Genomic DNA, 89,956 nt, shown 5'->3' on the forward strand with positions numbered 1-89,956 from the left:
GTCAAGATTTGAAAGAGGATGATGCTGTGTTTAACCGCCTTGATGAGGGTGAATGGCTCACTCTTGAAAATGTTCGTCGTGCTGCGGATTCTTCCGATTGGGAAGCCTTCTGTTTAGCAATGGGCGGTGTGTTCGTGCGTCGTAATGACCAAACCGTTAAGCCTGTTTATCAAGTGCCTACCATCATGGAAAAACTGATTGATGAGTTTGGTGAAGAGCATACAACCACCCTAGCCTCTAAAACCCGTTACGGGGACGATGCCAACACTCGTGTGATTGGTGTGGTCTTCAAGGCTGCTTACCTTGCGACGCGTGGGCGTCAATGGAAAACCGAAAACAAAGAACAATTCCTTCGTGGCACCAAACGCATCATGACAGGTGTTACCGACATCTTTGAGGTGTTAGAACGCGAAGGCGAATACCAACGTATGGCTGATGAGCAATACGATCAGTACCAACAATATTTACAACGTGTCGATGAGCTTACGGCTTTTGCTTTTGATGAGTCGCAATGGCCTGCGTTCGTGGGCGCAGCCCATGACGTAGGTGATTTCGATTCATCCTTGGACTTGTGTCAATAACTGTCACCCTTTTAAAAATTGGAGCACTCAAATGATTATCAAAGGACGCATCAACGATGCTGACGATATAGAGAAGAAAACGAATACCAATGAGAAAACGGGTGAATCCCGTGACTCTGGCACAGTGAAACTGCAACTGTTTAACCCGTCTGAGGTGGTCGATTGCCGTGTATCTCCTGACGTATGGGATTCAATGGGCGGTGGTGCTGATTTACAGAAAATCATCGATAAGAAAGTCGAGTTTAAGATCCAACACGTTGAACGTTCTTTTGCGGGTGACGGTGGCAAGCACGTGAGCTTTTCAGGCTGGCATTTGTTGGCTGTTCCTTCACTTGAAAGCAAAACCACACAACAAGGCTAACCCATGACGGACTTAAACCCCGAAGACATCACAAAGATTTTATTTTGTGTCGGTTTGGTCATTTGCTTCGCGCTTGGGGCGATTAAAGGCGGTCAACGATGATTGAAATTGTTGCCTATCTGTTCGGGGCGTGGGGTTTAGGTTGGTGTTTTGGCTTCTCGATTCTAGCGTACAAAAAATTCATTGAAACTACTTACACCGGGTAAGTGTTTCTTATTTCAAACCCTCAATAATGAGAACAATACTATGTCAAAGATTAAAACAGCGTTAACCGTTCACCAAAACAAACTAGTTGCAGCTGGCCTGATGGTTGTGTCGGGCTCTTCGTTTGCTGAAGGTACTGGCGCGGCTGCTGCGTTTACGGCTGTCGGTGCTCAAGTGACGGAATATGAAGGTTATACATGGCCTGTCATTCTGGCTGTAACGGGCGCATTTATCGGTATCAAACTGTTCAAGAAATTCGTTAACAAAGCCGTTTAATCGAATAACCCTATCACTGCGTTATTCACATTCTGGGCGGCTTAGGTCGCCTTTTTTTATGGGGTTAATATGTGTCGATTACTTATCGTTTTCGTTCTTTTTTTTGGTTCTCTTCATTCATTTGCGGGTGTTGTTGCTGTTAATGGTCAATACCCATGTAATGTTGAAATGCCTAGTGCGGGCGCGCTTGGGCAGTGTTACGTTGATAGAGTACGAGTCTTTGGTTCTAGGGTTTTAGGTTTTACTCGGGATTCCAATAAAAGCCTAAGGCTTAAATTAGAGAATGGGCAGAGGCCATGGCTTTATTTTAGTGGTCAAGATGATGCTCCCGAGCCTGAGGATAAGTATTGTGATACCGCAGCAGGAAAAGGCGCATTAAGTAGTGCCATTAGTGCTTGTATGGATAACCCTCCAATGGGTTATGAAAATACCCATAGTTATTCTTGTAGCAATCAGGCAAAAGCTATCTTAGGCGGCTGTAATTCAAAGCCTATTGATAAACCTTGTACGGGGGATGCCTGTAGTGGTTCAGGCGGAGATGGCGACAGTGGCGACGGTGGCGATGGTGGCTCTTCATCCGGTGGCGGTTCAAGTGGTGGCGATGGTGGTTCTTCATCCGGTGGCGGCTCATCTGGCGGTGATGGTTCTGGCAATGGTGGCGGGAACAAAGGCGAAAAAGGTGACAAGGGAGATAAAGGCGATACAGGAGAAGCAGGCAAAGACGGTATCGATGGGGAAAAAGGTACTGACGGCATAGATGGTATAAATGGAAAAGATGGAATAAACGGGGCTGATGGTCGCGATGGCGTTGACGGTTTAAATGGCTCAAATGGTCGTGACGGTGTTGATGGTGAACGTGGTGCATCGGGTAAAAATGGCATTGATGGTGTTAATGGTTTAAATGCCGAACCCGCTGATCTTCGGCCTGTATTAAATAGCATTAGCAGTTTAAAGAGTTTTAATGCCAGTGAGTTTAATTCTGCTGCTGCAAGTCGTCGTAATTTAAGCTCTAGCCTTGATTCCATATCAGCGTTAACCAGTGGCTTGGGTGGCAATATTGATGCGCTGAAAGTCTCAAATAAAAACGCCCTATCCGATGTTAAAAATGCCACGGATAGCTTGGGCGCTAAATCCGATGAGCAAACCGCCTATCAAAAAATCATTGCTGACAAAATGGCAGAGCTTAACGATAGCTTTGGCGTGGGTATTCCTGAACTCGATAAGAAGTCTGAGCGTAATAATCAGTTACTCGATGACATAAAAAAAATGACTGAAACTAATGCTGATGTTTTAACTGCTGAAAATCAAGCCCAGTTAGATAAAGCCTTCGCGCAATTTGATGAAACCAAAAAACAAACCGACCTACTGTCGAATATAAAAGAATTAACCGCAGAACTCGGGGATAACTCGGTCACTGATAATGAATTGAAGTCGGTGAATGACAAACTCGCCCAAATGAATAATCAATTAAGTTCGAGTAACAATAAGCTAGATTCTATTGATAAAACGCTGTCTGACAATGACAAAAAAGATGATAGCCGTACCGCTCAGTTATTAGCTGGCCTTGCAAATAACAATGCTCAAGGTGAAAGCCGTTGGCGTGAAATGCGTGACCAATACAAACAAGGCAATGATGATTTAATTGATGCCGTTGGTGGTGTCGAAGGTGCTATCGATGAACAAACTGACCGCTTATTAGAAACAGGATTAACAGCTGGCGGTGTGAATGGTACGGCAAATAAATCCAACGGTATTGTTGACGGCATAATGGATGATGCATTGGGACAATATGTTGAGGCCATTGAATCCTCTACTGATGACATTGCGTTAAACGAATCCAGTTTCTCGGTGCTTCAAGATAGATTCAATGCCTTGGTGGGTGTGAACTCCACTTGTGTCTCAATGAAATTCGGCATGTTAAACATTACCTGTGAAGCCTCTGACCGCTTTAAACAGTATTTCGGTTTCATCCTGTATTTCCTCACCATGCTGACACTCTACGATATTTTATTCACGGGCATCACGCCTGATCCTGCACGCGCCCCTGGTCGAAAGAGGTTCTAAATTTATGATCCAGTTTGCTATTTTACCTATCCTCGCAACGGTCTCAGAAGCATTGGCTATTCCTGCCCTTGTGACGTCTATTTTCGCAATCGCGACGACGGTCTTTGCATGGTTTGCGACGTGGTTTACCAAGAAAATTGCGATCAATTTAACGATACTCACACTGATTCTCGGGCTCGCCTTTGCGGCATTTGTCGCCATTGAAACTATGGTGTTGGGTTTGTCGTATGTTGCCCCCGAAGGGCTGGTCAAAGGGTTCGGAATGATAGTCCCAAGCAACCTTATTCCTTGTGCGTCCACGGTTTTCTCTGCGCGTGTCGTGCGTTGGGTGTGGGAATGGAAAGCTTACACCATCAATATGATGGCAAGCTAGGAGGTGTTATGGCTGTTTATGTTGTAACAGGAAAACTGGGTGGCGGTAAGTCCATTATGTCCGTGGCGCGTATTCAGGAGCGTCTGCAAAAAGGCTGTAAGGTCGCGACCAATCTGGATTTGAATTTGGTGGCACTGCTAGGACGAAAAGCCAAGCAAAGCCGTGTACTACGTGTACCGGATAAACCCTGTCTGGATGATTTACTCGCCATAGGAAAAGGCAACCTAACACTCGGCAAACCGATATTTGATGAAAGTAAAAACGGATTATTGGTGTTGGATGAGTGTGGTACGTGGTTCAACTCCCGTTCGTGGAATGACAAAGGCCGACAAGAAATTATTAACTGGCTGCTTCATGCCCGAAAATTGGGTTGGGACATTATTTTCATCGTTCAACACCTTTCAATCATTGATAAACAAGCCCGTTTAACCTTGGCTGAGCATGTGGTTTTTTGTAAGCGAACGGATCGCATTATGATCCCTTTAGTGGGTACGTTAATCAAAGCCTTTACAGGTAATGCGGTTCGATTGCCTAAAGTGCACATGGGTATTGTGAAATACGGTGACGAACAAAATGCGCTAACCGTTGACCGTTGGAGTTGTTGGGGCGCGGGGTTGTATTCGGCTTACGATACACGGCAGGTATTTTCCCACAATTATGATCATGGTGTGTTCTCGTACTTGCCGCCTTATTACACCAATTACCGTTATCGCGTTCCAATGACAGTCAGGAATATTATGCGTATTACTAAAATTTACTTTAAAACAATTTCTCGCCCGTTGGCGTTCTTGGCGGGTATCGCTGTCTCCTACTTCATTTTTGATTCTGGTAATGATGGGATTATCTCGCAAGCGGTTGCCAGCGTAGAATCAGTGGATGTCTCAACGTACAAAAATTATAAGATTGTGTCTTATTCTAAAATGCCCAATGCCACGCCTTTCTATACGCTCAAGCTCGATGACAAAATCATTACTTCCGATGCGCTTACAAAATTAGGGTTAACTCTAACCAATGTGTCTCGCTGTCAGTTGAAGATCACCAACCAAAAGCAAGAATCACTTTCTCTAATGTGTGGACGCTAATATGAAACGTTTCTTTTTCCTTGTTGCTCTAGTTCTTGCCCTGCCCGTTAATGCCAAGTTAATTGACGGATTTGAGGCGCACAATATGCCGATTACTGAATTTGTCGATTGGTACTCTGACGCGCTGAAATTGAATGTGATTGTTGATGAGGGTGTTAAAGGCGCGGTGTCCTTCTCTGCACCCGAATTAGATACTACTGACTTTCAGCCTTTTGTTGATGCGGTACTGGTTTCAAATGGCTTTAAAATGACGCCTGATGACGGTTTTTACCGTTTATCACTGGTCGGTATCAATGATGCCAATAAAGATGAAAAGCTGGTTATCGTACCGCCAGTGACAAAGTTCTATGATTTGAATTATGTTGAAAACGTCAAGATAAGTGACTTGATTCAAGCGGTATTGACGGCTTATTCAAAGAATACAGGTGAGATGCAAACTGCCTACTCGGTGATTACTTTACCCAATATCAACGCAATGATTGTTACGGGGTCACCTTCTCAGTTGACGCAAATTGATAATCTGATTAAGCGTGTTGATGTCAGGCGTAAACAGGTGTTGATTGATGCGGTTGTGATGGATACCCGCCTTGGTGACAGTGAATCTATTGGCGTAAGTTTGGATGTGTTGTTAGAAGGTGCGGGATTTCGTTTAATCTCCAATCCTGTCTCGTCGATTAAGGAATCGTTTAAAGGCGGCAATATCATTTATGACAAAGGTGATGTGAGTGCCTTGGTGACGGCCATTACGCAAAACCAGAATACCAAGCTCTTGTCTAAACCTTATCTGTTGGTGATGGACAGAGAAAAAGGCTCTATTAATGTGGGTCAGAACGTGCCCTTCTTAGTCTCCACTGAAACCTCAAACAATGGATCATTAGTACAAAAAATTGAACGTCAAAATGTGGGGCTGGGTTTGAGTGTTGTGCCTCATATCGTGAATGATTCGGTGGTACTAGGCATAAATCAAACATCATCGAGTGTGTCAGACAGTGATATCGCCTCTGATATTATTACCAACAATCGAGAAATTAATACGGTTGTTCAAGTGCTCGATGGTCAGTCTATTATCTTGGGTGGTTTGGTGTCGGATGAGTCGAGAAAATCAGAATCTGGTGTGCCGCTATTGAAAGATATACCGTGGATTGGGGGGTTATTTAGAACAACTTCTGATAAGTCGGTAAGCTCTCAAATGTCCGTATTAATCAAGGTCACGGTAATATAACATTTCTGGTATGTTATTTTTTGACATACCAGTATGTCATCTTTTAACGTACCTTTTCATTTACGAAGTCTACCTTCGCCTAGTTCCTGAGCTTCATAAAATGGCGTAGCCATATAAGACCACGCTCTACACTCCAATTTTTCGACATAGCTAGCTGGTCGAAACAGTTACTGACTCAAAAATCCGCATTAACCGCCCTTCACACTGCCAAGCCGCTTTTGCTCTTAGCTAAACAACTAGCACTATATTTTGACTAATAAATCATCAGATTATAACAATTCTGAATTGATAACATGATCAATATCATATGCATTAATATTGCTGCGAGATTTCGTACATCAAATGTATAACTTTTTGTACATAAAGAGCTAAAATAGCAATCACCAAACGTTAAAGGGGCTTGTGTGGTTCTTTACCCTGCTAAGTCAGATATTTAACGCAATGAATATCCATAAAAGATTGTTCAGTTTGTTTTGCAGTTATGAGTTCACTTAGATTTATCGATATTGGAAATAGGAGGATTTATGAATAGAAGGAGCAAAACAAGGTTAGTTTCATCAATCGCCATTTTCATTAGCGGATATACTCCTTTATTTTTAATTATGATTATTAAAGATATTAAGGACTTTGTATGGTATGAGAAAACATTGGAAACACCTTTTTTTTGGGTTAGTAACATTAAAATACCGTATTGGGTAACAGTAACTAATTCAGACGTTGTAATCACTCTAATAATACTATCTATAATAAGCCTTTTATTACTTGGGTATGTACTGGGTAATATAACAAAGGACCCATTTGATATAACAGTAATCTCGGCAAAATGTCGTTCTAGTGAAGTGGTTAATTATACTATTCCATACATGATTTCTTTTGTCGCTTTTGATTTGAGCAAGTGGCAAGACATCTTTTCTCTAGCATTGTTTCTGAGTGTTCTTTGTTTACTTTCAATTAGGAGTCAAAGTGTCTTTATTAACCCTATTTTGGCTGCTATTGGATATGGACTATATGATTGTAGCTATAACGAAGGTGATCAAGTAAAAGAATGCGTAATGCTATCAAGAAATGACCTACTAGCTAATACAAAAGAGAAATTTGTTAAGTTAAATAACTATATGGGAATAATCTCAAAGTAAGGAATGTTGGATGCAAAGTAAACTGCAAACCCTTGAAAATATTAAAAATGTAGATTTTGGATCAATAGCCAGTCGTTTATGGGTGATAAAGAAAAATAGCAGAGCTGGTGTGAATAATTATAAAGCACTATCTGCATCAATTGATGGGTTAAATAATGATCTAGTTGGGGCATTAAAAAAATTCTTTTGTGGTACTCAAAACTCTGTCGAACCAATTAGAAATTTAGCTGCATACTCAGCTCTTACTGTTGATACTGATGAAGATAGAGCTTTAGTCCATAGCATCCAAGAAACTGATTTTTTAACGATTATAACTAAAGTTCGTCAAGGTGCAGATAATGAACCTGTTGAAAACATTCAAGAGTTCAATAATGCATGGGCTCTAGTTGTTGAGTTTACATTGGAAAATCATACATTTTATGCATTTTCTAAAGTTAAAGGTGGCTGGAACCTAAAGCGAACATCATCAGCTAAAAATTGGATTTTCAGTGATGGTGATTTTAAAAAAGTAGAAGTTGATAAAATTTTCACTTTCAGAGATTACTTTGACTTTATTGCATATGGTGATGACGTATTTATTAGAGATAAAGCAAACTATGAATTAGGACTTAACATTCGAGAAGGATTAGAAGCTAAAAGAGATGTCCTTGTTGATGCATTAGCTGAGCAAGGAATTATTACTTCTGTAGACGATTTGAAAATTGCTATTGGAACCAACAAAACCTTATTGAGGCGACTCGTAGCTGTTGAAGAGACTCGATACTATGAAGACCAACAGTTTATTGAGGAAATGAAAGAAGTTGTTGATAAACATGGCTGGCATTCAAATCTCACTGTTGATGATAATGGTAAGTTTATAATTGATGAAAATAATATTGACCTCTTCTTAAAGTTAATAAATGACAAAAGATTCATCTCTCTAATTAAAAAGCAGATGGTTGATGCAGATACTGTTGAAGTTGTTAAGCAAGAAGTTACGGAATAGCGACTAGTATGTTTAACCTTACTCCGTTTAGTAATACGGGGAAAGGTTAAACATACGTTTACGGCCATCATTCTGGTTTTGGTTAAGTTATATCTTGGGGCATTAAATAAAAATGTTAAGCAATAGTCATATATTGAGGTTTTATGTCCGAAAACAGTGACACATTGGACTCTATTGATTCCATGAAAGAAAAAGATGAAAACACTGATACATTGAACTCTATTGATTCTACAAAAGAAAAAGTATCGACGGAACGAGAAATAGATAGAATGCTTTTAAATCCCAGTATGTTTATTATAGCCTTTCTTTTTTATGGGGGGCTTATTTGGCAGTTCTGGCTTTCTGATGATGATGTTTACGTCGATAAATTAGTAACTAAAATAAATGTCACTAAAATGGTTGAAAATGGTGCAGATCTTGAATCAATAAAACATTTTTATGGAAACCTCACCGGAGAGGAGTGGGGTTTTATCTATCGCTGGGATAAAGACAAAGCTAATTTTTATCTTATTGATACACCATTACTCACTGTCTTAAAGGACTTAAAAAGTGATACTTATTTAGATTCAAATTTTAGTTCAAAGCAACGTGATGGTTTAAATACTATCATCGCTGAATACCAACAGAGAAATCCTTTTGAAGGTTTAGAACAGGCTCAAAAAGATAGTTTTGAAAATATTAGAACAAAATTAGCAAATAATTTTGACGATGTAAGTTCTGATTTCTATAAAATATCGGAAGATTTGAAGCAGAAAAATTTGTTAGTAAATCAATACCTATCAGACTCTAAAACCAGTTTATATGTATCAATTGCGTCCTTGGCATTCGCATTCATCACAACATTTGGTTCGCAGTACTTTTATTGGAGACGGAAAAAGAATATTAAAGTTGAACATGAGTTTAGCTAACAATTGTATCAACACGTTTTATAACACTCAGCATTTTTGATACGGAAACTAACAGCCAACCCTCCTGCTGCTGACTGTTAGAAAAACTAGAACTACTGATTAACTGCTTCTGCGGTTCTTCGGTAGTTCTTTCAATTGTCTTGCTGTTCTAATTATTTTAGACATGTAATCCCTATCTCCCTCAGCTCCAATTTCAATTAAAGCATTTCCCGTTATTATCCTGTCAGGTGTTAACCCCCAACCACTTGGCGTTATCAACTCCCCTTTAGCCATACGCCACTGCCTCCAATTATCATCAATTGAAGACAATTCTCGTCCAGAATAAAGTTTCATCAAGCGCCTACACTCTGGAGGGATCGACTTTCCTTTATCCCACTCCGTGACCGTTCTCACACTTTTAAAACAAAGTTCTGCTGTCTCTTTAATACTTAGCTTGCACAAGTACATACGAAAAATGAAGTTATCAGTTATCTGGTTACTATTATTCAATTGGACGCTATTTTTAAAGCAATAGATTAAACCAGAATATGTAACTCGTTTAACATAACGAACCATAATACGCACCGAGGGGTAGCTTTGTTAACATTTGAACGGCACTTACGAGTCACTAACGAAACCTTTATTAATAAGGCTATTTAAAGGTTTGGAAACAGTTAGTTATCTCAACGCACCACGCTTTTCATCATGTTAGCAAGCCGCTACGTTACGGACTGAATGAAAACCATGGTTATGTCGCTGATGTCGATATGTGGGTAAAAACGGACTATCCATCGCCGCCATCAATTAATCATGCCGTTATCAATCGGAAATAACTTTCTAAATGGAAACAATTTTGCGAGGTATATCATGTTGCATGAATCGTTCGTCAAACTTTTTTGGCGCCATTTTGACTCAATTCCCCAAGCTGCTGCGTGGTTTCATGTCAAGCCCGTGACCGTCAAACGTTGGTTATCGGGCTGGATGGACGTGAATCCGATGGCTGAGAAACTGCTCTTAATTCGTGCCCGTGGCTATTTACCCGATGATTCTCGTTGGCAAGGTTTTCGGGTTGATGAATACCGGTGCATTATCATTACACCCGAAGGCAGACAATTTAGCCCTAAAGAACTCGATTCATGGGCTGTGCGGTTTGATGAGTTTCATGCGTTAAAGCGACTGTACGAACTGGACTATATTCCTGTGCGATCCAATGTGGTCACGCCATTACCATTTCGTGGTGGTCATCGGATTAAAGCTGCAAAAAGTGACACTGTGACGAAAGAGAAAAAGAAGGAATATCGACGCGCTATGGCAGAAAGAAAAATAGCCAAGTAACTTCCCTAGCCTCTAGCTATAAATAAGCCCGCGTTCGCGGGCTTTATCAACCAAACTGAGATAACCGCCAAAGAGAAAAAGAAACACGACAGGAATAATAAAATCAAACAGTTAAGTAAATCCAAAGATCGTACACCCAACGAAATATACTTCTTGTTTTATGGTTATCATTCTTCGCCTTAGTTTTGCACATACATATAAGGAAATATGAATGAGAAGTTTAGTTATAGCTGTCTCGGTAGCATTATTATCAGCATGTGGCGGCTCGTCTGATTCACAAGCCACGGGAAACACTGCGATCTCCCCGACTCCATTAATTCAACCCAATGGTATCTATAAATCAGATAATGCAGTGATGATCATTGATACCGAGATTACTCACGGCGTCCTTGCTGCTGATTCAAGTAATAATCTGTATCTATTCGATACGGCTACAGTAAGTAATGACACATTAGATCTTAAAGGCATTCACCTTTGGTCTAATAGCATTAGCTTTTACAATGCATCACAGACAGCATCTATGACATTCAATGACAATACAGCCAGCGTAATGGCAACCATTGATAACCAGTCATTTGTTCATACTTTCGTTAAGCAGCCTGATAGTTTGTCTCTTAATCAATTAATCGGCACACATACCAATACAGATGATGGTTCAACATGGGAAATTGATTCAGCGGGTAATATTACGATTAATGGCATGTGTACTTTTTCTGGTACGTTGACCAAAAATGACCATTACTTCAAGGTTTCAGTGACGGCAACAGCTTGTAGTCCTTCAAGCTACAACGGGAATTACAACGGGGCTGCATTTACGGTGGATGATAACGGTATTACCCAACTCATAGGCGCACTTTATAGTGATGTGGGTATAGTTTGGGGAACAGTTCCGGTTAATTAAAAAATGAGCCCGTAATTGCGGGCTTAAACAATTGGCTACGCGTGATTGATCTCAATCAATAGAATATTAAGAAATCTTTTGCACATGACTTTTTCTAACTATACCTATAAAGCAAGTAATTAAAAGTTAAGGAGCAACTGACTATGCCTGATGACAAATCAGAAAGCATGAAAGAGTGCATCACCAAAGAACTAGAAGATACAAATATAGTCATTGGTGGAATGATTTCAGATCCCGGTGGACATAAGAGGAAGAACGCAGAAAAAAACTGTAAATACGAAAAAATGAAAAACCCGAAAGAATTTGAAAAAAAACATGGTTCTTCTGACTGATTTATATCGATTGCGGCTAATTCTTCAACGAAGTTAGCCGCCTCTGTATAACAACTATATTTTCATTCGTTTTGCTGATTATTCCACTCTAATTTCATGATCCGCTTTTCATGGTGTGCCAGCATCTTTTTGAGCTCACTTAGTACTGATTCATGCGCCTTTACTGAACGAAAAAGCAGGTAACAAATAATAAGGGTTGGGGGCGTTACTCCCAGTTCTGCAAAGAGCTTTATCAGTTCTCCCATCCAGATCCCCTATTTTTTCTCTTTCCTGAACGTATCCCATAAGCCAATCAACATGGCGGCTACGGCTGGAATTACGCCCGACATTTGAACACCTGACTCACCAATAGTCACATCGGCCAGTTCTGTGTTGCCTGTTAAGATCCCCGCGGCAACGCTGGCGATAAGTACCAAACCGGTTTGGGTGCTTCTCTGTTTAAAGTCGATCATAACCATCCTTTTTTACGTAGAAACTTTAAGGTGTACGCGCCAATCACGACACCGACAACGCTGATACCAATGCTTTTTACGGTTGGATTCATGCCAGTTTTACCCCTTCTAATACCGTGTCGATTGGGTAGCTCTGCCCGACTTCCATTCGTGCCATCGCTTTGATGATGTTCGCCGCGACATGATCGTTGCTGACATCAATTGGCGCATGCTTGCTGATACCCATCCATTCACTGACCATGTTGGCGTAATGGTCAGTTTCATTTTCATGGCTTGGGGCAAAGGTATGCACGATGCTGTGAATGGTATTGATACCGCGTCGCTGGTAGCTTCTTAGTACACGAGCGCCCGCTCGAAAGCCGTATTTGTTATCAGAAAAAATACAAAACCGCCCGTCTGTGCCTTGTTGGCCTAGCCAGTTATTGCGTTTGCTGTATTCAATGTTGAGCGGGTTTTTGTTACGGATACCGCGAACCGTTGAGCCTGTTGTCATGTCACTCTCGATTATGTTGTTGCTTGATGGTGTGAACGTTCGATTAGTGCGTTGATACCAAAGCATCAACGCGGTTACGCTGGTTAAAACAATCAGCGTTTTCATGGTTACGCCGCCACATAGTCAGGCATGTCGTAATAGTGAATTTTATTCACGCTCTTGGTGTAATAGGCTTCAATATCATATTTTATGCTGGTATCAGCGGCGGGACTCACTCCCGATAATACAAACTGATCGCCCTGTTGAGTCATGGTTATAAGGCTAGGAAAGTTATTGCGTGGGATACCTTGCTCTACAACATGAACCAGTAGATGCTTGCTCGCACCATTGGGGTACAGCATTGCTGGCAATGGGAAACTGGCATTGTCTTTAATATCTGCCGCGTTCACTCCCGTTGCGATTTTAATAAATTGCTGATCATCAAAATCAATGTGTGTGTTGGCAATTTCAGGGATGAAATCAGGCTCACCTCCGCAATACACGCCAGCCCCCAGAATGTATGAACTCATGTTGTAAGTTTTTACATCTAGCCGCTCAACAAAGAAGGCGAAATGCGTACACCCCGTACTAGCAAGATCAATATCATTTAGCCACACATCAAACTCTTGATGTGTGCCTTGTCCATGTGCGATTTTTGATGCGACATAACCAGTCGCTTTAAAATTTTCATCCAGTTTAACAATGCCAAACCGTGTCCTTTCAGTGCCGCCGCCACTCATTAAGCGCAAATAACAGCTTGTTGTTTGTAAGGCGTCACGGCTTACCGCTGGCACTCTAAACACTTGAAACAGAACTTGCTTATAGTTGAAAGCGTTATAACGCAATGCGCCTTCTGTCGTATTAAAGCTCCAATGGTCATAACGAAATGTTCCCGACCCACCGATAGGCACTTCGCCACCCCAGTTAGGGCTTGTTTGAAGTGCTACCTGACCCGTAATAGATAACGAGTCATTGTTATCTTTTGTTCCGTAAGGTTGGTTCCATCGGTCAGAGCCTCCGTTTACAGCGGCATCAATTGCCCCCACAAATCCGGCATTTCTCAGCAAATTATTACTGAATGCATGTGGATCAACATCGCTGCCACTGCTTGCACCTTCCAACAATGTAAGACGTCTTAATAACTCCGCAGCGGTGGCTTCAAACTCATCAGCAAGAAACTCTACTTTGTTGCGTGGATCGCCAACGGGTAAACGCTGGCTTAATGTTTTCTCTGTCATCGAATCACCTCAATGATTTCTATTGTGTCGTTGTCAGTACCTGAAAAGCTCAAACTGCCAAAGCTGTCTATTCGCTGCTTTTCCCCCGCAGATAATGTGAAGCCATTACCAATGGTGACAACATCCACATTGGTTAAACTGGCTTTTAGCAAAACGTGACAACGTAATGAATTAGCATCTAATACCGCTTGCCCGCTGGCGATGGTTAATAGCGATGTCTCAACGGAGGCACCGCCAACGGGCTTGGTTAATACAGGGGTCGTGGCATAAATACGTAATGCTTGCCCTGTTTCTAGCTGCACTTTGGGTAGCTGTGAAATCGCCAGTTGTTGATTCTCAGCCAATACCACTTCTGGCAAGGATGAAATAGCAACCTGTTGATTTTCAGCAAGTTGCATGGCGGGTAATTCGGATACTTTAACGGCTGGCATTTGTGACACGGTCACGGACTTGCCATCCATTGGGGGGACGTATTGCCCAAAGCCATACAGAATTTCGACGTTGCCCGCCTCGCCCAAGTTCTCAATGGTGACTAAGCCGCTCAGGTTGTCATCAATGATTTGAGCACCTTGCTGTAATCGGTATTCCCCACGCTCTGTCTGCAGTAAAACCTTATCGTTACAGGCTTCGACATACAGAAATTCACCCATAATCTGAAATTGGTTACGTTGGCGCGGTTGCATGAATTGTTTAAAGCTCATTACTTCTTACCTCGCATCACGAACGCCACAACCAACAAGAACGCGATCACTGAAATAACAATGGTCATCTGTTTTGAGGTTGCCACTTGCCCGCCGTCGATTTTCATTTCAGCCAGCTCTTTGAGGGTTTCAAGGTTGTCGGTATTTTGCTTGGCTTGATTCCCCGCTAGCCCTGCCACGTACTGCAAGTTTTCACTGTGTGAATTGCTCACCAGTTTGGTGGTATCGCGGCTGAGTGCGATTGCATCACTGGCAATGTCTTTATTCGCATCAATGGCATCGCTGCCTAAATTGGCTGCAATCCCTAATGCTTTCACGTTGCTGGTTAACGCTAATTCGCCTAACTCTGCGGCGCGTTCCATCGCGCCGTGGTCGGTCATGGTCACATCAATGTTTGAGTCATTAACGCCTGCAATGGTGACACCTAAATTGTCACCTGAAATGGCATTCTGACCACTGGTGTTGGTACTTTCTGTGGTGTTCTTACTGGAGCTACTGCCGCCGCCACCCATTACGAACCCTCCAAGCTAAGTGACAACACGGTGTCATGTGTCGTCGTGTCTAAAATAGAAAAGCCAAAGCGTTGTAAAATGCGTGTCATGCCTTGGCGCACTGTGTGATACTTAATGGAGCGGTAGCCCTGTGATTTGACGGCCTCAATAATGGTTGGCGCGGCATGTGTCAGCCCGCGCCCTGTCATAGCTAGAATGAGGTAGTCATTCTCTGGCGTTACCATCCCCACAAACCGAACCGACACGCCTTTGCTTTTTAAGTGGTACAAGCTGGCGTGTTTGTTTTTCACTGCATCACAACAAAACTCAAATTCTGTTTTAGCGTTCTGGACGCGATCAAACGCTGGACGCAATAACAAAAATTGGCTGTGAATATCAGCGCGGTTTGGTCGCATCAGTTGTAAGCGCATTAGCCCACCTTTTTCACTAAGAACCAGACCGCCATCAACGCTAATAAGACAGGAAGCCAATTGGATAACATATTGCCGCCACCCATGTTGATGGCACCCACCTTGAAACCCATGTTGGATTCAGACGTTGCGGTTGATGGTCCTGCCGCACCACCGCCCGCACTGATTGGCATCGAACCGCCTGCCGATGCTCCGAGACCGGGGATCATTTCATCACCCCCATGATGTTGGCTAACCAAAGCCCCATAACGACAAAGAGCAAAATCTTAAGCGTTCGGGAAAAGGCTTCACCGCTAAACAATCCGCCCGCAAAGCCGATACTGCCCGCGAATAACGGCCAAAATAGAAATGGCATTTATTTACCTCGCATCATTAGCATCATGAACATCATCAAGACCACAACACCGCCGCCAATCATCAACATATTGTTGTTCACTGGCGCGTACGCTATCGGTTGACCCGTTGGCTGTTGCGCTTGCTCTTGTTTTGGGCGGTTTTCTTCGGGCGCGGCTGACGCGACTTTCTCAGATTCACTATCAAACCAAGCATCAACCAAACTTTCACCACCCGTAAAAATAGAGTCGGTAATTCCGCTGAGGCTTTCGCCCCAGCTATCCATTAAACTCATGGCGTCCCCTTATGCCGCGTTCGGCAATGGCTTGACCTGTTCAACCGCTTCAACAATCACCGGAATACTGCCGACTTCGTTTTTATCCAGCTCGAAACACAATTGGCTACGGGCGGCAGTGTTTAACATGCCATCGGCACCAAAGCCGTAACGGATAAAGTCGAGGCTAAACCAACCCACGGTTTGCTCTTTCTTTGATTGAGCAAGATCGTAAGCGTTGTCATCTTTGGTTATGTTCATTTCTTCGTAGGTATCACGAATCACACGAACACGTTGAATGGAATCATCTTTGAAGTGGATACGTTTGAGGTTTAACCCTGCGCTACGTTCTGAAAAGTCGAAAGGCGTTCGACCCGATGCCGCAGCAAACCAAGTCAACTCATACAAGCGCGGCATGTAGTAGCGTTCGGCTTGTGCTGGCAGAACGTGGGCACGAGCACGCATTGTCGGTGCTTTTACTGACGCGTCTTTGGCTTTTAGTGTGATGTGAATAAACCATATTTCACCCGCTAAGGTAACGAGGTCTGTTTGGCGAACACCAATCTTGGTACGCAACGTCGCATCACCAAATGAAATGGTATAACGACCCGCTTGCGCGTAGTTTTTACGGTGGGCTTGCAGTGCAACCAGTGTTTCACCCGACACGCTGAATTTAGCCGACCCATTCAAAGACACTTCAACACGTTCAATGTCTTTGGGATCGGTAATATCCGTCACCAATTCAATGCTGTGATAAGTCGGACCCGATACCATGCGCAATGAAGCGCGATTGCCCCAACCTACACCTTCAATTGGATCGAGTTCTTTAGGGCGTGGCGCGAAGTTTGTGCTTAACAGTTCCATGCTTGCCCCTTAACCGATTTGGTCTTCAACGGCATCAACATTATTTGATGCCCAGACAACGCCAGCTGCGACAAGCAGTGCAATCACAGCTGTGACTGCATACCCTTTAGTTTTTGCATTCATGTTTATTAGCTCTCTGTATAAACGTGGTTAAGAGCCAATAGGAAAGCAGGTGATTCGGTTTTAAGGCAAACGAAAAAAAGCCCGTGAACCTATAGGTTTACGGGCTTTTGAATATTAGACTTGAATCAAATTAAGTTAGTACTTTATTTTTTGAAATTGCTTCATCAAGAGATATTATAAAATCAGTTATAGCTATACTACTAAGTGATTTTGAATGTTGCTCTAAATGAACTTTCATTTCAGACAATAGCGATGAATAAAAACCACATTCAAGTTTTAAGTTAGGGTTCTGATGTGTTCTATTATATCGTTCTATAACTATCTTGCTTATTTTGTTTATATCCCTGCATGATTGCCCCTTAAAGGCAGACAAAAAATCTTCCGCCTTTACTTTGTTTAATATACTTCTATTCTTAAAGGAACTATATTTTTTACCTTCGGATAACATATCATCAAGGCGATCTATGTCATTTTCAGTATAAAATAGAAAGTTATCAATGTAGGCTTCCATATTTCCCGAACTCATATTTAAATAAACCTCATCAATAAAATCATTAATAGAACTCAATCGAGGTGAATCAAAATACACTCTTCCTTTATAGGCGCTGTCATATGCCCTACTATTTATATAATCGAAAAGTTTTTCCTCAGACAGATAAAGTATTGAATTCTTGGCATCGGAAATTATTTTTTCAATGTTCAAATCGCCCACGCCCTTGTCATCAAGAAAATAAAACAAAGCGATAAGGTGTTTGATTTGCCCTACTTCTGAGTAAGTTGCTTTTTCTAATTTTATTGATTCCCTTTCAATGAGCCCATTAAGTTCTTCATCCTTAATTCCCCATAATTCCCATAATTCTTCCCAACCATCAGGTATGTACCTTTTATAGGATATACCTTCTATGTACCTATAATCCACATGCCCATCGACAATGATTCTCTTCCAATCGTCAGGACTAAGATTACTATCAAACATAGAATACCCATATTTAGTGATTATACTTTTAAAATAACTTTTCTTTTCAGTACTATCTTCAGGGAAAGTTTGAAATCCATGTACCAATCCTTCAAATAATGCATCATTATTATTAAGTGTATATTCTAAAGCAATTGGGAAATAACAATAAAACAAAGACCTGATTGCTTCGTGATTATCTATAAATGAAGGGGAAAAATTACTCGATATAAAATCGAAATCAATAAGTACTTTTTTTAATACTCGAAGGTTTGTAATTTCAGCCTTTTCACTGACGCTAATTATTTTTTTGATTTCTTGTTTGTAAAGACGGCTAGTGACTGGCGATTTTTCTTGAATAGTTGTGGTAAGGTTTTCTATAAATAACCTTATGTTTGTTTTTACTTTAAATGTTTTACCAATCGTTTTTTCTTTAATATTTGAGTACGAATTTAAATCACAGTTTTCAACTGAAGAGTCACATTTTAACTTTGACTCATCAGAAATGACAATAACATTACACCCTTCATGTTCGACTAGATTGTTAATATATGCTAACGCCTCGGCTGGATGCATACCTGAACGTTCAAGGTCATCAAAGATCCACAGTTTTTTATTTAATTTGCTTGCAATATCATTACCAGAGATGTCAATTTTTGCTGATGAGCTAAAACTAACATCATCATCGACTTTTATTCTAAGAGCGCCACTTAATATCCCCTTGGCAATCTTAGTTGCTAGCTTGATACTTTTGTTTTTAAATAAAGGAAATAAACTTGAAAAAATCTCACTATCTATTTCTCTGTTATCTTTAACTCCATATAAACTTATATAACAATACGCATCATTAGGTAAGTTCTTAAGGAAGTTTTTGATAAAGAATGTTTTTCCTGTCCCCCAACCACCGGTAATTAATACTGCATATTGTGGTGATTCAAGATCAATATATGAGTGTAAATATTTGTTTATAGTTTCCAAAAAAAAACCCTTAAAACCAATCGTGACTTACTATGCACATACTAAGCCATAATTAATTTTAAATATAGAAAAACAATAACTTACCATGCTATTTTACCCATCACCCAAGTCTTTCCATCCTGTAAAATATACTCAAGCTTAACCAACGGAATAATCTCACTGGCTGGTATCCCCGTTTTGCGTTGGATGTAATGCGCACTATCATCGGCTTTTTGCATCATCACACACGCATACTGACAGTTATCAATGATCGTCTTTGATACTTCTTGCCCACGCTGAAACATGTTGATGGTGTGAATGTTGTATTTCCGCCCTAGCCTCAATAACTTGCCATGATAGCCCGTTGCTTTGCCCGTGGTGTGGCTATGCTCTGCGACTTCTTCGCAGATTACTTTTATAGGTTTGGCATGTTTACCATCACCAACGCCCCATGCAATTGAGCAGAAACGGTCAAAATCTTCTTCGGTTGTTTCTCGTTTTGGATAATACGCAATCTTAAACCCTTGCTTGGTTTTACGCCCTGCAATAACGGCAATGGCAAAGTCACGCAGGTTGGAATAGCTACGAACGACCCGACCCGCGAGTTTTCCTTGGTAGTCATTCAAGGGATCAAAAATTACGACTTGGTCGGTTGCCTTAACAAACAGCTTTTTGGCTGCGGATGTTTTCCCGCAGCCAGACATGCCAACCGCATACGCATGATGATTATCTAGCGTATTGTTTTGGTTAACAGGTTGGAGTTTCACGCGGTCACCTTTTCGTTATCATCATCGTTCGCTGCCTTCTTCGATTTTATGTCTTCTAGCTTTAACTGCCTGACTTGCATCATGCTGCTGAACCCTAATAAACCAATTGCAAACAATGCCATGATTTCATCCATATACGGTTCTAACCATGGCGGTGGCTTACCGCCGTATTTCACGATCAAAGGCGCAACCTTATAGGCTACGTTTTCGGCTTGGTCTGCATCAAATTTGAAGTCTTTGTGCACCGCCATTTTCAGTGTTGATTCTGTTGCCATTAACCCCATGAACACGATACCTGCTGCCGCTTCAATGGACATGGTTTCGGGTTCTTCTTTTGCTTTAACGTCGGTTTGTGTTGGATCAAAATCGACATCGTCATTGAAGCTATTGGTAAATCGTTTTTCATCTTCTTCTGAATGATGTTCAATCTGTTCGGCTTCTTCTGTCTTGATTGGGTCTTCTAGTTCCATGTTGTTTCCTATAGGTTGATTGGGTTAGTTGAATTTAACGATTGCACCGCCAGTAAGCCCGCCAAGGACAATGCCGCAAAGCACAGCACCCCAACCAATACGCTTTTGTTGCGGTTCTTTTTCGGTTTGATTATCGGTTGTGGTTCGGTTACGGGTTTGCTCTGCAAGGCAGGTGGTTGCTGGCTTGTCTGGTTTAACGATTGGGCTTTTATTGTCTCCGCTTTCACCGCTTGTCTCTGTTGGTGTTGGCGATGCTTCTTCAATGATGCTGGATTCTTCGGGTTGCGCTTGCTCACTGGTGATTAACTCCGCTTTAGTCACATAGAATTGATTGAATACACGTTGAACTGGATCTCCTGTCCGTTGGTCGGTGCCGCATTTATCGCACATTGAGTACAGGAATCTTGCGCGTTTACCCCGCGAGCGGTGCAAGGTACGCACATCACCACATTCGCAGCGTTGACCGCCAGCAGTCGGATTGATTGAGGCGCGTGTTGGCCATCCGTTGTTATCCATTAAAAATGCCCTCCACCACGTTGCTCTAATTCAGCCAATTTCTGATTAACGCCATTCATCCAAACCAACACCAAACGCAATGGTGCGATCAACTTTGAGGCAAACATATTGCCTTTGGCTTTTTGCACTTCTTTATCCAGTTCTACTGTGATTCCTTTCAATTCATCCATTGTTTACGGCTTCCTTTATGCGGCTAATGCGTGGGTTTCATACTGTTCGCGGATTAGCATTGATTTGGCTAATTCCGCTTCGTTATCGGTTTCATTTGGTACTAATGGATCGCTTAGAACGCTTTGCCAGTAAGCGCTTTTTTCTTTGAATCGTTCGTACTTATTAGCGTATTCAATACAGGCTAACTGTTTGGCTTCATTGACGGTTTGGCGATAGGCATCATCATCAGATTTCGATTCCATCGACCAACCACGTGCACCCGCCGCCCAGAGCAAAAAATCAAAGGCTTTCTCTTCGGCTTGCTCACCATCGAAGGACGCGCAATAACTGTTTTTTGTCGTGGCATATACGCCACGACTTTTGAGTTGGTCACGGCTTGCCCGCATTTGGTGTTCAATTTTCGCCAGCCTTGCACTTAACTTTTGTTGTACCTCTTTCGGCTTTTTGGCTTGTTTCGCTATCGCTTTTGCCTTGATGGTTTGGTCATGTTGCTTTTGAAGGCGGCGAATATAACGATCAATCGGTTTGCGCCATTGCTCTAACTTGTACCCTAATTCTTTGATAATCGCTGCCATGTTGCCCGCTTCAAAACTGGCTAAACAATCCCAACCTGGAGCGCGGCTGCAGCGGGCGATGTTATAGCGATTGCCTTTGATTAAACCTTGATTGGCATTGCCGCCTTTAGCGGCATACCCCACGGCTTTAATGATGTAAGTTCCTGCCGCTTTGGTGTGTCTGATTTTTTCTAGCTTGGCAAACCCATGCCCCCAAATGTTTTCGATACGCGAAGCCCACGCTTCAAAGTGTTCACGTTCTACTGTCCATTGCAGCAAAATATGCACATGGGGATTCGGTTCACCATCATCATTGGCTGGACATTCCGCTACCCAAATGTAGTGAAATGGATCTTCTATCGGCTCTAATTCAAATGGCTCGTTGTCAGTATTAATTCCGTGCCAGCCGCGCTGATACATCTTTTTCAAGCCATCCAGAAAACGGGATACCTCTTTGCCAATGGTGGTTTCGCCCGAGAAGATTCTTTCACGTTGCTCGGGTGAAAATGTCGGGGTTAAGAAGGTAGTAAAACCATCATGGCAAGCTGCGACATATGCCCCCGATTCGAAAATTTTGGTAACAGCACGTTGGGTTAGTTTTTCGGTGTAGCGTTCGCCAGATTGGGCTTCGGGTGCGGCACTTGGTCGGGTTTGGGTATGGTGCAAAACGCGATATTGATTTGACCAGTTACGATTCATTAATCTGACTGTGGATAACGGCTTGGTTTCATTGGTCTCTGCTAGCTCGTACAAGGTGTCATGATTGTAGAAAGCCTCGGTGCTGGATAGCACCGTATCACCGCGCTGTAGCTTGCGTTCTTGTCTCAGAATACGGTCTAACGCGGCTTGTTGTGGGTGTGTCGGACTTTTGCGCCCTTGGACAAGCCTATTGTTTTCGTCACTTCGTGCCGCCGCTTCGCGGAGATGTTTAGCGTTATAGTTAGGCAAAGAAGCAGCATGCGCTTTTTGTTTATTGGCAATAAAATCAGTATCTCGGTTAACGCGATTTAAATCCCAAAATTGTTGCGGTGTAACTTCTTGAGGTCGTGGACCACAAAAATCGAATCCTAAAAAACCGCTCTCGAAGGCGGCTTGATTGCTTTTAGTTATATCGGCTGGCTGAACTGCGCCAGCCACATAGAGAACATCGTTAGGTGGCAACATTAGCAATCACCTCCGTTAATTCCTTTCGAGTTTCTTTGATATCGGCCATAAATTGAATCGCGGTGCGGCGTTCGCCCGCCAATCGATAACTCCGCGCCAGCGCAATGCTGGCACGAATGTCATTTTTCAAAAGTTGATAAAGGGTGTTGTTCATTACAAGCCACCCATAACATCAACGGCGTTAGCAAAAGCCTGATAGATGCGACGAAACTCAGCTGCATCATTCAAGAAAAACGCGACATCTTCATGATCGCCATTAAGACGATTTTGACGCGCAATCATTAGAGAACGCTTACATTCACGATAAGCATGGTCAGCCATGTACTGTGCGGTGATTGATTTATCTAATGGGATCGCAACTTCGTGCAATGGCATAGAAGAAACCGCCGCCCCCGAAGGGGCTTTAGTCACTTGCTTAGGGATTCTTTGAATGATCATGATTCACCACCTGCTAATACCAAGTCATCATCAAGAAAGTCATCAACATTTCTCGTCACTAACAACTGAATTTGAAATGGTTGTCCTTCGACTTCTAACTCGGCCAGACCCATGCAATTATCATCAGCGCACACTTCTAGCATTTCAGCGATTAACTGCTCGATAACTTCGGCTGCACGACCAGCAGCTTTGATTGCTTCGCTCATAATGCGCCTCCCAATCGAAAAGTGGCGAGATACTGCCTATACTGACTTTGTTCTTGTTTACGCTCTGATTGGGTTTTGAAACGAAATTGTTGACGCAGTTGGCGGACTATATTTAATGAGTTTTTGGTCAATTCAGGCTTAGGATTTGCGCAGCCAGCCATGTCTGGGCAGGATTATGAGCGATTTATAGAAACTAAATCTTTGAATATACATATTCCAAATAAGTTTTTGTTAGATCAGACCCAAATTCTTGATGTAGCTAAGTGTAGTGATAAAGAAAAATATTGCTTTAGTGAGTTAGCTTATTACTCTGACTATGATTTGTATCTTGTTACTTTATCTATGAAGCTTACGAAAGATGAGCTTAAAAATAACCCGACTGAACAAGTACTGGAAGGTGTTTTGAAGGTTTTTCTAGCGTCAATTAACCCTATGGCAGCTGAATTTTATGGTGCTTCATCTGTGCTTGGAGAGAATGTTAACGCAAATAAGTATTCGCGTGAATCCATCATACTAGGTGTGGATGCCGATGTTGAAGGCAGACAGTATGTAGGATATGCGCGAGTAAAGCGTGGTGAGTATTTAAGTGTTTCTACTAGTGTAGAAGAAACCAATGAATCAGTAATTCAGTTCATCACTCGACTATGTAATATTGTTCGTAGTGGAAACTATCGTGCAAGTTTGGTTGAGGAACATTGTGATTTTGGCGGATAGAAATAAATTTTCATAACAAGGCCATCAAGATGACCCTTGCCACGGCGCATTTTTGGTATGAAATGGCTTGTGAGTTTACGGTGGTCTGTTTAGTTTTGGGGCGGGCAACTTATGGCAGGCGTTATGCACCTAGAGCCAAGATTTTCAATGGTAGATAGTTCATCGCTTATTTCCACGACATCCTTGGCCATTCGTTTAGCGACAGGCTGCCTGAAAGACCGTAGATAAGTTTGTTGTTGCTTTCTTTGCTGCCTTTATTTCTGGCAATTTAACACCATGATTTCAACGTTACTTTGCTGTGAAAGTGTTGGCGCATTTCTTTGCCTATTGGTTTGGTGCAGCAGCCAAGCATGCCTGTATTAGGTTGTCATGCAGGTTTCTCTGGCTCAAATTGTTGAAAGTGAATTGGAATTATCAGAGTATGAATTTGTTGCCGGTATGTCGCAGATTTATCGTGCGTGGAAAGATTTTCGGTCAAGTATGATCGTATTATTGGATGGAGTTGCATAACAAGGCAATTAAGGGTGACCCGTTACACTCGGCAGTTTTGGTATGAAGTTCGGTGTGCTTTGTTAGTTTAGTGCGGGGCACCTTATTGCAGGCGTTAACAGTTTTAGGTATGAAAATTAGAAATCTCAATTTACCCAAAGAAATGATTACAGCCATACAAACAGGATTGTTGCGACGGGATGTTGGTTCGTGGCAACTCAAAACTGATTGTGATAGTTACGGATATTTGCTCGAAACTGAGTTAGGTGAATTTTATGAATCAGAACAACCCATAATTAATGCCACAAAGCAGCTATCATCAGATTTCGTCATTGATGGTGTTTATGGTGTTTATGGTGATGGAAGTTTGCCTGACTACCCCGGAGCCATTCAAGATATAACTGATTTTAGGTATATCATTTGTTTTGGTTCGTCCGGTGATGGCGCACCTTTTTGCTTAGATTATCGTTCTTCAATCGAAGACCCCTCTGTAATTTGGTGGGATGATATTAACCGTCGAGAACGTAAGAAAATTATATGTGAAAAAATTGAAGAATTTTACGAAGCTTCAATTGCTTACACAAATGCTTGCGATCAACTGATCACTGATATTCAGCGCATGACTTATAGATGTGAAAGTGGCTATTATACAAACGACCCTGCCGCTTATGCTTTATTTGAACAGTCAATTTCAAAAATGGAAATGCTGCATGGGCTTTATTTTCAACGAATTGACTTTGATAGTGAAGACTTTGCTATAGATAAAATGCCCCTTATATGGGCTGCTAACTCCGGAGAGTTAGCTCGTAAGACTGTAAATTCTGATGAAGTATATAAGAAATCGAGAGATCATATCAAAAGTAGCTCAGACCGATTAAGTGGGTTGTGTAAGGAACTAATGCACAAGCATATGATTTAAAAATAAAGCAATAAAGGTGATACATTACACTCGGCAGTTTTTGTATGATCTTCTTCTGGTATACACTAACAGCCTTTATTTAAGCGCTGTTAGTGCATTCACTATTAATTCTTTAGTATCTTTCTTAGTGCCCTTGCCGTTTTCATGATTAAAGATACGTTACGACTATCCTGCTCTGCACCTATCTCTAATATCGCAGTACCTGTTAATACTTTGTTTGAAGATATACTTAATCCGTTAGGTGAAATTAGGTTTTCTTTGGCGATTCTCCACCCTATCCAACTTTCGCTTATTCCTACTTCTCGCCCAGTGTACATTCTCATTAACCGTTTACATTCCGGTGGTATCTCTTGGCCTCCATCCCAACGCGTGATGGTTCTCACACTTTTAAAACATAATTCGCTGGTTTCATTCTTGCTTAAACCGCACTCAAATTTGCGAAAAATATAGTTCCCCGTGAGTATCGAAGACACCATGACTTTTGTGAACCTTATCAATAATTACAAAGGCTTATGTTGTCCATCGTCATTATTGTTGTAACGGAAATGTCCTGTTTTTCCTATGGTGATCAGTATCTATCTGATCTATGTGAGATTCACAAACGATGAATGAAAAAGAGTTTTTACGCCTGAATGCTATTAGCGATGTTTGTAAGAAACGAATCCGACGATCAGATGCTGCAGGTATTCTGTCCTTGAGTGTTCGACAAGTTCAGCGACTGATCACTCGCTTTCGTCAGCTTGGCGCTGTTGGTATTACTCATCAACGCCGTGGTTTGCCATCTTCGAACAAAATTAATGAAGATGTTCGACTCAGATGCCTCGAGATAATGCGGGTAATAAAAAAGAAAATACCTTAACTTACCCTAGCCTCTAGTTATGACCAAGCCCGCTATTGCGGGCTTGGTATATTATAGTTGAGCGTAGATTCGTCTCAGGTTTCTATCACCACGTTTATAATCAGGTGGGTCGACTAAAAAGGTATCTGTTGTAATCTCAAGTTCTTGTATATTAGAAATGCTACACAAATCCCACTCATGTCCTAGAGTGACATGTTCACCTTGTGTTTGATAACATCTAAGAACTAAATTTCCTTTTGAAGATTCACCGACAGCCGCTGGTTGAGCAACACGGGGGGAACCACTGTATGTAAATTTGATTTCTTGCCTATTTTCAATTGCTGAGATCAGAGTATCAATCATACAACGCTCCTTTAAATACAGTAATCAACTTAACCTACGTTACACCCAACACCAAGATATTCAATAAGTTTCTACTCATTTTTCTGCTTATGTCCATCCACTCCCCATTCCAACGTCATGATCCGCTAACATCTTTTTAAACTCACTCAATACCGATGCATGTGCTTTATTGAACGGAAAAGTAGATGGCATATAATGAAAGTTTGCGGCTTTCGCCCGACACTTGAACTCCTTACTCACTAATAGTTACATCAACTAGTTTGGTATACCCGTTAAAATCTCTGCCGCAACAGTACCAAATCCATTTGAGTGCTTTTCTGTTTAAAGTTGAGCATAACCATCCATTTATTTTCCTTTGATAATAATGAGTCGCTAAATTAGGTGACAAAATCCGAGACTTGGCCGATTTTTTTGCAATTCCTCCTATTAACCGACATACATTTATGGAAACAGTTCACGCAAATGCAACCAATAAGCAATCTATTGAATATCTGTCAGGTGTCTTCTTGTGTGTGAACTATCTTCTCTAGAGCGTCTCATCAAATAGATGTTCAGTTGTAACAAAATAGTACCGTCGATGGAGAGATGACCATACCTTCACTATTTACACACAACGATCATTATTGCTTATTCCAATATCCAAAAGAAAGGATTCACATGTTTGATTTATTTTCTCGTAAAGATCCATCTCTTCCTCAAAATGACAGCCATCGCCAGCAAGAAAAGCGACAAGAACAACTGGTAAAAACACAGGAAAATTATGTTTGGGATTTGGAGAACCCAAATGTAGGACCTGTACCAATGGCAAAAGATGTACCTCAAGACGCAAACCCAACGTTGACATGGACGATCATCGTTTTGAAGACCTTAATGCCGATTGTGGAGAACCTCGTATCCAACGTAAAAGACACCGCTGAATTGGTAGACATTAAAAAAGGTGTGAATGAGGCCTCAGACGCGCTTGGTAGTTTGAAGCTAGGGCAACAATTGGCTTTTATTTCAAACACAACAGAGATGTTGAAATCACTGGTTGAGATATACCTCAGATTGGTTCGTGCAGAGGTCAAAGAGCATCGAGAGGATGAAGGCCTAGATGCTTATAAAGATCTTTTTCAAAAAATTCCGTTACCAGCAGTCGCTGCTGCTTTTCAACAAAATGACTGTTTTGCTCGTTATCGAGTCGCAGGCCAAAACCCCATGTTAATCAAAGGCGTTTCCAGTCTGGCTGATAATTTTCCGGTCAACGAAACTGATTATCAGAAAGTCATGGGGTTAGATGACTCATTAGCTGAGGCACTGGCTGAAAGCCGAGTATTTCTTTTGGACTATCATGAATTGAAGGTACTTGTCGATAACCCTCAAACCCCAGAGAAGCAAGTCTTCGCACCAATCGCATTATTCGCGCTACCCAAAGATAGAAAATCACTGATCCCAGTAGCTATTCAAAGCGGTCAAAACAAAGATGACTCCACAATCACCTATGCAGTACAGAATAATGATAATTCTTCAGAGTACTGGCAGTGGCAAGCAGCCATGACGATGGTGCAAGTTGCTGATGGTAATTATCATGAACTTTTTGTCCACCTTGGTCGTACTCACCTAGTTATTGAAGCTTTTACAATCGCGACTAATCGCTGTCTTGCTGAATCTCATCCCATTAATGTATTACTGCTTCCCCATTTTGAAGGCACCTTATTCATCAATAATAGTGCTGCCGGCAGTCTAATCGCCGCAGGTGGCCCCATTGAAAGTATTTTTGGCGGAAAAATTAAAGCAACTCAAAATGCAGCAGGAACGGATCGACTCGGACTCGATTTTTATAGGTACATGCTCCCCAATGATTTGGCTACGAGGCAAGTAGGCAATAGGGATTTTTTACCTGATTATCCGTATCGTGATGACGCGACTTTGATTTGGGAAGCGATTCATAATTGGACTACGGCTTATACCAGTATTTACTATACTGATGATGCGACTGTGACCGAAGACTACGAATTGGCAGCATGGGCTGAGTCGTTAATGACAGAAGGTGCTATTAACGGATTTAAACCCATCACGACTCGTGAACAGCTCTCGGATGTGTTGACGATGATTATTTTCACCTCCAGCGCACAACATGCAGCAGTTAATTTCCCACAACGTTCTTTGATGAGCTTCGCGCCAGCAGTAACCGGAGCTATCTGGGGTAAAGATCCGACAAATATTCAAACAGAAAAAGCTTGGTTACAAAACCTACCTCCGATGTCACAGTCTCTGGAGCAGCTTTCTTTGTTACAATTGCTAGGGGGCGTATATTATCGTCAACTCGGTGAGTATCGCAGCAACAACTTTCCTTATTTGGATTGGTTTGAGGATGACAGGATCACTGATCAAGGTGGACCGCTCAGTCAATTCCAAGCATCGTTAGCTGATATTGAACAAACAATTAATATTCGTAACGAAACTCGTCAAGAATACAGTTTCTTATTACCAAGTAAAATCCCGCCAAGTATTAATATTTAACCAGAATGAAGGCAATAATTAATTTTTTGCCTTCATAATTTGTCGGTGTGAATGCATTTTTTAAAATTGAATGCCACACCTACACACATTTTCTTTTAAGTAAACCCGAAAAATTCACTCTACATCTTATATGATAGGCGAGCTTTCTATTCAAATTACAATGTAACAACTCTTTCTCTACTTTTAAATACATGCAGCCTCTCTATTTATTACATACTCGCGCCTATTCATTTATTAATGTTTGATATGCTAATTACATTTGTAAAAAAGACAAATAATGATGAAATGGATTTTACTAACAGCCTTGTTTTTTTGTTTTTCTTTAAATGCTAAAACTGTAGATCAATATATTAAGCAATACAAAAATCTACCATGTTCAGGGTTAGTAACAAAAATTAAAGATATAGATAAAAAATATTCAATGGGTAATAAAAAGAAGAAAAAGGAATATCGAAAGCAGAAAAAATCGTTAAGAATACTGTATTCTGACTATAATTGTACCACCAAACAATATCGATGAATGATTGCGATATAACAAATTAAATCAGAAAACACAGTTCAATTAAGTGACAGTGTAACCTTTAGAGTTTGATGGGAATCTTTAGCGTGAGTTGAATCACTTCCCTAGCCTCTATACCCAACAACTAGTGACGCTCATCTAACTATTTGTATTCTTAACTATCACCTATAATTGTATAGGAGTAGTGTGGTTATTCAAGAATCCGATTGAACATTAATTGTCAGAGGTGATTATGAGTTTGTTTTATGTTGATAAGAAAGCGCAAGATAATGGCGATCATGAAGTTCACACAGCAACATGTACTCACAGCCCTGGTGTAAAAAACTGTGATCCTCTTGGGTACCACACAGCATGCAGTACTGCATTAAATGCCGCTAAAGAAATATATCCACAATCTAATGGCTGCTATTACTGTTCATATTCAAGCTACACTTCTGAAGACAAGTAAGAACAGATAAAGGGCTATTCACACTGATGATTGCCCTTTTTTACCAACAATCTGTATACATTTAGTCCCCCTTTATTTTCTTATACCCTCTAGATAAACAGTGACGGTGTCACCTATTGCTTGTTCATTTCGTTTAAATAAAATGAATAGTTATAATGTAACTAATTGTTTATAGATGCATTTAATATTTTAAGTTACTCTTTAATGTGAATTAATGCTTCGTAATGTATCGTAAATAGACGTTTTAATTTATGGTTCGCTGCCTAATAATTAGGAGTTGAACCATGCTTGTATTAAATGTTAAAAAATACACACCACTACTTGCTGTTATTCTTACAGCAACCTCTTTCAATACGACTGCGAACTCTGATTATGATTTCATATCTGGCGGGTTCCAGTTATCATCTTTTGATGAATATATTCCTACAGCCTTAGGTAAAAGTTACGACTACACGACTGGGTACTACTTGCGTGGTAGCTGGAATTTTTATAATAATTTCTTTGCTGAAGTTCGCCATGACTCTACATCTAAAGACAGCTTATCGATAACACAGACGACTGCTGGATTAGGCTATTTTCATCCTTTTACCGACAATTTTTCATTATATGGTCTTGTCGGTGTTGATGAAATTGATGTTCAATTCGACATCAATAAATTTGTGCATCAGGCTGATATTAGTATCTCAAGCATGAATGGCTATGTTGGAGCAAAAGACAATGCACTTACAGTAGAACTCGGTGCAAAATTCAATGTTCTAGATGCTTGGCAAATTGAACCAGCAATCAGAATGGCCGATTATGACGAAAAAATGTATGAACTACGATTAGCAAATACTATTCGTATTACGAAAAATATAGGTCTAGAGGCAAACTTTACTCACCGAGCATTAGGTGCGAATACATTTGGTCAAGTACAAAATATACGTGAGATGAACTACCAAGTGGGTATGCGTTACACGTTCTGATATTAGAAACTGTTGAAAAGGTGATCTTAGTATTGCCTTCTCATTTTATTATTATTAATTCACATGAATTAAATGATTCAAGGCTTCTTATAAACGCTGACTCTGGTAGATTTCTTCTTGGCTCACCCTCTAATTAAATAAACGAGCCGATAAGGAAGAAATAAATGAAAATACAATTATTAAGCCTATCACTACTCTGCTCTTCACCTGTTTTCGCCCAAGATGTTACTTTAATTAACCCTTTTGAAGTACCAACGGTACATGAAAAGGCAACCATTGAGCATTGGGAGAAAGCCCGTGATTTTCTTCAGACTCAACCTGGGTATGTTTCAACTCAACTGCATAAATCATTACAGCCTAATAGTACTTTCTTCTTGATCAATATTGCTAAATGGGAATCTACAGAAGATTTTCAACGTGCTATTTCAAACATGCAAAAAGTAATTCCAGCACTAGAACTTGATGGTGTGAAGAATTATCCCGCCTTATATGAAGTCATTCGTAATTAAACATATCACGATTGCTAATCATAATGTTAAAGAAGGATATACGATGAAAGCTAAAACGATAATAAGATTAATTGCAGCCCCTTTATTACTAGTTAACGCTATGTCTGCCAATAGTGCAGCCTACGGTGTGAGTACCGAGTGGAAAACAGACGATCCTCAGCAGATATTTGAGACGATGACTGCGCAAAAAAGTGCTTTTTCTCAGCTAGTAGAATCCGGAATTATTCACGATGTATTTGTTCGTAAAAGTGTTGTTGGTGATAAAGAATTCCCTATGATTCGTTTCGTTATTGAAGCTGATAATGAAGAGTCGGTAAAGAATATAATTAGCCAACTTCCCTTTTCTAAAAAAGACTTAGTCACAATTGTCGATGCTAGAGATCTTGGGAACAAGTGGCTAAATACAGAACTAGTTCAAGAAAACTACGCGATTGAACTAGAATGGACAGATGCACATTCTCCCTACGTTGTAGACCAAATTTTAGGTAAAGATTTACAGCAAGTTGTTGACTGGAATACCAGTGGCAAAGTGACATCTTCCTATCTGAATGTTCAAAAAATAGAAGATAAAAATTCAGCCAACAATGAAAAGTTAAGGCCTATTTATTCAATTGCGGTATTAGCGAAAGATGAGAAAACAGCAACAGAGATGGCCATGAATCTTGAAGCTGTAAAATCTGGTTTGGCGACTGTAAAGATAATGCACCTAGGATTCAAAATGAACTTATAACGCTGTATTGATTGTTCTAATACCAATAAGATAAAATCACACTGCTTTCAGGTTTGTTCATTCAAACCTGTTTTTTTGTACCTGTCTATGAGTTAAAAACAATGTTCAATGAGCAACCTTTGGCCACATATTCTACAATCGGCAATTATAATATTGATACTTTGACTCAAACTGTTACTCGTACAACCGATCAACAATCGATTAAATTATCAAAGTCTGAAATACTTATTGTTGCGTTATTATCTTCGAACCATGGTGTTACGATTTGTAGAGAGCATTTACTTGAGTGTTGTTGGCCAGGAAAAGTCGTTACACATAGCTCTTTAACTGTTGCGATTAAAAATATACGCAATGCTTTTGCGGTAATCGGTGAAGATAATATTATTGTTACCGAACCTAAAAAAGGTTACTCAATACGCCTGCAAGAAAATGATGCGCCATTACATGCACCAAAATTATCCTCAAATGGTATCGGCCCTTTACCTGAAGCAGCACTACCACAGAACATTGAACAAACAACCTACGTTACAGAAAATAAAAAGTTAAACGTAAAATCAACGACTCTTCTTTTTGTTAAAAACCATTTTGTTTCCATTGTTTTTTTTCTACTCACGTTAGTTGTTTTCAGTAAGTATTTTTTATTTGTCGAGCATACCAGCGTGAATGGGAGAAGTACCTTATACGATGGTGTAGATATTCCAGAACGCATATCTTTATCGGTTAATAGTATTCCCAACGATATGTCAGAATTGATTGTGTATCCACTTGGTGGTCTTTGCTCATCTTTTCAAATTATCGGTTTCAATGATATGAGTATTGTAGATTTTACAGCAAAGATAGATCAAGGTGATTGCAACAATGAGTAAGTTAGTTGGAAAAATAATAACGGGAGTTGTACTTGCCCTATTGTTCATTGTTTTGTTTGGTTCAGCATCAGCCTTATTAACTAAGAATTCATACCGCTTTTCTAGTCAGTATGATGGCTATGGAAAAGAAACACTAAAGATTACTTATAATCGCGGGCGTATGAAAATGCAGTTTATAGGCAAAGACACTAAAAACGCTATCGTTATATCGAAGCAGTTTTTTGGTTTTTTCCTACGCTTTGGCTCACATTACTATTTATATGCAACGGAACAAGACGGTGCAGAGAAACATCAAAGTTTTACAGTCCGTAGTTTCTTTATAAAGAATGTGAATAAGAGCGATGCTTTTTTGATTTCAGATCAGAGAGGCGTTTTTGTCGCAAAAAATGGATCACTAATTAATCTGAATAGTGTTCTTATTGGTACAAGTGGCTCATAAATTAATTGTTACAGCGTCACGCGCTGTAACAAACCCCTTCTTTTTCCGAGTTATAGATAAATCTATGGTGATATATAACGAAGCTGTTTAAATTTCTCATTAAAATAAAGTTATAGTGCATTAGGGCAGTCAGCGTGACAGCGTAATCTATAGTACCAATGTTGAATGACTCTCTTTGATTGAAATCGTTAATACAACAATCATTAAGCTTTAAATGACAACCGAGAGCCATCAAAAATTAGCTGTGCTAATAACTGTTTAGTTATATCTTGCCCGTTGCTATCAAATAGAACACCACAACTATTTAATCCACTCGCTTTTTGCGCACTGCGTACTACACCGGTAAGAGGGTAATTTTGTCCTGTTACTGGGTGTTTCACAACAATGGTTATTTTATTATCGGTATCAAATGAAGGACCATTCGCACCGTAAACGAAACAGCACCCTTTTGATGACAAATCTTTAAATTCCACCAGCAAAAGGCGATTGGAAATTGAAACATGACCTTGTAATTTCACTTCATAACGCGCCTCACTACGAAGCTGTGTTAACCCTATCATTTGTGGAATTCTGAGCGTGATTATTCGCTCGGGTTTTTGAATAATATTATCCATTTGAGTTTTAAATCGGACTATCGCCCCTTCGCCACGGTCGGAAATAGCCTTAATCGATACCCAGTACCCTTCACAAAAATAATCATCTAATTCATGTGGGCTGACTTCTGGTAAAGCCAAAATAAAATAATCGGTACCATTAGATCCAATGAATGTCGTTTCGCATTGAAACAAGCGTCCTAGCGGGGTTTTTATACTAATTGTAATACTACTACCATGGTTAATCATACATATACCGCGTATACCAGGTACTGATTCTTCACTACGTTTAGCTAAAAGCCGTTCTCTTAGCGCATTTCCATTTACATTCAAAAGACAACCCTGCCGCTTTCGGTTATTAATAATAATCATTATATTTATATACCCAAGTCACCTCAAGATGCAGGATTTTCGCTGAAACGAACATCTTGAAGTGACTTGAGTATAATCTATCAGAGTGTAGTGATGTGGCTTTAATTATCAAGCAAATCGTTACAATATAAGGAAAAAAGCATTGGTTGACCTCGAAAAATCCAATCTAAACATTCACTATTGGTATCTATGTAGGGCTTTTAAAATACATTCGCCTTAAATAATGCAATCAAAAATCAATATGGACCATTATTTCCACTCGATAAAATGCAATCATTCTAGATAATAGACATCATAATAAGGTAAAATGCCCCCTTAACAAGGAGTATTAATGGCTATTACGATTCGAGATCTAGATCAGCATTATTATATGATTGAAGATTTAAAAAAATTAACTAAAACTAACGTTACAACAAAAGCGCTTATACAAGGTGGTTACCTTGCCGTTGATCTTGGCAAGCAGCTTGAAGCTGAAATGGAATCACGAATAAAAACAGAAGATGAATTGAAACAATTAAAAGAGAAATTAGCCAACTTTATTGAAAGCCAGCGATCACTTTTAGGCGCAATTAACTAACCATTTTCTTCTCATACGAATGTTACTGTATTGGGTTTCTACTTTATTAATATGTTGAATAATTAATAAATTAAATAATAGAAACCCACTTTTAGATGGATTTGGTATTATTAACCACCAGCTCATCAAAACCCGTTTCTGCATCGTATTTACGAGAAAAGTGTTGTTCAGTAAAACTCAATAAACAGATCTCAGCAGTGTAAGACACGACACTCCCATCCATTAAATGACCACCAAATACCCTGCCTTCTTTATCAGCAACTGAAATATGAAGGTGAACATGATCAGCCGTTAATGTGCCAGAAAGTGTCAGAATTTCTAGAGGACCATCAAGCGTCAACGATTTAGACTCATCAGCAAGGCGTATACGCGCTGTTGTTAAACATCCCGCACAAGATAATAGTGAGCCGGCTTTAATATTATTCGCTTTCACATAGGCTAAAACAGAGGCTTTTAAATCGTCCCCTTGAGTTAATCGAAAGGCATGAGGTTGAATCATAATATAAGCATTTCCATATTAAGCGGATACAAAAACGGCCTCACTAGAAGCCGTTGTCAGGTAACTACATTTTCAAAAGGTAAAGATTAGGCTCGTCGACCTTGTTTCTTATTCGTACCAGTATGCGGGAACACATTGTGTATACGTTGCTTTACTTTACTTGGCACGGTCTTAGAAAAAGTGATTTTTGTTGTAAAGCGATTCTTATAGACTTTAATTTGCCCAGAGAACGGCTGCTTATGCGCTATCTCTTTACAGCCGACCAAAAAACCGTGGGGGATATCCCCTTTTGAATGCGTCAGTTCACCTTCTGTAAACTTCATCGTCATTACAGGGCGATCTTTAAAAACAAGAAAAATGACGGCAACGGCAAGTATAATGACATATTCCATTCAATGATTCCTTCTTGTACGTTTTAGTATAAGCCTATATCAAATTGAGTATTTTACTGTAACGAATCCAATATTCACTGCAAATAAATGACTCTTAATCTAATAAATCAGATAAATCTTTACGGATATCCGAAACCGTTTTACTAACAGTTTCTGTACGATTGCTCTCACTCAACAAATATTCAATCGTATCTGATAACGTAGAACCCAAATCTTGTGACTTCTCTGCTAACTTTTCCCATACACGGTAGTCAAGGTCGATCGATTTTTTACGCGTATGTACTTGCTCGGCATTGAAGTGACGCTTGCGTTTAGCTCGAATAGCTTGTTTCAGCTTATTTTCAAGCTCTGGTGACATATGCTTACCAATCCACTCAATCACTTTTGTAGGTTCGTGTTCAATGGTAAGTAAAGATTGAATAGCAGCTTCGGCTTCACTCGAATCGATATGACAGGTGATTGCCTCTCCTTCTTTCCATTTTTTGACCAAGTAAGTCCATTTCCAACCGGCTTCGAGGTTTTCAAGTTGCTGATATTTCATAAAAGGGGATAATTCTCAAAAGTCCAAAACAAACAGTGACAGCGTAACTGATTTTGGATAAAAGCTCAATTACATCACGATATTAACTGTTTGTTTTCTCACAAACCCAATATCCTGCATATCATAACTATTATGAGGGCATTGATTCCTTTATACTGCTGTCCTTTTCACAGTAACGAAAGAAAGCACAAGTCTATGCATGAAGAATCCTGGCGTACAATGATCCCAGATTACTCGAAGTACCAAACAATCATGGAAGATTATGAGAATCTTCAACCTGCTCCTGTAGGTACTTTGCAAGACCGTCTTAGTGACGCCGTCCGCCGCTTCACCGCAATTGAACTGCAACCTCGTGTTCTTCGTATTACCGCGCCTGACAACAAAGTCTATCGCGATTACGTTATTGAGCTATTAGCTAAATATGACGTAGAGAACAAGAAAAAAAAATCACAGCAGGTTGATTCTGAGGAGCAAATCAATAACAAAAATCAGAATGCTGAATCAACTGTTATTATTGCTGGCGAAAATGTGACTGAGCTAAGCCTTTTTGGTGCAGTTTATCCCCCTTCTGAAGATGGGAAAATTTCGAAAGCTCAAGTTAAACATGGTCTTGTTCATCAAGCGAACAATGGCTATCTTGTGCTTTCTGTTACAAGTATTTTAAGTAACCCTGCATTATGGCCACGATTAAAAAGCGTCTTAATGAATGGCGAGCTGGAATGGCAAGCTGCCTCTCATAAAACTCTTTACCCACTGCCGGTGCCTGAAAAGCTGAATCTGAAGCTTGTCGTGATGGGCGATCGGTATTTAATGGGTGAGTTTGATAATGGTGAGCCCGATTTCACGTCCGGCTTTTCAATGTACAGTGAATTTGAGCAAGACTTACTTATTTCAGAGCAAAGTCTTCCTTCCTATCTTGCTTACGTGAAAGCCATTATTAACAAAGCAGGTTTACCTGACCTTGCCGATGCTGATGCTATTAATGTGTTATTAGCAACAGGCGCTCGTCATGCTGAAGATCAAACACGTGTTCCGCTTTGCCCTATTTGGCACCAAGGGTTAATTTCTGAAGCTGCTATTGATGCTGACGGACAAACGATCACCGCTGAAAATTTAAAGTCTTCTTTAAAAGCACGTCATTTCCGCGAATCATACTTACCTGAACGTGCTATTGAAGACATTCATCACGGACAAGTCGTAATTGATTGTAAAGGCGAACAAATTGGCCAAGTGAATGCCTTAACCGTCATTGATGTACAAGGTCATCCTGTTTCTTACGGAGAACCCGCACGTATCTCTTGTGTTGTACACTTTGGTGATGGTGATATCTCTGATGTTGAGCGTAAAGCTGAGCTTGGTGGTAATATTCACGCTAAAGGTATGATGATAATGCAGGCATTTGTGAGTGCCGCGCTAAACTTAGATCAAGCGTTACCCTTCTCTGCCTCTATTGTATTTGAACAGTCTTACTGCGAAGTCGATGGAGACAGTGCGTCGTTAGCTGAGCTATGTACACTCGTCTCAGCCTTAGCGATGCAACCAATCAATCAACAAGTTGCCATTACGGGTGCAGTAGACCAATTTGGTCGTGTACAAGCTGTAGGTGGCATTAACGAGAAGATTGAGGGTTTCTATAAGGTTTGTCTTCACCGTGGTCTAACAGGCACTCAAGGTGTCATATTACCGAAAACAAACTTAAGTCACTTATGCTTAAATGAAGATGTTCTTGAAGCAATAAAGTCAGGACAATTCCATATTTGGGCTGTTGAAAACGTCGATGAGGCTGTTCCTCTTATTATGGGGAAAGCACTGAGAGGCGAAGAAGAAGACACTGATACAATTCTTGCGAGAATTGCAATGCGAATAGATGCCTTCCATCATGGTGATGAACCTAATGATGTCAGCTGGTTATCTATTTTTCGCAGCTGGTTTGGCCAGCACTGATCCGAGTTGTTTAGCGTACACGTGTACGCTAAATTGCTCTCATACTTTCTTGGAGCAGTAAGAATCTGATGAAACGCCAACAATCTTTTGAATACGATGAATTAGTAGCATGTGGTAAAGGTGAACTTTATGGTCCAGCTTTCCCTTCTTTACCTTCTGACAATATGCTGATGATCGATCGCGTGATTGAAATTTCAAGCGAAGGTGGCGAGCACGGTAAAGGCTTCATTCATGCGGAACTAGACATTAACCCTGACCTATGGTTTTTCGATTGTCACTTTAAAGGTGACCCTGTAATGCCTGGTTGTCTTGGCTTAGATGCAATGTGGCAGCTAGTTGGCTTCTTCCTTGGCTGGCAAGGTGGCGAAGGAAAAGGTCGTGCTCTTGGTGTAGGTGAAGTTAAATTCACAGGCCAAATTTTACCAACAGCAAAGAAAGTGACATATGACATTCAGCTTAAACGCGTTATTAACCGTAAGCTTATCATGGGCGTTGCTGACGGCCGTGTATTGGTAGACGGTAAAGAAATATACGTTGCTAAAGATTTAAAAGTAGGTTTATTCTCTGACACTACAAACTTCTAAGTCATCCCCCTTTGGGACACTTATAAGTACAAAAAAGGCTGCTATTATGCGGCCTTTTTTCTGTCTGTTATTCAATGAAAAACACTAAATTTAGTTACCCCGTAACTATAAAGAGCCAAAGCAAGGAACTAGACAGCTATGACTTTGACTACAGCTGAAGCACTTTTCCTCAACATAAAACAGCATACGAAACTAACGACAATAAAAAACCCCTTCTCCTAAGGGGCTAAATAAGGGTTCTTTCTATGAGGGAGGGATATTTTATTTATAGAGACCTGTTTGTAGTTCCTCTCTTGCGTCTCGCCAACCACCAAGCCAATTAGTACGGGCGTCCACACCTTGGTACGGACACACTTCATTAGAACGGCCATTCAAGCCAGCTTGATACCCGCGAGCTTGCGCACGTTCTAATCGATCCCGCTTTTGTCTCTTCATAGTTCGTCCTCAACCTTATTTATATTGTTTCACCACAGTTTCGTAATGACGGAGTTTTGGTGACTCCTAATATAAGAATTAGCGATCTTCACTATTTTTTCAACCTTAGAAACAACTAAGGCTCACAAATTGTGAGCCTTAGTGAAAAATAAATAATTATGACAAAAATTTATTTTCTTCTTCTGAAACCAAATAGACCTAGCAGTGTCAAAGCAAACATGCCAAAAGAAGCACCAGAACGTTCTATCGTACCTGATTCTTCTGGACGTACATCAACAGTACCGTCTGGAATTGGCACAAGTTTAACCGCAACTAATCGTTCACCACCGCTACACTGTGATTCACTCGTCAGGTTGTCATAACCAGCAGCACATCTTAGTGCCGTAGCAGAAATAACACCCGCATCATTAATCCCAGTTGCTTGTGCAATACGGAACTGATTTGCTACAGCGCTTGTATCACCATTATCGTTAGTTAGGTTATCTAACATCCACGCACCATTCGCACTCAATGGGGAGTTGGCAATCTTAGCGCCATCATTGAACAAGAATGCACGTTGGCGACGTTGGCGACCATCAACTTGGTTGACTGTTTCAGAGTCAACCCAGCCAACAACGACATCACTATTGTTAATAGCAGCTGCGTAACCATTGCTACCATCGAAGAAAATTGTTGAATCGATACTTGTATCAAGGAACTTTGTCTTACCTGCTACATTATCAAACACGAACATTTTCTGCGCATAAGAACGATTTTCAGCGCGATAGTTTTTCGCAATACCAATAACTTTGTTGTTGTCATTGATACCTGTACCAGTCGAATAGCTGTACTGGCGATCACCATCGTTATTCTCAACTTCCGTACCCGGAATAAACTTCATTGACCAATTATTATCAGCAATGCTTCCATCTTTTGGCGTAAATACAGCAGCACGTACAGCATAATAATCATCATCACGGTATTTTGTTGAAAAACCAGTAATAACAGGCTTAGCATCGACAACAGCAACTGCTTTTGCTGATGCTTGGAACGAACGGTCACGGTTATCTGGATCAAGTACTTTTTCATCAGGCGTTGTTATAATACCTGGTGTAGCCTGACCAGCACTATCAACTGTCCAGAAAGCAGCTTGATTGGCAAAGGTACTAAACTGACATTCAAAGTTCGAATACACATTACTTGGGGATGCATTCGTTACACAGCTTTTAAAACGATCATCATTAAAGCTGATATCTAAATTATCATCACCTTTAATATCATCTAGATCAGGCAACTTATCATTATCATATTCCCAAGTAGGGTTAGAGGATGAACCTCTATTATAATAAAAGCTAGGTGCATAAGAGGCAGAGCCAACCACTAATAATTGGTCATTATAAATAACCGCATCATTAGCTAATGTCTGTCCCGTTTGTTCAGCTAACTTATCATCAGTACGGCTAACAGTTGGAGGAGCTAATTCAGTTTTATTTTCACCAGCGTTAACAAAACCACGCTTATCAAACGCTCGAGCATTTCGGCCATCCTTAGAAAAATACGCTGAACTCGTGATTCCGTAGACATAATCAGCACCAGTACCTGCAACAATGCCATTTACAACAGTGTTTGGTGTTAGATGGCTACCATCATCAATAATCGTACCTAATTCTGCGGCATCATCATAACTAGCTGCTGTATTTGCAAATGTTGTTATACGTTCGCCATTAACGATCGGGAGTGCATTCGAATAATACCCTAAAGACCATGCAGCTTGCTCACGCTGAAGTCCGCCTAAACCTGTACGATCCTTTACATCATCTCGATTATAGGCAAGACCGTAATACTGCTCTTCAGACCACACATCGCACGTATTGAACCCAAGGTTATCATTACAATAACGCTCAAATTCATAACGATCGTTAAGATGTTGATAATTATCGGTTAAAAATGCAATGGTATCACGATAATTGATACCAGCAGTTCCCTTTCGACTTTCCCCTACAACCGTGTAATCATCAGGTGTACAGCTTGTTGAAGCAGTGTCAAAACAATTAGCGCCAGGTTCTGAAGCTTTAATACCCTGCCCATAAAACTCAACAGAATTATTGCTCGTATTAGCAGTCGGAAAATACTGCAGTGATTCAACGTCACTTGCGTCTGTAACCTCAACCACTTTATACACGGCAGCGTTGGCACCAGTAGCACCGGCGATAAGTATCGCCAGTGTAGAAAGCTTTAACATCTTATGTTGCATTAGGATTCCTTTTACATTGCCTCTAATTCTTCCCAGCGCTCAAATGCTACTTCAAACTCTTGCTCTGCTTCTGCAAGGCGAGCTAATGTTGCTTCGGTATCATTTTTTACGTCTTGGAAGAATGCAGGATCATTAACTTGTTCCTGCAGTTGTGCAATTTCATTTTCCAATTTTTCAATTATAAGCGGTAGACCTTCTAGCTCTTTTTGAAACTTATAAGAAAGCTTCTTTTTTGGCGTAGAACGAGTAGCCTCTCGCGGCTTATTGTTTTCTTGCTTTTTCTTCGCCTGCTCATATTCAGCAGCCTGGTTTTTAGCAATATTTGTTAGAGAGTTAGCACGTTGCTCTTGAGCATCATGATAACCGCCTACGTATTCGTCGATAACCCCATTGCCTTCAAAAATCCAGCTTGTCATCACAGTATTATCAACAAACTGACGATCGTGGCTTACTAAAAGTAAAGTACCCTGATAGTTGGCAAGTATTTCTTCTAAAAGTTCCAATGTTTCGATATCTAGATCGTTTGTTGGTTCATCGAGAATTAATAAGTTATTTGGTTTTAGGAACAATTTAGCCAGTAATAGACGGTTTTTCTCACCACCAGAAAGTGCTTTCACGGGTGTACGAGCACGACGAGGATGGAATAAGAAATCTTGTAAATAGCCTAATGCGTGACGTGTTACACCATTAACGGTCACTTCTTGCTTACCATCAGCAAGGTTATCCATTACGGTTTTTTCAGGGTCCAATATTTCACGGTATTGGTCGAAGTATGCTGCATCGATCTTAGTACCACAGTGGAACTTACCTGATGTTGGGGTGAGTTGCTCTAGCATTACTTTTAGCAATGTACTCTTACCACAACCATTTGGTCCGATAAGTGCGATACGGTCACCGCGCATAACTGTAAAGCTGAAGTCTTTGATGATTTGTGCGTCACCATAACTATATGAGATATTCTCAGCTTCAAATACAATCTTACCAGAGCGCTTCGCTTCTTGAAGTTTCATGTCGGCTTTACCAACCACTTCACGGCGTTCACTTCGCTCATTACGTAATGCTTTTAGTGCACGCACACGCCCTTCGTTACGAGTACGTCGAGCCTTAACGCCTTGACGAATCCATACTTCTTCTTGTGCTAGCTTTTTATCAAACTCTGCGTTTTGTTCCGCTTCTACACGCAGCATCTCTTCTTTATTTTCAAGATACAGTTCATAGTCACCAGGAAAAGAAACAAGTTTACCGCGGTCTAAATCAAGAATACGTGTCGCCATCGAGCGAATGAAAGCGCGGTCGTGAGAGATAAAGATGATTGAACCACGGAAGTTCTTAAGGAAACCTTCAAGCCACTCGATAGTTGCAACATCTAAGTGGTTGGTTGGCTCATCAAGAAGTAAGATATCAGGGTTACATACCAATGCACGTGCCAGCGCAGCTTTACGCTGCCAACCACCCGATAGATCGCTAAGCATTGTGTGCGGATCAAGATGTAGGCTTTCCAACACAGCAGCAATTTGACTATCAAACTGCCACGCATTCGCATGGTCAATTTTTTCTTGCGCTTTCATTAACTTATTAAGGTTTGATTCACTTGGATCAACAGCGATTAAATCCAATAAGTGGTGATATTCTTTAAGTACCTTACCCACTTCAGCCAAACCTTCAGCAACGTAATCAAACACATTACCTTCAGCATTACGCGGTGGATCTTGTTCTAGACGAGAGATTGTAAGCTCTGTCTGACGCTGAATACTGCCATCATCAAGCAATACATCGCCTGTAACCACTTTCATGAACGTTGATTTACCTGCGCCATTACGGCCCACTAAACAAACACGTTCATTTGGTTGAAGAACGAACTCCGCCTTATCAAGTAAAGCGTGATCACCATACGCAAGTTGCGCGTTACTAATATTAATTAAAGCCATTGTTTTTTAACCATGCTGCAAGGTCGGCACTATCAAACGGCCAACCAAGTTCAGAAATTGAGTGTGTAGATTCATCAGAAACAATGTCTGCGGTTACAGAACAAGCATCTGAAGACGTTGATATTACGGGTTTTATGGACACAACCGGTATTGTTACGCCGTAACGTGAAAAGAGCACGTCATCAAAGGCAATATCTATTACCTGAACGTGCTCTTGTACCCCTGCCTCTACAAGCAAGCTATAAGCTTGCTCGCAAAGGTGGCATCCTTCCGTGCTATAAAGGGTTATCAGCACTTAACCTTCCTTGTGAGTGATAATCCAGCAGTTATGAATGTGCTTGTTCTTCGCAAAATCCATTGGCAGTGTTTTATCAGAAATATTCTTAGCATCCAAACCAAGTTCATTCAATTTTTCTAAATCCATTTTGAACTGACGTTTATTGTTAGAGAAAACAATTTTGCCATCAGTACGTAGCATGCGCTTCAAGTTTTCCATTAGCATGATGTGATCACGCTGAATATCAAACGTCTGCTTCATACGCTTAGAGTTAGAGAATGTTGGTGGATCGATAAAAATAAGGTCAAATGTGTCATCAACTTCTTGAAGCCATTGCAAGCAATCCGCTTGAATAAACTCATGTTGATCACCGACTTGGTTGTTAAGCTCCATGTTTTCTTGAGCCCAACCAAGGTATGTGTTCGACATATCAATCGTTGTAGTCGATTTAGCACCACCGCAAGCAGCATGTACAGAAGCTGAACCGGTGTAAGCAAATAGGTTAAGGAAATCTTTCCCTTTCGCCATGTCACCTAACATTTTACGCGTTATACGATGATCTAAGAACAAACCTGTATCCAGGTAATCATAAAGATTAACCTTAAGGTCTACGCCATATTCGTTCACGATAATGTGACGCTCTGCATTTGATAGCTTCTGGTACTGATTTTTACCCTTCTGGCGCTCACGCACTTTTAGAATAACTTTATCAGTTTGAACACCAGTAACTTCAATCGTTGCACGTAACACGTCCATAATACGACGACGAGCAATCTCTTCAGGTACAGTTTTAGGTGCTGCGTACTCTTGAATGATCAGGTAGTCATTGTATTTATCGATAGCTGCATTGTAATTTGGCAAATCAGCGTCATAAATGCGGTAGCAGTCTATGCCTTCTTTCTTTGCCCATTTATTCAACTTAGTAATGTTCTTTTTAAGACGGTTAGCAAAATCAGGGGCTACGTTTTCTTGTTCAACATGACCTTCAACCTCACCTTCTTCTTTCTTAACGCTACCAGCCGTAATCAAATACGTTTTAAGTACACAATCTAGTGCACCGTTTGGTAGTTTGAATTGCTTGTCTGCACGCATACGTAAACAGCTAAGTAATTCATTAGAACCAGAATAGATAGACGCCGATGAACCTGCAAATGCCAACTTAAGACGATTACCAAGCTCTGTGTATAAGCTAATTAATTCGGGTGTTGTACCTAAACGCTCACCGTATGGTGGGTTACAAATAACAATACCAGCATCATAACCTTCAGGGGCTTTCAGCTCTGTCGCATCGCCCTGTTGGAAATTAATCAGTTCTTTAACACCCGCACGGCCAGCGTTATCACGCGCAATGGCTAATACACGGTGTTCCAACTCAAAACCAAAGAACTTAGTCTGAACTTTAGCAGGACCACGACGCGCTTTAACAGACGCTTCAGCATGAATTTCAAGCCATGCTTCTTTATCGAAATCTTTAATTGACTCAAAGCCCCAGCGCTTGCGCTTCAGACCCGGTGCAATATCAGCCGCCATCATTGCAGCTTCAATCAACAATGTACCTGAACCACACATTGGGTCTAGTAACGGTTGACCTGGCGTCCAGCCACTTTTCAGTACCAGTGCAGCAGCGTGCGTTTCACGTAATGGCGCACGACCAGCTTCAGTACGGTAACCACGTTGATGAAGACCACTACCTGCCATATCAAGGCCTAACACACCTTTCTCACCAGACAGGCGCATATGAATACGTAGATCTGGCTGGTCACGGTCGATATTAGGACGACGAAGATCTGCTTTCGTGAAACGGTCGACGATAGCATCTTTAACTTTCATTGCACCGTATTGGCTATTACGGATTTCACGGTTTGTACCGTTAAAATCTACGACAATACGTGTAGCGTTGCTGAAATACTCAGTCCAATTGATTGCCGCAGCGCCAAGGTACAAGTCCATGTCGTCACGAACGGTAAATTCGCTAAGAACTTGAATGATACGAGACGATATACGTGTCCATAGGCAACAACGGTAAGCGGTTGACTGATCGGCTTTAAAACGTACACCGGCATGAACAACTTGAATGCTCTGAGCGCCAAATTGTTCTAATTCTTCTGCAAGGAGGTTTTCAAGACCTCGAGATGTGATAGCTAGATATTGATTCATGGAATTCTTTTCACACTTATGTTGCCGGGAATTATAACGTAAAACAGACTAAATGCCTCTCTATTCCCCATTGCATACGCATTATTTAGTTAAATAATAATGAAATAACGATAACTCAAGGCTGATATTGATCATTCTGAACCGTAGCCTGACAAAAAACAGCGTTATTCATTAATGACAGCTATTTTTAAACCTCCAAATTTCCGCCCTCACAAGTCAAAACACCGCAGCAATAGCTCGCTTAACACTGTCCACCACTGTGGACAATTCTGTTTGTATCTATAGATTCAAATTCAACCCAAGCCTTGATCATCATTGTTCACCACGAGAAACATAAACTGTAAACAATTGATTTTTAACTTAAAAGAACCGCAACGAAACAGATTAAATCAATGTATATCCGCATATGTAAGTAATGTATTACACCACATTTTATTTCACACAAAGGCGCATACACTTATGGTTTCCACTTGGGAAAGTATTAACCGTCAGCTTGCCACCAGCCTGTAACTAAATTACGTTAAAGAGGAAATACAGGAAATACATTCAATTAATCACACTAAATTCGCTGTTAAATATCAGTTATTTGCTGTAATTTTCGCCTAAAAGAGGCAATAAAAAATATCCTTTATTAGCCAATAATTCGATTAACCTCACCAAATATGCTCGATTTTCATACAGGCTCAATGTATCCATCATTAACCATTTGCTGATTGTATTTATATAATGCTGTTCTTTGTGCACTAAATGCTTTTAGATTTTAATAACAAGAATGAAGATTTCGATTAAATTGAAGGCATTAAATGAAAGTGGGATGAGAGAAAAGCATGACTATTCCCTATCCTGTAATGAAGATAAAGCAATGAAGGGGATCGATTGGACTTACTGATTTTGAAATCGATAAAAGAGACGTCAGCGGTACAGAAGGCTTATTGGCAGGAGTAACTAGGCTCTAAATGAGGTGTTTTATATGGGGCTTTCTGAGTCTTGATAAGAAATAAAGCAGCTCGTATGTACCTATACCTATATTAACCTACGAGTGCTAGGTTCAGCATTACGTCTTCTTCGTACGCTGTTATACGATCATTCATAACCTTTATTGTGTCGCAGAAACGCATTTCCTTCGTACTAGACAGCGCTAAAGGCTCTATATCAACCATCATACATAGGCTTGCACAGCCGCTATTCTCAATAACAATGAACTTTGCCGTACCTAGAGGTGTTTGAAGGGTTACCACTTCACCACTTTCAGGCTCACAGCTTATTGATTGAGTATCAAAAAACCAACTTTTGGGCATCATCGGTTTGTGAAAACGACTTGCAGCAACAGCATTTAATGCCAGTTCTGCTTTTCGCGGTTCAGAAATATCTAAATGTGAAATGTTTTCTTTGTAGCTTTGGAAAATAGAAGCGTCATCAACAGTAAATTCACACTGTTCACTTGCCGAAGGGATAAGATGCTTAGCTGGAATACCTACGCGAAAAACCATATCACTTCCCAAATCTAACATTAGGGAATTATCCTTGAGGTCGAAATACCACATCCATGAATTATTTGGTTTTAACACGTAAACGCTCCAGAAACAGTTCTTTGTACTATGTATCAAACAATATAGAAAAAACTTTAGAAGAATTTTACGGAGGTTGAGATAAAAAAAAAGGGGAAAATATATCCCCTTTTTGTTACAAAAAAATGTAACTTTGACAATTTCTGGCGATATTTTAGCTACAGAGAACTAAAAAGGGAGCACTATTTTAAATAGTCGTTCGCCAATACTCACTTACGAGTTTGTAACAATGTCTTTTACCAATTTTGGTCCGTGATAAATGAAACCAGAATAAATCTGTACAAGCTGAGCACCCGCATTCATTTTTTCACGTGCTGAAATAGCTGAATCAATACCACCGACCCCAATGATTGGCAAAGCGCCATTTAATTCTTCAGCTAAACGACGAATAACCTCAGTACTGCGATTTTGTAGCGGACGACCACTTAGCCCCCCCATCTCATCACAATGTGGCATGCCTTTAACCAAAGTGCGATCCAATGTCGTGTTTGTACCAATAACACCATCAATTTTATTTTTGATTAGTGATTCTGCAATTTGCACAATTTCATGATCTTCTAGATCGGGCGCGATCTTCAATGCTAATGGAACATACTTACCGTGTTTATCTGCCAGCTCTTTTTGTTTATCTTTTAACTGAGACAAAAGATCATCAAGCGCTTCTCCATATTGAAGAGAGCGAAGCCCTGGAGTATTAGGTGAAGAGATATTTACAGCAATATAACCTGCATGTTCATAAACCTTTTCCATGCAGATTAAATAATCTTCTGCGCCCTTCTCGATTGGCGTATCTTTATTCTTACCAATATTAATACCAATAACACCGTCATATTTGGCTTTTTTGACATTCTCAACCAGGTTATCAACGCCAAGATTATTAAAGCCAAAGCGATTAATAAGACCTTCAGCAGGCAATACACGGAAAAGACGTGGCTTTTCATTTCCTGATTGTGGGCGTGGCGTTACTGTCCCCACTTCTACAAAACCAAAACCCATTGCGCCAAATGCATCAATACATTCGCCATTTTTGTCTAAGCCAGCAGCCAATCCAACAGGGTTTTTAAATTTGATACCCATTACTTCAACGGGACGATCAGGTACATGTTGACGATAGAAGAGATCAAGCGGAGTGCCGGTAAAACGAGAAAAGTTCTGAATAGCAAGATCATGCGCCTTTTCAGCATCTAGTTGGAAAAAAACGGATCGTGCGAGGCGATAAATCATTGTCTCTCCTTATAAAAAGCTCCAAATAAACGGGCTTATTATTCACAGTTATCCCTTCTACTTCAATGACTTTTTACGCAATTTGTATCAATAAAACAATTACTTACATTTAGATGTTTATTTACAATGAGTTACAGATTAAAATTTGTTATTAATTTATCAAAAACGACGCAAACGATTACGCTTTACATATGAAATGTGGCTTTTATGTTTACTTGCTGTTGATTTAACGATAAAAAAAGCCATTACATCAGTTATGTAATGGCTTTTTAATAAGAACCAAATTTATATCATAGACTTATGATAGTTATCTCTGGCTCCTCACATATTAGGACGACAGTTTAGGTTAAGTAGCATTAATTCACGTAAGGCAACAGAGAACTTCGCGAATTCATGGGCTGTTCCCACTTTAAATTCTGCTAGTACACTGTTCCAGCGATGAATTGCAGTCTCGTGCATCTCCATCCATGTCTCTATGCTTTGCTCTGCAGCTTCACCATTTTGATTACTGCTGATAACTGCCGAGGTTAGTTGGCGTTGCTGCCAATCCAGATCTTCTCTGAACGAAGCACGTGCCAATGCTTGCCAATGGTTTTCTACTGGCTGATTGTGTACTTGCTGTAAGAACCAATGCAAAGACAGTTTAGAGCCAACAACAAAGTAAACACGCGAGATATGATCAATATCTTTATCTAGCTCTTTCGCTATCTGAGCAATATCCATCGCAGAATACAGGCTGGTTAAGCGAGCAATATTGTGTGCCAGTTCAGCAGGAACACCTTGCTCGATCATTACATTAGCTTGATCGTTATGCTCTTCAACCTCTCCTGTTACAAGGTAACTTTCAAGGTTTTCTTGTAACGTATTCAAAATAGGCTGGTACAGTGCAATCTGCTGTTCTATTGCTAGTTTGCGTTCGCGATTACGTAATATCCAGCGCGTCGCACGGCGTAGCATACGACGGCAGCGATAAAGCATTTCGTACTGCACTTCTGCTGGTACTTTATTATCTAATTCACGAATTTGACTAAAGAACGTATCAAATCGGAAGACTTCACGCCCAACACAATAAGCTGATGAAATTTCTACAACTGTTGCTCCCGTCTCTTCTTGCAGTCGTGTGACAAAATTGCAACCCATTTCATTAGACATTTGATTCGCAAGCGATGTTGCTATCAGTTCTTTTCTCAGTGGATGTTGTTCCATTTGTGCGCGGTATTTCTCTTTAAGTTGCTTAGGGAAATACGCAGGTAGCAAACGGGCATGGTAAGGGTCATTTGCAATCTCATCGCTAACAAGATCTTCTTTTAGCACCATTTTTCCGTAAGCGACTAATACAGCAAGCTCAGGTCGGGTCAGACCCATGCCTGATTTCTCGCGCTCAGCTAGCGTCTCATCATCTGGTAAATACTCAAGTGCTCGATCCAATTTACCTTCACGCTCTAGATGATGGATAAAACGGATTTGCTCTTTCAGCAGCTGCACATGCTGTTGTTGCGTAACAGAAATAGATTCACTCTGACAATACGCATCATCCAGTACGATCTCTCCTACTTCGTCTTCCATGCTTTCAAGCACTTCATTACGTTGTTTATAAGTAAGATCGCCGCCAGCAACAAGGCTATTTAGCAAGATTTTAATGTTTACTTCATTATCAGAGCAGTCAACACCACCAACGTTATCAACGAAATCGGTATTCACTAAACCACCCGTTTTAGCGAATTCGACACGCCCAAGTTGGGTCATGCCCAGGTTACCGCCTTCACCAATCACTTTCGCACGTAGCTCACCACCATTAATGCGTAAACCATCATTCGCACGGTCGCCCACATCGGCATGTGTTTCAGTGGTCGCTTTAACGTAAGTACCGATGCCACCGTTCCACAGAAGATCCACTTCCATGCGCAAAATAAGACCAATCAGCTCATTAGGTGGTACGCTTTGCTTACGTGTGCCCAAGAGTTTTTGGATCTGCGGGGTTAGTTTGATCGACTTGCTACGACGAGAGAAGATCGCCCCGCCTTCAGAGATCAAACTTTTATCGTAATCTTCCCAACTTGAACGCGGAAGATTAAATAGACGATCTCGTTCTTCCCAAGTCTTCGCTGCATCCGGATTTGGATCCAAGAAGATATGCATGTGGTTAAATGCAGCAACTAAACGCGTGTGCTTTGATAACAACATACCGTTACCAAATACGTCACCCGCCATATCACCGATACCTACACACGTGAAATCGGTAGATTGACAATCTATACCTAGCTCACGGAAATGACGCTTAACCGATTCCCAGCCGCCTTTTGCCGTAATACCCATTTGCTTATGATCGTAACCGTTAGAGCCACCTGATGCGAATGCATCACCTAGCCAGAAATTATAATCATCTGATACTGAGTTTGCCAAATCAGAGAACGTTGCCGTGCCTTTATCAGCAGCAACGACCAAATACGGGTCATCTTCATCATGACGAACAACATTCACTGGCGGCATTAGTTCGCCATCAATAATATTATCTGTCACATCCAGTAAGGCACGAATGAAACGCTTGTAACAACGCTGCCCTTCATTCCAAATTTCTTCACGGGTTGTCATCTGTGGCTGACGCTTACAGATGAAACCGCCCTTAGCGCCTACAGGTACAATAACGGTATTTTTAACTTGTTGTGCTTTTACTAAGCCAAGAATTTCAGTTCGGAAGTCTTCTTGACGATCTGACCAACGCAAACCACCACGAGCTACTTTACCGCCACGTAGGTGAACACCTTCTATATCAGGTGCGTAGACAAATATTTCAAAGAAAGGAACCGGAGCTGGAATCTCTGGAATTTTTGAAGGACGAAGCTTCAAAGATAGCCAAGGCTTTGCATTGCCCTTTTCATCTGTTTGATAATAGTTAGTACGTTGCGTTGCAAGGATCATATCCATGAAACGACGAATGATCCTGTCATCATCAAGGCTTTCTACACGATCCAACTTATCATGCAGCTTCTTAATCAGATCTTGCTCAGCTTTTGGTGAGTACTTTTTCCTTGGTTCAAAACGCAGTGTAAACAACTTCACTAAATCACGAGCAAGATCGCTATGACTCGATAATGTTTCTTCAATGTAGTGTTGGCTGAATGGGAAACCCACTTGACGCATGTAGCGAGCATAACTACGAATCACGGTAATTTCGCGACCCGTTAACCCTGCGCAAAGTACTAAACGGTTAAAACCATCACTTTCTAAGTTACCGTGCCAAATCGAAGAGAATGCATCTTGAAAACGATCTCGCGCTTCACTTAAATCAATTCCTGTACATGCGTTATGCAGCATAGAGAAATCAAGAATCCAATACACTGTGCCATTTGCTTTAACGACTTGGTAAGGTGATTCACCAATTACACGTAAGCCAAGGTTTTCAAGCATTGGCATAACATCAGACAAGTGAATGGGCTCATCACGGTGGAAAAGCTTCAACTTAACAAAGTGTGAATCGTTCGCTTCTTCTTGAGGGCGATAAAACAACATACCTAACTTATTGTCTTCACTCAGGCTTTCTAGCTGTTCAATATCAGCCACGGCAGAACCCGGCAGCATTTCTTCTTTATACGAACGTGGGAAAGCACGTGCATAGCTTTTACCAAGCGGAATACCTTTACTTTCACCAAAATTAGCAATCAACGAGTTGCTTAAACGATCTTCCCAAGAAGCCGCGGCCTCAACAAGATTGTGTTCAATGGCTTTCGCATCAATATTGAAATTATTATTTTTAACTCTCACGATGTAATGGGTTCTCGCTAATGAACTTTCAGAGAAGAAAGTAGTAAATTCAACAGTCTGCTCAGAGCCAAAATAGTCTTTAAGAATTTCCTGTGTTTTACTGCGAAGTTCGGTGTTATAGCGCTCTTTTGTTACGTAAACCATACACGAGAAGAAACGACCGAATGGGTCACGTCGTACGAATAATCGCAGCAAATCACGATCTTGCATTTGAACAACACCACAACCCACATCTAGCATTTCTTTTTCATTTGCTTGAATGAGTTCATCGCGGGGATAAGTTTCGAGTAAATTATTTAACGCCTTCCACGAATGTGAACCTTCGGTATAGCCGCTCGCCTCAAGGATACGTGAAACGCGATCTCGAATCAGTGGAATATTCAGTGCACTCTGATGGTAAGCCGTTGACGCATAAAGCCCCACAAAGCGATGTTCACCAATAACATTGCCTTTCTCATCAAAGCGTTTAATACCGATATAATCAACATAGGCAGGACGGTGGATTTTTGATTTACCGTTACTTTTGGTTAGAATCAAAATGTCGTGCTTACGTGCTTCGATACGGGCTGATTCTGGTAAATCAGATAATAGTAAGCAATGCTCTTTATCTGTCTTATTTAATAACCCTAAACCAGTTTCATCACTTGGACAAAGCTTGTAATCCCCTTCTATAGGGTTTAAATCATATTGGTGATAACCCATGAACATGAAGTTATGACGTGTTAACCAATTAATGAATTCGACAGCTTCTTCGCGATGAACATCATTTACTGGCAAATCTGCTGTTGTAAGATCCTGAGCAATGTCTTGCATCTTATCTTGCATTGCCTGCCAGTCGTTCACAACCAGATCAATATCACTTAGCACATGTTCTAATTCTTTTTTGAGTGCTTGCATCTCTTCTTTGCTGGTTAGGCGATCAACTTCAATATGGAAAAGTGTTTGGTAATCACCCTGCTTACCACATGCTTCTACAATATTACCGTCTTCATCACGCTTGAAGAAGTACGGACCATTAAGCATAAGGTGGCTACTAATATCTAGACGGTTCAATGTCATTCGCACTGAATCAACAAGGAACGGACAATCTGGCGTTACAATTTCAACCACAGTATGTGTTGACTGCCATCCGTATCGACTAAGTGTTGGGTTGTATACTCGGACAGAGCTTTGTTCAGGTTTGTTTTGCATCAAATGGTGCCATAAGCTAAGTACAGCACCATATAAATCAGATTCATTCCGTTGAAGCAGATCATCATCTGCCAGTTGCCCTAACAATCGTTGAGCAAAAACATCCACTAATGACTGCTGAGGGGCTTCAATCTTATTCTGGATTAAGCCATATACCTTCTCAAGCAGTACCGGCACTATCGGATCGGGTGCGGTCATAGCAATTGCTCCATCATTATTATGTTTATAGTTCAGTATAGGGGGGTTTGAACGCTTTAGCGTGGTAGCTATTGTAGGGGGTTTTGTTGCAAAATGGTTACGTTAATTACACTGTAAAGAGAAGAAAAAATCGAATATGTGACTAAGGTTAAGATTTTGGCTGGCGGTTCTATCTAGCTAGATGCATATAAGCAGTAAGGCACTTCCATTCCCTTGATCATTGGTCTAACCAATTATTTCATCTATCAATTTTTCTAATAGCGAGAACAAATTTTATGAGGGAGATAGCTAATTGATATAAATAACTAGACAATCATAATGGGTGAATACTTATTAAAATGTTAATAAGTTGGTGTTATGAATTCGCCAAAAATATGCTTGCCTCAATAAGTAAAAACAAACCTGTCTTTAATACGAACAATATAATCGATTTAGATCTGCTCTATATTTTCAAATTTATTCTGTGCATTCACTTTTAACCTAAAACGCCCTCTTACACCTAACTGGCTTAGGTATGGACGAAAACGCAATGCTGGCAATTGAAGTTTAAGTCCACTATCCGTTACAACAAGTACCGTGCTAGCGGCACCAGAATAATGGTTAAGATAAGACTGATAGCTAATGTTCATCGAAAATGTATACGTCGTCATGGTACCGTACAAAAATAAAAGAAAAAACGTAAAGGATCATAAAATAGAGCCTCTTCGTTAGAGGCTCTTATTACAAAGCTAAATCAGATACTTATTGATCCAGCGCCTTCTGCACTTTTTCGAATAGATCGTTAGCAAGGTTTTCAAGCTTCGCTATTTTTTCTAATTCTGCTCGCATTAAGGCCTGACGCTGCTCATCATACAAACGGTACTTCAAGAACGGTTCAATCAAGCGTGAAGCAACTTGTGGATTACTGGCGTTCAATGCTGTTAGAATTTCGGTCAAGAACTCATAACCAGAGCCGTTCTTTGCGTGGAAGCGAACGGGATTATTAGCACAAAAGCTTGCAACCAAGTTACGGGTTCGATTCGGGTTCTTCAAATCAAATGCAGGGTGAGACATTGTTTGACGTACATTAGCTAGTGAGTCTGATGCAGGGTTAGCACCTTGCAACATGAACCACTTATCCATTACTAAGCCATCATGTGTCCATTTGTCACTAAAATCTGTCATTTGCTCTGCACGGCATGGTAATTCTGCATTATTTGCAGCAGCCATTGATGCCATAGTATCAGTCATATTATCTGAAGATACATATTGCTCTGCAACTAACGTATTGCCTTTATCTGTATGAGCAAGATAAGAAAGACAACGGTTACGCAGTGCGCGTTTAGCCATGGCTTCATGGGCTAAATCATACTCACCCTGTGAAAGAGAGCGATAGATAGCGGTTAATTCATCTTCTAGTGCATAAGCCAAGATCGACGTGATCTTACCGACAGCCGCATTGATCGCATCAACATCAACGATCTTATACCAACCGGCAATCTCATTTTCACTTGGTAATGCTAGCATTTCAGCAATAAATGCAGGATCCAATTTCTCGTCTAATAGCGCACCACGGAAAGCATCAATAACGGACTCGGGGAATTCGACTTCTGCACCTTGTTGAACATTGGTAACATTTGCACGAATGTACTTAGCAAGTAGCATTTGACCTGCGTCCCAACGTGCAAACTCATTTCGTGCATTCACCATCAAGAACACTAATTCTTCATCAGAATAGTTATACTCCAGTACAACGGGCGCAGAAAATTCACGGAGTAATGAAATAACCGGTTTTTCATTTACATTATCAAATTCAAAGATTTGTTTAGTTTCAGTCACGTTAAGTACGTGATGAATTGGCTTACCATTGCACTCTAATACAATAACATTGCCTACGCTGTCATATAATTCGATATCCATCGGGATATGAAGCGGAAGTTTAACGTCTTGCCCAGCTGTTGGTGCTGTATTTTGCTCAATAGTGACAAGGTAACGTTTCTGTTCTGCGTTATAATCGGTTGTAACCGTCACGACAGGTGTGCCCGCTTGGCTGTACCAACGACGGAACAGAGTCAGATCAACTCCCGAAGCATCTTCCATTGCTTGGGCAAAATCATCACATGTTGCCGCTGTACCATCATGACGTTCAAAGTACAGTTTGATACCTGCTTGGAATTTATCTTCACCCAATAAAGTATGCATCATACGAATGACTTCACTACCCTTCTCATACACTGTTAACGTATAGAAGTTATTCATCTCAATCACTTTTTCAGGGCGAATAGGATGAGACATAGGACCACGATCTTCAGCAAATTGAGGACCACGCATAATACGAACATTTTGAATACGATTAACGGCACGAGAACCAAGATCAGAAGAGAACTCTTGATCACGGAAAACCGTTAGCCCTTCTTTTAAACTCAACTGGAACCAGTCACGACAAGTAACACGGTTACCCGTCCAGTTGTGGAAATACTCATGACCAATTACCGCTTCAATACCTTGATAGTCAGTATCGGTTGCTGTTTTTGAATTGGCTAAAACAAACTTAGAGTTAAAAACGTTTAAGCCTTTGTTCTCCATTGCGCCCATGTTGAAGAAATCAACAGCAACAATCATGTAGATATCAAGATCATATTCTAAGCCGAAACGTTCTTCGTCCCACTTCATTGAATTAATAAGTGAAACCATCGCGTAATCTGCACGATCAAGATTACCCTTATCAACGAATATTTCTAACTCAACATCACGACCGCTCATGGTTGTGAATTTATCACGCAGTACATCGAAGTCACCGGCAACAAGTGCAAACAGGTAAGAAGGTTTGGGGAATGGGTCTTGCCACTGTACCCAATGTCGGCCATTGTCTAAATCACCTTCAGCAACACGGTTACCGTTACTTAATAAATAAGGGAAGTTTGCTTTATCAGCAATCACTTTTGTCGTGAAACGAGCAAGTACATCAGGACGATCAAGATAATAAGTAATTCGACGGAAACCCTCAGCTTCACACTGAGTACAAAAACCACCACCCGACTTATACAAACCTTCAAGCAATGTATTAGCTTCTGGATTAACTAATGTTTCGATTGTTAGGTCAAAACTTGCAGGCAAACTGCGTAGCGTTAATGTTGATTCTGACACATCATAATCAGACCATGCTGTGCCATTTACTTCTACGCGAACTAACTCTAACCCATCACCATTTAACACTAACGCCGTATCGGTTTCGACTTGGCGAACAACCTTGCTGACTGCAACAATGTGTGTTGCTGTATCATGCAGGTCAAATTCAAAATCAATATCGGTAATTGTATAGTCTGGCTTTATGTAATCTGCACGGTACTTTGCTTTAGGGCTTGCTGTTTGTGTCGATAATTCGCTCATTATTTTTTATTCCTTTGTTATCCGCTAGAACAAGAAGTCCTCACTCTAAACGACTGACGCCTGTCATTATTATTCTGCCTTTATGGCACTCAAACAAGAATTAATGTCAACTATACTCGTAAACTCATGCTTTTGTCGCTTCAGTGCGTAATAATTCAGCTAAAAATAAAGACTTATACCCAAGCTACCTCAAGATGCAGGATTCAGAGTGATCTCAGCGTATTTAATTCAAGGAAAATGTGTGTAGTAATGGCATTCCCTTTCAAACACATTTGACACAGAAGTAGATACGCTGAATCACTCCGAAGGGCGAGTTTTGTTGGGCTCTATGCGGTGTTACTTATTTTCAACGTAGGATGACTAGGTCTATAAATAAGCGCCTTGCCTAGAGCCCAACAAATTCTCGCTGAAACGAGCATCTTGAGGTAACTTGGGTATAACTCAACGTTATTGTTCAAATAATAACTGAACGCGCCCTCAATTCTTTTTTATAAACTGATATTGCATTTATTTTTCATATTTCATATCAAATCAGGCTCAAAATAATGTAAAATTTCCGGATTGCATTAAACAGCAGCATTAGATATGAATCACACAAAACTCATTGGGATTATTGACTCCCTACTTGATACCGATGCGTATAAGCTGCACATGCAGCAAGCGATTTATCATCAATACCCACACGTAGAAGCCGTTGCTGAATTTCATTGCCGAAGCAAAGAAGATCTCCGCCCCTACGCCAAAGCAATTCAAGCGCAAATTCAACACATCTCAACATTGTCATTTGCACAAAAAGAGTTAGATTACCTTGCATCACTCTCTTTCTTCAAGAAAGACTACCTTACTTATTTAAAAGACTTTTCACTCAACAGTGACCAAGTAACAGTTGATGATTCAGGTGATCAACTTTCAATCAAGATTAAGGGCAAGTGGATTGATATCATTTTATGGGAAGTCCCATTACTTGCTATCATATGCGAAATTCGTTCATCCATTTGTTACCCACACTCCACCGCAGATGACGCAATTGCACAGCTTAAAACTAAGATCGAACGTTTTTACCAAAATGCTAAAACGGTAGATGATGAGACACAAACCGTCACAGATTTAAGTCAATTTTCCCTAATTGATTTTGGTAGCCGTCGACGTTTCTCTAAAGATGTACATCATAAAGTTGTCGACTATTTAGCAGAAAATGTACCTGAGTTTAAAGGGACATCGAATTACCATTTGGCTCGAACACGTGGTTTAACTCCTTTTGGTACACAAGCACATGAATGGTTTCAAGCTCACCAACAATTAACCGGTGAACTTGCCGATTCGCAACAATTAGCACTAAATCGATGGCTACAAGAGTACCCAGATTCGCTAGGTATAGCCCTAACCGATTGCATAAATACTGATGCATTTTTGCGTGATTTTAACCAAGAGTTATCTGAACGTTTTGTCGGATTACGCCACGATAGCGGCGACCCAATTGCTTGGGGTGAAAAAGCTATTAAACATTATGAATCTTTGGGCATTGATTTAAAGACAAAATCTTTGATCTTTTCAGATAGCTTAACATTGGATAAAGCACTTTGTATTTACAAACACTTTGCCCATCGTATTAATGTTAGCTTTGGTATTGGAACACAACTAACGTGTGATTTACCGAGTGTTGAAACATTGAATGTTGTGTTAAAGCTGACGCAATGTGAAGGTCGACCAGTGGCTAAAATATCCGATGAACCAGGTAAAATCATGTGCAGAGATGAAGATTATTTAACGCAGCTTCGCCAAGCATTTAAAATAGCAAACTAAATACTATCTATTTTTACACGGCTTTATACAAAAAACTCGTCATGATGACGAGTTTTTTGTATGTTATGTATTAAACTACACCACTATTCTCGCTGCATAACCGCTTCCATACCAAATTGTGTATTAGACAGTGTTAATGTATCTGAACCTAAAAGAAACTGGCTATCTTGCTGACCACCTTCGTAAATCAAAACAATATGATCATCTTCCAAATAATAAATTCCACGGTGTTCTTTCTTTTTACCCTCATTATTCGATACTTCAGCCGAAAATAAGAAGTCAGGTCGTAATGAAATAGATAATTCAGAAATACCTTCCGCAACGTCTCGCCCCGAAATTTTCGATGAGCGCCATTCACCCGGTAAATTTTCTGGCGCTAACTTAGTGAATCGAGCACCGTCTAAAATAAATTGATTATACGTAAGCATATAATTATGGTTTTGTTCTAACTGCCCTTCAGAAGAAAATACAATATTCGTTTCATCAACATCGTATTTACCCGCCCACTCATCAACCGAGCCATCGACGCGTAATAACCGAATAATAAAATTATAAGACGACTTGAATTTAATATTCATCGCCCGATAACTTTCTCCCTCACTTTCAATACCATCATCAGTGGTACTAAACCAATACCAATCACCTAATAATAGAGGGTAATCAAATTCAGTCAGATCATCGGCAACAGAGTTAACACTGAAGCAGCTAAAGAAAAGTATAAAAGCCACCATATACGATTTATACATGTCTCAACTCCCGAAAAAATGACCTATATAAACCTTAGATGCCAATGCTCTTTTCTGCTGAAAAATATGATTTATGTCACAGTATAAACTCGGAGCTTCTCAGTTATAAGACAACGATTATCAATAGAAGAGTGATGAGAAAATGTAAATAATCAGCAGGCTGTGTCGTGCTATCGACACAAATAAAAACGGCACTGCTTTTAAGCAGTGCCGTTTTATAATTTATTACCGCAATTAACGTTGAGCGTTAACTAAATCCGCTGTAATATCGACAGCTTCATCAAGGTAAGCATCTGGTGACTCATAATCTTTCGGCACATCTTCCAGTGTAGCAAAAGGTTTTTTACCTAAAACTTTCTGGCGCTTATTCAAACGTGCTAATCGTTTACTGTCTGCTTTATCCTGTTCCGCAATACGCGTTTTCTCATTCAAAGAAATGGTATTAATATCTTTATCCTTTTTGTACTCTTGAATGTCATCAAGAATAAAACCGAATTCCATATCTTTACTTATGCGTTGCTCATGCTTCGCTTTTAAAGAAGGCAATATTGGGGAATAATTAGTTAACTTTTGATAGCTTGCAGGTTTAATGCTATCCCAAGGTAATGCGTTATCTTCAACGCTCTCACCCGTTTCAGCTGGATCTACTGCTGTTGGGAAAGCAATATCAGGTACAACACCTAAATTCTGAGTACTACCACCGTTGATACGATAGAACTTTTGAATTGTATATTGGACATGACCTAAAGGCTTATCAAACAAATCATAAATATGATTCAGTGAACGGTGCTGCTGAACAGTACCCTTACCAAAAGATTGTTCACCAAGTACAACAGCTCGACCATAGTCTTGTGTTGCTGCGGCAAAAATTTCAGATGCAGATGCACTGTATCGATTTTGCAGTACGGTTAATGGCCCATCAAAATAAACGCGATCATCAGAATCTCCATTTACTTTTACACGGCCATAACTGTCACGAACTTGAACAACCGGACCACTGTTTATAAATAAACCGGTTAATGCTGTTGCCTCTGTAAGCGCACCACCACCGTTATTACGAAGATCGATAACCACACCATCGACTTGAGATTCGTTTAGTTTTGCGATCTCTTTTTTCGTGTCTTCAGCCAAACCAACATAGAAACTAGGTACTTCAATGACACCTACTTTCTTGCTGCCAACTGTTTTCACTTCAGATTTTACAGCTCTATCTTCCAAACGGATTTTATCACGCACAATCGTTACATCGTAACTTTTGGCATTCTTTCCTTCCGGAAGAATCTCAAGTTTAACCTTGCTACCTTTAGGGCCTTTAATCAACTGAACAACATCATCTAGACGCCAACCAATAACATCGACAACGCTCTTTCCGTCTTGTGCAACACCAATAATTCGGTCGCCTGCTGCAAGTTTTTTAGAGGATGAAGCCGGGCCACCAGCGACAAGTGAGCGAATAACAGTATAATCATCAACTACTTGAAGCACAGCACCGATCCCTTCCAAAGATAGGTTCATCTCTGATTGGAATTGTTCTGCATTACGAGGAGATAAATAACTGGTATGCGGATCAACTTCACGTGCAAATGCATTCATGTAAATTTGAAATACATCTTCACTATGCGTTTGTGTGAGACGCTTTAGTGCATTGTTATAACGCTTGCTCAAGGTTTCTTTAATTTCTTTCCAATCTTTATCTGCAAGTTTCAAATTTAACGCATCGTATTTTACACGTTGGCGCCAAATTTCATTCAATGCATTACGATCTGCAGCCCAATCCAACTCTGAACGATCGACAACAAAGTCATCATTAGTATCGAATTTAATTTCGTTATCTAGCAATGTTAACGCGTATTGATAGCGATCATAACGACGTTGAAGCACTTTATTGAAAATTTCAAAAGCCCCCGATGTATCACCGACTTTAAGTTGGTCATCGAGTTGGTTTTGCCATTTTTCAAGTAGCCTAACATCAGCCGCAGTAAGGAAGCTTTTGTTGAAGTCCAACATTTCGATATAACGATCGAACATGTCAGAAGAAAATTGATCATCAAGAGAGAATTGCTTGTAGTGCGAACGTGTAAACCGCGAAGCAACCCTTTTACTTGCCGTAGCATGCTGCTTTTCAGGCGCAAGTTGTGGCAAATCACTTAATGAATACTTAGCCTCTAGGGCTTGCGCTGAGGCTGCCAGCATCATGCCAGCAGCGATCAGGGAAAAACGGAATCGACAGTTCATGCGTCGAGCATTCTCCTTTACGAACGCAGGTGCTCCATTTTTACAACCATGGTCAAACCATTAGTTAAACGAACACGCACATCGTCCTTGTTAAATTCAACGATAGATGCCGGCATGTTACCAGAGCCCATATTCACTAAAACATCGTTGCCAACTTTTACTTCATCAGCTGTTAAAGCACGGGATGTATCTGCAGGCTTTTTATTTAGCTTAGACGTTTTTGGCTTAGTGTTCTTAGGTTTAGGTGATTTAGCGTGATTTTTATTTGTTTTCGCTTCGCCATCTTTGCTTGCAGCAGCTTTAGCAACTGCTTGCTCTTTACGACGCGCACGAACTTTAGCTTTGCTTTCTTCAAGGGCTTTTTGTGCGTGTTCTACGTGCTCTTGCTCTAGAACGCCACATTCATTGCCATCAAGGTCAACACGGTTTACACCGGCTTTTACTCCATGAAGATAACGCCAAGAAGATGTGTATTGACGTAGTGCAGTACGTAATTGTGTTTTACTGACTTTTTCATCTTCATTTAAGCGCTCAGCTAAATCTTGGAAGATACCAATTTTAAGTGGCTTAGCTTCACCTTCAATAGTAAAACATTTTGGGAAACGCTCAGCAATATATGCAATAACTTCTTTACTGTTCGTTAACTTTTCAGAGTTTTCCATGGAGTTTCCTGACATAAAACGAGAGATCTCGCTGTGTGTACTGTGATCAAAAAGAAATAGTGTCGCTATTATAGTTACCTAACGATGAAAAACCACCGAAAGCATACAATTAGAGGCTTTTTTGTAGTTCTTTCACAAAAGACACTAGTCCATCCTCATCATTTTGGTCAAATCTTGACAAACTTGGGCTATCAATATCCAAAACGCCAATCAATTCCCCCTTAATTGTAAGTGGTATTACGATTTCAGAATTGCTTACGGCGTCACAAGCAATGTGTCCAGGGAAGGCATGCACATCAGAAACACGTTGTACCTTGTTTTCTGAGATAGCTGTTCCACACACACCTCGCCCTACAGGAATACGAACGCAAGCTACTTTTCCTTGAAATGGACCAAGTACTAACTGGTCACCTTTAAGCAAATAAAAGCCTACCCAGTTAATATCTTCTAACTCCATATTCAGTAACGCACTAATATTAGAGATATTAGCAATCAGATCTGGCTCTCCATCGGTCAGTGCAATTGCCTGCTGTGTTAATCTTTTATAGAACGCGCTCTTATTTTCCATGGCTTACTCCTTATATAGCCGTTAATATAGCCCTCTCACTAATAATAGGAATCATTATCATTGTGAAAGATTCTGTAAACCAAACTATTAACTGGTCTTGGCTTCTAAAGCAAGCTAAACGTCACCGTCCAAGACTCGTCGCTGCAAATATTATTGCTCTCATCGCAACGTTGGTTAGCGTGCCAATTCCCCTTCTAATGCCTTTAATGGTTGATGAAGTCTTACTTGATAAACCGGCTGATGGGGTCAAATTCTTAAATTTTTTGTTACCAGAATCACTCCATGGAGCAACGGGATACATCTTAATGGTGTTGCTCCTTGTGGTATTGATGCGCGTTGTTGGACAGGCGCTTAATATACTGCAAAGTCGGCAGTTTACCCTCGTCGCAAAAGATATAACTTATAACATTCGTGGTCATCTTCTCGATAAACTGGGACGCATCAGTATGCGTCAATACGAAGAACGCGGCAGTGGCGGTATTACTTCGCATCTTATTACTGACGTCGAAACCATCGATAAATTTATTGGTGATACGTTAAGCCGTTTTTTAATCGGCTTGTTAACGGTCATTGGTACAGCCGTGATTCTACTGTGGTTAAATTGGCAGCTTGGGTTACTCATCCTACTTGTTAACCCTGTCGTGGTTTACGCTTCTCGGTTAATGGGCAATCGCGTAAAAAACCTGAAGAAGAAAGAAAACCAAGCATTTGAAAAATTCCAACAGCGCCTTGTTGAAACGCTTGAGGGTCTATACCAGTTACGCGCATCTAACCGTGAGCGTGAATTTCTTGCCCAGTTAAAATCGAACGCAAATGACATACGTCACAATGCGGACAAATACGCTTGGCAATCAGAAGCCGCTGGTCGCGTTTCTTTTTTACTCTTTTTATTAGGCTTTGAGCTATTCCGCGCTGCTGCCATGTTGATGGTGTTGTTCAGTGATTTATCAATTGGTCAGATGTTTGCTGTGTTTGGCTACCTATGGTTTATGTTAGGCCCCGTGCAAGAGCTACTAGGTATTCAGTTTGCTTGGTACAGTGCTTCAGCCGCAATGCAACGCTTAAACAACGTATTAGTGTTAGAAGAAGAAGTGCGCCCAATACCAAAAGTGAACCCATTCGTCGACGGTGAAACATTACAGATCGAAGTGAAAAAGCTACATTTCGCCTACGATGAGGATAAGGAAGTATTACACGATCTGAATTTAGTTATTCCGGCAGGGAAAAGAGTGGCGTTAGTCGGCTCTTCAGGTGGCGGTAAATCAACGTTGATTCAATTACTATTGGGCATTTATCAGAAAAATACTGGGGATATCTTAATTAATAACCATCCTATTGAAGATGTTGGTTACGACAACCTTCGAAACAAGATGGCGGTAGTATTACAGCACCCTGTATTATTTAATGATACGTTAAGGCAGAATTTAACGTTAGGTGCTGATTATACTGATGAGCAATTGTGGTTAGCATTAGACATAGCCCAATTAACCGATGTTACTGAGCGCCTAACCAATGGCTTAGACACTGAAATTGGCCGTCAAGGTATTCGCTTATCTGGTGGGCAGCGACAACGTCTTGCTATTGCACGTATGGTCTTGTCTGATCCTGAGTTTGTTATCCTTGATGAAGCAACATCAGCTTTAGACACTGCAACAGAGGCTGCGCTACATACTGCTTTGAATGAATTTTTAGTCGGCAAAACAACACTCATTGTTGCACACCGTTTATCTGCGGTTAAGCAAGCTGATTTAATATACGTGCTGGAAGATGGACAAGTAAGTCAGACAGGTACGCATAAAGAACTTGTTAATGAGAAAGGCTTATACCAAACTTTATATGGTTCAGTGCAATCACCTGATGAAAAACAGCAATCAGTGCTGGTTCAGACTTGATCAATAACAACACCAATAGAAATGGTCAAAAAACGCTCAACCCACAAGTTATTGATCATAAAAAGCTTGATGGTAATACCAGTGAAGATAACTTGGCAGTAGCCAGAATGAACTCAAAATAATATAGTGTTCGTTTACAATTGAATAATGGCCTTTAAATAAGGCCATTCTCATATACCCGATCCATTTGGTTTGATATTAAGGATGACATCAACATGTCGATGGCTCGACGTTGCCTAGGCTGCGACTTATCTATAATGCCCCATGCAGCACCTCGTGGTAAAAGCGCATATTGCCCACGTTGTAGCACACGTCTTTACCGTGGTGGTAAATGTCGATTTAATGGCGAACTCGCTATCGCTTTAGCTTGTCTCATCCTTTTTGTTCCAACCCATATTTTTCCGTTAATCACGATACGTTTATTTGGAGTCATGATTCCAGCAACACTCCCGTCTGGTACATTTAGTCTTGCATCAGAATTTCCTGCCGTTGCGTTTCTTATTTTATTTTGTAGCTCTATTGCCCCTTTATTAGTTAGCCTGTCAGTACTAGGTGCTCAGCTCGCGTTAAAGGTGAAACATTTTCGTTTATTAAAATCATCTTTATGGATACTCACCCACTTAAAACATTGGGCAATGTACGATGTATTCTTAGTTAGCCTGGCAATAGCATGTTTCAAAGTACAAGATTATGCCGACATCTACGTAGGACCCGGTTTATATTGTTTGGTTATCTTGCAGGTGTTGATGTCTTTACTTATTACTCGTGTTAGCCCAAACCGTTATTGGGAGTCATGGCAACCAGAAAAAGATCATCCTACGTTTAAGACGATTCGACCTTTAGCTGACGAACGGGCTAAAAGTGATAATGAATGTACAAATCCAATAAATACTCAGGTACAAACACTGGAAGAGATTCATTGTGAAACATGCCACATGACACAGGCTTATTCTTCACACTGCCTTCGCTGTAATTCGCTATTGCATCACCGTAAACCAATGTCAATTCAAAGAACGTGGGCGTTTTTAATTGCGGCGACAGTCTTTATTTTCCCTGCAAACTTGTACCCTATTTCTATATTTTTGAATAACGGAAAAAGAGCAGAAGACACGATTTTTTCAGGTGTTGCATATTTAGTGAAAACCGACATGACGGGTATAGCAATCATTATCTTTATTGCCAGTATTGTTGTACCCGTCGCTAAGATATTAGGCATGGCTTACATCCTGCTTTGTATCCAATTTAAACGCAGTATATATCACAAGCAACGCATGCATGCTTTTCGTGTTATTCAATGGGTAGGCAAATGGTCAGTAATGGATTTATTTGTTATCTCCCTCATGGTGACGCTGATCGACCGTGGACAAATTCTGGACTTTACTCCTGGGCCTGGCGCTATTGCGTTTGGGGTGGTAGTGGTCTTAACAATGTTAGCAGTAGAAAACTTAGATTCTCGCCTGATATGGGACAACTATGAACAACGGACAAAATAACCAACAACCCGAAGCGGTAGATATACGCCGCGACCGTGGATTATCCCCTTTATGGCTACTGCCCCTACTTGCACTTGTGCTGGCGGGATGGCTCGTATTTAAAGCGGTGAATGACGCTGGTGAACGTATTCAAATCCACTTTAACGATGCTGCTGGCTTAATTGCAGGTAGAACAACCATTCGTTATCAAGGTCTTGAAGTCGGTATTGTTCGTGATGTGAACTTATCAGAAGATCTCCAAAGTATTTATGTCGATGCAGATATTTACCCTAAAGCCGTGCAAACATTAAAAGAAAACACGCGTTTTTGGTTAGTCAAACCTAAAGCATCAATCACAGGTATTTCAGGGTTAGATGCTTTGGTGTCAGGTAATTACATTGCCTTGCAACCAGGGGAAGGCAAAACCACCAATAAATTTACCGCGCTTGATACCCAACCTGCCGATACACCTTTGGGAGAAGGGTTAACCTTGCAGTTACGCTCACCTGATCTTGGCTCCGTCAGTATTGGCTCGCAAGTCTTTTATAAAAAAATCCCTGTCGGTGAAGTGTATAACTACACGCTAAGTGAGAACCGAAAGCAGGTATTAATTGATGTCACTATCAAACCACAATATTCAGAGCTGATAACCAATAAAAGTCGATTCTGGAATGTCAGTGGCATGAGTGCCAACATTGGTTTTAATGGTGTTGATGTTCAATTCGAGAGCCTATCTGCCATGATTGGTGGTGCGATTGCCTTTGACTCTCCCGATGAAGGCGTTGCTATCGATCCCAATCATCTATTTCGCTTATATCCAGACTTGAATACTGCAGGTCGTGGTATTGCCATAAAAGTTGAATTACCTGACGGTAATAACATCAGCACAAGTGGCGCGCCTATTATCTATCGTGGATTAGAGATCGGTAAAATTTCAAGCCTTCGCCTTGATAAAGAAACCAATAAAATTGTTGCTAATGCAGCAATCGAGCCAAGCATGAGTGACTTGCTAAATACGGGCTCTCGCTTGCTATTAGAAGAAGCTGAATTGTCTTTAAATGGAGTTAAGAATATTGGTAACCTTATTCGCGGTAACTTCTTAACCTTAATACCAGGTGAAGGCGAAAAGGCGCGAATGTTCAAAGCTATAACACAAGACCAGCTACAGGAACAGCAACCGGGTACTGTTAGCTTCGCGTTGTATGCCAATAACAGCTACGGTATAGAGCGAGGTTCTAAGCTTCGTCACCGCGGTTTAGATGTAGGCCGAGTGAAGAAAGTCTCTTTTGAAGGCAATAGAGTGCGCTTCGATGTTATTGTTCGTCCTCAATACACATCCCTTGTGCGCTCTAACAGTCGGTTCTTTATTGACGGTGGTATTCAAGCAAGCATCAGTGCAAAAGGCATCGACGTATCAATGCCACCTGCCGATCAACTGATCAGTAATGGTATTAGCTTTACCTCATCGGGCTCTAAGAGTATTCAAAATAGTTACCCTCTTTACGAAAATAAGCGTCTGTCTAACCTTGCCGCTGATAACCAACGCGGATTCGCTAAATACTCGCTCTTTGCCGATGAATTACCGCCCGTTTCAGAGGGTAGCCCTATTCTTTATCGTAACCTACAAGTTGGTGAAGTGACTGGCTATGCCCTGGTACGTGACGGTGTAACCGTGTCATTTAAGATTGAGAATAAATATCGTCATTTAATCACTCCGAGTACGGTTTTTTGGAATCGTTCAGGGGTGGAAATCGAAGCTGGGTTAGATGGAGTTAAAGTTAAAGCCGACCCTATTAGTACACTCATTAAAGGGGGTATCGCATTTGATGATATTGCCGGTGTCACAAATAAGGCAGGTTCGAAATTCAAATTGTATCCAAGCTTAAGTGACGCTCAGAACTTTGGCTTATTAGTTACCCTAACAGCACCAGATGCACGTTCTGTATCGAAAAATGCAGACATCCGTTATCAAGGTATTAATGTGGGCAAGGTTGTTAGTATCGAGCCTAATTTTGAGCTGGCTAATGTACAGATAAAAGCGCGCTTATTCCCTAAATACGCCAAGATTTTGGCAAAATCAGACAGCTACTTCTGGACAGTCACCCCCAAATTAAGCCTGTCAGGTGCAAAAAACTTAGATTCATTATTAAACAGCTATATTGCTGTGCAACCAGGTGATGGCGCTTATTCCCAAACGTTTAACTTGGGTACAGCAGAACTGATTTCATCAGGTTTAACATTGATTCTGGAAAGTGAAGACCGAGGCTCAGTGAGTGAAGGCACTCCACTTCTTTACCGTGATATTCAAGTTGGCCAAGTAATCAAAGTATCTCTAGGTGATTTATCTGACCGCGTATTGATTAAAATCCAAATTGAAAAGGAATACAGCCACCTTATTCGTACCGATACCGTGTTCTGGAATACCTCCGGCGTTGATTTCACCATCGGCTTAACAGGTGCCAAAATACAAACAGGTACCGTTGATAGTTTACTGCGTGGTGGTATTTCTTTTGCCACACCAGAAGAACAACCTTTATCACCGCTTGCTAAACAAGAAGATCATTTCTTGCTACATAGAGAAGCTGACGACAGATGGAAAACATGGCGTACCGCCATTCCTCGTGACTAGTAGCACCTAGCTGTTATAACGATGTGATTTTTGATTTAAGGAGCGCTTTTGCGCTCCTTTCTTTTTAGAATTGGTATAACGATATTTTTCACTTAACGCTATCTTTTTAATCCTACCTAGCTTGATTAAAAACCTGTTCAATCAAGCTTGAACGTTCGATTATTCCTACTATTTGGTATAGAATCTCGCCCCATTGCTAGTTAATCGAGATAGTCTCTTGAACCCTAAAATCTATATCCCAGACGCATTTATTGAAATGATCCGTGAAATCATGCCAGAGCATCTAAGCATGGATGAATTTATCGCATCATGTCGAACACCTTTACGCCGCAGTATTCGCGTGAATACATTAAAAATTAGCGTTGAGGATTTTCTTATTCGTGTATCTGATAAAGATTGGACGTTAACACCGGTACCATGGTGTGACACAGGGTTTTGGATTGAACGAGAAGATGAAAAGTCAGTATCATTAGGTAATACAGCAGAGCACATGGCTGGCTTATTCTATATTCAAGAAGCAAGCTCTATGATGCCAGTCACTGCATTACTAAAAGACAACGATGCGTTAGATTGTGTGCTTGATATGGCAGCGGCTCCTGGTTCAAAAACAACGCAAATTGCTTGTGCAATGCAAAACCGTGGCGCATTAGTGGCAAATGAATTAGCTGCAAGTCGTATTAAAGTTCTCCATGCAAACTTACAACGCTGTGGCGTTTACAATGCAGCACTCACCCACTTTGACGGCTGTGTGTTTGGTGGTTGGGCCCCTGAATCATTTGATACTATTTTGCTTGATGCGCCTTGTTCAGGTGAAGGCGCTATTCGTAAAGACGATGATGCAATGGCGAACTGGAGCCTAAGTTCCATAGAAGACATCGCAGCCATTCAGCGAAATCTTATTATTAGTGCCTTTCAGGCGCTGAAAACAGGCGGCATGATGGTGTATTCAACCTGTACACTTAACCTCAGCGAAAATCAGCACGTCTGCCATTTTCTGAAAGAAACATTTGGTGATGCCGTTGAATTTGAGCCATTAGGCGATCTATTTGAAGGTGCTGAAAAGTCCTTAACAGAGGAAGGTTTCTTACACGTTTATCCTCAAATATTCGACAGCGAAGGCTTCTTCGTTGCCCGTATTCGTAAACATGCTAGTGTTGAAACACCTAAAGTTAAAAAGCGTATGGGTAAATTCCCATTCACTATTGTTGCAAATGCTGATAAAGCCATAATTGCTGAACAACTTCAAGCAACATTGAACATTACTTTACCTGCAGAGAGTGATGTATGGATAAGAGAAAAAGAAGTATGGCTATTCCCTGCGAACCTTCGCCCACTTATTGGTGAAATACGATTCCAACGCATGGGTGTTAAATTAGCAGAACAGCACAAGAAAGGTTATCGCTGGCAACATGAAGCCGTTATGACGCTTGCAACCGGGAAAGAAGACGTTGCGATCGATTTAACTCCAGAGCAAGCTAAAGAATGGTTCATGGGAAGAGATATTCGCCCAGAAAACCTTTTAGGTAAAGGTGAGGTCGTTGTGACTTACCGCGATTACCCTATTGGTATAGGCAAATGGGTAGGCAACCGAATTAAAAATGGTCTTCCACGTGAATTGGTCCGTGATACCAACTTATTCGATATATAATGCCATCTAGATAAGTCCCTGGCCATAAACCAATCTAGAGGCAACAAACGGGAAGTAATGTGCAGCTAATCTACATTCTCATTAGTTAAACTGGCAAATTATAATGTGTGAGCTAACATTGATAGTGTAATCGATAACCATATATTAACCAGTTAGCGCAAGGCTCTCACGAGCCATTCCCCTAAGCCCGAGACAGGAGTCGTTTCGGGCTATTTTTTGTCTGTTCCCCCCCCTCATGAATATGCCTTCTGCTTTTGGGGTAAACAATCTGTATCGCATTAATGAATACAGCTCATCATTTCTGACCAAACCAGACTTAGCATACTCTAACCTTCAGAATTTCGCTGCTAACATTCAACAAATAAAAAAGTAACAACATGATTATTAACAATAATTACAACCGAACAATGACGTTCTATTTTTTTGAATAAGATACACGGATTTTTCCGCTATCTTCTGTATGCTCTCCCTTTTATAGTTAAACCCATAGCAAACAGCTAATACCGAATAAGGAATACAACATGTCTAATGTACTCGTACTTAAATCAAGCATTCTTGGTGACTACTCACAATCAAATGGCCTTATCGACCATCTTGTTTCTTCATGGGGAGATAGTGTCAGTTCTGTCATTGAACGTGATTTAGTCGCAACACCTATTCCTGTATTAGATGGAGAGATTGCAGGTGGTTTGCGTGGTGGTGATACACTGACTGCTCGTCAAGAAGAAGCCCTTACACTATCTGATATGCTTATCAACGAATTACAAAACAGCGATACAATCGTTATTGCTGCGCCAATGTATAACTTCTCTGTGCCCACTCAGCTTAAAAACTGGTTCGATATTATTGCACGTGCAGGTGTTACTTTTTCATATACTGAAAATGGTCCTGTAGGGCTAATTACAGGTAAGAAAGTGATTGTTGTAACAACACGTGGCGGCATGCACAAAGATGGCCCTACCGATACAATGGTGCCATACCTTAAAACAATCCTTGGTTTCATTGGCTTAACCGATATTGAATTTGTTTACGGTGAAGCACTCGCGATGGGTGAAGAAATGGCAGCTAAAGGCATTACAAACGCTAAATCAGCTTTAGAAAAAATCAGTGCATAAGCATTGATGCTATCAATGACTTTTAGATAACCAATTAAACTGCCTGCTAAGAATTATTTTAGCTTTTTGCCTTATCGGATCACATTGTTCGATAAGGCTTTTTTATTTTATGGTGTGATATCTCAACTTCAGCCTTCACTGCTTTTAATCTGAGACCAACCTACTTAATTTGCTCTGATAATAATTGTTAATCTAGATCAGTATCTGGCAAGCATGCTACTGCATTGATCCAGTCAGAATATAAAGAGAGTAATAACGTGATTAAAACAAACCCCTTCATTGGCAACGATACCGACCGTGAACAAATCTGGCACATGCTTGTTAGCCGCGACATTAAAGCATACTGTGATGCCGATTGGTCGCAGGTGGCTGATGATTTCATCGAAGAAGAATTTTATGCAGTTAATGGTAATAAGAACCCTGACCCAGGCTCATGGAATTTAGCATTCTCGACGCTAAGTCATTACCGCGATGAATGGCTAAAACAAGCCGAACTTGCTCAGCGAACAGAATATGCAGAGCCATTAGAAGCTGCTGTTCACGCGGCAACAACATTGAATCACATTAGTATAGAAAACGGACGGGCGATTGCGCGTAAACAATTTAAAGGCGCAATTAAACGCGCTGATGGGCAATCTGATGAACTATTATGGCAAACGCTATACTATTTAAAAAGCACAGATACTGGCTGGAAAATCTGCGGGTTTACAGGTTACCTTCCCTACACAGAATAACGCTGACTGTGTGTGTTAATCAAAAAAGCCATGCGACATCCACTTATTATATTACTCCAGCCGTTAGTAATCGATGCATTGCATGGCTTTCGATTAGAAACCGAACTGTACGTAAACAGTATTGTAATTACTACCGCCTTTAATTCTGCCAAACTGGGAAGCAGATTCAAAGATTGCAGAACGGTGATGCAAACTATATCCCACCCAAACATCATCCAACGATTTCTGATTAAAGATATCACCAAGATTTACATCAAAAGAAAAATCAAGGTAGTTTAATAACTTACTTGGCTCGTAGCCCTTACGTTCCATTTCACTGCCTTCGATATAGGTAATCTTACTGGCATAGGATAAACCTTCAGCTAAACCAAAACGCCATTGCACAGGCCAATCGAAAGTGTAATAGGCTTTAATCGCGAGAACATATTCTTGCGATGAACTTTGTACATCAGATTCCCAATGCCACGCAACACCAGGCGTTAAATAGATATCTAACGGTAAACCAAATAGTTCATCAGTCAGCGGATGCCCATAGAAAATGGACGTAAGCTTATTATCAAATTCATCTTTTTCACGGTTAAACTTAAAAATATCGCCAATGTTAGAAGGTGTTGCCCAACCGTGGGCTATGCGCCAATATGATTTGTTTGATATTGATGATTTTACAGGTTTGCTGTCATCACGGAAGAAACCAAAGCCAGCATATAACTCACCTTGCCAATCAGCATCAATCGTCGCTGAATCTCTTACATTGCTATCAAAACGTCTTGCGTATGCGCCGCCCAATAAATACAAATTAGACGCGACATGATAACGCGCAGTGGTGCCAAGTTTTAAATCAATGCCGCCGTCTATAGATTCTTGATTCAACCCATAATAGTACGAGTTATAATCTGATTCTTTCCATATTAATGAAGCACTTGGTTGAACTAACCAGTTCCCTTCGTCATAACGTGCACCAATCGTAGCCACAGAATGAAAACGCATACTTGAGTCGAACATTAAATCCACTTTAGAATAAATATTTTCATCAATATTAAACTTAAACTGCAGCCCACCATCGCCACTGTCACCTCCTATTTCATTTTGGAATGATGAAGGTAGATCAATAAAATGCATTCGAATAAGTGCATTCACTTCCCAATCATCTTCTCTATATATGTTTAGACCGCCTTCTGTACCGTAAACAAAAAACCTATCACCTTGATAAAACATCATGGGTACAAACGTGCTAACAGTACTATCTTCAACTGCACTACTCGTAGAATACGGGATAGACGCCACTCGAACAGCAGCAGCAATACCCCAATTCTGTTCTTCATCTCGCTTATCACGTAGATCTTGTAATGATACAAAGCCTGTTTTCTTAGCGTCTTTTTGCTCTACGTTAGATCCATCATCACTCGCGAATGCGAATACAGGTAACGACAATACGAAACAAGCCCAACGTTTTATCAAATTTACATCCCCACAAATGCTACAGACTTATCAATTATTTGATGCAATGATTACTATCCCCTAGTTACCTCAAGATGCTCGTTTCAGCGAGAATCTTGATCTAGCTTGAGTATAACTCACTAATTTATTGTATTAGCTTAACTGTTTAGTAGTAAAAAATGCCAAAAAAAAAGCCTGATCATGATCAGGCTTATATATCGTTCTAATTTTACACAACTCAGACCTTAATACCACTATCTAGTGGTAAGCTTCTGTTATTTGTGTGCAATTTCTGCTTTCTTAAGATCTTTTACATTCTTGCTGACTTCACGACGCTCTTTAGAAAGCTCTGCGCTAACGATGATGTGGTCGTCAACACGATCTTCATAATCACCCTTCATGTTTTCAACAATCTCTAGAATCGCTTCTTGGCTCATATCTGGGCGAATGTAGTCCAATAAGTTTTCTAGCAATTCAACACGCTTGCGGTTGTCACGGATTTTACGGTCGTTATCAAGAATTTCACGCTTCAATTTGTTTTTGCGGCGTGTTTGGCGTACTAGCTCAAGGATGTTGTTCATTTTTTGTCCCTTAATAAAAATATAAATCTATCTGAACTGACTTAATGCAAGATCTTATTCGGAGGTTATAAACACACCAACAGATCACTTAATCACTCAGTTCATTATCACTGAAATCGTTATAACAGAAATTCGTATAAAACCTCAAGCAATACCACCAGCATTATGCTTTTTACGGAAAAGATATTCGAATTACACTTAGTTAGTGCCTACTAGAATCTACTGATTCTAAAATAGCTTCCTTGATTTCGTTCAAGATAATCGAACTATTGTAACAAATGATTATGACAAACATAGGCACCCCTAAAATTTAGACATTCGTGCCTGTCGATATGTGAATTAACCCACAAAATCTTCACACAATTATTTGCATTTGGCATATGAGTGCCTACTCTTCTAATAGGTTAATACGTTTTTGACAGTAATATCGCAACCTGAACAAAGAAAACTTCGTGTAACATTTCCACTATGGATTGGTTACTTTGAAGGTATTCACCACTTCAATTTGCACTATCCGTTAAATGGTTATTGCCTATAACAGTTGATGTAGAAAAATCAGGAGACAACATGTCTAAAGCAACAGGTACCGTTAAGTGGTTCAATGAAGAAAAAGGTTTCGGTTTCATCACACAGGATAACGGCGGTGCTGACGTATTCGTTCATTTTCGTGCCATTACGGGCGACGGCTTTAAAACACTAGCCGAAGGTCAAAAAGTTTCTTATGAAACGGAGCAGGGACCAAAAGGTTTACAAGCTGCAAATGTAGAAGCTATCTAATTGTAGATATATTTTATATAACAGTTTATAAAATAGGGCTTTTTAGCCCTTTTTTTCGTCATTCCTCACCATCAATTAACAACCTCAACCCAACCCATCTTTTTCCTTACATTTCTGGTCTAACTTGTTAAATTAATAAGATTTTTGAAATGTATAACTGTTATTTTTGTCACATTTTTGATGATAAGTCATTTAAACTATTTGTAACCCCTTGCCCCTCTTCCTAGCCTATGGCTTAATGGAGTTCGGCTTGTAATGCAGAAATATTTATGCCGCAAATTGAAATAGAAAACTTCGTTCCGCTACTTAGTAATAAGTGTTGTTGTCCTGAAGAGCTTCAAACTTCTTTTGTCCATAAGTAATACATTATGTTGGCTTAAGTGCGCAATAATGCGTAATAACACAATACAAATTCAGGAGACATAAAATGTCTAAAACAACAGGTATCGTTAAGTGGTTTAACGACGAAAAAGGTTTCGGCTTCATCACTCAAGATAACGGCGGTGCTGACGTATTCGTTCACTTCCGTGCAATCACTGGTGACGGATTCAAATCTCTAGCTGAAGGTCAGAAAGTATCTTTTGACGTTGAGCAAGGCCAAAAAGGCCCTCAAGCTGCAAACGTTGAAATCGCATAATTCGCTAATTAATTAGTGATCTTAAAAGGGTATCTAACGATACCCTTTTTGTTTTATAGCAATCAGCATTTAGTCAACATGCTAGGCATGACTTAGCAAATATCCTCATATTTTGCAGAATCGAGCAAGGATGAAATAACCTGCTCAAAGCTTAGCCCTGCTTCTTTTGCTGCCATTGGAAATACACTTCGTGTTGTCATTCCTGGAATGGTGTTCATTTCAATCAAGAAAACATCGCCAGATTCATCCAAAATAGTATCTACCCGACCCCAGCCTCGACATCCAAGTGCATTGTATGCGTTTAACGCTAATACTTGCATATCGCGTTCTTGTTCGCTCGTTAGATCACTAGGGCAATGATAAGTAGCACTCTGACTGCCAAATTTCGCATCATAATCAAAAAACTGTTCAGACCGAATTTGAACAATAGGTAATGCTTCGCCATTAAGCACTGCACACGTATATTCACGACCTGCTATGAATGATTCAATCAAAATATCATCATCATATTCAAAGGCAGTGATCACCGCCTCTAAGAGGTCAGCATTATTATCTACCTTTGACACCCCAATGCTGCATCCTTGAGATATAGGTTTAACCACTACAGGGCAAACAACACTCAACAACTGTGCTTTAATGTCGTCCATCGGTGCATGCTTATGAAGGGTTACCCAATCAGCACTCTTTAAACTATTACTTTGCCAAATTTCTTTACTATTGAGTTTATTTAGAGACATTGCAGAGGCTAAAGTACCACTGCCGGTATAAGGGATTTTAAGCAAATCTAACAAGGCTTGAACATGCCCGCTTTCTCCTATTCCGCCATGTAACGCAATAAACACTTTATCTAGTTTGAAAAAACCCATCAGGGTTACATCAATGTGCTTAGGATCAATTGAAATTGCTTCATGACCCAACGATTCAATCGCGTTTACTACACACTCACCTGATTTTAAAGAGACAGATCTTTCACTAGATTCTCCCCCGAGTAACACACCAATACGCATTTTATTAGACAACCCTGTAGCTCATTATATTCACTGCCCTAATAATATACTAATCAGTAAATATGCACATTGGTCAATATGAAAAAAGTGAATGTGTGTATGTTTTTTTAGACACTCCTTTGATTAAACACATGTAGTTGTTTAATTAAAAAGCAATTAGCAGTTAAACTCAATCACATAATCACGAACAAACAAGTGACGCCGTCACTTAAGAAAGGCGAAAACATGAAAACACGATCAATAAGTTATGTAGGTATTATCACACTCACTTCATGCCTGTCATTTTCAGTTATAGCAGAAACAACATCGCAGGTTTATGTCCAAGCCAGCGAAGGCAGCTTTAATAATGCGGCAATTAATCAGCTCTACACAAAGATTAATCAACAACGGCCAAACTATGTTTTCTCAGGTACTCCTCTTCAAACATTCACCGCCGCAGAAACACATTCTGCTTTTGCCTTTACTGCATTAGAGAACTCCACAATTAAAGGCAATCTAGTTCAAGCAACCTTGAAAGCGATTCAAGAATATAAAGTAACAGAAGTAAAAGCCGCAATTCGCACACCAATAGAAATGTGTTTATTACGATCTAAAACGGACGTATCAGCTAAACAAGTATTGATACAAATTGCATCTCACCCTGCAGCTTTAAAGCAAATTGACAAGTGGAAGAGTCAGTACAACGCATTAGAAGAGTTATCCATACCCAAAGGGACTGCTGAAGCCGCAAGAATGGTTGCTACGGGTGAATTACTGTCAGGCACAGGTGCAATTGGCGCTTGTATGCTAGAAGATCTTTACCCACAACTGGTTGTGACAGAGAAAAGCATTCAAGATAACAAAGATAATAGAACCCTTTTTGCACTAATGAAGCTAACAAAACGAGACTTGCCAATATCAGAAAAGCGAGCAAATAAAGAGTTAAGAGAAGTAATCCTAAAGTCAGAAAAATTGAATATTGATTAAGTCCTATTTAATTTCATCGGTAATTTATAATAATTACCGATATTTCAACATATTATAAATGATTAATTTACCGTTTAAAGCATCATGACTCTTAAGCCAAACATGGCAAATAGACCACCGGTAACATAATCAACGAGGCTTGATATTCGGCTGTATGCTCCTTTCGCTGAGTTATGCGAAAAAATCGCAGCAAGCGTAAGGTGCCAGCATAATGTAATTGATGACATTATTAACATAATAGTAAACATCAACCCCACAGTAATTTCTGGAGGCATTGAAACACTGAATAAACTAACGACAAAGAAACCAGTTTTTGGGTTTAAAATACTGGTGATAAATGCAGAAAAAAAGACCTTTCGTTTTGAGGGAAGTACTGCTTGATGAACATCTGTCGTATTTGCTCTATTTTTATCAAATCGTGCACGGTAAATCTGGCGTATGCCTAGATAAAGTAAGTAACTTCCACCACAGAACTTCATTATCCAAAATAATTGAGGGAAAAGGGAAAATAGAATGACGAGCCCTGAGCCTCCAAAGAGCGCCCATAACAATATCGCAGAGCTGACCCCAAAGGCTGAAAACGTTGCAAGTTTGCGATCATAATGCAGTGCTGTATTAATAGTAAGCAGAACATTAGCCCCCGGGGTAATAACTGCTAATATCCAAATAAGAACAACATGAGTAACAACCAACAAATAATCCATCGCCCACTTTCCTAAAGTGTTATCAAATACCTAAAAACCATAATACTCTCTAGTTTCCATGTGAAAGCATCAATATGATCGTTTTTATCCTAATATACTCACTTGATCCCATTTATTTTTTTGAATCGTCTAACCTTGATTCGCACATTTTTCATTGGTGATGTATTAAATTGAATCATACGTCCAAGTGTCCACTTTTCATACCAATTCACACCATAAAGAGCATGGTTATCAAGACTAGCCAATAGCAGTAAAATATCTTGCGTTGTCGCTGTGAACTCACTTTGTAAGCTCAAGTAATCCCAATTTTTATAACCTTTTTGAAAACTCTGTGCCAATAATCCTAGTTGATTCCATTTATACCCCGTCTCTGGGAAGTCGACGCTTTGCCCCTGTGATTGTAGTGAATACCACTTCAAAACAAGTTTCCCCCAGCCAATCAAATATGCAAGCGTATCGCACACACTAATAGCCGTGCCTTTAACATTCCCTTCTAGCGCAATTGTTCTCGACAATTCAACAGGAATTGAGCGATAGTCATCTAGCAATTTTCCAGATGCGAGGGCAATAGCATTGATTAATTCATCTTTATTCTGGGGGATTGATGGCATACATGATCCATTTAACTACCGCCTGTAATTTGTGGCGCTATTGACGCCACAAATTAAGCTAAACACCATAATAACAAAGCTCATTCAAACCCGAACGACTGAAAAATAGTATTTGTTTGATTTTTATACCGGTATTTCGTCGCGAGATTCAAACACTTCTTTCGCTACAGTCATTCCATTTATTGCAGCTGGAAAACCCGCATACACTGACATTTGAAGGATAACCTCTGTGATTTCCTTCTGAGTACAGCCTATATTCAAAGCACCATTAATATGCCCATTAAGCTGTGGCTGGCAGTTTCCAAGTGCTGTTAAAGCAGCAATTGTAACGAGTTCACGAGTACGGTAATCCAGCCCATCTCGCTGCAATATATCGCCAAAAGGATACTCAATTGTATACTTCGCAAGATCAGGGCAAACCTCACTAAAAGCATCTATTAAATTATTAGCGCCATTAGGCTCTAATTCATTCAGTTTTTCGGCACCTTTTAAGTATCTTTCACTCATTTTTCATCAACTTAGACAGACAAATCATAGAGTGATTAAAATATCATTTTCTATATCAATAACCTATAAAGATTCAAAAATAAACAGACTAATACTTATTTAAGTTGGTATAGCTCACTATCGCTACGATTCTTATCGTAGATCCCAAAAAGAAAGGAGGCATATTAGCCTCCTTCTATTTATTTGTATAAGAATGTGCAATTAATGCGTTTTATGTGTACCTACCCACTATCGACACATTCTGCCTCTACTATATTTATTCAGTGCTAACGCCAATTTCTTTGCAGTCCTCGCATATTTTCGAGACATATAGCCATAAGATCCATCGTACCCTACATGCAGCAACAAGTTTTGACCGTCTTGCATAAGACGAGAGGATTTATCACACATCGCGTAACCTAATGATTGATACACTTTCGCTTTCAATAGTTTACCAGCCAAATAATGAGCAGGTAAGCGTCGATTATTGTAATAATGGCTATTAAAAAGTTTAGAAAGTAACTCACAGCTATCAATACGCATATATCCTACATTGTATGCATTATTTGCAATGTAGTTTTCCGTCACTTCATAACCTTGCTTCATCACATAGCAGACCTCTTGCTGCGGCGGATGACTAGCCACCTTGTAGTGCTTCACATTATTCAGCTCGAAGACTAGCGTTTGCCCATTATCCACCATGAAGTTCACACAATAGGTACTGGTGCTTTTATAATCTACAGAGGTATCAGTATTTGGATTGAACACTTCGCTATAACCCAATTCAGGCTCAATCACAGAACTAGTATTTTCAGTATAAGCAATGGATGTATCTGCACGACCATCACCATCTGTATCAACTCGCCAAATTGGACGCCAACCAAACGGAATATTCACTTCACATAAAGTATATTCGACGCCAGAGTCCAATTTTACGCCACCAAAATCTAAACTCGTAGGAGGTGTAGACGCCGACACATTCCCCCCGGGGCCCGTTAGTGTAAAGTCCCAAACATCATTGGTTTCATATCCTTTAGTTAACTTAAGCACTTCCACCATGCCTTTTTCGCTGTTGGTAAATGTACATTCTACGGTTTCACCTGGGTCTAACTCGATATTTGCTTTGCGGTTATTCACATCCACTGACGAGTTTTGAGTACCCTCGGTACAAACAAGATTAGATAATGAGTAAGTAGGAGCCGGATTATCCTCTATTACGGTGTAACTACCAGCTGGTACATTCATGAAAGTTTGGCTAGCAGCGTCATTTAAGGTAAATGTTGTTCCCGCATCGCTAATATTATGTGTAAAACCAAAACCTTCTCCACCACTAGGCTCAGTCACTTTATGAATAATAATGGTACCAAGCTGTCGATTTGTGAACGAACATGCCTTAGTTGTTCCAGTATCATTTTCCGTCACTGTAAACTCACAACCAGTACTGGAAATTTGCTCCCAACCGGGCTTGAGGGTTTCAGCTATTGTATACTCACCTGGAGCCAACTCCAGAGGACCAGCGTTATCTTGAAATAGTTCGAAAGCAGATGCGTCACTATCGGCAGTAATTAGTTCAACAGAGCCTGTAAGTGGGCTACCTGCTAATGTCATTACCCAATCATTTTCAAGCCCTGCGGGTAGGGTAACTTTGTTTACCGATACTAATACCGGAGCATCAACCTCCGGTTCAATCAAAACAAAATTTGCGATATCCGAACAGTCATCAATCGTTGGCTGTGCAGGCAACGTAAGGTCAACGGTTTGAATCGCAGGTCCATCTACAATCAAGGTTCCACAGGTACTAACACTCAGCGTATATACGTCAGGAATGAGATTGCTAGCATCAATAGAAAGCACATTGTTAGTGTCATCAAACATATACGTTAAAGTATCAACGACCACATTACTGCTATTTTTAACTTCAACCTCACAGGTCAACGTTTCTGATGTCGCTAAAACAGGAATATTGACTGATACCGTCAAATCAATAAGTGCGGTACTGACAATTGAAATATTCACAGGATTCGCACTTGTCCCGCTAGATGCTGTTGCACCATCAGATGCAGTTAACAATGCCCAGTCAGACAAAATACCTGATGTTGCTGTCGCTGCAGGTACAGAGATGCGCTTATTAAAGACGACAGCGTTCGCAGCAGACTGAGTAGCTGATGTCCATAATAAATTCTCATTATTCTGTTCTAAAAGAGTCGCTAATGTATAAGCCACACCATCGAGGGTAAAATCACCATTAGCACTACCTGCTGCCGTACCCAATGCAGCATAACTTAACCCATTCCCTGTAATTGTTTCAGTGTCGGTAATCACGGCTGTAGTACTGTCTTGAGAGCCTGGTTGAATGCCAGCACCATCAGTGTCTAAGTCAAAGCTGGCGCTTGTTTGTCCTGTTATAGGAAGAGAAGAAGCAGGATCGGAATATGTAGCAACCACGGTATCACTTAGGTCAGTCACACCTGATGCTGCAGAAAATGTATGTATAAGTACATTTTCTTCTTGGTTGGGTTGTAATATAACATCACCAGAAATTACAACATCTAAAGGCACTATACCAGCCCCAACATTACCGCTAATGGTATCTGTTACATTGATCGTTATTTCACGTGCTGCTGGGTTTGTGGCATAGATATTGGTGACCACCAATACTTCCCCTGCCGTGCTTGGAATAACACTCCACTCGACCCTAATTTCAACATCTTGCTCATTGGTTACAGAGGTGTCACAAGTATCACCAAGGTTTACTGCTGTCGGTGAGGCTTGCTTGGTAACATTCCAAATATCGCCACCACCTTGTGTCGCGGTCATGTCTTTGCGCAACGATGCCGCAACGATATCTTTGACTGGAATGGGTACTGTTCGCTTTCCTTTTGTAAAATCTTCTGATTCAAACATATACGCTTGCAGTGATGACCCACTAAATTGGCTGGCACCGATAGCCAAACGGCTAGCCCAGTCAATCACACACGTTGTATTAGCATTTTGAGATATCGTCAGTTCACGGTAAATAACATCATCAATACCACCAGTTACTGTACCAGTTTGATCAATTAATTGTGGACCAACACTTAAGGTACATGAAGGATCCGAGAAAGCATTTAACGAGTCACTGGGAGATGTAATAATTTGTACATCAAAAATTTGGTCATATCCCTCAACGCCATTAAGTGCATTATCGGCAGCAATCAGCACGTTGTATTGTGCATTTGTTCCATTTTGATTATTTTTCGTTATTAAGCGATGTGGAACCAAGTCTAGCTCATGCCATCCTTTCCCTAAGTTCCCTGAGGTATAGGGCGTGTCGTTCCCTCCTAAGCTACTTACATCTTGGCAGGTAAAATTGCCATCCGTATTCGGTAACGTACCATCAGGCGTTATCAATGGAGAGCCATCATTTCGGCAACCTTCCAAGGTAAATTGCAGTGTATTGGGCGGTTCAACAAACGCAACTGAAGCACCTGAATAAAAAATCGACAACATACATACCGCACCGATCATGAGTAATCGGTTGGTTATACCAATGAATTTCATAGATTAAGCCCTTAATACAACTTGCAGGTTACGCCCACAAAAAAAGAGTGAAAATGGCAACTTTGCTTAACTACTTGAAAAGAATTCAAGCATTTCACAAAGCGTACCTCTAGCGTAGCCAATAGATATTGCCTCTTTGAGGGCTTTCATTAGAAGGGTTAACATTGATTCAAAGTGTTGAAGACAATACTTCGCGTTGCGACTGAGATAAGAATCTTACCTACGTAGGAATAATCCTTATTTCAAGAAATACGTACAAGATAAACACCTTAATAGCAGAGAAGTTAAAAGAGGAAAAAACAAAAAAAAGATGTTCTCTTTTTAATTCACGTCAATGGGTTACCATATTCTCGAGCCTAACCAGACGAGTAAACAACCATGTTCTATTGGATGGATGACGAAAAGAATGCCCTAACTGGCATTAGTCTTTTACATAATGAACGTACCGACTGTGGAACCTATATTAGCGAACAACTTATAATTGGCTATCACTCAAGTTATGAAAGTGCGCTTAAGTACGCCAAAATTATGCATCCCGATAAGCACCCTAAAATATGCCCACAATGCCTCGCTTTTTTAGCTGAAATGAAACGCATCAAAACCCAATGCCTACAAAATAGCGAACAACATGTAGATTGAAACCGATATAATCCGCGTGCTTTATGGCGCGGTTTCTCTGAAGTACTATTTACTCGGCTATAATTAATTACCTGATAAATAGACCGTCAATAAAAAGGAGGTATCGTTATTTTATTGACAGTTCATGTTTGAATTGTTCACATCAAAAATATATCCTCTCACCACTCACCTAAGAAGTAAAAAAGCGCATCTATGATAACAATTATTCAGACCCACTACTTATGCTGATATTCTTCACCAAAAATCTTGGCTGGCGAATTCAGTTTACGTTATCTCTGTTTGTCTTTATTACAGCTGTACCGATTGGCTTGATTTGGTATACAAGCTCTGAACAAGTACTATTCAAAACCATAGAAAAACTCTATCACCATTCTAGCGAGGTGATTAAGAGTCAGTTAGACGACTTTTTCACTGAAGCCAAAATCGTCTATGAACATCAATCTCGGTTAAATATTAACTTAGCCGAAACTATCAACGATCGAGACAAACTGTTGACACATATCGCCAATATCTTGAATCACCACCATGATATTGATTATTACTATTTTGCCAACAATAAAGGTGCCTTGCTGTCGTTGGGGAAATCTCAAAATGCACAATATATACGTCTTGAGTCTGATCAACCCAGCGTCGGTCCAATTAGTAGTTATAAAGCTGATTTCAGTGGAAACGGCGAGCATATCTTAAACCAAAAGGCTTTTTTTGATCCCCGCACTCGTGATTGGTATCAGCGGGCACTAGGAAAAAACCAGCCGGTATGGAGTGATATCTACCCTGGTGTCATCGAAGATATTTTAGGTATTAGCCTTTCTAAAGTGCTAAAAGACACTGACGGTAAAGTACTTGGTGTATGGGGGTTAGATCTAACGCTCAACAGTGTGACTCAGAAATTACAGAAAAGTAAATTGAGCCCAAACAGTACAGTTCTCTTAATGAATACAAGAGGCGGGATTATTGCGAGTACGAATGATCAGCACGCGCCAAAAGATGGACAACTTCTCAATGTAGCATCCGGTCAAGCACCGCTCTTACAATCCATTTGGCCAACAGTCTCGCCCGCAGAATATTACAAAAACAACTCAGCATATCAGTTCCGCTATGAAGGTGAACAATGGGTCTGTTTTACTTCCTATTATCCTCTCAGTGATAGTCGGGACATTTTAGTATTATTTCTAACGCCCGTTTCCGATTTCACATCTGAATTTATCGAAACCATGCATTTTGCCATCATCATTACAGTACTATTAGTTGGCATCGCAATATATTACGGCTCATACGGCACCAAATATATCCTCACGCCGATCATACGGCTCACACACAGCGCTGAAGCGATAAGTCAAGGTAAATGGAATCACCAAATACACCTTGATCGCCAAGATGAGCTCGGTCAACTAGCACGTTCGTTTAATAAGATGATTGAGCACTTAAAATCTTACATCGACCAACTCAATACGCATCAAGATGAAACCGTACGCTTAAATGCATTGCTCGAAAAACAAAACCAGAAGTTAGAAGAGCGCGTTCAAGCGCGTACTCTCTCACTTACCGAAGCCAATAAAAAGCTCCAACAATTAGCGTATTATGATCCTCTAACTAACGTGGCAAGCCGCCGTTACTTTTGGGATGAATTTGAACGCCAGTTACATCAGCCAACAGGACCAGCAGAATCACCGTTACACCGTGGCTGGTTGTTTATTCTCGATATCGATAACTTTAAACAGTTTAATGACCAATATGGCCATGTTGTGGGTGATGATGCACTCAAGTATTTCTCACATGTGTGCACATCATGCCTCAGTGATCAGGATATGATTGGGCGTATCGGTGGTGAAGAATTTGCGATTTGGTCAAACGTTATTCACCAAGCTGAAGCGCAAGCCATCGCCGATGCCATTCTGTCTGCGCTTTCTTTACAACCACTATTCGAAACAGAACATAATGTAGCCATTACAATCAGCGCAAGTATTGGGGTTATACCCTGCCAATATGGCGATAAAAACTGCTACGCACGTGCCGATAAACAACTGTATAAAGCGAAAGCCGCCGGAAAAAACCAAGTATGTATAAATACATACAGGTGATAATGAATTGTAAAATGCGGACATCTGTCACACGACTTTTCCCCTCTTTTTGTTAAAAAGACTTCACTCATTTAACTTAAGGAGGATAAAAATGGCGCTTCGCCCTACAGTTTATGCAGGACGTTGGATATGGGTAAACCCTCACGACTGCTTAATCACACGAGTTCGTTCAGCCAGTAATCCCTTTGGTGATTGTGAAGTTGTTTTTGACCCATTAAACCCAACATGCAGAAATGTCTATTGGAACGACGAAAGTTGGTCATTCACTGATAATGAATATTTTAGCACTGCAGCTGAATCTGTGCGTTTATCTCGTTTTGTAAAGGAACTGAAAAAGCAAATCATTGAAGAAGAACAAAAATAAACTTTAGATGCTTTCACGTTGAAAGCATCTTTACTTTCAATATGAAACCAAGTGATTAGTAACAGTTAATCGCTATTTTGTTATATGATAGGTGCTGGCTTCGCGACACATATCCTTATCTGTTAGGCGCTGTTCACAATTACTGAATCACTTTTCCTATCCATGGTCCAATAAGATCGGAAGCATTCAGAATTATTGAAAAATGATTTTCTTTATCAACGATTTCAATTTCCTTGTTTGCTTTTTCATCACTGTATTTTTGTGCAAACAGGGTTACTTTTACTGGGTCAAATGCCTCATCTTGCTTTCCTATCCATAACCCAAACTGTTTTACATCAGATAATTGAGTATCTGGCGAATAAGGCGTAACAGCGTTTGACATATTAACGGTGTTAAATGACACAATTTCAGGGTTAGCCCTTAATACTGCATCTGGAAAGTTGAATTTTACCGCCTTTGAATGCCCTAAAAATAAACCACCACTCATCGTATTTATGACAAAGTCTGACGTTTTTACTGTAGAAAACTCAAAGCGTTTATTTTCACCCTCATCGTAGTTAGTCTCTGAGCGAAAACCAAAATATGGTGAGAGAAAGACATATCCATCAACTTCAGCTCTTTGCTCCCAACTAGAATAATTAAGTACTAGGCCTGCACCTGCTGAATGTCCCCCGACAAAGATAGGAAGATTAGGATATTTTTCACGAGCAATTTCAACCATTGTATTAGTGTCTGACCACACTTGTTCAACACTTGGAGTATCTCCTCGATCCCCCCCTGAGCTGCCATGTCCTCGAATATCTGGCATATATACGGCTATATTGAAACCATCACGTAAACCAGCGCCAATGTGATTATAGGTAAGCCCACTATGAGCACCAGCTCCATGATAAAAAATTAGAAGTGCTTGTGCCTGTTGTGGCAAATAAGAGCGATATGCCAAAGAAACATCATCCGTTGCTTGTACATACTTAAGAGGCTGCACCGCTTTTTTAGGCGCATTTTTTATCTCAACAAGCGAGAAGAACTTTTCTGTATTCTGCTCATCTGAACTAGCGTATAAATTATTAGTAAGAACAATAGATAACAACATTATTCCTGCATTCATAATCATATATTTTAATTTCATTAACAGTTCCTTTATTAAACAACTATCAAATTTGGCGTTTATTCCATTAGCTCTGCCACATTAAGATATATACAATATGACTACAACGGTGGCATACGGATGCGTAATTAATGCATTTAACACTTACAAAACCCTTTTTCAATTCAATAAGTAGACACGTAAGCCACCTATAAATCTTATGGTTTCATCACATACACAGATAATTTAAAGCGACACTAGTAGAATTCAAATACAACAGTAACCTCTAAACAATCAATACAGTGATCTAAAAATACCATTGATGATACAATGCAGTTTTGCAAACCCTGCTAATTGGCGAATTATGAAAGATTGTAATCAATGCGGTAAATGTTGCATCAAATACGGAGGTGGTGATCTTTCGCCGGCAAAAAATGAAATTGATCTATGGGAAATATTCAACCCAGAAATCTTCAAATTCGTTAAAAATGGTGAGATATGGTTCGATCCTGAATCTGGAGTAAGACTTAAAAAATGCCCCTTTCTTGAACTTGCACCCAAAATAAACTCTCTTGCCCCAAATAAATATACATGCAGCATCTACTTAGATAGACCTGAAGACTGCCGTCATTACCCTAGCCTCATACCAGAAATGATTAGAGATGAATGTGAAATGATTGAAGCAATAGACTTAGACAAACCGAAACAAGCTCAAAGAAGGCTAGATTTATTAATGAAAGGTAGTCGTCCTCCAGGCTACTCATAGAACGAATCAACGATGGCATATAACGCCTTTAACTTATAAATCTCCACCAAACGCACTAACATCCACACCAAAACTGTGGAGTAAAATGCGTCAACTTGATATTTTGATTATGTTTATCTTGTGGTATCAAAAAGCAGTATTCCACTGTTCAGTGTCAACAAACCATCTTTCCTCGTGAATTTTCCCGTCAACAAACTTAAATAACACTGAAAACTGAGAGCCAGATACTTTCTCAGACTTTCAACCAACAATCGAGATGACTTCATTTTGATGGTCTTCCGCTTCAGAATAATGCCTTTACGGTTTCTAGTTAAATCACAACAGTAGGTAAAACCAAGGAAATCAAACATTTTAGGTCTGCGCGATTTACATCACTGGGTACAGAAGATATAGCCCATAAGTCATTCTTAACAGCTTCCCTGCATAGTTCTGACGTTTTATATGATTTGTGAATATGTGCTAATACTCTTCCTTTCTTCTTCACTAATGTAAGTAAAAGTAACTCGGTAATGTATTTATCAGATACAAATTGAATTGCATCTGGATTATTATCAAGTGCTAGCTCACAAAGATGAAAACTCTTGACCTCTTTTGGCACATACTGCAAAGATAATCCATTTTTCTACGGCTAATATGCAAAGCTCATTGCATTGCCATTCAGGCGGAACATATTGTAACGAAATAGGATCAATTTCTATTAAACCTTTAATTACATCATTGCCAATCAAATCAGGTTTTATTGGTAATAACAGTATCGACAATTAACTCGTTGATTATTTCTTTTGCGTTAAATATACAATTCCCTGTGATTGGCTATGAAGTCATATTCAGTTTGTATTTTTTGTTTTCTTCAAATTTCAATATGCTTCGTTTAACTTTAGCAACGGATAATGGCTTTATTAAATAATCTTGAGGCTTGCATAAAAGAGTACGCTTTACTGTTTCAGTATCACTTTCAGACGTTATTATAGAAACAGGTATTGTGGGGTAATTATTTCGAATGAAGGCTAAAAGTTCTAATCCATCAAGACGCTTTTCTATATTTAAATCTAAAAAAATGCCTGTTATATTGTCTTTTGAATTCAAGAGTACCTTATGCGCAGACTCAATACTTGAACATTTCATGATCTCCTTAGGAGTAATGCATTTTCGAATAATTTGAGCTAATACCTCTGCCATCACTTTATTGTCTTCTATTATCAAGAACTTGCTCATTCAGACTCCGATTAAGCACCACATCGCACTGCAACTTAGTTGTTATTATTCATTGATATAACAATAACCTTAACTTAACAACTAAGCGGGGG

At 40.3% G+C, this 89,956-nt stretch carries 92 protein-coding genes and 1 pseudogene; 43 read left to right on the forward strand and 50 right to left on the reverse strand.

Features of this window, described 5'->3' with window-relative positions:
• The 11 genes and pseudogenes from C9J48_RS23950 to C9J48_RS24000 form a co-directional block, all read left to right on the forward strand.
• Window positions 1-581, forward strand: a pseudogene (locus C9J48_RS23950) (replication endonuclease); the annotation flags it as partial.
• Window positions 582-612: 31 nt separating this feature from the next.
• The gene (locus tag C9J48_RS23955) at window positions 613-942 is read left to right on the forward strand and encodes a hypothetical protein (protein ID WP_006231899.1); all 330 of its coding nucleotides are present in this window, start codon (window positions 613-615) and stop codon (window positions 940-942) included.
• A 3-nt stretch (window positions 943-945) separates the two neighbouring features.
• On the forward strand, window positions 946-1,044 hold the full coding sequence (locus tag C9J48_RS28440; RefSeq protein ID WP_107253478.1) for a tail virion protein G7P-2: 99 nt from the start codon (window positions 946-948) through the stop codon (window positions 1,042-1,044).
• Window positions 1,045-1,188: 144 nt separating this feature from the next.
• A complete protein-coding gene (locus C9J48_RS23965; protein WP_006231900.1) occupies window positions 1,189-1,422 on the forward strand; it encodes a major coat protein in 234 nt (77 codons plus the stop codon).
• Between the two features lie 69 nt (window positions 1,423-1,491).
• A complete protein-coding gene (locus C9J48_RS23970; RefSeq protein ID WP_006231901.1) occupies window positions 1,492-3,486 on the forward strand; it encodes a collagen-like protein in 1,995 nt (664 codons plus the stop codon).
• Between the two features lie 52 nt (window positions 3,487-3,538).
• The gene (locus C9J48_RS23975; RefSeq protein WP_242610843.1) at window positions 3,539-3,859 is read left to right on the forward strand and encodes a DUF5455 family protein; all 321 of its coding nucleotides are present in this window, start codon (window positions 3,539-3,541) and stop codon (window positions 3,857-3,859) included.
• Window positions 3,823-4,941, forward strand: a complete 1,119-nt coding sequence (locus tag C9J48_RS23980) for a zonular occludens toxin domain-containing protein (RefSeq protein WP_242610844.1) — start codon at window positions 3,823-3,825, stop codon at window positions 4,939-4,941. Before C9J48_RS23975 ends, C9J48_RS23980 begins: the two co-directional genes overlap by 37 nt.
• 1 nt (window position 4,942) lies before the next feature.
• Window positions 4,943-6,163 carry a secretin GspD/PilQ domain-containing protein gene (locus tag C9J48_RS23985; protein ID WP_006231904.1) on the forward strand — a complete coding sequence of 407 codons (1,221 nt, stop codon included), beginning with the start codon at window positions 4,943-4,945 and terminating at the stop codon, window positions 6,161-6,163.
• A 524-nt stretch (window positions 6,164-6,687) separates the two neighbouring features.
• Window positions 6,688-7,299 carry a KwaA family protein gene (locus C9J48_RS23990; RefSeq protein WP_006231905.1) on the forward strand — a complete coding sequence of 204 codons (612 nt, stop codon included), beginning with the start codon at window positions 6,688-6,690 and terminating at the stop codon, window positions 7,297-7,299.
• Window positions 7,300-7,309: 10 nt separating this feature from the next.
• Window positions 7,310-8,284, forward strand: coding sequence for a Kiwa anti-phage protein KwaB-like domain-containing protein (locus tag C9J48_RS23995; protein WP_006231906.1), 975 nt, complete (start codon window positions 7,310-7,312; stop codon window positions 8,282-8,284).
• Between the two features lie 143 nt (window positions 8,285-8,427).
• Window positions 8,428-9,192 (forward strand): hypothetical protein, encoded by a 765-nt coding sequence (locus C9J48_RS24000; RefSeq protein ID WP_006231907.1) that lies wholly within the window; start codon window positions 8,428-8,430, stop codon window positions 9,190-9,192.
• A gap of 99 nt (window positions 9,193-9,291) precedes the next feature.
• On the opposite strand, the gene C9J48_RS24005 is transcribed toward C9J48_RS24000, so the two are convergent.
• Window positions 9,292-9,747, reverse strand: a complete 456-nt coding sequence (locus C9J48_RS24005; protein WP_006231908.1) for a DUF3653 domain-containing protein — start codon at window positions 9,745-9,747, stop codon at window positions 9,292-9,294.
• A 291-nt stretch (window positions 9,748-10,038) separates the two neighbouring features.
• Between C9J48_RS24005 and C9J48_RS24010 the strand changes: the two genes are divergently transcribed.
• From C9J48_RS24010 to C9J48_RS24020, 3 genes are all read left to right on the forward strand, one after another.
• Window positions 10,039-10,506 carry a phage protein gene (locus C9J48_RS24010; RefSeq protein ID WP_006231909.1) on the forward strand — a complete coding sequence of 156 codons (468 nt, stop codon included), beginning with the start codon at window positions 10,039-10,041 and terminating at the stop codon, window positions 10,504-10,506.
• Window positions 10,507-10,717: 211 nt separating this feature from the next.
• Window positions 10,718-11,407, forward strand: a complete 690-nt coding sequence (locus C9J48_RS24015) for a hypothetical protein (RefSeq protein WP_006231910.1) — start codon at window positions 10,718-10,720, stop codon at window positions 11,405-11,407.
• Between the two features lie 143 nt (window positions 11,408-11,550).
• A complete protein-coding gene (locus tag C9J48_RS24020) occupies window positions 11,551-11,739 on the forward strand; it encodes a hypothetical protein (RefSeq protein ID WP_006231911.1) in 189 nt (62 codons plus the stop codon).
• 62 nt (window positions 11,740-11,801) lie between these two features.
• On the opposite strand, the gene C9J48_RS24025 is transcribed toward C9J48_RS24020, so the two are convergent.
• From C9J48_RS24025 to C9J48_RS24105, 20 genes are all read right to left on the reverse strand, one after another.
• Window positions 11,802-11,984 carry a hypothetical protein gene (locus C9J48_RS24025; RefSeq protein ID WP_006231912.1) on the reverse strand — a complete coding sequence of 61 codons (183 nt, stop codon included), beginning with the start codon at window positions 11,982-11,984 and terminating at the stop codon, window positions 11,802-11,804.
• A gap of 9 nt (window positions 11,985-11,993) precedes the next feature.
• Complete coding sequence (locus C9J48_RS24030; RefSeq protein WP_006231913.1) at window positions 11,994-12,191, reverse strand: hypothetical protein; 198 nt, start codon at window positions 12,189-12,191, stop codon at window positions 11,994-11,996.
• A gap of 88 nt (window positions 12,192-12,279) precedes the next feature.
• Complete coding sequence (locus C9J48_RS24035) at window positions 12,280-12,789, reverse strand: hypothetical protein (RefSeq protein ID WP_006231915.1); 510 nt, start codon at window positions 12,787-12,789, stop codon at window positions 12,280-12,282.
• 2 nt (window positions 12,790-12,791) lie between these two features.
• The gene (locus tag C9J48_RS24040) at window positions 12,792-13,901 is read right to left on the reverse strand and encodes a hypothetical protein (protein WP_006231916.1); all 1,110 of its coding nucleotides are present in this window, start codon (window positions 13,899-13,901) and stop codon (window positions 12,792-12,794) included.
• Entirely contained in the window at window positions 13,898-14,602 is a 705-nt protein-coding gene (locus C9J48_RS24045; RefSeq protein ID WP_006231917.1) for a hypothetical protein, read from the reverse strand. Before C9J48_RS24045 ends, C9J48_RS24040 begins: the two co-directional genes overlap by 4 nt.
• Window positions 14,602-15,114, reverse strand: coding sequence for a hypothetical protein (locus C9J48_RS24050; RefSeq protein WP_006231918.1), 513 nt, complete (start codon window positions 15,112-15,114; stop codon window positions 14,602-14,604). The genes C9J48_RS24045 and C9J48_RS24050 overlap by 1 nt, the downstream gene beginning before the upstream one ends.
• A complete protein-coding gene (locus tag C9J48_RS24055; protein ID WP_006231919.1) occupies window positions 15,114-15,524 on the reverse strand; it encodes a hypothetical protein in 411 nt (136 codons plus the stop codon). Before C9J48_RS24055 ends, C9J48_RS24050 begins: the two co-directional genes overlap by 1 nt.
• Window positions 15,524-15,733, reverse strand: a complete 210-nt coding sequence (locus C9J48_RS24060) for a hypothetical protein (protein ID WP_006231920.1) — start codon at window positions 15,731-15,733, stop codon at window positions 15,524-15,526. The genes C9J48_RS24055 and C9J48_RS24060 overlap by 1 nt, the downstream gene beginning before the upstream one ends.
• On the reverse strand, window positions 15,730-15,879 hold the full coding sequence (locus C9J48_RS28015; RefSeq protein ID WP_006231921.1) for a hypothetical protein: 150 nt from the start codon (window positions 15,877-15,879) through the stop codon (window positions 15,730-15,732). Before C9J48_RS28015 ends, C9J48_RS24060 begins: the two co-directional genes overlap by 4 nt.
• Entirely contained in the window at window positions 15,880-16,152 is a 273-nt protein-coding gene (locus C9J48_RS24065; protein ID WP_006231922.1) for a hypothetical protein, read from the reverse strand. It abuts the gene before it with no gap.
• Between the two features lie 9 nt (window positions 16,153-16,161).
• A complete protein-coding gene (locus C9J48_RS24070; protein WP_006231923.1) occupies window positions 16,162-16,995 on the reverse strand; it encodes a major capsid protein P2 in 834 nt (277 codons plus the stop codon).
• 253 nt (window positions 16,996-17,248) lie between these two features.
• Window positions 17,249-19,051, reverse strand: coding sequence for a P-loop NTPase fold protein (locus tag C9J48_RS24075; protein WP_006231925.1), 1,803 nt, complete (start codon window positions 19,049-19,051; stop codon window positions 17,249-17,251).
• A gap of 80 nt (window positions 19,052-19,131) precedes the next feature.
• Window positions 19,132-19,734, reverse strand: coding sequence for an ATPase (locus C9J48_RS24080; protein WP_050764903.1), 603 nt, complete (start codon window positions 19,732-19,734; stop codon window positions 19,132-19,134).
• A gap of 59 nt (window positions 19,735-19,793) precedes the next feature.
• On the reverse strand, window positions 19,794-20,267 hold the full coding sequence (locus tag C9J48_RS24085) for a hypothetical protein (protein WP_006231928.1): 474 nt from the start codon (window positions 20,265-20,267) through the stop codon (window positions 19,794-19,796).
• A 24-nt stretch (window positions 20,268-20,291) separates the two neighbouring features.
• Window positions 20,292-20,783 carry a hypothetical protein gene (locus tag C9J48_RS24090; RefSeq protein ID WP_006231929.1) on the reverse strand — a complete coding sequence of 164 codons (492 nt, stop codon included), beginning with the start codon at window positions 20,781-20,783 and terminating at the stop codon, window positions 20,292-20,294.
• Window positions 20,783-20,953, reverse strand: a complete 171-nt coding sequence (locus C9J48_RS28020) for a hypothetical protein (protein ID WP_006231930.1) — start codon at window positions 20,951-20,953, stop codon at window positions 20,783-20,785. The genes C9J48_RS24090 and C9J48_RS28020 overlap by 1 nt, the downstream gene beginning before the upstream one ends.
• A 15-nt stretch (window positions 20,954-20,968) precedes the next feature.
• On the reverse strand, window positions 20,969-22,672 hold the full coding sequence (locus C9J48_RS24095) for a rolling circle replication-associated protein (protein WP_006231931.1): 1,704 nt from the start codon (window positions 22,670-22,672) through the stop codon (window positions 20,969-20,971).
• Window positions 22,659-22,826, reverse strand: a complete 168-nt coding sequence (locus C9J48_RS28025) for a hypothetical protein (RefSeq protein WP_006231932.1) — start codon at window positions 22,824-22,826, stop codon at window positions 22,659-22,661. The genes C9J48_RS24095 and C9J48_RS28025 overlap by 14 nt, the downstream gene beginning before the upstream one ends.
• Entirely contained in the window at window positions 22,826-23,110 is a 285-nt protein-coding gene (locus C9J48_RS24100) for a hypothetical protein (RefSeq protein ID WP_006231933.1), read from the reverse strand. The genes C9J48_RS28025 and C9J48_RS24100 overlap by 1 nt, the downstream gene beginning before the upstream one ends.
• Window positions 23,107-23,316 carry a hypothetical protein gene (locus tag C9J48_RS24105; RefSeq protein ID WP_006231934.1) on the reverse strand — a complete coding sequence of 70 codons (210 nt, stop codon included), beginning with the start codon at window positions 23,314-23,316 and terminating at the stop codon, window positions 23,107-23,109. Before C9J48_RS24105 ends, C9J48_RS24100 begins: the two co-directional genes overlap by 4 nt.
• A 159-nt stretch (window positions 23,317-23,475) precedes the next feature.
• On the opposite strand from C9J48_RS24105, the gene C9J48_RS24110 reads away from it, so the two are divergent.
• The 3 genes from C9J48_RS24110 (at window position 23,476) to C9J48_RS24115 (ending at window position 25,438) form a co-directional block, all read left to right on the forward strand.
• Entirely contained in the window at window positions 23,476-24,030 is a 555-nt protein-coding gene (locus tag C9J48_RS24110; RefSeq protein ID WP_006231936.1) for a hypothetical protein, read from the forward strand.
• Between the two features lie 369 nt (window positions 24,031-24,399).
• Window positions 24,400-24,540, forward strand: coding sequence for a hypothetical protein (locus tag C9J48_RS28030; RefSeq protein ID WP_006231937.1), 141 nt, complete (start codon window positions 24,400-24,402; stop codon window positions 24,538-24,540).
• An 85-nt stretch (window positions 24,541-24,625) separates the two neighbouring features.
• Complete coding sequence (locus C9J48_RS24115) at window positions 24,626-25,438, forward strand: SMI1/KNR4 family protein (protein WP_131541645.1); 813 nt, start codon at window positions 24,626-24,628, stop codon at window positions 25,436-25,438.
• A 104-nt stretch (window positions 25,439-25,542) separates the two neighbouring features.
• On the opposite strand, the gene C9J48_RS24120 is transcribed toward C9J48_RS24115, so the two are convergent.
• A complete protein-coding gene (locus C9J48_RS24120) occupies window positions 25,543-25,914 on the reverse strand; it encodes a DUF3653 domain-containing protein (protein ID WP_006231939.1) in 372 nt (123 codons plus the stop codon).
• A gap of 128 nt (window positions 25,915-26,042) precedes the next feature.
• Here C9J48_RS24120 and C9J48_RS28445 point away from each other — a divergent pair, with 128 nt between their 5' ends.
• The gene (locus C9J48_RS28445; RefSeq protein WP_006231940.1) at window positions 26,043-26,297 is read left to right on the forward strand and encodes a helix-turn-helix domain-containing protein; all 255 of its coding nucleotides are present in this window, start codon (window positions 26,043-26,045) and stop codon (window positions 26,295-26,297) included.
• Between the two features lie 51 nt (window positions 26,298-26,348).
• On the opposite strand, the gene C9J48_RS24125 is transcribed toward C9J48_RS28445, so the two are convergent.
• Window positions 26,349-26,639: a WYL domain-containing protein gene (locus C9J48_RS24125; protein ID WP_006231941.1), complete on the reverse strand. Its 291-nt coding sequence runs from the start codon at window positions 26,637-26,639 to the stop codon at window positions 26,349-26,351.
• A 657-nt stretch (window positions 26,640-27,296) separates the two neighbouring features.
• On the opposite strand from C9J48_RS24125, the gene C9J48_RS24130 reads away from it, so the two are divergent.
• The 8 genes from C9J48_RS24130 to C9J48_RS24165 all read left to right on the forward strand — a co-directional run bounded on the left by C9J48_RS24130 (window position 27,297) and on the right by C9J48_RS24165 (window position 33,618).
• Complete coding sequence (locus C9J48_RS24130; protein WP_006231942.1) at window positions 27,297-29,141, forward strand: lipoxygenase family protein; 1,845 nt, start codon at window positions 27,297-27,299, stop codon at window positions 29,139-29,141.
• Window positions 29,142-29,418: 277 nt separating this feature from the next.
• On the forward strand, window positions 29,419-29,661 hold the full coding sequence (locus C9J48_RS24135; protein WP_006231943.1) for a hypothetical protein: 243 nt from the start codon (window positions 29,419-29,421) through the stop codon (window positions 29,659-29,661).
• A gap of 232 nt (window positions 29,662-29,893) precedes the next feature.
• Window positions 29,894-30,109 (forward strand): hypothetical protein, encoded by a 216-nt coding sequence (locus C9J48_RS24140; RefSeq protein ID WP_006231944.1) that lies wholly within the window; start codon window positions 29,894-29,896, stop codon window positions 30,107-30,109.
• A gap of 284 nt (window positions 30,110-30,393) precedes the next feature.
• Entirely contained in the window at window positions 30,394-31,074 is a 681-nt protein-coding gene (locus C9J48_RS24145; protein ID WP_006231945.1) for an outer membrane beta-barrel protein, read from the forward strand.
• A gap of 164 nt (window positions 31,075-31,238) precedes the next feature.
• Window positions 31,239-31,583, forward strand: a complete 345-nt coding sequence (locus C9J48_RS24150; RefSeq protein ID WP_006231946.1) for an antibiotic biosynthesis monooxygenase family protein — start codon at window positions 31,239-31,241, stop codon at window positions 31,581-31,583.
• Between the two features lie 43 nt (window positions 31,584-31,626).
• Window positions 31,627-32,313 carry a hypothetical protein gene (locus C9J48_RS24155; protein ID WP_036803705.1) on the forward strand — a complete coding sequence of 229 codons (687 nt, stop codon included), beginning with the start codon at window positions 31,627-31,629 and terminating at the stop codon, window positions 32,311-32,313.
• Between the two features lie 101 nt (window positions 32,314-32,414).
• Window positions 32,415-33,179: a winged helix-turn-helix domain-containing protein gene (locus tag C9J48_RS24160; protein WP_006231948.1), complete on the forward strand. Its 765-nt coding sequence runs from the start codon at window positions 32,415-32,417 to the stop codon at window positions 33,177-33,179.
• Entirely contained in the window at window positions 33,172-33,618 is a 447-nt protein-coding gene (locus tag C9J48_RS24165) for a hypothetical protein (protein WP_006231949.1), read from the forward strand. The genes C9J48_RS24160 and C9J48_RS24165 overlap by 8 nt, the downstream gene beginning before the upstream one ends.
• Before the next feature lie 203 nt (window positions 33,619-33,821).
• On the opposite strand, the gene C9J48_RS24170 is transcribed toward C9J48_RS24165, so the two are convergent.
• Window positions 33,822-34,583, reverse strand: coding sequence for a PilZ domain-containing protein (locus tag C9J48_RS24170; RefSeq protein ID WP_006231950.1), 762 nt, complete (start codon window positions 34,581-34,583; stop codon window positions 33,822-33,824).
• Window positions 34,584-34,914: 331 nt separating this feature from the next.
• Here C9J48_RS24170 and C9J48_RS24175 point away from each other — a divergent pair, with 331 nt between their 5' ends.
• Window positions 34,915-35,160, forward strand: a complete 246-nt coding sequence (locus tag C9J48_RS24175; RefSeq protein ID WP_006231951.1) for a hypothetical protein — start codon at window positions 34,915-34,917, stop codon at window positions 35,158-35,160.
• A 91-nt stretch (window positions 35,161-35,251) separates the two neighbouring features.
• Here C9J48_RS24175 and C9J48_RS24180 read toward each other — a convergent pair whose 3' ends face one another.
• The 3 genes from C9J48_RS24180 to matP all read right to left on the reverse strand — a co-directional run bounded on the left by C9J48_RS24180 (window position 35,252) and on the right by matP (window position 36,592).
• Window positions 35,252-35,659 (reverse strand): PPC domain-containing DNA-binding protein, encoded by a 408-nt coding sequence (locus tag C9J48_RS24180; RefSeq protein WP_006231952.1) that lies wholly within the window; start codon window positions 35,657-35,659, stop codon window positions 35,252-35,254.
• A gap of 86 nt (window positions 35,660-35,745) precedes the next feature.
• A complete protein-coding gene (locus C9J48_RS24185) occupies window positions 35,746-36,051 on the reverse strand; it encodes a DUF3634 family protein (RefSeq protein ID WP_006231953.1) in 306 nt (101 codons plus the stop codon).
• A 94-nt stretch (window positions 36,052-36,145) separates the two neighbouring features.
• Window positions 36,146-36,592, reverse strand: coding sequence for a macrodomain Ter protein MatP (gene matP / locus C9J48_RS24190; protein WP_006231954.1), 447 nt, complete (start codon window positions 36,590-36,592; stop codon window positions 36,146-36,148).
• A 195-nt stretch (window positions 36,593-36,787) separates the two neighbouring features.
• Here matP and C9J48_RS24195 point away from each other — a divergent pair, with 195 nt between their 5' ends.
• Together C9J48_RS24195 and fabA are read left to right on the forward strand one after the other, a co-directional pair.
• Entirely contained in the window at window positions 36,788-38,536 is a 1,749-nt protein-coding gene (locus C9J48_RS24195; protein WP_006231955.1) for an AAA family ATPase, read from the forward strand.
• 68 nt (window positions 38,537-38,604) lie between these two features.
• Window positions 38,605-39,120: a bifunctional 3-hydroxydecanoyl-ACP dehydratase/trans-2-decenoyl-ACP isomerase gene (gene fabA, locus C9J48_RS24200; protein ID WP_006231956.1), complete on the forward strand. Its 516-nt coding sequence runs from the start codon at window positions 38,605-38,607 to the stop codon at window positions 39,118-39,120.
• A gap of 261 nt (window positions 39,121-39,381) precedes the next feature.
• On the opposite strand, the gene rmf is transcribed toward fabA, so the two are convergent.
• The 10 genes from rmf to pepN form a co-directional block, all read right to left on the reverse strand.
• Window positions 39,382-39,555, reverse strand: coding sequence for a ribosome modulation factor (rmf, locus tag C9J48_RS24205; protein ID WP_006231957.1), 174 nt, complete (start codon window positions 39,553-39,555; stop codon window positions 39,382-39,384).
• A gap of 169 nt (window positions 39,556-39,724) precedes the next feature.
• Window positions 39,725-41,788: a DUF3466 family protein gene (locus C9J48_RS24210; RefSeq protein ID WP_006231958.1), complete on the reverse strand. Its 2,064-nt coding sequence runs from the start codon at window positions 41,786-41,788 to the stop codon at window positions 39,725-39,727.
• Between the two features lie 11 nt (window positions 41,789-41,799).
• Window positions 41,800-43,716, reverse strand: a complete 1,917-nt coding sequence (locus C9J48_RS24215) for an ABC transporter ATP-binding protein (protein ID WP_006231959.1) — start codon at window positions 43,714-43,716, stop codon at window positions 41,800-41,802.
• Window positions 43,703-44,008: a glutaredoxin family protein gene (locus C9J48_RS24220; protein WP_036803716.1), complete on the reverse strand. Its 306-nt coding sequence runs from the start codon at window positions 44,006-44,008 to the stop codon at window positions 43,703-43,705. The genes C9J48_RS24215 and C9J48_RS24220 overlap by 14 nt, the downstream gene beginning before the upstream one ends.
• A gap of 3 nt (window positions 44,009-44,011) precedes the next feature.
• On the reverse strand, window positions 44,012-46,150 hold the full coding sequence (gene rlmKL, locus C9J48_RS24225) for a bifunctional 23S rRNA (guanine(2069)-N(7))-methyltransferase RlmK/23S rRNA (guanine(2445)-N(2))-methyltransferase RlmL (protein ID WP_006231961.1): 2,139 nt from the start codon (window positions 46,148-46,150) through the stop codon (window positions 44,012-44,014).
• 1,028 nt (window positions 46,151-47,178) lie between these two features.
• Window positions 47,179-47,718, reverse strand: coding sequence for a cell division protein ZapC (locus tag C9J48_RS24230; RefSeq protein WP_036803392.1), 540 nt, complete (start codon window positions 47,716-47,718; stop codon window positions 47,179-47,181).
• A 213-nt stretch (window positions 47,719-47,931) separates the two neighbouring features.
• A complete protein-coding gene (pyrD, locus tag C9J48_RS24235; protein ID WP_006231963.1) occupies window positions 47,932-48,942 on the reverse strand; it encodes a quinone-dependent dihydroorotate dehydrogenase in 1,011 nt (336 codons plus the stop codon).
• A gap of 321 nt (window positions 48,943-49,263) precedes the next feature.
• A complete protein-coding gene (locus tag C9J48_RS24240; protein WP_006231964.1) occupies window positions 49,264-54,093 on the reverse strand; it encodes an NAD-glutamate dehydrogenase in 4,830 nt (1,609 codons plus the stop codon).
• Between the two features lie 431 nt (window positions 54,094-54,524).
• Window positions 54,525-54,743 carry a DUF2835 domain-containing protein gene (locus tag C9J48_RS24245; RefSeq protein ID WP_081450109.1) on the reverse strand — a complete coding sequence of 73 codons (219 nt, stop codon included), beginning with the start codon at window positions 54,741-54,743 and terminating at the stop codon, window positions 54,525-54,527.
• Between the two features lie 91 nt (window positions 54,744-54,834).
• Window positions 54,835-57,462 carry an aminopeptidase N gene (gene pepN, locus C9J48_RS24250; protein WP_006231966.1) on the reverse strand — a complete coding sequence of 876 codons (2,628 nt, stop codon included), beginning with the start codon at window positions 57,460-57,462 and terminating at the stop codon, window positions 54,835-54,837.
• A 585-nt stretch (window positions 57,463-58,047) separates the two neighbouring features.
• Between pepN and pncB the strand changes: the two genes are divergently transcribed.
• Window positions 58,048-59,265 (forward strand): nicotinate phosphoribosyltransferase, encoded by a 1,218-nt coding sequence (pncB, locus tag C9J48_RS24255; RefSeq protein WP_006231967.1) that lies wholly within the window; start codon window positions 58,048-58,050, stop codon window positions 59,263-59,265.
• Between the two features lie 83 nt (window positions 59,266-59,348).
• Here the strand turns inward: pncB and C9J48_RS24260 are convergent, their stop codons facing one another.
• The 4 genes from C9J48_RS24260 to msrC all read right to left on the reverse strand — a co-directional run bounded on the left by C9J48_RS24260 (window position 59,349) and on the right by msrC (window position 63,476).
• A complete protein-coding gene (locus C9J48_RS24260; protein WP_006231968.1) occupies window positions 59,349-60,011 on the reverse strand; it encodes a lipocalin family protein in 663 nt (220 codons plus the stop codon).
• A gap of 234 nt (window positions 60,012-60,245) precedes the next feature.
• Entirely contained in the window at window positions 60,246-62,246 is a 2,001-nt protein-coding gene (gene prc / locus C9J48_RS24265) for a carboxy terminal-processing peptidase (protein WP_006231969.1), read from the reverse strand.
• Between the two features lie 17 nt (window positions 62,247-62,263).
• On the reverse strand, window positions 62,264-62,908 hold the full coding sequence (proQ, locus tag C9J48_RS24270; protein ID WP_006231970.1) for an RNA chaperone ProQ: 645 nt from the start codon (window positions 62,906-62,908) through the stop codon (window positions 62,264-62,266).
• 109 nt (window positions 62,909-63,017) lie between these two features.
• Window positions 63,018-63,476: a free L-methionine (R)-S-oxide reductase MsrC gene (gene msrC / locus C9J48_RS24275; RefSeq protein WP_006231971.1), complete on the reverse strand. Its 459-nt coding sequence runs from the start codon at window positions 63,474-63,476 to the stop codon at window positions 63,018-63,020.
• Window positions 63,477-63,538: 62 nt separating this feature from the next.
• On the opposite strand from msrC, the gene C9J48_RS24280 reads away from it, so the two are divergent.
• From C9J48_RS24280 to C9J48_RS24305, 6 genes are all read left to right on the forward strand, one after another.
• Window positions 63,539-65,368, forward strand: coding sequence for an ABC transporter ATP-binding protein (locus tag C9J48_RS24280; protein WP_006231972.1), 1,830 nt, complete (start codon window positions 63,539-63,541; stop codon window positions 65,366-65,368).
• 215 nt (window positions 65,369-65,583) lie between these two features.
• Window positions 65,584-66,861: a paraquat-inducible protein A gene (locus tag C9J48_RS24285; RefSeq protein ID WP_006231974.1), complete on the forward strand. Its 1,278-nt coding sequence runs from the start codon at window positions 65,584-65,586 to the stop codon at window positions 66,859-66,861.
• Window positions 66,842-69,469, forward strand: a complete 2,628-nt coding sequence (locus C9J48_RS24290) for a PqiB family protein (RefSeq protein WP_006231976.1) — start codon at window positions 66,842-66,844, stop codon at window positions 69,467-69,469. The genes C9J48_RS24285 and C9J48_RS24290 overlap by 20 nt, the downstream gene beginning before the upstream one ends.
• Window positions 69,470-69,686: 217 nt before the next feature.
• Window positions 69,687-71,117 carry a 16S rRNA (cytosine(1407)-C(5))-methyltransferase RsmF gene (gene rsmF, locus C9J48_RS24295; RefSeq protein WP_006231977.1) on the forward strand — a complete coding sequence of 477 codons (1,431 nt, stop codon included), beginning with the start codon at window positions 69,687-69,689 and terminating at the stop codon, window positions 71,115-71,117.
• Window positions 71,118-71,638: 521 nt separating this feature from the next.
• Window positions 71,639-72,232: an FMN-dependent NADH-azoreductase gene (locus C9J48_RS24300; RefSeq protein WP_006231978.1), complete on the forward strand. Its 594-nt coding sequence runs from the start codon at window positions 71,639-71,641 to the stop codon at window positions 72,230-72,232.
• Window positions 72,233-72,489: 257 nt separating this feature from the next.
• The gene (locus C9J48_RS24305; protein ID WP_006231979.1) at window positions 72,490-72,966 is read left to right on the forward strand and encodes a hypothetical protein; all 477 of its coding nucleotides are present in this window, start codon (window positions 72,490-72,492) and stop codon (window positions 72,964-72,966) included.
• Window positions 72,967-73,059: 93 nt separating this feature from the next.
• On the opposite strand, the gene C9J48_RS24310 is transcribed toward C9J48_RS24305, so the two are convergent.
• The gene (locus C9J48_RS24310) at window positions 73,060-74,424 is read right to left on the reverse strand and encodes a MipA/OmpV family protein (RefSeq protein ID WP_006231980.1); all 1,365 of its coding nucleotides are present in this window, start codon (window positions 74,422-74,424) and stop codon (window positions 73,060-73,062) included.
• 254 nt (window positions 74,425-74,678) lie between these two features.
• The gene (locus C9J48_RS24315) at window positions 74,679-74,984 is read right to left on the reverse strand and encodes a DUF496 family protein (RefSeq protein ID WP_006231981.1); all 306 of its coding nucleotides are present in this window, start codon (window positions 74,982-74,984) and stop codon (window positions 74,679-74,681) included.
• Window positions 74,985-75,551: 567 nt separating this feature from the next.
• Here C9J48_RS24315 and cspE (C9J48_RS24320) point away from each other — a divergent pair.
• Window positions 75,552-75,761 carry a transcription antiterminator/RNA stability regulator CspE gene (gene cspE, locus C9J48_RS24320; RefSeq protein ID WP_006231982.1) on the forward strand — a complete coding sequence of 70 codons (210 nt, stop codon included), beginning with the start codon at window positions 75,552-75,554 and terminating at the stop codon, window positions 75,759-75,761.
• 427 nt (window positions 75,762-76,188) lie between these two features.
• Window positions 76,189-76,398 (forward strand): transcription antiterminator/RNA stability regulator CspE, encoded by a 210-nt coding sequence (gene cspE / locus C9J48_RS24325; protein ID WP_006231983.1) that lies wholly within the window; start codon window positions 76,189-76,191, stop codon window positions 76,396-76,398.
• 92 nt (window positions 76,399-76,490) lie between these two features.
• Here cspE (C9J48_RS24325) and C9J48_RS24330 read toward each other — a convergent pair whose 3' ends face one another.
• The gene (locus C9J48_RS24330) at window positions 76,491-77,417 is read right to left on the reverse strand and encodes a D-alanine--D-alanine ligase (RefSeq protein ID WP_036803393.1); all 927 of its coding nucleotides are present in this window, start codon (window positions 77,415-77,417) and stop codon (window positions 76,491-76,493) included.
• A gap of 213 nt (window positions 77,418-77,630) precedes the next feature.
• On the opposite strand from C9J48_RS24330, the gene C9J48_RS24335 reads away from it, so the two are divergent.
• Window positions 77,631-78,371 carry a prephenate dehydratase domain-containing protein gene (locus C9J48_RS24335; RefSeq protein WP_006231985.1) on the forward strand — a complete coding sequence of 247 codons (741 nt, stop codon included), beginning with the start codon at window positions 77,631-77,633 and terminating at the stop codon, window positions 78,369-78,371.
• Between the two features lie 74 nt (window positions 78,372-78,445).
• Here C9J48_RS24335 and C9J48_RS24340 read toward each other — a convergent pair whose 3' ends face one another.
• The 4 genes from C9J48_RS24340 to C9J48_RS24355 all read right to left on the reverse strand — a co-directional run bounded on the left by C9J48_RS24340 (window position 78,446) and on the right by C9J48_RS24355 (window position 83,712).
• Window positions 78,446-79,075, reverse strand: coding sequence for a LysE family translocator (locus tag C9J48_RS24340; RefSeq protein WP_006231986.1), 630 nt, complete (start codon window positions 79,073-79,075; stop codon window positions 78,446-78,448).
• A 98-nt stretch (window positions 79,076-79,173) separates the two neighbouring features.
• Window positions 79,174-79,686: a ClbS/DfsB family four-helix bundle protein gene (locus C9J48_RS24345; protein WP_006231987.1), complete on the reverse strand. Its 513-nt coding sequence runs from the start codon at window positions 79,684-79,686 to the stop codon at window positions 79,174-79,176.
• 123 nt (window positions 79,687-79,809) lie between these two features.
• On the reverse strand, window positions 79,810-80,193 hold the full coding sequence (locus C9J48_RS24350) for a carboxymuconolactone decarboxylase family protein (RefSeq protein ID WP_006231988.1): 384 nt from the start codon (window positions 80,191-80,193) through the stop codon (window positions 79,810-79,812).
• Window positions 80,194-80,421: 228 nt separating this feature from the next.
• A complete protein-coding gene (locus C9J48_RS24355) occupies window positions 80,422-83,712 on the reverse strand; it encodes a prealbumin-like fold domain-containing protein (protein WP_006231989.1) in 3,291 nt (1,096 codons plus the stop codon).
• A 378-nt stretch (window positions 83,713-84,090) separates the two neighbouring features.
• Between C9J48_RS24355 and C9J48_RS24360 the strand changes: the two genes are divergently transcribed.
• The 3 genes from C9J48_RS24360 (at window position 84,091) to C9J48_RS24370 (ending at window position 86,796) form a co-directional block, all read left to right on the forward strand.
• A complete protein-coding gene (locus tag C9J48_RS24360; RefSeq protein WP_006231990.1) occupies window positions 84,091-84,351 on the forward strand; it encodes a hypothetical protein in 261 nt (86 codons plus the stop codon).
• Between the two features lie 221 nt (window positions 84,352-84,572).
• Window positions 84,573-86,432: a diguanylate cyclase domain-containing protein gene (locus tag C9J48_RS24365; protein ID WP_006231991.1), complete on the forward strand. Its 1,860-nt coding sequence runs from the start codon at window positions 84,573-84,575 to the stop codon at window positions 86,430-86,432.
• A 91-nt stretch (window positions 86,433-86,523) separates the two neighbouring features.
• Window positions 86,524-86,796, forward strand: coding sequence for a hypothetical protein (locus tag C9J48_RS24370; RefSeq protein WP_006231992.1), 273 nt, complete (start codon window positions 86,524-86,526; stop codon window positions 86,794-86,796).
• A 139-nt stretch (window positions 86,797-86,935) separates the two neighbouring features.
• On the opposite strand, the gene C9J48_RS24375 is transcribed toward C9J48_RS24370, so the two are convergent.
• Window positions 86,936-87,925, reverse strand: coding sequence for an alpha/beta hydrolase (locus C9J48_RS24375; protein WP_006231993.1), 990 nt, complete (start codon window positions 87,923-87,925; stop codon window positions 86,936-86,938).
• 322 nt (window positions 87,926-88,247) lie between these two features.
• Between C9J48_RS24375 and C9J48_RS24380 the strand changes: the two genes are divergently transcribed.
• Entirely contained in the window at window positions 88,248-88,649 is a 402-nt protein-coding gene (locus C9J48_RS24380) for a YkgJ family cysteine cluster protein (protein WP_036803395.1), read from the forward strand.
• Between the two features lie 813 nt (window positions 88,650-89,462).
• Here C9J48_RS24380 and C9J48_RS24390 read toward each other — a convergent pair.
• A complete protein-coding gene (locus C9J48_RS24390) occupies window positions 89,463-89,864 on the reverse strand; it encodes a response regulator (protein ID WP_006231996.1) in 402 nt (133 codons plus the stop codon).
• Window positions 89,865-89,956: the final 92 nt, after the last annotated feature.

Origin of the sequence: Photobacterium profundum (assembly GCF_003026285.1) — a bacterium.
GTDB classification, from domain to species: domain Bacteria; phylum Pseudomonadota; class Gammaproteobacteria; order Enterobacterales; family Vibrionaceae; genus Photobacterium; species Photobacterium profundum.

Excerpts from the sequence above, each read along its gene's own strand:
- C9J48_RS24290 (WP_006231976.1), top strand. The coding sequence starts at position 66,842 with ATGAACAACGGACAAAATAACCAACAACCCGAAGCGGTAGATATACGC.
- C9J48_RS24000 (WP_006231907.1), top strand. The coding sequence starts at position 8,428 with ATGTCCGAAAACAGTGACACATTGGACTCTATTGATTCCATGAAAGAA.
- C9J48_RS24285 (WP_006231974.1), top strand. The coding sequence starts at position 65,584 with ATGTCGATGGCTCGACGTTGCCTAGGCTGCGACTTATCTATAATGCCC.
- cspE (WP_006231983.1), top strand. The coding sequence starts at position 76,189 with ATGTCTAAAACAACAGGTATCGTTAAGTGGTTTAACGACGAAAAAGGT.
- C9J48_RS24055 (WP_006231919.1), bottom strand. The coding sequence starts at position 15,524 with ATGCGCTTACAACTGATGCGACCAAACCGCGCTGATATTCACAGCCAA.
- C9J48_RS23995 (WP_006231906.1), top strand. The coding sequence starts at position 7,310 with ATGCAAAGTAAACTGCAAACCCTTGAAAATATTAAAAATGTAGATTTT.
- C9J48_RS24080 (WP_050764903.1), bottom strand. The coding sequence starts at position 19,734 with ATGTCTGGCTGCGGGAAAACATCCGCAGCCAAAAAGCTGTTTGTTAAG.
- C9J48_RS24140 (WP_006231944.1), top strand. The coding sequence starts at position 29,894 with ATGAGTTTGTTTTATGTTGATAAGAAAGCGCAAGATAATGGCGATCAT.
- C9J48_RS24010 (WP_006231909.1), top strand. The coding sequence starts at position 10,039 with ATGTTGCATGAATCGTTCGTCAAACTTTTTTGGCGCCATTTTGACTCA.
- C9J48_RS24365 (WP_006231991.1), top strand. The coding sequence starts at position 84,573 with ATGCTGATATTCTTCACCAAAAATCTTGGCTGGCGAATTCAGTTTACG.
- rmf (WP_006231957.1), bottom strand. The coding sequence starts at position 39,555 with ATGAAGAGACAAAAGCGGGATCGATTAGAACGTGCGCAAGCTCGCGGG.
- C9J48_RS24370 (WP_006231992.1), top strand. The coding sequence starts at position 86,524 with ATGGCGCTTCGCCCTACAGTTTATGCAGGACGTTGGATATGGGTAAAC.
- C9J48_RS24030 (WP_006231913.1), bottom strand. The coding sequence starts at position 12,191 with ATGATCGACTTTAAACAGAGAAGCACCCAAACCGGTTTGGTACTTATC.
- C9J48_RS28440 (WP_107253478.1), top strand. The coding sequence starts at position 946 with ATGACGGACTTAAACCCCGAAGACATCACAAAGATTTTATTTTGTGTC.
- fabA (WP_006231956.1), top strand. The coding sequence starts at position 38,605 with ATGAAACGCCAACAATCTTTTGAATACGATGAATTAGTAGCATGTGGT.
- C9J48_RS24390 (WP_006231996.1), bottom strand. The coding sequence starts at position 89,864 with ATGAGCAAGTTCTTGATAATAGAAGACAATAAAGTGATGGCAGAGGTA.
- C9J48_RS24380 (WP_036803395.1), top strand. The coding sequence starts at position 88,248 with ATGAAAGATTGTAATCAATGCGGTAAATGTTGCATCAAATACGGAGGT.
- C9J48_RS24065 (WP_006231922.1), bottom strand. The coding sequence starts at position 16,152 with ATGAGTTTAATGGATAGCTGGGGCGAAAGCCTCAGCGGAATTACCGAC.
- C9J48_RS24050 (WP_006231918.1), bottom strand. The coding sequence starts at position 15,114 with ATGGGTGGCGGCGGCAGTAGCTCCAGTAAGAACACCACAGAAAGTACC.
- C9J48_RS24345 (WP_006231987.1), bottom strand. The coding sequence starts at position 79,686 with ATGCCATCAATCCCCCAGAATAAAGATGAATTAATCAATGCTATTGCC.
- C9J48_RS24260 (WP_006231968.1), bottom strand. The coding sequence starts at position 60,011 with ATGTATAAATCGTATATGGTGGCTTTTATACTTTTCTTTAGCTGCTTC.
- C9J48_RS24360 (WP_006231990.1), top strand. The coding sequence starts at position 84,091 with ATGTTCTATTGGATGGATGACGAAAAGAATGCCCTAACTGGCATTAGT.
- C9J48_RS23970 (WP_006231901.1), top strand. The coding sequence starts at position 1,492 with ATGTGTCGATTACTTATCGTTTTCGTTCTTTTTTTTGGTTCTCTTCAT.
- C9J48_RS23955 (WP_006231899.1), top strand. The coding sequence starts at position 613 with ATGATTATCAAAGGACGCATCAACGATGCTGACGATATAGAGAAGAAA.
- C9J48_RS24180 (WP_006231952.1), bottom strand. The coding sequence starts at position 35,659 with ATGATTCAACCTCATGCCTTTCGATTAACTCAAGGGGACGATTTAAAA.
- C9J48_RS24375 (WP_006231993.1), bottom strand. The coding sequence starts at position 87,925 with ATGAAATTAAAATATATGATTATGAATGCAGGAATAATGTTGTTATCT.
- C9J48_RS24160 (WP_006231948.1), top strand. The coding sequence starts at position 32,415 with ATGTTCAATGAGCAACCTTTGGCCACATATTCTACAATCGGCAATTAT.
- C9J48_RS24150 (WP_006231946.1), top strand. The coding sequence starts at position 31,239 with ATGAAAATACAATTATTAAGCCTATCACTACTCTGCTCTTCACCTGTT.
- C9J48_RS24105 (WP_006231934.1), bottom strand. The coding sequence starts at position 23,316 with ATGAGCGAAGCAATCAAAGCTGCTGGTCGTGCAGCCGAAGTTATCGAG.
- C9J48_RS24130 (WP_006231942.1), top strand. The coding sequence starts at position 27,297 with ATGTTTGATTTATTTTCTCGTAAAGATCCATCTCTTCCTCAAAATGAC.
- C9J48_RS24025 (WP_006231912.1), bottom strand. The coding sequence starts at position 11,984 with ATGGGAGAACTGATAAAGCTCTTTGCAGAACTGGGAGTAACGCCCCCA.
- C9J48_RS23980 (WP_242610844.1), top strand. The coding sequence starts at position 3,823 with ATGGAAAGCTTACACCATCAATATGATGGCAAGCTAGGAGGTGTTATG.
- C9J48_RS24035 (WP_006231915.1), bottom strand. The coding sequence starts at position 12,789 with ATGAAAACGCTGATTGTTTTAACCAGCGTAACCGCGTTGATGCTTTGG.
- C9J48_RS24165 (WP_006231949.1), top strand. The coding sequence starts at position 33,172 with ATGAGTAAGTTAGTTGGAAAAATAATAACGGGAGTTGTACTTGCCCTA.
- proQ (WP_006231970.1), bottom strand. The coding sequence starts at position 62,908 with ATGGAAAACTCTGAAAAGTTAACGAACAGTAAAGAAGTTATTGCATAT.
- C9J48_RS28445 (WP_006231940.1), top strand. The coding sequence starts at position 26,043 with ATGAATGAAAAAGAGTTTTTACGCCTGAATGCTATTAGCGATGTTTGT.
- C9J48_RS24350 (WP_006231988.1), bottom strand. The coding sequence starts at position 80,193 with ATGAGTGAAAGATACTTAAAAGGTGCCGAAAAACTGAATGAATTAGAG.
- C9J48_RS24315 (WP_006231981.1), bottom strand. The coding sequence starts at position 74,984 with ATGAACAACATCCTTGAGCTAGTACGCCAAACACGCCGCAAAAACAAA.
- C9J48_RS24195 (WP_006231955.1), top strand. The coding sequence starts at position 36,788 with ATGCATGAAGAATCCTGGCGTACAATGATCCCAGATTACTCGAAGTAC.
- C9J48_RS24175 (WP_006231951.1), top strand. The coding sequence starts at position 34,915 with ATGGCTATTACGATTCGAGATCTAGATCAGCATTATTATATGATTGAA.
- C9J48_RS24045 (WP_006231917.1), bottom strand. The coding sequence starts at position 14,602 with ATGAGCTTTAAACAATTCATGCAACCGCGCCAACGTAACCAATTTCAG.
- pncB (WP_006231967.1), top strand. The coding sequence starts at position 58,048 with ATGAATCACACAAAACTCATTGGGATTATTGACTCCCTACTTGATACC.
- prc (WP_006231969.1), bottom strand. The coding sequence starts at position 62,246 with ATGAACTGTCGATTCCGTTTTTCCCTGATCGCTGCTGGCATGATGCTG.
- C9J48_RS24245 (WP_081450109.1), bottom strand. The coding sequence starts at position 54,743 with ATGACGACGTATACATTTTCGATGAACATTAGCTATCAGTCTTATCTT.
- C9J48_RS24095 (WP_006231931.1), bottom strand. The coding sequence starts at position 22,672 with ATGTTGCCACCTAACGATGTTCTCTATGTGGCTGGCGCAGTTCAGCCA.
- C9J48_RS24145 (WP_006231945.1), top strand. The coding sequence starts at position 30,394 with ATGCTTGTATTAAATGTTAAAAAATACACACCACTACTTGCTGTTATT.
- pyrD (WP_006231963.1), bottom strand. The coding sequence starts at position 48,942 with ATGATTTATCGCCTCGCACGATCCGTTTTTTTCCAACTAGATGCTGAA.
- C9J48_RS24335 (WP_006231985.1), top strand. The coding sequence starts at position 77,631 with ATGAAAACACGATCAATAAGTTATGTAGGTATTATCACACTCACTTCA.
- C9J48_RS24125 (WP_006231941.1), bottom strand. The coding sequence starts at position 26,639 with ATGATTGATACTCTGATCTCAGCAATTGAAAATAGGCAAGAAATCAAA.
- C9J48_RS24185 (WP_006231953.1), bottom strand. The coding sequence starts at position 36,051 with ATGGAATATGTCATTATACTTGCCGTTGCCGTCATTTTTCTTGTTTTT.
- matP (WP_006231954.1), bottom strand. The coding sequence starts at position 36,592 with ATGAAATATCAGCAACTTGAAAACCTCGAAGCCGGTTGGAAATGGACT.
- C9J48_RS24155 (WP_036803705.1), top strand. The coding sequence starts at position 31,627 with ATGAAAGCTAAAACGATAATAAGATTAATTGCAGCCCCTTTATTACTA.
- C9J48_RS24210 (WP_006231958.1), bottom strand. The coding sequence starts at position 41,788 with ATGCAACATAAGATGTTAAAGCTTTCTACACTGGCGATACTTATCGCC.
- C9J48_RS24085 (WP_006231928.1), bottom strand. The coding sequence starts at position 20,267 with ATGGAACTAGAAGACCCAATCAAGACAGAAGAAGCCGAACAGATTGAA.
- C9J48_RS24135 (WP_006231943.1), top strand. The coding sequence starts at position 29,419 with ATGATGAAATGGATTTTACTAACAGCCTTGTTTTTTTGTTTTTCTTTA.
- C9J48_RS24070 (WP_006231923.1), bottom strand. The coding sequence starts at position 16,995 with ATGGAACTGTTAAGCACAAACTTCGCGCCACGCCCTAAAGAACTCGAT.
- C9J48_RS24005 (WP_006231908.1), bottom strand. The coding sequence starts at position 9,747 with ATGGTTCGTTATGTTAAACGAGTTACATATTCTGGTTTAATCTATTGC.
- C9J48_RS24170 (WP_006231950.1), bottom strand. The coding sequence starts at position 34,583 with ATGATTATTATTAATAACCGAAAGCGGCAGGGTTGTCTTTTGAATGTA.
- C9J48_RS28015 (WP_006231921.1), bottom strand. The coding sequence starts at position 15,879 with ATGCCATTTCTATTTTGGCCGTTATTCGCGGGCAGTATCGGCTTTGCG.
- C9J48_RS24240 (WP_006231964.1), bottom strand. The coding sequence starts at position 54,093 with ATGACCGCACCCGATCCGATAGTGCCGGTACTGCTTGAGAAGGTATAT.
- cspE (WP_006231982.1), top strand. The coding sequence starts at position 75,552 with ATGTCTAAAGCAACAGGTACCGTTAAGTGGTTCAATGAAGAAAAAGGT.
- C9J48_RS24040 (WP_006231916.1), bottom strand. The coding sequence starts at position 13,901 with ATGACAGAGAAAACATTAAGCCAGCGTTTACCCGTTGGCGATCCACGC.
- C9J48_RS28025 (WP_006231932.1), bottom strand. The coding sequence starts at position 22,826 with ATGAACAACACCCTTTATCAACTTTTGAAAAATGACATTCGTGCCAGC.
- C9J48_RS23985 (WP_006231904.1), top strand. The coding sequence starts at position 4,943 with ATGAAACGTTTCTTTTTCCTTGTTGCTCTAGTTCTTGCCCTGCCCGTT.
- C9J48_RS24015 (WP_006231910.1), top strand. The coding sequence starts at position 10,718 with ATGAGAAGTTTAGTTATAGCTGTCTCGGTAGCATTATTATCAGCATGT.
- pepN (WP_006231966.1), bottom strand. The coding sequence starts at position 57,462 with ATGAGCGAATTATCGACACAAACAGCAAGCCCTAAAGCAAAGTACCGT.
- C9J48_RS24300 (WP_006231978.1), top strand. The coding sequence starts at position 71,639 with ATGTCTAATGTACTCGTACTTAAATCAAGCATTCTTGGTGACTACTCA.
- C9J48_RS24120 (WP_006231939.1), bottom strand. The coding sequence starts at position 25,914 with ATGGTGTCTTCGATACTCACGGGGAACTATATTTTTCGCAAATTTGAG.
- C9J48_RS24060 (WP_006231920.1), bottom strand. The coding sequence starts at position 15,733 with ATGATCCCCGGTCTCGGAGCATCGGCAGGCGGTTCGATGCCAATCAGT.
- C9J48_RS24110 (WP_006231936.1), top strand. The coding sequence starts at position 23,476 with ATGTCTGGGCAGGATTATGAGCGATTTATAGAAACTAAATCTTTGAAT.
- C9J48_RS28020 (WP_006231930.1), bottom strand. The coding sequence starts at position 20,953 with ATGGATGAATTGAAAGGAATCACAGTAGAACTGGATAAAGAAGTGCAA.
- C9J48_RS28030 (WP_006231937.1), top strand. The coding sequence starts at position 24,400 with ATGCAGGTTTCTCTGGCTCAAATTGTTGAAAGTGAATTGGAATTATCA.
- C9J48_RS23965 (WP_006231900.1), top strand. The coding sequence starts at position 1,189 with ATGTCAAAGATTAAAACAGCGTTAACCGTTCACCAAAACAAACTAGTT.
- C9J48_RS24090 (WP_006231929.1), bottom strand. The coding sequence starts at position 20,783 with ATGGATAACAACGGATGGCCAACACGCGCCTCAATCAATCCGACTGCT.
- C9J48_RS24020 (WP_006231911.1), top strand. The coding sequence starts at position 11,551 with ATGCCTGATGACAAATCAGAAAGCATGAAAGAGTGCATCACCAAAGAA.
- msrC (WP_006231971.1), bottom strand. The coding sequence starts at position 63,476 with ATGGAAAATAAGAGCGCGTTCTATAAAAGATTAACACAGCAGGCAATT.
- rlmKL (WP_006231961.1), bottom strand. The coding sequence starts at position 46,150 with ATGAATCAATATCTAGCTATCACATCTCGAGGTCTTGAAAACCTCCTT.
- C9J48_RS24215 (WP_006231959.1), bottom strand. The coding sequence starts at position 43,716 with ATGGCTTTAATTAATATTAGTAACGCGCAACTTGCGTATGGTGATCAC.
- C9J48_RS24340 (WP_006231986.1), bottom strand. The coding sequence starts at position 79,075 with ATGGATTATTTGTTGGTTGTTACTCATGTTGTTCTTATTTGGATATTA.
- C9J48_RS23990 (WP_006231905.1), top strand. The coding sequence starts at position 6,688 with ATGAATAGAAGGAGCAAAACAAGGTTAGTTTCATCAATCGCCATTTTC.
- C9J48_RS24355 (WP_006231989.1), bottom strand. The coding sequence starts at position 83,712 with ATGAAATTCATTGGTATAACCAACCGATTACTCATGATCGGTGCGGTA.
- C9J48_RS24100 (WP_006231933.1), bottom strand. The coding sequence starts at position 23,110 with ATGATCATTCAAAGAATCCCTAAGCAAGTGACTAAAGCCCCTTCGGGG.